Source organism: Bacteroidota bacterium, assembly GCA_016720935.1.
GTDB lineage: Bacteria > Bacteroidota > Bacteroidia > AKYH767-A > 2013-40CM-41-45 > JADKJP01.
Map to the genome: position 1 here is coordinate 461,372 of JADKJP010000004.1, position 115,343 is coordinate 576,714.

Below are 115,343 nucleotides of genomic sequence, written 5' to 3' on the forward strand. Positions count from 1 at the left end.
TCAGGTACGAATCCTGCTTCTCCGAGCACGAAACTCAATTTCATCGCGAAACAACCGGCATGCGCAGCGGCAACCAATTCTTCGGGGTTAGTACCAACTCCCTGTTCAAAACGGGAACTAAATGAATATTGTGTTTGATTCAATGTGGTGCTTTGAGTGGTAAGGTGTCCTTTGCCTTCTTTTCCCGAGCCACTCCAAACTGCTGTCGCTTGTCTTTTCATAGTTTATATTTGATTTTGATTTATAAATTCCTTTCTAATAAAGAGCATTTCAAATCCTAAATATCCCTCAGGTCTTGAAGGCGCAAAGATATGAAAATTACAACTATTTGAATTTTCCAACGTTTCAATTTAAGATAATATCCATGAATACCAAACTACTGAACAGATTTTGATTAATTTTGTTTTATCTGACTGATCAGTATTGATCAAATGAATAGTATTGATTCATTGAGCGCCATCAAAATTTTTGAAATAACCATGCAAAACAACTGTTTACAAAATTTATCTCTTTAAAAAAGTAAAACAGACCTGGTACATGATCTGTCTATAATCTGACAGAATCTTATTATCTTCCTTTACCGATTGATTTTCAGTCATCGTATTTATTTGTACATTTCATTTCATGAAAAAAAGCAGTTACACAATCAGTTGCGGGACATCTACTTGTCAATATGCCTTGTTTGGAATACTGTTTGGTTTGTGCTTTCCGGTGTTTGCCATCATTTTCGATGTGATGATACATTTGAAATTACCTCTGAATGAAGAATCAATTCTGCTGGTGCACAGGCAAAACCCTTTGCATTACATAATTGACACCGCGCCTTTGTTTCTCGGGATCGCCTTCGGTGTAGCCGGTTATTATCAGCATCGGTCCAAAATGTTAAATCTAACCCTACAAAAGCAGGCTTCAGTTCTGGAAAATGCAAATCAAAAACTTCGTCAAACCCTTGAAGATTTTCATTCCGCCCAAAACTTACTTGTTAAATCAGAGAAACTTGCATCTTTAGGTCAGTTGACAGCAGGAATCGCACATGAATTACGAAATCCCCTCAATTTCATCAATAACTTTTCTGAATCGAGTAATGAATTACTCGATGAACTTGCTACTCTGGATGATCCAACGCAGCGTCAGGAAGTCATTGAAATTCTAAAAGGCAATTTTTCCAAAATCCATCTCCACGGTACGCGTGCCAACTCGATTCTGCAAAGCATGATGCTGCATGCCCGTTCTGAAAAGGCTCAAAAACGCCTGTCTGATATTAACGAAATCACCCGTGATGCCGCAGACATTGCATACCATGGAATGAGTTCAGGAATTATCGGTTTTTATTGTGATTTTCAAAAAAATCTGCAAAAAGATATTCCACGTATTTTTGTAATTTATGAAGACATCAGCAGAGTTGTTCTGAATTTGCTTACAAATGCATTTTATGCTGTGAATGAAAAACGAAAAATGGCAGGAAGCGAATATAAGGCTAAGGTCGTGCTTTCAACAGAAAGAATAAAAACCTCCGACAATCCTGAAAATGATAAAATCTGTATTACTGTCTACGATAATGGAACTGGAATAGCAGCTCATATCAAGGACAATATTTTCAATCCTTTTTTTACAACCAAACCTTCCGGGGAAGGTACTGGTCTCGGACTAAGCATCAGTCATGATATTATCGCAGTACATGGCGGAACCATGACTGTTGATTCAGCAGAAAACGAATTTACAGAATTCAGGATTTGTCTTCCTTTACTTTCAAAAGAGGAGATCGCACCTGCTATTTCAGGAAGAACCGGACAAGTGAAAGTTTTATAGCTTTCACTCTGCTTTTAATCGGAATTGGCGGATTCAAAGCAGAAGTAAATACGGAAAGTGAATTCTAATTTAGCTAATTTTCTTCCTTCAATGGAACTTCAAGTCTGACCACAGTTCCGACTCCCGCTTTACTCGCAATATTTAACTTGCCTCCGAACATCTTTGCCCTTTCCTTCATACCCATCAATCCAAGTGTTTTTTTACTGATGACATCAGAAGAATCAAAACCCATTCCATCATCTTCAATTACCAAAATCCAGTTGTCTGATGATTTATCAAATGTTGTTTTGATCCGGGATGCCCCGGCATGCCTCGCCACATTGGTAAGTGCTTCCTGATAAACCCGGAATATTCCTGTAGATAAATTTTTCTCAAAGGAAACTTCTTCAACAGGTGGCTTGAACTTGCATTCAATTCCAGTCCTGCGTTCGAATTCCACGCTTGCCCAGTCAAGCGCATCGATAAGTCCAAGATCATCAAGAATACCCGGACGCAAGTCAGAAGAAATACGACGGACTGATTTCACCGTATCTTCAATCAAAGAAATCATCGTCGTTATTTTTTCCTGGAGAACAGTTTCTTTCTGCGGAATTTTTCTGCTAAGCCAGGAAGCATCCATTTTTAGCCCTGTCAATTGCTGACCTAACTCATCATGGATTTCCCGTGAAATTGTAGTTCGCTCTTCTTCACGAATAGTTTCCAGATGTGATGAAAGTTCTCTCAATTCCAGATTGGATTGCTTCATCATTTGCTCCGCAATGAGTTTTTCGGTTACGTCATTAGCCAGGATCAGAAACGCGGGCTTCCCTTTGTATTCAATTTTATGTTCCTTGATTTCTACCTGAACCACATCGCCATTCCTTTTTTTATGAGCGACTACATGTGTCATGCTGTTTTTTGAGCCCGTTCTGATCCTTGAGGTATTATCCATTTCGTTCTCCGATGTCTGCGCCAACAAATCTGTTGTGGACATTTTCAAAAACTCTTCATTAGAATACCCATAAAATTCAATCGCTGCTTCATTGGCGGAAATGAATTTCATATCCAAAGCTGATGCCATCCACATCGGCATTGGATTTTTTTTAAACATTAATTTATACTTCTGCTCAGATTGTCTGATCGCCTCATCAGCGGTTTTTCTTTCCGTTATATCCTCCGCATAACCATACGAGTATTTCTCTCCTTTTGAATTCTCCTGAACGTTGACTCTGGACTCTATCCAGCGGATGGCTCCATCAGGTCGGATGATGCGAAACGTGATGCTTGCATTTCGGGTTTCATTTAAGCTTTTGTAAAAATCATAAACATCCTGGTAGTCATCAGGGTGGACTGGTTTCAAGAAGTCTAATGTATCTTCATACAAATCTTCACATTTTCCGCCCCAAATGGTTTCATAAGATGGTGTGATATATAGCGTTTGCATTTGCAGCAGATCGCTTACCCAATATATACCTGAAATATTTTCCACGAGGCTTTGGAACTGGTTTTTGGAATCCTGCAATTCTTCATTCGCCTTTACATTGTCGGTAATATCAATTGCGATCCCTTCAATGACCTCCTCTCCTATTTCCAGATCATTGGAAAGTGAAATATTCTCAATAAGGTAAAGTGAGCTACCGTCTTTTCTTTTTAATTTAGACTGATAATTCGTTAGCGCATTGTTTACCCTCAGTAACTTAAGATACTTTTCACGTTCCGCTTTATCAAAATAAAGAGCATCTGTATTCAGAGCAAGCAATTCTGCAACCGAATTATACCCAAGCATCTTTGCAGCGGCTTCATTGCATTCCAGAATTTTCCCGGAAACAGTTGTCCTGTAAACACCCGCGAGGTTTCTTTCAAACAAAAGACGATATCTGCGTTCGGATTTCAAACGTTTTGCTTCAGCAATTTTTCTCTCCGTAAGATCCCTTCCGATCACCAGAATTCGTCCATCCGGCAAGAGTTTAATATTGCTTTCAAGTTCAACAATTTCTTTGCTCTTACAGAGCATTTTAATTTCACTCAAGACAGATTGACCTTTCGAGAGATGCTCTGCATTGATTTGCTGATATAGGAATACATCAGATACAATAAAGGTTCCGATAGATTTTCCAACTACATCTTTATGATCAAAACCCAAACGATTACAGGCAATCGGATTGAGGTCAGTAATCACACCGTCTTCATCCAGGATGAAGATCAAATCAGAAGCATGTTCGATCAGGGTCCGATACCTCAGCTCGCTGGCCTTGAGTTCTGCTTCTACATTCTTCAACTCGGTGATATCGGCGAATGTCCCGTTCCAGACAACATCACCATTTTCTGATTTGCGCGGAATTGAATTCCCCCTGATCCATTTAAGAACACCTTGTTTATCACGTATCTGAAAAACATAGATCCAGGGTAATAAGGTGCTTGCTGATTCACTGATAGTCTGGAACAACTCCTCAATGTAGTCCGGAGTGACAAGTGAAAATGCAGCCAGGGCATCAACATAGCACACCTCTTTTTTTAAACCGGTCAGCTGTTCTATCCCATCGCTTACAAATGTAAATTTCATTTCGCCTTGCGTTGTCAGCACAAACTGATAAACCGCGCCGGGAACAGAAGAACTGATTTCTCTCAATTGCTCAGCCAGCATCTGAGATTCACGTTCCACTTTCTTACTTTCAGTAATTTCGTTGGAAAGAATAAAGATCCCTTCATCAACAGGTTCCACACTGACTTCGTACCATCTTACACTATTGTCTTTAAAAGTATAATCAAATTCAGCATGCAAGGGTTTGCGATCCTTCATACACTGATCCAACCAGCTAAATATTTTGGAGTTCACGACCCTTGGGTAAATATCCAGAAATGATTTACCGATTAAATTTTCAGGAGTACTTTCTCCATATGAAGCTGCTATTTTATTTACATATAAATAAGTCCAGTCAAACGCGAAAACAATACAGCCCACAAAAGCCTGATCCAGAATGGACCGGACCCGCTCTGTAATTTTCAGACGTTCGTCTTCTTCCCTTTTTTGGGCAGTGATGTCCCTGTAATAGGATGAAATTCCGTCAGGTGATGGATAGATATGGTCTTCATACCAGCGTCCGGTGCTTTCAGAAAAAAGCTGGACGTTCATGGGTTTCTGGGAAGCCATCGCTTCGTGTAATGCATTGTAGAATGGCTCGTTCCTGGTTTGCGGAAACTCATCCCAGATATTTTTTCCAATTAAATCAGCCGGAACCCTGCCATGAAGCTCACCTGCTTTCTCATTGAGATATATATAATTCCAATTGGCATCCAAAGCGATGAAGGCGTCAGAAATTCTTTCAAATACGAATTGTAATTCCTGATTTTGTTCGTGTACTTTTTTCTTAAGGCCCTTATTAAATTCTTCTATTTGAGATTTTTCAATGTACTGACTGGTGATGTCAGTATTTATTCCCACCAAACCGATTGGTTCCCCGAAAACATTCCTGATCAATGAAATGGAAGACAGCACATGCAAAGTATCTCCATTTTTATTTTTCTGCCTTTTTTCTCCTTTCCAATGTCCATTTTTATTTACACTTTCCAGAATCTGTTTTCGTTCTTCCGAAGTAATTATTGTCTGTAACACTTCTCCGGTAGTTTTGCCTATTACCTCCGGAAGGCTATACCCATACAAATTTTCCGCCCCTTTATTCCAGGTTTGAATTACAAAATTCAAATCTGTAAAAATCACCGCATCACTGGTTTGTTCTACCAATGTGGCGAACAGCCAGGCTTCATCAGCCGCTTTTTTTCGCTCTGTAATATTTTTATTGAAAAACAATACCTCATTCACTTCACCGCTTTCATTCTTTAAAAAGATCGCCGTCGAAACAATATTGATTTCATTTCCATTTTTATTGTGATGCAAGACTTCTGCTGTTAAAGCTTCATTCATGTGGTTTATTTCATTCTTGAACGCAATCGAATCTTCCGCATTATTCTTTAACAAACTGAAATAAGAGGACCCAAGTACTTCGTCGGAAGAATAACCATAAATTTCTTCCGCTACTTTATTCCATACTTTAATCTTATAGTTTTTATCAGTGCGTATGATGGCACCGCTTACATTGTCCATCAATGTTTTCAGATAAACTTCATCCCGGTATTCCAGATTTTTCATCATTTCGAGGTATTTATATTACGCAGATCCTAAGGGGATTTATTTCGCAGTATTCTTAGCCAGACTGAATTTAATAAATTTTCATATACAGAACTCAGGTAGCAGATGGAATTTATCCTTATTGTCAACATTCCTATCATAGGAAAGAACAATAAATTTAATTGGAAGAATGAGATGGGCTTAATCTTGCACTTTCTGATGGCATGAGTTAAATGTCAACGAAAAGCCACACTTTTCTGGTACGATAAGAAGAAATATTCCCGACAAATATTTCGGCAAATGAGCATATCGAAATTACTCCGTCAACGAACCGGAAAATATAAAAACAGAAAAGGGAGGTCGGAAAATGGACTAATTTTGAAGTACTACAAATTCCTTCGCGATCAAACCTCTTTTACTTCTGAGAACCAGCGAATAATTCCCGCTTTTTAAGGATTTCACAGGCAGGTTGATTTTGAAACCATCTGTAATTTCACCGGAAAAAACTGATGTTACAAAAGCGCCATGACTATCATAAATTTTCAGGCTGACATTTTCAATTCCCGAAGATTTCAGTTCAGCAGAAGCAAAACCGTACACAGGGTTTGGAAATACATTGAGGGAAATGACTCCGGCACTATTCAAAACAGGAAGTCCCACATTGGACACAAGTGGAACGATAGCTGCATAAAGATTCATCTCTCCATCATTCGTCCGTCCATCGCTCCAAATTGGAATCGCATACATTTCAGTAGACAATACCGCATTGTATTCTCCAATTCCAAAATTCTGATTTATGGCACCAACAGTATTGAAATCCGTTGGTTGGTTACTCACAGGGATATCGTTGTTAAAAGTCGCTCCTCCATCATTTGACCATGCGATATAGTAATCTGTGTTTGCGGTGCCCGGATAATTTCGTCTGTCATACCAGGAAACAATCACAACTCCCGATGCATTCACACAAATACTCGGGTAATATTGCTCTGTTTGATCACTGCTGAGTGTATTGTTTAAAGGAACCGCGTTACTCCAGCTGGCACCGCCATCGGTAGATCTTGAAAAGTAAATATCCGCAGCGTTCGGACCACTTGTATTCACTCCGTTGGCGGTCCACACCATATACACGTTTCCGGAAGAGGATAAACCTGTGGTTTGATCGGCAGCAATATACGAACAGGGATACATCCGCTGCACATCAATACCGGTAATGGTTTGTCCGATCAATCCTGATGAATAATTGTACAGCTGAACATCACTTACCTTATTCGGAGCACTGAAGTTTGCACCTCCATCAGTGGACACACTGTGATACACAGCATAGTTTATACTGTCCTGTGATCCAAAAAAACTAACATGAATATTACCGGATCCATCCACATCAATTCCACTAAACTGGACAAAACGAAATGAATTATCCGAAACATATACAGAGTTTGAAAATGAAGAAGCTGCAGCATCCTTTCTTCTCACGGCTATAGTATTTAAATTATTCGGTCCGCCAACTTCGTAATACGCGCAATAAAGATTGTTCTGATACGCCGAATTTGAACAATCCACAGCAAGCCACTCCTTGTCAGCAGCCGGGCCATTGAATAAGGAGGGGTCAAACAATGCTGAAAACGGTCCTGTGGTTTCAATAATAGAAGCATTCGCACCTCTTTGCCAGGTAATGCCGCCATCATCAGAATAAGCCCAAAGCAATTGCCAGGTGATCGATGTAAATCCCTGTAAATACAGATTTATCCAGCTTGTATACACTCTTCCATTTTTATCAAAGGCAAAATTCGGATCCCCTCCTCCGGCTATTGTTACCCCTGAAACAGTTGGAAGAGGATCAAATGAACTTCTTGTCCAGGTAGAACCAAAGTCCTGTGTATAATAAATATGATTTACCGGAACATCCGTTGTGGCTGAACCATTTGGATCCACAGCATTCGCGGAACAGACCCAGTTATTGCTATCCAGAGGGTTCATTGCCGCATGAAGTTCTGATTCCGCCTCGCTCCCGCCGCTGACAACCCTTTCTGTGGTATTTATCCGATCCGAAAAATATTGACGTGCTTCTGAACGATATTGAACCGGAATATGACGAACAAATTTATCATCCTTGAAAATTCCGGGTCTGATTTTCTCCTGAAGAATGCCACGCACTATTTTATTAGCAGTTTCCTTGCTTACACGACCCTGTCCGGAAGAAGTGGATTGGAGTAAAAATGCAGAAAGTGCAATGAATAATAAAGCAATGCGTTTCATAGCTCAGGGGTTTTAATAAAACTAAATATACAAATTCTTATGATATTGCTGACCCAGAAGACCGGTTCAGATTTTTCACAATCCGGATCAATTACCGCACAAAAAATAAAATTGATTAAGCAACTCCTTCCACAAAGTACATATCAATTTCACCTTTGTTTTTGGCCTGAATTTTTCCGCGATGGAAGCATTTGAATTTATCCTTCACAAGTTCATAGGTCGTACCGGAAATGTTCACCTTTCCTGTTTCACCACTACTTTCCATACGGGATGCTGTATTTACGGTGTCGCCCCAGATATCGTATGCAAACTTTTTAATACCAACAATACCGGCAACCACCGGGCCTGTGTGAATTCCTAACCGGAGCTCAAAGTAAGGCTGATCTTTTTGCATCCTTTCCTTTTTATTACGGGCAATGAATTCCTGCATTTCAATACCGGCTCTGACCACATCTTCGGGATGACTGGAGTTTGCTACCGGTAAACCACCTGCGCACATGTAGGCATCACCAATGGTTTTGATTTTTTCAATATTGTATTTGGTTACAATTTTATCGAATTCACTGTAACAATAATTAATTTCCTGCACCAGTTCTTCCGCGGAAAGTCTTTCGCTGGCTTGTGTAAAATTTTTAAAATCTGTAAAGAGCACTGATACAGAATCAAAACTTTTAGCTTTCGCGGTTCCGGTTGCCTTTAACTCTTCCGCCGTTTCTTCCGGCAGGATGTTCAGCAACAATTCATCGCTGCGTTTTTTCTCTTTTGAGATCCTGTTTCGTTGTGTAAAAAACACACCTGCAAATAATAATACCACCGCGAAACCGCCTATGAAACTATTTCTTACAAGCTTTTGTCTGCTGATTTCCTTTGCCTTCAATTCCTGGTCTTTTGTGAGCAGGTTTATCTGTCCTTCTTTCTTTTCGATATCAAAGGTAAATTGAAGCGTTCCCAGTTTTTTATTCGCGTCAATATTGTATAATGTATCCTTGATTCCGATCAGAAGCTCCAGGTATTTATTTGCATTGGCATAATCTTTTTGTGCCGTATAAACTTTTGACAAGCCCTCATAAATATCACGAAGCCCATAGTTAGAGCCGATTTCTTTCGCGAAGTTTTCTGCCTCCTTATAACTGGAAAGAGCGGATTGATAATCCCGCTTCTCCAGATATGTCTGGGCCAGACCTACCAAAGAAATGGATATATCGCTTTTTGCTTCCAGACTTTTAGCAATATCATAAGCCTTTTTCTGGATGGCGATTGCCTTGTCATAATTCTTCTGTTTCTTATAGACCAGTCCAATATCGTTCAGGGTGTAGGGTTCGTCCTGAGTGCCTTCAACAGCTTTGAGGGATATTTCATAATAATAAAGGGCTGAATCAAGTACGCCATTGTTATAATAGATCTCTCCGATATTCACTGTAATCGCTCCAATTGAGCCGGCATCCCTTTCCGCCATCGCTTCACAGAGATCATAAGCTCTGATGAGATAACTGAGTGCTTCGGGGTAGGTGTTCTGTTTCAGAGCATACACAGCACCCACGTTTCCCATACAAGTGACCATACGGAGTGTATCGTTGATCGCCTCCGCGATTTTGAGTGACTTCAAAAACAATTCAAGGGCTTTTACATCATCTCCTTTATTGAAATAGATATTACCCATGTTGCTGTAGATGTTCGCCGCTCCTTTTTTGTCACCTATAGAGTCAAATACCGCCAGTGAAGACTCGTAATTCTGGAGCGCTTTCACATAATCTCCTTTATTAAAATGACTGATGGCAATTGCTTTGTAAGAAAGAGCAAACCCTTTGGCATATCGAATTTTTACAGCCAGTTGGTTTGCCTGTTCTGCAAAATGTAAACTCAACTGGACATTGGATGCCAGGTAGGTCTTTGAGAGTTCAATCAGCGCATTCACACTGGTTGAATCGTTACGATTGAGGTTAATGATTGCTTTTAGACTATCCTGCTCCCGGCTTTGGGCAAAAGCACCGGAACAGTACATGATAAAAATGAAAAGGGGCAATAGACTAATTCGATACATATTCAGCCTGGTTTTCAGAAATCCAATCTGAATCAAAGAAACAATTTTTTATTTTAACAGAAAAAAGTCAAAATCCCCAAGCAATTCCGGAGACAGTTAATGTCCAATTGACTGAAGACTAGTGTAATTATTTGAACTACACATTTGGTATTTTTTGATTTAAAGTAACATTTACCAGAAGTCGGGATAAAGTCCGGCAAGTCTGAACCGGTTTTTAGTATTCAAAATGAAATCGAAAATCAGATAAAGGATATTAAAAAACCCAATCCGGACAGGATCGGGTTTAAATAGAAAATGAGAGACAGGGTCTCTCATTTAGTGTTTTGTCTAAACAGGAAAGCATGTTCAATATTGATTTAGCATGCTCAATAACAGATTCAGCGAATCGTATCTCCTCCGGTGATTTATCAGTACGGAAAAACCGTTGATAATATTCCTTAGGAAATTCCTGTATTGGACTGGAGCTTGGATTTCAGCGGATTTGGTTTCGCTTTTCTTCCACCAACAACGGCTTTTGCTTCACTTTTGGAAAGCTTTTTTCCGTAAGCCGGGCTCTTTGGGTTTTTCTCGTTTTTCATTTTTTTAAATTTTAAAATTGATTTTACTGATTATTCACAGGGGAGAGACGTTACACTTGAAAATCTAATCAATTCGATTAAGAAATTCCTGTGCTTGATTGAAGTTTTGATTTGGAAACATTTCCTTTAACGGTTCTGCCACCAACAACAGCTTTAGATTCTTTCTTAGTAAGTTTTTTGCCAGCTGGTTTTTTTGTAGTTGAGTTTTTCATGACTTTATTTTTTTTTGTTTTTAAGCTTACTCTGTTTGCCCTCCAGAGAGGGAGAGGATTTTCTGCTTTCTCCTCCATTTGTTTTAAATGATGACTCTAAGATACATTCAGAATCATCTGATAGATATACAAAATGTATATCCGGTGGGACTTTTGGATAAGTGGCGGATTTTAATCATCAGATGGACATTTTCCGGATTTGTGGTAAAAAAGGCCTTAATGAGGAGCATTTTCGCAACAAAACGTTGAATTTGGCCCAAAATGCAAATAAAACCATTCTGTCAATCAAAATTCCCCGAAATCAAGCTATTTCTGATATTCAAATCTGGAAGCTGAAATTATTCTGTCCGAGGCCGACAGATCTTGCTTTGCCGACATCAGCCCTTTTGTATCATACTGGTAGATTGTCCGACTTTGAAATTCAGTGCCATTCATGTGTATTTCCTCAATAAGTTGTCCGGAAGCATTATAAGTATACTGAATGCTTGAATGTACTTTCTCATCAGGATAAGTCTGTACGGATGAAATTTTATTCCCTGCAGTATCATAATTATATTCCCAACGATAACGAAACTCTCCTCCCGGTCCGAACTCAGAATCTTTAATCAAACGACCCTGTTTATACTCAAATACATTTTTTGCTTTAAACCCTTCGGGCCAATACCAGGAAAGTTCTTTCAGTTTCCCCTTGTCGTCATAAGCCGAAACATTTCGGTATTTGTATGTCCCATCAGGAAGATAGAAATAATAATCCCTGCGTTCACCTTTTTCGTTATAAAGAATAACAACACGATAAAGCAGACTGCTATCCGCATTCAAGGCGATGCAAGAATCCATGTTGCCGGCTGCATTGTACCAGTATTTTACAAAACAATCCGGGATACTATCATGTGTGAATAGAACTTCATTTTTCAACAGACCTGTTTTATCAAATTTTCTAATGTGAACAGGAAACTCTTTTTGTTTCACCCCTGCAAAAAAAACTGCTTTCCATTCTGTGATGCTCAGAATTTGTTTTGAGCGAATAAGTTCCCTTTCTTTTTTCTCCGGATCATTCTCCGGATTCACACCGGAGCAGGCGAAAAACAATAACGTCGCCAAGACTGCAAACAAGGCAATGAATACAGGTTTTGATAATCTAATGATCCGGTATTTCATTTTTAGCAATTTAACATTTCAGGTATTTTCAAAAACATTCTGACATTTACAGTTGATTGAGCCGATCAAATAATTGCTGCTGGCTAACCCAAATATAATCGCCGCGAATCTGGAAAAGGCCGGTATCAACCGGAGTTGTAAGATCCACGCTTGTAGCCTCCAGTTTCATTGTTAAGTGATTGATCGTATGCGTGTACTCCAGAAACAGAAAGTCCATTGCATGAAAAGGCGAGTTCCCATAAGAGAATTTAATATTCTTATCGTAATAAATTTCCGTTTGTGTTCCTGTGTCCACGTTTTTCGCGATCGCTTTGTTGCATGTGATTCCGGCAATTATCTTGGTATCCTTTGTTTCAGAAAAATCCAGTTTTTCCGAATTTTCATTCGAAGCAATTTCTTCCGGTGTTAATTTACAACCGAAATTTGCTCTGAGTTGATCAATTAACAGGCTCACATATTTTTTGTTTTGATGATCCAGGAGATTCACCATTTGTATCATCCCCATTCCTCCGGAAGCGATAAAGGCAGCTTTTTCCTTTTTAAAAATGAGTACAATTTCTTTAGGAAAAAAGGCCGACTTCATTCCGTAATTCATGCTATCCGGGTAGGTAATTTTATAAACGACAGTACCTTCCCCGTATTCCGCTTTTTTATCCCCTGCGGAACGACAGCCACTGAAACAGACTATCAGGAATACGCCCAGGCAAGAAAGTACAAAATTCAATTTCTTCATATTTAAAGATACCTCATTCCGGATAAAAAACAACATCCCGGTAAAATTTTACCGGGATGTCAAATGTACATGAACAGTGGTTAAAGATCAATCTATCTGAAGATCACAACCGGATGAACACAGTTTAATATTCAGTGTTGGTTGCTCCTTTCATCTGTACATGGCAATTTACAGTTACGTCACCTGCGCCAATGTGTGAAGAACTAATATAATAATCCGCTTTTGGATTGAATTTGAATTGACCTTCGAAAATGAATGCCCAGTTGTAGTTTGCACCTGAAGTCCATTTTGTTTTGCCTTCATACACGAAGTACATATCCACAGGTTTTTCTATCATAGTATTGAATGGGCCAGTATAACCAAGAGTTGTGTCAGCAGGATAGATACCGCCTGTTGGGTGTTTGTAGAATGATTTCAAAATGCCATGGCAAAGGTAGCCATCACCGTATTTCTCAACAGAAACACTGCGGAAAGTTGCTGTATCTGTTTCGGGAAGAGCTGTCAATGCGTCGATTGTATCAACATTTAATGTTTTACGAACACAACCACCTGCAAGCGCATCACGAACCGGTTCAAATGTATTCACGGATGAAAGAAGTACGTATCCTTCAATTTCGATTGCAGTTGGATCTGCTTCATTGAATACAAAGGTTGTAACCTCGAATACATTGAATCCACCTGGAAGTATTGCACCTCCTGTATGATCCGGGAATGCGAAATCAAGTTTACTGTGAATTTCCCAATCTACTTTACGATAGCTGGTGTTTGCATTTATAGTATCCATTGCGATTTTAAGAGTTCCAACAGCTGCCATATTTACCAATTCAACATCCTGAGTAAAATCAGATGTACCAAGAGTAATGGCATAACCGGGATCGGTAACAAAATTAACACCATTTACATATCTGTAATTTGTGTTATCAGTATTGTATTTAGCTGTCAGGAAATAAGATCCCGGCAATAAATATGGCAATGTATAATTACCACTTGCATCAGCAAAAGTTGTAGCAGCAAGACTACCGGATGCGGAAGAACCTACATAGAGATTAATCACAGCACCTTTGGCAGCAACATAAGCGCCAGTATAGTCAGGATAAGTTACAGCACCTGTAATAGCTTTACCTGAAACTGTATCATGAACAGTCACAGTTACGGTTTTAATTTCGGTTTCGGTTTCCTTTTTGCAATAAGTAAGGGAAAACACCAACGCAGTCAACAATGTTGCTGAAAGGATTCGGTATATGTTCATCTTTTTCATAATTGGTATATTTAATTGTTAAAATTTATAACGAATAATTGTTTACAAATGTTCATTTTTTAGGGGCTAATCAGACATGATTGATGTCAGTAATACACTTGACATGTATCAGCTAATTCATTTTAATAAGAAATTTTAAGCCTTGAATATAACATTACATATACCTAACTGCGAATTCGCAGAAAAGTGTTGCATTAAGAATACCATAAACAACATGACGAGAATGTGGATAACAATGAAAAATCCTGATTAAAAAAAATTGATCCGCTTATTGTAGTCAATATCAACGAGCCTGAATCAAATTTGAATTCACAGAGTTCAGGAAAACGAGCATAGTATTTCTAATTGGATTGTTTATCCTGGATGATCTTACAGAACACCTTATAGAAGAAAAATAAAAATGTACACTTTTGAAAAATAAGTATAAGGAAAGAGGAAAACAAAAGGTCTTAAAAAACGAAATGAGAGACTACAGGTCTCTCATTTCAAATTCTAATCATAAATGAAGCACAAGAACACAAATGTTATATTGGCTTCAAACCAGGGATCAAGAATTTTATCCCATTCATAAGGGGAACATGGGGATATTTGTTCCCGAAAAATGATTAAGCGATACCAGTGCGTGACTGAAGTTTAACTTTAGCGTTACCGGATTTAACATCTTTCAATGATCTTCCGCCAACGATAGCTTTTGATTCGCTTTTTGATAACTTTTTACCAGTTACGCTTTTTGATTTTTTTGAAGTTGACATAATGTTGGGTTTTTTGATTGGTTTGAATAATAATTAAAGTTTTAAACTGCCGGATCAATTCCGGTGAACCTGATTAAGAAATACCAGTGCTTGATTGAAGTTTGCTCTTGGAAACATTTCCTTTTACGGTTCTGCCACCAACGATTGCTTTTGCTTCAGCTTTGGTAAGTTTTTTACCAGTAACGCTTTTTGGGTTTTTTGAAGTTTTCATTGTTTTTTGTGTTATTAGGTTGTGCTTACTCTTTTGATCCCTGGTTTTGGTGGGGGAGGATTTTCGGCTTGCTCCTCTTATTATCTTTAGAACTGTTTGTTTCTTTCTTGATTATTGAATTCTTTTTGTTCCGGCTTTCTGATTCTTTCTGTGAATGATGACTCTAAGATACTATCAGACCCGACCGGAAAGCCACCCAGAATGTACTGTCGGCGGATATTTTGGATAAGTGGCAGAAATACCAACTTATTTGACGACTTATCCCTGCCCTGCTCTTCACGATGTAAGCCTTCCTAGCAGTAACTCCAACCCCCTGAAAAGCGTCCCAGTACTGCTCCGATAAGTAAATATGCAAAATATTATATAGAGTTCCAATACTATTTGAAATGTTTCCAATATGATCACCGGTTATCCTGAACCTATGCCGACCATCTTCGATAGATACCGGACGATTTTACTCCGTGGGAAGCGTTTAGGTTACCCTAAAAGTGAAAACCCCTGCAGACATGTGTCTGCAGGGGTTGGTAAAGTCAGGTTAACCCGTCAAGCCGGGTAAGTTCCGTTCCCTTTATTTCTTGAGTGCTTTCTTTCCACCTACAACAGATTGTGCCTGTGATTTGGAAAGTTTAGTACCACCCTTGATCGGCTTTGCGCTTTTAGCGGTTACCTTTTTAGAAGCCATGGTATTAAAGTTTAAAACTGTGGTGCCTACTCTTTAGAAATTGGGATTTTCAGCTTTCTCCCTAAAATAATATTGTATCTTGTATATTGAACAAAGGATATCAGGTCACTATAATCTGCACTACATATTCATTCATTTGAAGGACAATCGGGATATAAATTGTACACGACTAAAACTTCCTGAATGAGTTATTCTAAAATAAAGATAAATGTACATTTCTTGAAATGAAAAGCAAAAGGGAATTGTATATTCATCTTCTTTTTTAGGACAAGTGGTATGATTACAGAAACTATGGGTTGAAATAGCCAAGACAAATTGAACAGTTTTTTACCCTTTTTAATCGCTTCAAAAACATATGTCAAATTCAGCAGAATCCTTTAATGAAAGTTCTTTACCCTTAAATTATTCCAAATGGGTTTATGAAATAATCCGGGACGATATCCCGGCTGAGAGTCTGGCAACCTGTAATGATTGTGCCATGTGCAGGAAAGCCAATGACACCACAGATTTAACCGGGCAATATTTCGACCCAAAAGTCAGATGCTGCTCCTATGTCCCGGAACTGCCAAATTTCCTGATCGGTAGAATACTTATGGAAAAGGATCTGAAAAATGTTCCTGGCAGGGATAAGCTAATCAAACGACTCGACGAGAAACTCCATGCAACACCATTAGGACTGGGTTCCGGTAAATTATATAGCCTCATATACGACAACAGTAACCGTGCATTTGGAACCAGTTTCCATCTGCGTTGCCCTTACTATATAGAAGAAGGAGATTTGTGCGGAATCTGGAAACACAGGAATTCTGTTTGCTCCACATGGTTTTGTAAACATGAACGGGGAAATGAGGGTGCAAGGTTCTGGGAAGCCGTGAAGAGATTACTCAATACCATTGAATACAATCTGGCTTATGTTTGTCTGAAGGAGCTGAAAATGGACAATTCGGCAATCTTTGAATTGTTGGCACTCAAAGAATCAAAAGGCCCCGACAATCCTGCCCGATACCTTGTAACATCAGAGCTTGACAATAAAACAGATGAAATGAAGTACCGTCAGCTTTGGGGCAATTACGCAGACAGAGAAATTGAATTCTATATCAAATGTGCAGAATATGTAAATAAATTGAAGTGGAAAGATGTAATGGACTTGTGTGGCCCGGAGGTATCGTTGATGGTCCCATTGGTAAAAGAAGCATTCCTACGCCTAAAGACAACCGAACTACCGGATTTTCTGGAGTCAGCTCAGGTGAAAATATCTCAAATTACCGATGAGGAAGTACTGATAGAAACATACAGCGAATACAATCCGATTTCTTTGCCTCCGTCCATTTTTGAAATCTTAAGCGGGTTCGATGGCAGATCTACAAAGGACGTGCTTCGGTCCCTATTAAAAGAGAAAAAACTGGATGTGGATGAAGAATTTATCAGGGTTCTGGTAGATTACCATATCCTTATTCCAAAGTCACAAGACTAAAAAAGAAAGAGCATCTCGCAAAAAAGGAAAGACAATTGAAACACAGGGATTGAATTTTCAATCCAGCTTCAGAACGGCCATAAAGGCTTGCTGCGGAATTTCCACATTACCTACCTGACGCATACGTTTCTTTCCTTCTTTCTGCTTCTCGAGAAGTTTACGTTTACGGGAGATGTCACCACCATAACATTTAGCGGTAACGTCCTTACGAAGCGCTTTTACCGTTTCACGGGCGATGATCTTGGAACCGATACTTGCCTGTATGATGATTTCGAATTGCTGACGGGTAATGAGCTCTTTCAGCTTTTCACACATTTTCTTTCCAAATTCGAACGAGTGACTGCGGTGAACAAGAGCCGACAAAGCATCAACCGGTTCTCCATTGAGACGGATATCCAGCTTTACCAGGTCACTTTCATGATAACCGATCGGATGGTAGTCAAATGAAGCGTAACCCTTGGAAATGGATTTCAGCTTATCATAAAAATCAAAGACAATTTCGGCAAGTGGCATGTTGAATTGCAATTCCACCCGATCGGTGGTGAGGTAATGCTGGTTCACAATATTCCCTCTTTTACCAATACACAAAGTCATGATCGGGCCAATGAATTCAGCTTTGGTGATGATCTGCGCTTTGATATACGGCTCTTCAATTTTCAAAAGAAAATTCGGATCCGGCATCTCACTCGGATTGTGAATCTCAGTTACTTCACCATTGGTGAGGTAAGCAGTATAACTAACGTTAGGAACCGTTGTAATTACGGTCATGTTGAATTCACGCTCCAGTCGTTCCTGGATAATTTCCATGTGTAGCATTCCAAGGAAGCCGCAACGGAAACCAAATCCAAGGGCTGCGGAACTTTCCGGCTGAAACACAAGGGAAGCATCATTGAGCTGGAGCTTCTCCATGGAATTACGAAGTTCTTCGTACTCATCGGTGTCAACAGGGTAGATACCGGCAAAAACCATGGGCTTTACATCCTCAAAACCTTTGATGGCTTCAGCACAGGGTTTGTCCAGATGGGTAATCGTATCACCAACTTTTACTTCACGTGCTTCTTTGATCCCTGAGATGATATATCCCACATCACCGGCTTTTACAACCGGTCGGGTTTCTTTTTCTAGCTTGAGAATTCCGATTTCATCGGCAACATAGTGATTCCCTGTTGCGACAAACTGAACACGGTCGCCTTTGCGGATTTCACCATCAAACACCCGGAAATATGCAATGATTCCGCGGAAGGAATTAAATACTGAATCAAAAATAAGTGCTTTCAAAGGAGCATCCGGATTCCCTTTAGGAGCAGGAATTCTGGTGATGATGGCTTCAAGAATAGCTTCGATACCCAGACCGGTTTTTGCACTGGCAGGAATAATCGCGTCACGTTCACAGCCAACCAGATCAACAATTTGATCTTTTACCATTTCCGGTTCCGCACTCGGTAAGTCAATTTTATTAAGAATAGGAATGATCGTCAAATCATGCTCCATCGCCAGATACAGATTGGAAATGGTTTGCGCCTGAATACCCTGAGCAGCATCTACAATCAACAGTGCTCCTTCGCAAGCGGCAATAGAACGGGAAACTTCGTATGAAAAGTCTACGTGACCGGGAGTGTCAATCAGATTAAGAATGAAATCTTCGCCCTTAAAAGAGTATTTCATTTGAATCGCGTGACTCTTGATGGTAATCCCACGCTCACGCTCCAGATCCATATCATCCAATACCTGATCCTGTGCCTGCCGGGAAGTGATCGTTTTGGTAAATTCAAGCAAACGATCCGCAAGGGTGCTTTTCCCGTGATCAATATGGGCGATAATACAGAAATTTCTAATGTTCTTCACTTCAATATAATAAGTAAGAGGCTGATTTAAAACTAATTACCAAAAAGACTATGAGCTTAAAAGGAGATTTTAGCCGGCATTCCATGTCTTTTCAGGAAATCCACTGCCGCGAAGGTACGCTTTTTTCAGGGAAGAAACAGGCCTGTGGTTTGAAGGTTAGGGCAGCTGATATGGAAGGAATAATAAGGGCCTGAGCGCGAATGATTGTAGATTCTAGATTTTAGATTGTTGATTTTTTGGTGTTGATTATTGATTGTTTGATTTTTGAAAAATTTCAAAATTAAATGAGAGGCAAATGTATATTTGTGAGCATCACGTTCTCCTCTGATCACAAACCTCTTTGAATAGAAAAGCTACTCATTTCATTATCTGCAAAGCCTTGTTGCTTGCCCTGATTTTCATTGTTTCTTCTCAGGACACACAGGCAAGCCATGCAGCCGCGGCGGATATTAGTTATGCTTGTATACCGGGTAACCAGGTAAAAGTGACTGTAAATCTGTATTCAGATTGCGCTGCAACCGGTCAGCAGATTTACACTACTCTCGACATCCAATACACATCTGTTTCCTGCGCTGCAAATGGGATATCCACAATACCACTGCTGAGCGGAGGTGGAATCGAGGTGCCAACAGGCGACTATCCCGACTGCGGCGCTACTACCTGCAACGGAGGTTCCGCTTATGGAATCAGGAAATATGTGTACGAAGGAACATTTACCTTACCTCAAGCCTGTAACGACTGGGTTCTGGGCTGTGAGCTCATCAACAGAAATGGAATTATCACCACTGTGAATTCGGCTAATTTGTATTCCATTTATCTCGAAGCCTCTCTCGACAACCTGAATTATCCTTCAAACACCTCACCAACCTTTGGAAACGGCCCGGTAGCATTAACTTGTTTGAACCAGGTTGTAAACTATAACGAACAGGCTTTTGATGCAGATGCCGATTCTCTGGCTTATTCATTAATCCCTGCCCGGGGATCCCTGGGTTCCGGTAATCCTGTAGTGGATCTTAGTTATGCAGGAAGCTTGTCCGCTTCAAATCCCTTGTCGACAACTTCAGGTACAAGTATTGGAAATCCCGGTGGTATTTTAAGTTTCAGTCCGGATCAATTACAGGTAGGAGTTGTAGTGATTCGTATCGATGAATACCGAAATGGTACGCTGATCGGATCAGTCATGCGGGATATGCAAATCAATGTGCAGGCTTTATGCAACATTGTTCCTGAATTAGAACAATCTTCTATCGGAGCAACACTTTGTACAAATACTCTGCTTGATATTCACCTGGATCAACCGGTGCAGTGCACATCACTCTCTGTTGATGGATCTGAGTTCCGTTTACTGGGGCCCAATAACACACCATTGCCTATTGCCTCCGCTGCGGCAATTGGCTGTTCGGGTGGATACACTGACAACATTCAGGTGACTCTTGTGAATCCACTCAATCAAAATGGTGTCTATTCATTATGGACAAAACGGGGAAATGATCTGGATGTACTTCTGAACAGATGCGGAAATGACATGACAGAAAACGACACACTTTCATTTTCTGTGAATGATTGTTTCAGCGGGATTATGGACTTGCTGAATGTCAGTGTCAATAATACAAATGATGCTATGGTCATCACCTGGTTGATACCGGCCGGTGTGAGTGGCAGCAACTTCGTCAACTATCAGCTATACCGTAGCGACCTTCTCAGCGGACCCTACACAACTCTTGGCACCATCAATACACTGACTGATACAGTATACACCGACAATACCGCAAACGTAGAATTACAGCCCTACAGTTATGCTGTGAAAGCCTCGCTGAACAATGGATATACTACACCCTTGTCCGATTCAATACAAAGCATTTTCCTTCAATGCAGCCCGTCAGCTGATTCACTTTCAATGGATCTAAGCTGGACTTCCTACATTGGCTGGAATGCTCCCGTTTATGAAATTGTGCAAATTGACAGTCTTGGAAACACCTTTATTGTTTCCGGATCATCAACAACCGGCACTACTTTTCATTACACAAAACCCACGCAAAACGGGCTTTATCATGTACGTGTCCGCACATCCAACAATGGCAATCCTGAACTTATTTCGCTTTCAAACTGGTGTGAATTCCGGATCGTAAACACCGAGGTTGTTGTTCCAAATGTTTTTACACCAAATGATGACAAACGAAACGATATATTTGTGGTCCGGAATCTGGAACAGTATCCAAATAGTAGTCTGCTTGTTTATGATCGCTGGGGCAAGGAAGTTTACAAAAGCAACAATTATCAAAACGACTGGAACGGCGGCGATGTGAAAGATGGAACTTACTATTACATCCTGAAAGTTGCCGATTCAAAAGCAACAGAACATCGTGGTACATTATCAATTTTCCGAAAATAATATTCATCACCCTGCTTTATGAAAGTTATCGAGCATCTGAATCGTGCAAAAGGCAAGACTTTATTCTCCGTAGAAATACTCCCTCCATTAAAAGGGAAAAGTATTCAGAGCATTTACGATATCCTGGATCCGATCATGGATTTCAAACCCAGCTTTGTGGATGTTACTTATCACCGCGAAGAATACGTGTACAAAAAGCACAGCAACGGTTTGCTTGAAAAAATTTCCATGAGAAAAAGGCCGGGAACGGTCGGGATCTGTGCCGCCATTATCAATCACTACAAAGTAGATACAGTACCACATATCATTTGCGGAGGTTTCTCAAGAGAAGAAACAGAAAACGCGCTCATCGATCTGAGTTTTTTGGGAATCGACAATGTATTGTTGCTTCGTGGTGACGCGATCAAATCAGAGCCTGTATTCGAACCTCATCCTTTTGGTCACAAATACGCACTCGATCTTGTGATGCAGGTGGTGAACATGAACAAAGGCATTTATCTCGACGAAGAATTAAAGGATGTAGCTTCTTCCAATTTCTGTATCGGTGTCGCCGGTTATCCTGAGAAACATTTCGAAGCTCCAAATCTGCGTACCGATTTGAAATACCTCAAAGCGAAAATTGATGCAGGAGCGGAATACATCGTAACGCAAATGTTTTTTGACAACTCCAAATATTTTGAGTTTATCGAAAAATGCAGAGAGGCCGGGATCAATGTTCCCATTATTCCCGGACTGAAACCAATCACCACCAAAAAACAATGCACTTCCCTGCCAAAGGTTTTTCATGTGGATCTTCCCGATTCATTAATTGACGAAATAGAAAAATGCAAAACAGATAAGGAAGTAAAAGAAGTTGGTATTGAGTTTTGCATCCAACAGAGCAAGGAACTAATGAAAGCAGGCGTTCCGTGTTTGCATTACTATACAATGGGAAATGCGGAGATTACTTGCAGGATAGCTAAGAAGGTTTTTTAATTTTACTGGTATTTTTCTTCAAATCATTTTTCAAAGTGGCATAAAATATCCTGCTTCTTTTGGATGTACACAATCAATTTTGCAATCATCTTTGCAAAATGAAAACATCAATAGATGCCGTCATCCGTGGCAAGATTTTCGAAGTCCGTGGTAAGAAGGTAATGCCAGACTCTGATCTGGCAGAGCTCTACAAAGTTCAGACAAAAGAACTGAATCAGGCAGTCAAAAGAAATCTGAGCAGGTTTCCCGAAGAATTTATGTTTACTCTTACTGAAGAGGAATGGACTTCTCTAAGGTCACAAATTGTGACCTTAGAAACCGGTCGTGGAAAACATAAAAAATTTACTCCAAGAGTTTTTACAGAATACGGAGTTATAATGGCCGCATCAGTACTACGAAGCAAGATCGCCATCAGGATGAACATTGCAATAATCCGTTCATTCATAGCATTGAGGGAAATGGCAATGGAGCATATGGAGTTGCGAAAGTTGGTTCTTCAGCTGGAGAAAAAATTTGATTTTAAATTCAATTCAATCGAACATGTACTCGAATATCTTCTGAGTGAAAAAAAAGCAGCAAAACTCCGTGATAACAGGAGGAGAATCGGATTTAAGGCAATTAAATTGAAATAAGAAATCAATAAATTGAAGTTTCCTGTTATTTTTGATTTGATTAATCGCTAGATTAGCACTTCAGACCAACCTTGTTTCAATTCTTTCATTTAAACTAAATACAATTTCAATGTATTTGCTGAGGCTAGTAATTTGCACTTTTTGTTTTTTAATTCTGTCTGAAAAGCATTCAATTGCCCAAGACACTACTCAGCACCGGATCGCGATCCTCACCTCTCCCAGTGCACTGGTAACAGGAAATTACGCGAAAGTCAAAGTAAGGATTCAGGCACAAATTAAATCCAGATTTGTGGTAGGCACAGATGTCAAATACTTTTTCTCAAGAGTGTATCCCGGCTATCAGGTTTTGCCTTTTGCAAAATTCTTTTTCAGAGAAAATAACTCAAAAGGGTTTTACTTGTATGTGAATGCATTCTACGGACAAAGCAAAGGCATGCCGGATAAAAAAGAAAAATATTACCCATGTTATGGAGCCGGTTTTGGTGGTGGATTTCAGGCTTTGTTTGGACATAATAAACGAGGCATTCTTGATCTTGCTCTCGGCGTAAAAGGCATAGAAACAAAAGCGAATCTGAGCATGAGCAATGTTCCGGAATCTTATGATGACTATTATTTCATTGGCCCCGGATCAATTGTAGATGGAATGATAGGAATCGGATTTCGTTTTTGATTCAGCAAGAATCTGAAAATCTGAAATAGAAAATACTCAGTTTTTTACTGGCATCAGTCTTGCCACATATTTCCCGATCACATCAAATTCAATATTTACAAAATCACCTGTTTTCAGAGTATGAAAATTCGTGTGCTCCCAGGTGAAAGGGATGATGGCTACAGAAAATGAATGGTCTTTTGATTCAACAACGGTCAGCGAAACTCCGTTTACACAAACGGAACCTTTTTCCACTGTGACATTCTCCGAGCTGTACGGGTATTTGAAATAAAAAAGCCAGCTTCCATTCTGTTCTTCGATTCGAGTAACCTCCGCGACAGTATCCACATGACCCTGTACGATGTGTCCATCCAAACGGTCACCCAGTTTCATGCATCGTTCGAGATTGATTTTATCACCGGACTTTAAAGATCCGAGATTGGTTCGTTTCAATGTTTCATCAATGGCCGTGACTTTATATTCATTTCCTTTGATTTCAACAACTGTGAGACACACTCCATTGTGAGCAACACTTTGATCTACTTTCAATCCAGGAGTAAAAGCCGTGGTAATCGTAAGAATCAGGTTGCTGTTTTCTTTACGAACTTCACTGACAGTCCCCAATTCTTCAATAATTCCTGTAAACATTTAGCAGATTTTATTTCGTGCAGAATCTAAAGAGCGCTGCAATTCGGATAAATTAATTACCACGGATAAGGTGTATATAGCCGTTGAGCTGAATGGATTCCACTCCACTCACACGGTAAAAATTCACACGACAAGTGTAGTAGTACACACCTTCCGGACAATCCGTCTTAGCATCCTTGCTCTTTCCGTCCCAATTGATGTCTTTATCATTCGTTTCAAAAACAAGTGTTCCCCAACGATTGTAAATTTTCATTTCAACATCCTTTACATTCTTGTAAGGCGGACAATTTTTTGCCTGCAATTCCGAAGATGTTGTTGAATCACAAGGATGAAAAAGATCGTTGTTGTTGTCGTTGTTCGGAGTAAATACAGATGGCAAAACATATTGCCGGCAAGTATCCACACAAACAGCTAATGGATTCAGACTTTCATTTCCAACGGAATCAACGGCGGTGACTTTATAACAGCCCGCAAGGATACTCAGATTTTTATGCAGGTAAATAGTATCTGTTGGCACTACAATCGAATCAATTCGCTCAAAAGCGGAGCTTTGTGATGGCGCATAATAGATGTAATATTTCAAAACATCATCCGCACAGCTAAGATTCGGATTGGTCCACTCCAGCCTGTTCAGGTTGTCGCTACAGAATGATTGAACTGTAAGGTTTGGATTGCATGGATTGACATTGTCCAGCGGACTTCCACAAACACGCTGCGAACGATTCAAAATCGGGTCAACATATCCGGGGAATGAATACAAGCCTATACTGCGGATGTAATAACAATAGGTATTTCCGTTGACAAGACCGGTGTCCGTATATGTCTGCAGCGAAGTTGTGTCCAGCAAATTATAAAGCCCTGAAACAACATCTTTTTTATACACTTCATAATACTCATTCAACCAGGGAACATTTTCAGTCCAGGAAAGAACCATGCGGTTGTCGCTTGGCGCTAGTGACAGGAAAACACTGCTTGCTTTTGTTGAACTTCCTTTTAGAACAAGCGAACTGTTTTGGGTGTAATACAATTCAACTTTGTAAGTCCACTGGAAATTCACTGTGTTGACGAGTGTATCAATATAAATGGTATCGTTCAGATCATTGAATATCGCAACCTGGTTGAATGAAACCCCATCCTGTGAATGATACAATCTGTACTGATAAGGCGGAGGATCCTGTATTGTATCCAGATCTGTCGGTTTGCTCCAGGCAACATAGACCGAACCGGTGAGCAGATCCGTTGTGCGAACATCCGCGTTTGTAAGAACTGGAAGATCTTTCTTCAAGGTAACGCATGTTTGAGGTGTCGCGCAACTTTCCGAACCGCCGGGATAAACTGCAGTCACGAGATAACAATACTGTACACCGGTAGACAAACCCGCGCCGTTATTATTATCGCTAAAGGTGGTATCGTTGATCGAAGAATTTGTTCCGATGAGAGAATAGCCAGCATAAGCCGGAGCTCCATTATCACATGGACATTCGATAGTACCATTGTACATTCCGGTTCTTCGATAGATCCTGTACCCGGTTGCTCCGATGCAACCGGGAGGACTCCAGGTCAGGTCTACAATGTTTCCATTCGCTACAGCGCTTGGATTCACAGGCGGCAAACCGATGACACGTATCATCACACTCTTCAGGTTCACAAGTCGTGTTGTATCTGTGTCCTGAGCTTTAAACTGAGCATAGTAAGGTTGTGTACGCACATTCGCGCAAGTGGTAGGCCAGCTGAAATGAGAGATTACTGTGTCATTATTCAACTGAACCGGAGTGAAAGTAGCAGGGTTCGCAACAACAAAAGGGCCACCACTTGCTGTAAGAATCACTGAATTGCCATCGGGATCATAGGCAGTTACATCAAAATTCAAAGTATCGCCGGCAACTACACAAGTATCCGCGATCGGAAAAAACTCAGGCGGATGATTTGCACAGCTTCCGATCAAAATCTGCATATCACGGGTGACATATCCGATCAATGAACCGTTTCTCCATTCATTGATTCTGAAAGCGACATTGTATTCCCCTTCCTGAATAGGCGAATCCCATGTAAGGTCCCCTGTGACCGGATTTATATCGAATGTATTGGATGCTGTAGGAAAGGTGTATCCGGGAATCGGATCACCATTAGCGCCACGACAAACAGTGAGTTCGTATGACAGGCTATCTCCATCCGGATCAAATGCTCCTGGGTTGTGAATGAAAATTCTGTTGAGGCAACCCTGATCAATGGGAGGATAAGTGAGAACAGGAGTACTGTTTGGTTGTCCCTGAAATGGATTGATGATTAATGCCGTCTCCACATAAAATGGAACCTCTACGGAGTTCGGAATATTGATTACATCAGCATTCCGGTTCGGATCTTCGAAATGAAAAATGAAAGTTCCGTTTCCGCTATAGGTGTGATATCCTTCATAAATATTTTTGGAGATATCGTTACCCAAATCGATTTTTTGGATCCGTACAAATACTGCGCGAGGAGAACCATCTCCCCAATACACAGAATCTAATGTCGGACGATCGGCTGCGGAACTACTCGTCTTTGTATAGGTGATGATGGTTCCTTTATAATACAAAGCCGGAGGAGGACCAATATATGTAAGATACATCTCTCCTGCCCTGTTGTGCGTTGCATAGGTCAGAGATGAAAAAATGAAGAACGGAACAAAGAGAGAAAAAAATCTTTTCAAAACCATCAGTTTCAGAATGGATTAGTAGTTAATTACCTGCTGCTCCATCAGTTCAGGGAGCTCACGATATTCGTATTGTTGAGTACGTAATTGTGGAGTAAAACCGGCTTCACGAATTGCATCCTGTATTCCTTTGGAAGTAAAACGATGCGGAGCCCCGGCAACAGAAACAACATTCTCTTCAATCATGATGGAACCAAAATCATTTGCTCCTCCGTGCAAACACAATTGAGCGATTTCTTTTCCTACCGTCAACCAGCTGGCCTGAATATTTTGAATATTCGGCAACATGATCCGGCAAAGTGCCAGCATCCGGATGTATTCTTCACCGCTCACCTGGTTGCGTACACCTTTGATGCGACGAAGCAATGTTCCTTCATCCTGGAAAGGCCATGGAATAAACGCGATGAACCCTTTGGCCTTAGCAGGCTTTTCACTTTGTACTTCACGCAACCAGACAAGATGTTCAAAACGTTCTTCGATGGTTTCAATATGTCCGAACATCATGGTCGCGGAAGTGGTCAGATTCAATTGATGCGCGGCACGCATGACATCCAGCCATTCGCGTCCGGTGCATTTCCCTTTGCTGATCAAACGACGGACACGGTCATTGAGAATCTCCGCTCCGGCGCCAGGTAAAGAATCAAGTCCGGCATCCATTAAAGCTTTGAGCACTTCTGTATGTGTTGAACCTTCCAGTTTTGTGATATGTGCAATTTCCGGTGGCCCGAGTGAATGCAGTTTCAGATTTGGATAAAGTCTTTTCAGTTCTTTGAAAAGATCAACATAAAATTTTAATCCGAGATCCGGATGATGACCTCCCTGAAGCAGCAGTTGTTCTCCTCCGTAGCGAAAGGTTTCATCAATCTTTTGTTTGTACTGATCGATCGTTGTGATGTAAGCCTCCGCATGGCCGGGAATCCGGTAAAAGTTGCAAAACTTACAATTCGCGATGCAAACATTGGTGGTATTGACATTTCTGTCGATGATCCAGGTAACTTTGTTATCCGAATGAAATTTCTTTCGCATCTCATTCGCCACATCCATCAGTTCCGCTGTTGGAGCATTTTCAAAAAGATACTGGCCTTCCTTTTTGTCAAGGAATTCAAAATTAAGAGCCCGTTGAAGCAAATTATCAGCGTTCATAAAAAGGGACGGAAACGTGAAATAATGGAATTCAATTCTTCATTTTTGAAAGGTAAGTCCTACCAAAAATATTTTAACTAATTTCCGCCCTTCAAAAATACAATTTATAATGCAGACTACCATCCTGACTACTTCATCCGTTAAAGCCGGGGACTCCCTGATTTTACTCCTGGATGACAATGGAAATATCCCTTCCGGAATTTTATCGAAAGAAGAAGCTGATTTTGTTAAAAAAGAGCTGAAAGCCGAACGTAAAACCATCATCATCAACCAGTACAAACGTCTGGTGATTTTGTTTCAGCCTGATTATAAGAAGGATTCAACCCGTTTGCTTGAAGCATGCCGCAAGGCTGGCGATAGTTTTCTGGGAAGTATTAACAAACAGAAATTATCCCGTGTGGTGATCCAGGATCTCGCCGGAAACTCCGCAACGACTCTGGCAGTCGCTGAAGGAATGGCTCTTGGCAATTACCAGTTCCTGAAATACAGAAAAGAGAAGAAAAAAGAGCAGAATTCATTGCATGAAATCGCGATCAAAAGCAGAGCGGTTCGTGATCATCATGCTCAGGAATTGCAATATGTTGTGGATGCGGTTTGCAAGGCAAGAACCCTTGTGAACGAACCACTGTCCGGACTTTCAGCTACTCAATTGGCTTCCGAATTCGTAAAACTTGGAAAAGAAGCAAAATTCAAGGTTCAGGTTTTGGGAAAATCAAGGATCAAAGCCTTGAAAATGGGTGGATTACTGGCAGTAAACAAAGGAAGTGTCGCTCCTCCAACGTTCACGATCATGGAATACAAGCCCCGTAACGCGAAAAATAAAAAGCCATATATTCTCATTGGTAAAGGTGTTGTGTACGATACAGGTGGATTAAGCCTGAAGCCTACTCCCAACTCCATGGATTACATGAAAAGTGATATGGCCGGCGCCGCTGCTGTTGGTTGCGCACTTTACGCGATCGCGAAATCAAAATTGCCTGTTCATGTGATCGCATTGGTTCCTGCCACTGATAACAGGCCCGGAGGCGAAGCATACACACCCGGCGATGTAGTGACGATGATGAGCGGTCATACTGTTGAAGTATTGAATACTGATGCGGAAGGAAGAATGATCCTTGCCGATGCATTGCATTTTGCAAAAAAATACAAACCCGAACTAGTCATGGATTTCGCGACACTCACCGGTGCCGCGGCCGCTGCAGTCGGACCATACGGAATCGTTTGCATGGGTACTGCTGAAGAAAGAATGCGTTCGAAGTTACGTGACAGCGGAAATGCTGTGTATGAACGTCTGGCTGAATTTCCATACTGGGATGAATACGATGATCTGATCCGCAGCGACATTGCTGATATGAAAAATATTGGTGGTCCGATTGCCGGAGCCATCACAGCAGGAAAATTCCTTCAGCGTTATACCGATTACCCCTGGATGCATTTTGATATCGCAGGTCCTTCCTTTGTTCACTCCCCCAGCAGTTACAGGGGCAAAAATGGAACAGGTGTTGGGGTGAGGTTCTTGTATGAGTTTTTTAAAAACCTTTAGAGGGACGGGGGACGAGGGACTGGGGACGGAAACTGTAGAAGACTTCTAAGTTATTCGGTTTTATTTTATGTCACTTGTTCTTCGCATTCCACCCCCTACTGTTATGAGAAAGAAATTACTCAATATTACCACGCTCATAAACGTCCCTCGTCCCCAGTCCCTCGTCCCTTTCTAAAGAATGTTCTCAATATAACCACGAGCCTAAACGTCCCTCGTCCCCAGTCCCTCGTCCCTTTCCAAAGAATGTTCTCACTATTACCACGAGCATAAACGTCCATCGTCCCCGTCAAATATTCTGCTAACTTTGCATACTCAAAACAAACCTATGAGTCATCCAGAACAAGAAGGACGAATTAAAGTTGGGATAACCTGTGGCGATGTAAACGGCATCGGCCTGGAGGTTGTCATGAAAACTTTTCTTGATAACCGCATGCATCAGGTTTGCACTCCGGTAATTTATGCTAGCAACAAACTGGTTTCCCTTCAACGAAAACTTCTCAACCTTACCGAATTTCAATACCAGACTGTAAAAAGCAGCAATGAAGTTATTTTACGTAAGACGAATGTTGTCAATTGCTGGGAAGAAGAGATCGCAGTAGAATGGGGCAAACCCACGGAGCTTTCCGGAATGCACGCATTCAAATCACTTGAAGCGGCAACACAGGATTTGAGAGATAAAAAAATTGATGTCCTTGTTACGGCGCCGATTAACAAACACACCATTCAGAATAAAGATTTCAATTTCCAGGGACATACAGAATATCTGAGCGCGAAATTTGATTCGCCGGATTACCTGATGTTTCTGGTGAGTGAAACGTTACGTGTTGCGGTTGTATCCGGACACATTCCTGTAAAAGAAGTCGCTTCACATTTGTCGATTGAAAAAATCATGAAGAAACTTCAACTGATGAATAAATCCCTCAAACGTGATTTCGGTTTTCGTAAACCAAGAATCGCCGTGTTGGGATTGAATCCACATGCCGGAGACAATGGACTGATTGGTGTGGAAGAAAAAGACATCATTCAACCGGCAGTGAAAAAAGCTTTTGACGAAGGACTCTTTGTGTATGGCCCCTACTCTGCTGATGGATTTTTTGGTTCCGGTTCTTTCCGGAAATTTGACGCGGTACTGGCGATGTATCACGATCAGGGACTGGTTCCGTTCAAGACGATCAGTTTTTCTACAGGTGTGAATTATACAGCCGGACTTCCGGTCATTCGTACTTCTCCGGATCACGGGACAGCCTATGATATTGCCGGCAAAGGAACGGCGAATGAAGATTCACTGCGCGACGCGATTTATACCGCGATTGATATTCTGAAAAAACGTGAAGAGTATGATGAAGCCACAGCAAATCCGCTTGCTTTTTCTAAACAAACACGTGATCAGTAAGAAAGCAATTTATATTTGTCAGAACACTTTAATGTAAGCTGATCCGGCTTAGATAATTATTCTTTTCTCCGATAACCTGAATCAGATATATTCCTGCCGCTGTTTCATTAACGGGAATTGAAATTTTATTCTGATCAACATGAATGGACTGAATGATTTGTCCTGTTGAATTGATGATTCTTACTTCCAGCATCCGATCCACTTTGTTTTGCAATTCAACTGTAAATTGATTCAAAGCAGGATTTGGATAAACGGAAAGATCAGATCCAACTGATACGGAAGATGCGACACCTGTACTTGGGAATGTATTTGGCAATGGCAATGGATCTGTAGGTGTACAACCGAGTTGTTCGTAGAGAAAATTACTTACGAAACGTACTGTTGTATCCATGTAAGCGAGACTCCCTGCATAAGGAACGTGATCCTGTCCGTAATAGGTATACATCACATTGTCCAGACCAATAGTATTCGCGTAATCATTGACTGAATAACTGCCATCAACTACCATGATGGACCAGATATTCAACAGATACAACATAGCGGTAGCATAAGGAACCACATTGTCATTGGTACCATGCATACTACAAAGCGGCTCGTCGCCGGGATGCAGCCAGGTTTTATTTCCCAGAGCTCCGCATAAATTCACGACGGCGTTGACTTGTGATGAATAACCGGGATTACCGCTATTGCCTTCCATTCCGCCCAAAACCGTTGTGTCAATTTGCGCGGGCAATTCACTCACATCATCCAGATAAGCGAGATGCAATGCGGTAAACGCGCCGGCGGAACTTCCTGCCGCGACAATAAAATTCGTATCTACTTTATAGACATTGCTAGTTGCCGCGTCTTTTCTCATGAATCGAATAGCCGCTTTCATGTCCTGTACAGCGCGGTAAACAGCTTGTGTCGCGCCGGTCTGGTTTGGGGGAATACTGATGCCTAAACGATAATTAATCGAAATACAAACATAACCGCGCTTAGCAAAGTGATTACACAAACTGGTAACATCTCCGTCATTTTTTGTTCCACCCATAAAACTTCCACCATGCGCCCAAACGATCAGGGGTCTCACAGCCACCGTGTCTGAATCCGGTTCGTAAATATCCATAGTCAGTGTGGTGGTTGCGCCGGTATTATCCACATTGGAACCATAGGTGATATTGGATGTAAGTTTTACTGTTGAAAAAACTTCTGTGTCATACCTGGCGGATCCACAATAGGTGAAGCGCTGTGCTGATGAGATCATGCAGACAGATAATAACAAGAAAGCAAGGAATGTAGATTTGAACATGTGAAGAGGAATTTAGAGGAAAGGTATTGAATATTCATTGAGTTGCAAATCCACTTTCACGGAAATCCGGATATCTGAATTAAACCAAACAAAAAAGGCCGCCGGAAATAATTCCGGCGGCCTTTTTAAATTAATACTCTTGATTATTGGATCGTGATTTTCTCAATCACCTGTCCGCTATCAAATTTGATATTCATAAAATAAGCTCCCGCGTCAAGGTTGCGGACATCAAGCATGAGTTTCATGTCATCCAGTCGATCGAGTGAACGAACCAGGCGACCTGAAATATCATACATATTGATACTGCGAACCGGAGTCTTCGAAGCAGATGCATCAATCTGGATCATGTCTGTAGCAGGATTCGGATACACCTTCAAAGTACTTTGAATGAAAGATGAATTATCGATTCCTGTTGTCAGGTTCAATGATACTGCAACACGATGATTCAGATAACCCATGATGGTATCAATGTAAGCAAGCGCTTTGTTACGGCTCATGTCAGGATTGGTAGCAAGTGAATTGTACCAGATAGTATCGCAATGACCCTGAGTAAAACCAAGACCGAACATTGCAGTCATGTACACAGTTGTTGAATCATACCATTCCCAAGGACCAGCTTGTCCTGTTGCAGGGCCCGGAGGGTCAGCCATTTCAAATGGGAACAAACCATCATAGCCATCGTTAATCTGATTTGCACGTGTTGTGTAAGGATCTGTCCATGTATTGTTTTGGAAAGCGGAGTTATTACCCAGTGAATCGGAAATACGCACCACACGCCAGCTACCGCTTACATCAACCACAAAGTCGCCGGTTGTTGGAACGATAACCGGACCATCTTTATACGGAGCGAATGGATCATTCACGACGTGGAAAGCTATGATCGGAACATTTGGTCCGGCTTGTAACCATGAACTGTCACCCAATGCACCACCCATGTTGAACACGAATGATACGCTGTTGTCAACTCCGGGAGTGTTAGTACCCAGGTTGTAACCAGGAGCACCGCCATAACCATCGAAATCACCCCAGATAGCCTGGTTGATATAAGATTGACCGGCAGTAAAGCCATAAGATGCATTGGTTGTTGCCGCAAGGAATTTCGGAAGTGAAATTTGTCCTGTATTGTTGAGCGTAACATAAGCCATCGCAACATAACCACCGGAACCTGCTCCACCGAGAATGAATTGGGTTTCATCGATGTGATAGGTATTGGTGTTGTTCGCGTCGTTACGGAAATAACGTACGCAGGCCTTTACGTCCTGCAAAGCACGGTATACAGCCTGTAACAAAGTTCCGGTACGGATATCCTGTCCTGCTGAACCCAAAGCTGCAGGGTTCCAGCCCAAACGGTAATCCATTGCGATAGCCGTGTAACCACGACGTGCAAACTGACGGCACATTTCTGTGATAGTACTGTCGGTCTTAATACCTGTTGCCTGTCCGTTGTAGAAAATCGGAAGGAAGCTACCGGTATGGATCATGATCACTGTAGGGCGTGCACCCATCGTGTCACCAACAGGTTCGTATACATCGGCTTTAAGATCGATAGTATCTGCTGTTCCTGTCAGGAAGGAAATATTCTGTCCGTAAGTGATGTTGGGAGTTACATTCACTGAACTGAATACTTCACTTACAAAGCGTTGGGCGAATAATGTACCGCTCATTGCGGACAAGCCAACGACTAAAAGTAAAGTAAGTAATGGTTTTCTCATGGTGTTTTTTTCTTTAAGGCAAACTTAACAGAATTTTGGCTCAATTCAAATAAATACCTATTGCTTTCTGCTCAAAGCAATTACCACAACAATTCAAATAAAAAGATTATTTGGTCAATTCCACCAACACAGAAAAATAAGCCATTCTGCCGACTTCAGGACCACCATAAACAGTGAATTTTCGATTGTCGAGCAGATTTGAACTGCCAAGCTTGAGCGTCGTGTGAATTTTAGGGATTTTGTAGGACACCTGGGCATCTACCAAATCGTATGTTGGAACAAATCCGGTGAATTGAGGCGATCCTTCAAAATTGAAGCCTTTTATCCATTTGTAATTGATGTTAAACCCAACATTTTTGATATGGACTTTATTGAAAAGATAAACATCCAGATCACGTGCACTGAATCCGACATTGTATTTATGCTCCGGTGAATTGAATGCAGGAATCAAAGGATCTGTTGAACCTCCGCGGTCCAAAAGGTTGTAGGAATAATTCCCGTTGAGAGCAAAAAACTTTTTGAAGTAATAGGTCATGCCGATGGAAACTCCACGGGTCGTAACCCGATCTTTTGAATTGGTGGCGACACGATAAATATTATTCAGGTTAAACAAATTAACAGCCTGTACATAATCAACAGAGGCTCCGATTTTATAACCGATAAATTTTTTATACCAGCTGTAATAGGCGACCATATCGACATATAAATTTTTGAAAAGCGTGGTTCGGTAACCCAATTCAACCGTTTTCACTTCTTCCGGACGAATAGGATCAACATTAAAATACACAAGAGTGTCCGGATTCTGAGAATTGAATGCATTCAGCATACTTTCAATCGTGACGAGAGAATCAAACCCTGTGAGGTTTCCAACGAGCAATGCGCGACCAACATTGTAATACAAATACTGATCAGCAAGAGTAGGATTCCGGATCGCGGAGGACAAAGAAATCCTTACAATCTGCGCGGGATTGATGGTATACACACCACTTAAAGCCGGTGAAAAAAGGTAATTGAAGTTTTCATTTTTATCGAGACGGGCGGTGAGATCTACTTTCAGTTTATCACCGATGAACCGCTTTTGCAAACCTGCATAAAATCCAAATTCGCGATTTTTGATCACATAACCACCCGTATCACGGAAAATGGTACCTCTGGAATCAGGACGGTATTCACGGAAGTTTCCACCAACGGTGATCTCCATGATCTTTGGTGTGAATTTGTATTCCGCATGCATGTGATACAATGCTGATTTGTCGTAGAAGCGTGATCCGCCTTCGGAATAAAGCGTACTTGTAATGGCATGAAAGGCCGAATCAAAGGCCGCCGTGCCCGGTTCAAAACGCGGGAACTGTCCTGCTGTGGTTACAGTCTGATCCGCGTATGCACGCGTCTCGTTGTGGTATTTGTACATCGAATCAGGGTAGTTCGCGAACAGCCATGGATTGATTGCATTTACATAGTCTGTGTAAGACGGATATTGCGAAGGAGTGGGATAACCCGGCAATTGACGAACTTTTGTTCCATAGGTTGTATTCCAGTGATTGCTGTAATCCTGAGCCCAGCGACTGTCGCTTTTTGCGGCATCCTGCAAAAGCAATGCGGTAAGAAAAGCATCGTAGGAATTTCCCGCGTCTTCATTTGTGGCATACATACGCACAAAGAATTTTCCTTCCTGTCTTACTTCAAGGCGTTGCTGGTAAAAGAAAATATCTTTCAGACTATAACGATTGTCTCCCTGGTAAACAGTTGTACCATTTCCAAAATTTGAAGACAAAATTATTTCTGTTTTCTCTGTTGCCTTGTAATGCAATGCAGCATTTAATTTCAGATTTTTTGTTCCGTAATCAACAATATCTTTCTCTTCGTAACCACTGCGGTACCAGATGCCAAGACCCGGGCGAAGCGTTGCAATCGCGGAAGCGTCGTTCTGGCTGTTGTATTCATCACCATAACGGTTCACCGCGTCATAACCACCGGGATTATTTTCTTTGTTCTTGGACTGCGGTGTAGCGGCGAGATTATTGGCTTCCCAATCATTTGCCTGCATGTAAAACGCGTTCAGTTTATAACCAAACTTTTCTTTCCCTGCTTTGTTTTTAAACACCTGCGCCCAGCGAATTGCCGCCTGCATGAGGCTGCGCTCACCTGTTTTGAGTTCAACTTCCAGACCCGGTTTTACAAAAGGGCTCCGGGTAGTCATGCTGATTACACCGTTGAATGCATTCGGACCATAATATGCGGAACTAGCCCCGGCAACGAGATCGACTTTCAATACATCGAGCTCTGAACTTCCGAGGAAATTTCCCAAGGAGAAATTCAGACCCGGCGCCTGGTTGTCGACACCATCAATAATTTGTAATGAACGTACAGGGGAGGTACTGTTGAATCCGCGGGTGTTGACAATGGTAAATCCAAGAGAAGCGCTGGTAAGATCGACACCCTTCATTGTTCCCAGGGCTTCGTAAAAGCTGGTCTGAGCGCACTCCTTGATGGCAATGATATCCATCGATTCCACCGTAAGCGGAGATTCTTTTTGCTTCTCGGAAATCCGGCTGCCGGTAATTTCAACCCCTTTGAGTTCTACTTCTTTAGACTTGAGTTTTACATTCAAGCCTTTATCAGCAGAGACAACTTTAAATTCCTGAGGTTCATAACCAACGTAGGAGATCACCAGCGTCACAGGAAGAGCCTGTTTTACGTCCAGCTCGAATTTGCCATCCAGATCGGTCGCACTTCCAATGCCGGTTCCCTTGAGCGTAACGATCGCTCCTACAATGGGTTCATTGGTTTTACCATCACGGATAACACCGCTGATTTTTTGAGCGAGAACATTGAAAGAACAGAGCAGGAAACATCCGATAATGAGGATGCAGTTGTGAATTTTCATCAGAAATGGTCTTCTTGGACATTCAAACCTACGTGTTTCGGGGTAAATACGCAAATGTGAAAAGGAGGCAGGATTGATTAGGCAAAAGGCAAAAGCAAAGCAAAGTAAAAGGCAAAGGCAAAGGCAAAGTAAGGCAAAGGCAAAAGGCCCCAACCTCAAGGCAAAAGGTCAGCAAAAAGATAATCCTTTATGAAAAGTCAAAAAAATTTATCTCATAGATGGGTCGGCAAACCGACGATCCATTAAAAAAGTATTATCGGTGAGTGTTTTCAGAAACGCGATCAGATCGCTTTGCTCCTGTTCGGTCAAGCCCACGGCACGCTGGATACTCTGATCAAAATTATCTGTATAAAATTTTCCTTCGGCATAATGCTTCATGACTTCATTGAGATTCCGGAATCTTCCATCGTGCATGTATGGATAAGTTCTTTCGACGTTACGCAAGGAAGGAACTTTGAAACGCATATAATCCTCCGCCTTCCCGGTGATTGCTGCACGTCCAGAATCTTTCAATGCTGAATCGGGTTTCAATCCGATGTTCCGGTAGGAGTTATCTGTAAACAAGGGCTCCTTGTGACAATTTTCACATTTAGTTCGGAACAGATTCAACCCTCTCGTTTCCTGATCAGAAAAGGTCTCTTTCCCTTCCAGATATTTATCAAACCTTGAATTTGAAGAAACCATCAACGCTAAAAATTGTGAAAGAGATTTTAGCAGTCGCTCGGAGGTGATGTCAGTTGTTCCAAATGCTTTTTTGAAAAGTCCGGGGTAGATTGAATCTTTTTGCAATTTCATCAGCACAGTATCCAGGCTCTCCCCCATTTCAATCGGACTTGTCAGCGGCGCCAGAGGTTGCAGATCGAGATGATTGATTCCTCCATCCGCCATAAACGCGTCTTTCCAGATCAGGTTTTGTAAAGCAGGAACATTTCGTTTTCCAATTTGTCCCAGCATTCCATGACTCAGCGCGTGATCAATGTGGGCAAATGCGGCGAAACGCTGATGACAACTCGCGCAACTGGTGAAATAATCTTTTGAAAGAATGGGATCGTAAAACAATTTTCTCCCAAGCGTAAATCCAGCAACTGTGATTTTATTATTCTTCAGATCGTACAAGGGTTCGGGAAATCCTTTGGGAATTTTCAATTCCACATCCTCCGGATGGATTTCGAAATACGGATTATCCTGTATGAAACCCGCGAACAAAACGGTAAAAATAATCAGGAAAAAAAATACAATCAGATGTCTAGCCATTTTTCGATCAATGAATCTCAAGGACAGAAAACATATCGGAATAATTGTCGGCCATCATTTCCGCATTGTGAAAATCAGTGACGGATGAAAGTACAGACAAGTCCACTTTTTCCGGTGATTTAAATAATTCAAGAACATCAGCCCTGAGAACAATTTGTCTTAATGGCTCCTTAACGGATTTCTGATCAAGCGGCAGAGTTATTCTCCGAATACAATTTGCCGGAGACTTGTAACCACCTACGTGAAATTCATACATATTGGCAGGAGATTTAGAAGCCGGAGATTTTCCTTCCAGTTTCAAAAAAATATATCCCGTGTTCCATGTCCAGAACATCCCGTTCACAGGATCGAGAGCGCCGGATTGAATACCGCTACAGTTCAGGATACTGTCGACTCCGAGTGTAAAGGAAAGCGAAGAATAATTACCTGCCGGAACATCCGGAAGAAAAATTTTCTTTGTAGAAGCTTCTTCTTCGTTAATCAGGAAAACTTCTTTAGAATTATATTCCTTACCATCCACACTCTTGAGGTGGAAATTACTGAGATAGTATTTGAATTTTGTTACTGTAAAATGCTGACCCAATTCATTTGTATAGGATCCAGAATCCAGCCTGAGTGCCTGGTTTCCTGCAAAATGTTGCAACACAATCTCCAATGCACTCTGCGCCTTTATTGGCGCGGAAAAGCAACAAAACAAAAGAACAAGAGCAGAAAAATACTGTCTTGTTCTTTTGCAGGATCGTATCAGGAAAACAGATTTCAATTTATTTGGCAACCACTATTTTTTGAATATGGCTTTGTGTTTTAGAAGACAAATGAAGCAAATAATTTCCGGATGGGTATTTTGTAAAATCAAGTGTATAGCTGATGCTTGGCTGCCAGTTGTCAAATACCTGCAGCAGTTTGCCCTGTGCATTGTACAACTCCGCACGGATATTATTATCACTGGAAGGATCCATATAAATGAATGCATATTCATTTACCGGATTTGGACTCATCGAATATTGAATTCCGGAAGTGATCTCCTGCACAGCTGCAGTACTTCCATTGTAGACAGTAGTCGGCTCAATAATGGTCACATGTCCTGAACCCGGACCGGTATTTCCCTGTTGCACTACTCCGTAATACGTTCCATACATGGTGTAAGGAAACACAGGATTGAGAGCCGCGTCGATGGTCACGAAATAAGCATAAGTTCCTGCAGGATATTCCGGTGTCACACAAAACCTCCCATTTCTCTGATCCAGATCGCCGGAACCCGGGGTGTAAATATGATCTTCGATAAAACAACCTGCCGGATAAGTCGCATTGACAGCAGGTCCGTTAGCACGTGTTGTATTTGCAGATAAAGCGTAACTGCTGGTCATTCTTTTGATCGGACCGGTACCGTTGGTATTGGTGTAAGCATACGCGCCATAAATCGGGAAACCATCAAAAGCGTAGCCGATAATTGGCGAATGATGTGTACTGTCAGCATCATCATACAAACAGGTAGGGCTCACATGGTGATGATATTCTCCCTGTTGTTGTGGATGTCCAAGGCAATTGTCGAATCCCTGTCCTTCCCAATAGTAGGCATTGCGGTTCCAGATCCCCTGGTTTTGATAGGACATCGCGTCGGAAACATTGAATACACTCACACCATTGGACCAGACACCGGTATGACCCAAACCAATAGCTGTTGGAGTGCCTGTATTTTCTACAGGGTTTCTTGTGATTTTAAAAACAAAATTCTGGTTTGACGGAGTATTCGGATTTCCGCCCCATGGTCCGATACTGTATCCCGGAATGCAGGTACAACTCACGTAAACATTGTTGGTGGAATATTGTACCACCTGAACATTGGATTGAATTCCATTGTAGCCTGTCGCGCCGGTTGTATTGCGCACCCAGGTTGTAATCTCCGGGGTTTGGGCGAATGAAAGCAAAGCCGACAGAGCAAAGAAGAGAGAGAAGACTGTTTTTTTCATAGTGGTCTTTATGGTTGGGGATATTTATAATTGTAATGCTGTAGAGCTCGGGTAAGGCGAGAGTTTACCTCGGTCCGGGAGCCATCATTCGCAAAGCTTCATTGATGACTTCGTCAAATTTTTTCTGTTGTTCAGTTGTACAGATTTCTCTCACTTTTTGAAAATGATAGAAGGTTGACAATTCAATTTGTTTCTGCTGACTCACCAGGGAATCAGCCATAGCTTCAACTTGAGCTTTATCGACAGGATTTTTACTCAACATGTCAAAAAACGCGTCGTGTAATTCTCTGCTGTTTTCACGTAAGGATTGAACGGATGCACGGTGTTCATTTTTCAATGTTTCAAATTTCTCTCTTTGTTCCTGTGACAAATTCAATTCACGACTCAGAAATTCAACTAAATCACGATGAGGAGGCGGACCCATGGGCGGACCTTTTCTTGTCCACATAAATCCCAGCGTTGCCAGGTTAATGAGCAACAAAATAATAATTACAACTTTGAGAAATTTTGAATTTTCCATTCCTCGCTTAATTAATTGAATTGAGGTAACTAAAATATTCCTGGTAAACCGGACTCGATTGAGTCGTTGTGATGCGGCTGGATTTCTGGTAATGAATCATAGACAAAATATTGATTCCGGCCAATAACACAATACTCGCAGCGATTGCCCATTTTACAACCGGACGAAGGTCATAGATTCGAGCAGGAAGAGCGTTAACTTTTGAAATAATTTTCTGCTCCAGACCCAAAGGCAATTCAGGTTTTTGCAAACCATCAAGACTTTGAAGCGTGGCATCGATTTTCTGATCTATTGAATTTTTATTCTCAATATTCATTTCAATTCGTTGTATAAATCCGGAGATTGATTAAAGTAAATCAACCGGATCTGATGGTTAGATGTCAATCCTGCGGTAAACTTGCGCCTGATTTCACTTTTTTTCATAATAATCCCTGAGCAATTTCTGAAGGTTCTGTTTTGCGCGAAACAAAAGTGATTCTACAGAAGATACAGTAAGTCCCATCACCTCCGCGATTTCAGCGTAGGAGAGGATTTCAATTTTGCTTAGAACAAATGCAGTCTTTTGGTTTTCAGGAAGTTTGGCGATAGCGGCAAAGAGAATTCTTGACATTTCCTTTTTCTCGAGCTGAATTCCGGGGTGTTCAAAATCGGGGATAGTATCCAGAGGCGAAAGTTCCTGATCCTCCTTTTGCTGATGAAAAATCACGAAACGTTTTTTGGTGTTTTTCTTTCGGAGAAATTCGTAGCATTTACTGACGGTGATCCTGTATATCCAGGTTGAAAGTTTAGAATCACCCCTGAACTGATGAATCGATTTAAAAATGCTGACGAAAATTTCCTGGGTCAAATCCTCCGCATCTTCCCTGTTTTGCAAAATCCCAAGAACAGTATTGTACACTTTGGAACCAAAAATTTTTACAAATTCAGAATAAGCTGCCTGCTCAGCATTATTCATCCTTTGTATGAGATCATTATACATCATGAAAGCAGAAGGCAGAATAATTTGACGGGAAACTGAAAGTCCGGAGGAGGAAGATAAAAATTATTCTTTACAAAACAGTAAAGAGGCGAAGGTTACCGTACTTATATTTCTTTTAGCTTCAGGTGTAGCACAATCACTCCTTCACAAACCGCTTTACAACTTTACCGATTCCGGATTTCAATTCAACGAAATAAACACCAGGCGTCAATGATGATGTATTGATTTCCTCGTATTCTCCATTTTTTATTTCGTGAATGGGGACAGAAATCTGTTGACCAAAAATATTAAAAACAACAATTTCATTCCAGTTCGAAGAGTTTATTGTGATGTATAAAAGATTTCGAACAGGATTGGGGAAGAGTACAGTCTCCATCGGCCTTTCGACAAATGGCTTAACATCTGTAGGTAGACTATCACAAAGTGTCCCGCCTTCCGCTCCGAGGAAATAATTTGGAAAGTTAGGAATAGTTCCTCCATTGAATGCAGGAAGATAAACACAGTGCTGACAAACATCACAAGCTACTCCTGCACTGTCAGGGTAATTGATCACATGCATCTCAGTAGTACTATTACCGCAATTGATATAGATTTTATCATCCGGGGCTAAATATGAAAGGTAGAAATCGGCAGCTAACCCATGAGAATAATAATGATCCCAGACGGCAACTGTTAATTGACTGGCCGGAATGTTAGACGCTAACATATCAAATTGATAAATATAATCCATACTGGTCAAGTACAAATATCTTCCACTCCTAGAAAAAGCAGCTCCACCAAGACTAGCTCCATCGTTTATATCTACATGTATGAGATTACTGAACGACCCAGTGCATCTGTCAAAATCAAAAATATCCAGATCATTATATGCTTCATAATACGCAAATTTTAATCCATCTGGCGAGAACAAACATTGACCCACTCCTATTTCATGATAAGTGCTGTTAAAATTCCAAGGTCCTGATATTCCCGATGGTGTAATTAAATATTCCAAAATACCACCATAACCATATCTCTGTGTAACAACCCACCAATCTCTACCATTAGCATGCCTGCATGCTGTTATTCTCCCTGGCACCAAACTGTCATTGAACAGTACTGTATTCTTTTGAATAACACCACCACGCCCACTGTCAAGTGCCATATCAATTATTGAATAATAAAGGTAAAAAGATGCATATGAACTGAATCGATCATCAATCGTTTCATGAAATAAATAATACTTGGTTGAGTCATCAGGAAACGGAACCACCAAATTTCCTTGAGGGAGCGTCAATCCGTACGGTGCATGTGCAGTTGTAAAATCAGCAGGATTGAGCCCACTGCCATTTAACATTGTGTCATCTAAGGCATTCGCAATATAAATTCCGTTTGTATAAAAAAGCAGATTACCATTAACATCCGAAATTTCACCATTTGTCACATCAATGTTCATGAAGCGAGTTACGGTATCAATCACTAACGATCCGGAATTAAAATCCCAATTCATCCCATGCCAATTTGAAACACAACAATCATAACCCATCACCCAGATCTTATCCTGACCTTGAGCTGAGCACATCAGATTACTTATTAAAAAAAGAATTGCAGGAAAGAATTTCATTCTGTAGTTTACTTTACATCCGAATAAAAATCAAAGCAAATAAACTCAAACAAGACGCTAGCAAACAGCTTAAAATTGAAAACTTCATCAATAAAAAACGAAAGACGCGTTTTAAGCATGTTCCTGAAGAATTAAATAGTCCAAATAAAAAATATTGCAAACAAATGCAGCAAACAAATGCAGCAACCACATGCAAAATAAATTTTTTTTACGACTTTTCCTAGAGAAAGGAAATTTTCTGAATCAGAATTCACCAAAATTGAATGCTGAATCCAAATGCAAAAAAAATTATAAAAAGTCGCAAAGGATGTATTCCCTTGGCTAAAAAAACAAGCACAAAAAAATTTATCTGGTCACAGACAATCGCCCTGTCTGGGTTCGTTCTTCTGTCTGGAAGCGATAAAGATAAATTCCGGAACTCAGACGTCCCGCATCGAAACGAACAATTTGTTCTCCTCCGGCAAGGTTCGCGTCTACGACATGTTCAACGAACTGTCCGGCAAGATCCGTGATTTCAATGCTCACATGCTGTGCATGACTCAAACCAAAAACGAAGGTTGTGAATTGATCAAAAGGATTTGGGAAAATATACAAAGCGGTTGTGTTCTTTATTTCTTCTATACCAATGATTCCATCCATCACTCTCACTGTATCGCACTGAGTGCAATTACCGCTGTCAGTCACACACAAGGTATACAAATCGCCGGGCAGATTTATTGCCTGAGCGCTTGTTTGTCCGGATGGTGTCCACAAATAAATATACGGAGGCAATCCCCCCGAAACTGTCGCGGCAGCACTTCCATCGCTGCAATTGTGGCAACTGGCATCAATGTGTTGCAGTGAGACGCTTAATGGTGTTGGTTCCGAAATCGAAAATACTTTATTGACAAAACAACCGTTTCCATCGGAGACAACGACCTGGCAGCTACCCGGACAAAGATTCGCCTGAACGGTACCGGTATCACCATTGCACCAATTGAAATAATAAGGCTGAACACCGCCTGACACAACAACTTCCGCGGAACCATTGCAGGCACTGAAGCAACTTACATCCGAAGCAATGACATTGGCCACAAGTTCATCCGGACCGGTAATACTGGCTGAAGCTGTTGTGATGCAACCCAGAGAATCCGTCACTACCACATCGTAAGTCCCGGGTGAGAGATTTACGGCAGAATCATTTGTTTGTCCGCCGGGATTCCATGCATAAGTATAAGGAGGAGTTCCACCACCGGCATTTGCATAAATAAATCCATCCATTGCACCGAAACAATTTACATTGTTAGGCGACATCAATACTGCCAGCGGAGCCGGTTCATCAAGTAAAATTCCGATCGAGTCGCGGCATGCGTTGGCGTCGGTTACGATGACACTGTACAATCCCGCTGAAAGACCGCTTGCAGCAGCTGTAGTGGAAACATTTGGTGTCCATGCATAGGACATTGGCTGAGTACCACCATTGACAGAGACGCTAAGCGATCCATCTGAATTTCCATTACAAGTCAGTTCATGCACAGAAGCAAGAACGAGTTGCGGAGAAGTATTGGCAACAACTGTTGCGGAAGCTGTGGTCGTACATGCATTTGCATCGGTAACTGTGACAGTATAAGTTCCTGCGGCAAGATTTTGAATTGTGCTCAGAGTATCGCCTGTCAGCGTCCAGATGTAATGATATGTTCCTGTTCCTCCGCTTACATTCGATGAAATCGATCCATTATCCAATCCACATCGTGCCGGGTTAGCTGTCAGTGAAACGGATAATGCGTTGGGTTGTGTGACAGTAGCAGAAGAAGAAGCCGTGCAACCCCTCTGATCTGTTACGGTAACGGTATAATTGCCTGCAGATACAGAATTTGAACCCGAGCCGCCGGAACCAATGAGCGGGTTCCAGACATACGTATAAGCGGAAGATCCACCACTTGCAAGCACCGATATTGTTCCTGTAGATGTACCGAAACAAGTTGCAGGAGTGGTTTGCATTGTCAAAGAAATAGCAGTCGGTTGCGTGATGGTGATTTGTTGTAAACTGGAGCATCCATTCATGTCTGTTGCAGTGATCACATAGGTACCTGCACTCAAACCAGTGGCCGAAGCATTGGTTCCACCCGATGGCGACCAGTTATATGTATACGGTGTTGCGCCTCCTGTTGCAAGGATTGCTGCGCTTCCATTTGAACCACCGAAGCATGAAACATTTGTTTGTGATTGTATGCTTGTGTTTAATCCGGAAGAATTCGAAACAGAAACAGTTGCTGTTGCGGAACAATTGTTCGCGTCAGTAACGGTCACCGTATAGGTTCCTGCTCCGAGATTCGTGGCTGAGGATGCATTTCCACCTGAAGGAGACCATTGATAACTATAAGATGAAGTTCCTCCTGAAGCGATGACATCGGCAGTGCCATCTGCCTGTCCACAATTGGAAGGCGTGGAAGAAACATTCAACGAAATTGCTGTTGGTTGTGTAACACCGGCCTGACTTGTGCCTGTGCAATTATTTGCATCTGTAACCGTAACTGTATAATTCCCCGCGACCAATCCTGTGACTGATGCGAGTGTAGAATTTCCCGGGAACCAATGATAGGTGTAAGCACCTGTTCCTCCGCTCACATTCACCGAAACACTTCCATTGGCAGACCCAAAACAGGTTGCTGCTTGAGAACCGGCAGTTGCAGAAACAGCGGAAGGTGCAGAGAGACTTACAGTAGCAGTTGCAGTACATCCGGAAGCGTCGGTTGAAGTAACTGTATATACTCCTGCCTGTAATTGCGTTGCTGATGAAGCTGAACCACCGGAAGGTGACCAGGAGTATGAATATGGAGAGGTACCACCGCTAACATTGGCTAAGGCTGTACCATTGTTCCCCTGAAAACAGGAAGGATTTGTGCCGCTTGTTGAAACACTTACAACAGTTGGTTCGGTAATAGTAAATTCTATTCTGTCTTCACAGCCCACTGCATCAGTGACCGCAGCTTCATAAACTCCGGGAGCCAAACCTGTCGCTGTACTTTGATTGCCACCTGAGGGAGACCATGCATAAGTATAAGGAGGATTTCCGCCGGACACCAACACACTCGCGCTTCCGTTTGCAGCTCCATTACAGGTAACATTATTCAAACTTCCCTGCGACACAACAGGTGCAACAGGATTGCTGATAAAAACATCAGCGGAATCTTTACAGCCACGGGAATCAGTAACCACTACACGTATTGTTCCTGCACATAAGCCCGTAGCAGTTGCAGTTGTTTGTCCGTCTGCCCACGCATAGGTATAAGGAGGAGTTCCTCCTCCACCTGTCGCGGTAGCAGATGCGTTGCAACCATTTCCGCTACAACTTGCAGAGGTAGCGGAAGTATTGACTGTAACAGATGTCGGTTCCGTAATTGTAATTACAGTCGTACGCCGACAGCCCACTGCATCTTCTAACGTGACTTCATAAGGCCCCGGACAAAGTAGAGAAATAGTATCTTTTGTGACTCCCGTATCCCAGGAATATGTTTTCTGATATGGACTCACACCTGATGCCCAGGCTACACCATCACATGCATTCACACAGGATACATTTTGTTGTCCGGATGAAACAGAACAATTGCAACGACCCGGAATATTATTATCCATCCAGGCCAATCTTGTATTCACCCAGTTTTTCAGATTCTGTATTTCACCGGCGTATGTTGTCGGATAAGGAGAAGGGTTTGGCCATACATACGTTCCAAGAATCGGCCACACGGTAAAGTTCCAGTCTTTACTTTCATTCAGAACATTCGCGATGGAGTCGATGATGGAATAGATATGTTGTTTATCCAACACCGTGCTCCTCAGATTTTGCCAGCGGCATTTCAACTGATTGGTATAGTTGGAATCCTGCATCATGCGTTGCCACCAGAACGGAGGCTGATAACCATCGCTGGTGCAGGAGAACTGGTAAGCCCATCCGGTGGTATCATCACCACCGCAATAATTCGCGTTACCGAATGCGATATCATAATCCCAGACTGGGCCTGTCTTTAAAGTTTTCTCACGGTCTTTATACAGGTAAGTACTGATTCTGTAACCATCTACATTTTTACTGATTTCGTTCGACAGGAAATAATCAATGAAAGAAGTATTTCCAATGTACTGTGCATAACCATTCGTACTGTCCATGAAGGCGGAACTGTTGAGTGCCCTTTCAAAGCTATCTACGTAAGCTTGGATATAAGCTTTCTGTGGAGGCACAATACTATCCGGATCCGGATAATCGTATTGATAATATGTCGTTTGTCCGTTTGCATGATTTGGCGGAGGGTACGGAGATGTCCATCCGGAACCCCCTGTACCGGTCGTTTTATCAATTTTTATAATGTAACCACCTGAAACATCCGGATAAGTGGTTTCAAACGTATACAGCTTTTTTAAATCCAATCTGTTTTTATCTCTCTTGATTTTTTCCATGAATACATATACTCCCACGTATTCACCATTGATCACCAGGTCTACATATTTTGTACGCACCGCGTAATGACCCATTTCATTAGCAAGTTGGTAGGACAATACATTTCTGCAAAAAGATTTATCGGTATAATTCGCGCTAAGGATCCAATCGTGTTCAATAGGGAGACCAGCAATGGAAACATCATTCTTTAAAAGCCCACTTGCATCGCGAGTTTCAAAACCATAGGATTTTTTAGGAAACATTTGGGAACTTGAACCGCGGATTTCAATCGCTATTTTACCATTGTACCCGTTGTATGCATCTGTCAGATGATTTCTGTTGCCAGTTCCATTATCGATTACACCGAGATCACAAATAATTTTAGGCGCATCACTGATTGTCTGACTATTTGTGTTGATGACGAAAATCGGTAAATTACTTTGATCAAAAATAAAAGGATGAGCAGGATTGTTTCCGAAAGTAATGCTCCAGCTCACAACTGAACCGGTAATTCCATTGTTCGAATCATCGATAACACGTAACTGCCAGGTTCCGTTTCCATTCTGTCCGTTGTTTACACCCCAGAGATTTTGTTCGGGAGCATAGGTCCCACTGAAGGGTGCACTACCGGCGGTTATTGACTGAGATGCATCATGTCTGAAAGTAGTATTTGTGTAATTATCGCCTGTACCTCCATTGTCGGTAGTGAGTTCTATTCGAGTTCCATCCGGAGCCGCGAGATAACAATCAATATCTCTGTCTTGTGTATGTGTGATGTTAATGGTCACCGATTCCAATCCAAAATGATAATCGATATTCGAGGCAAGACCACTTACAGGAATATTAAATCTTGAAGTATCAATGAGAGTTAGGATTGTTCCTCCACCTCCAGAAAATGTCTGAGCAAAACTTATAATAGTCAGCAACTGAAAGAATCCGAAGAAAGAAACCCTGATGAGATTTTTCATTTTAATGGGAAAAACAAAAATTTAAACCGCAATGAAATAAACATGGAACAATGTATATCCATTCAATGATAAACATATGATGAGCTCCGCGATAAAGAGCAATCATATAAAGTGCTATGCAGGAAAATAAAACTGAATTAAAGGGCATGTTCCTCCCTTGATTCTGTCTTCACATCCCCGCAAAACGCACAGGATGTTATATTTTACTTCTAAAAAATGGAAAAGTTTATCAAAAATTCGCTTAAAACTGTCAATTTTAGCCAAAATTGACCATCACCTGATTTTTCTCGACTTTGTCGCCTTTGGTGACATGAACCTTTTTTACAATGCCATCAGCAGGCGATTTCAGGATATTTTCCATTTTCATGGCTTCCAGAACAACGATCGCGTCTCCTTTTTTTATCGTTTGACCGCTTTCCACAAGTACATTCAATACAAGTCCGGGCATTGGGGCCTTCATGTCGTTCAACTTCGGACCGGCACTCAAATCAATGCCCATTTCCTTCAATAAATCGTCGTATTTATCCCTTACAGAAAGAGAATAAACTGAATTGTTAACTTTTATTACAAACAATTTCTCCTCCGGTTTAACCTCAATAATTTCAGCAATGTATGATTTGTTGTCCCGGAGAATATGGAATTTCCCTTTGTTGAATTCCAGAACATCAGCATGAAAAGGCTGACCATTGATGGATTGATGGGTAGAGTCGTACTCCACCTTGAATTCCTGATTATTTACCAGTACTTTATACATGTAACAAAGATACAATTTTTCCGAAAGCTAGACCACCCAAAGCTTTGCGGAACAAGGCAATTTCTATCTTTGAAGCAATTATGATGATGAAAAAATACCTGTTGACCTTCTTCGCGATAGTCCTGTGGACTTCCTGTTCGACAACGAAGCAGCCTTCCGGAACCGCGACAACGAAAGAAAAAATAGACGTACAGGAAAAGAATCCTGAGCTTGAAGTTTACAGAGCAACCTATACCAGGTACACTGATCTGATTCATACCAAACTGGAAATTAAACCCGACTGGAATAAAAAATTTGTTTACGGGAAAGCGACGATAAATCTTCATCAGCATTTTTATCCATCTGATAGTGTTTGTCTGAATGCCAGGGGGATGTCCATTCAAAAAGTTTCCATACAAAATTCCGATAACACAAAAAAAGATCTTGCTTATACCTATTCCGATGATCTTTTGTGTATCCGACTTGACAGGGTTTATTCAAAGAATGACGTCTTTTCGATCTATATTGAATACACCGCGAAACCCGATGAACTGAAAACCGGCGGAAGTGCGGCCATCAACAGCGACAAGGGTTTTTATTTTATCAACGCGGATGGAAAAAATCCGGACAAGCCAAGGCAGTTCTGGACGCAGGGTGAAACACAATCAAATTCAGTTTGGTTTCCAACCATTGAATCTCCTGATCAAAAAATGACGCAGGAAATTTACCTGACTGTCGACAGTGCATATCAGACACTTTCGAATGGTTTGTTGCTGTCAACGACATATAATGGAGACGGCACCAAAACCGATTACTGGAAACAAAGTTTGCCTGCAGCGCCGTATCTGACCATGATTGCGGCAGGTGATTACGCGGTGGTGAAAGACAAATGGAGAAACATTGAAGTAAGTTATTATCTCGACAAACCCTACGAAAAATACGCGAAGATGATCTTTGGAAAAACTCCGGAGATGATCGAATTCTTTTCCAACAAACTCAAAGTTGATTTCCCTTGGGAGAAATACAGTCAGATTGTTGTTCATGATTATGTGAGCGGTGCGATGGAAAACACCACTGCCGTCGTTCATGGCGTGAATATGCAACAGGATTCCAGAGAATACCTTGATGGAAATTATGAAGATTACATTTCTCATGAATTGTTTCATCATTGGTTTGGAGACCTCGTAACATGTGAATCCTGGTCGAACCTTACTCTCAACGAAGGTTTCGCGAATTATAGTGAGTATCTCTGGAGAGAATACAAATATGGCCGCGATGATGCCGACAGAAGTAATCAGGGTGAACAAACAGGCTACTTGTTATCAACCACAAAGAACGACCCCGCTTTGATTCGTTTTAATTACGAGGATCGTGAAGATATGTACGATGCCATTTCGTATAACAAAGGTGGAAGGGTATTACACATGCTTCGGAAATACGTTGGAGACGACGCCTTTTTTGCCGCATTAAAACTATACCTGGACTCACACCGGTTTTCTTCTGTGGAAGTACATGATCTGAGAATGGCTTTTGAGAAAATCACCGGTGAAGACCTGAACTGGTTTTTCAATCAATGGTTTCTTTCCCCCGGAAGACCTGCCATCACTATCCAATACAATTGGGATGAAGTAGCCTTGCAACAAAGCATTACAATTGAACAAACCCAGGAACTTGACAAGAATCCTTTGTACAGAATTCCACTGGATGTTGATTTCTATTATCAGGGAAAAGTGGAACGAACAAGAATTGTGATTGACAGCGCGCGACAGGAATTTACTTTTACAGTTCCCTCCCGTCCGGATCTTGTCAATGTTGACGCGGAAAAAATGTTGCTGTGCACCAAGAAAGACAAAAAAGAAAAATCCGCTTTTCTTTTTCAGTTTTATCATGCACCACTTTATCTTGACAGGTTCGAAGCGCTCGTAAAACTCGCCGATGGTTACCGAACAGGAACTCCTGAAGCACAGGTAGTGCTGGACGCGCTCAAAGATCCATCCTGGAAAATCAGGCTGACGGCTCTCGACAACATCGACGAACTTGCAAAAAATATGGGTGATAGCCTGCTGCCCGTCATTCTTCAATTAGCACAACACGATTCAATTTCTGATGTACGTGAAGCTTCCTATAAGATTTTGGGTAAATATTATAAATACCACGATTTGGAAAAAGAAATTGAAGCCGGGTTGAAAGACAGCTCCTACCAGGTGAATGCAAGAGCGTTCAAAATCATTTCCGATAAAGATCCCGACAAGGCATTCAAAGTCGCTGTTGAATTGGAGGCAGATTCAAGTTCTGACATTTTTATGGAACTCACATCTTTCTATGCGGCTCATCCGAATAAAAATCACATACCTTATTTTACAAAAGCACTGCGAAAAAGTCGTGGATGGTACAACTACCAAATCCTTAACAATTTTGGAAAATATCTTTCTACTCAAGATGATCCGATTTTAAGTGAAGGGATTTCATTCCTGGAAAATTTCGCTTCCTATTCATCCCGAAAAAGGCAATTGAATGCAATCAATAATTGCTACAAAGCAATCCTGGCCGACATAAAATCAAGAATTGACAAAAAGGAAGAAGAGCTTCAGGCAGCAGAGAAAAACAATAGTCCGCTTTTAAATAAAGTTGAAATAGAAAAAAGTCTGCGTGATTTGAAAGCACTAAAATCGAAGGTTTCTGAGTCACAGGACAAACTGGACGATGCAAGCGGAAAATAATCTTTCTACACAAAACACAGTCACCGGCACCTTGAAATACGGGAGCTGGTTTGCCTTGCTTATTTTTTTTGTCAACCTGATTCTTAAGCTTTGGTTTCTCTCTTACAACGACCTGGCGCTTGACGAACCATTTACACTTTTTCATTCGCAAAAATCCTTTGCAGGAATTTTTGAAATGCTAAGAGGTGAAAATAATCCTCCGCTGTATTTTCTATTTATGAAAATATGGACAAGTACATTTGGCATCGGAGCTTTCGCGGCAAGATTCCCTTCCGTGGTTTTCAGTTCATTGGCTGCTGCCATAATTTATCTGACCGGAAGAAAATTCTTTAATCTGAGAACAGGTCTGATCGCGAGTTTGCTATTCTCATTCTCCAATACACATTTGTTTTATGCTCAGGATGCAAGGGTTTATGCTCTTTTCTTCCTCCTTGCTGTCTGCTCCAATTATATTTTCTTTTGTCTTCAGCAAACACCAGGTTCAAAAAAACTTCTGATCAGCTGGATCATTTTGAATGTACTCCTACTCTATTCTCACTTCTTCGGAATCGTATTTGTTTTCTTTCAATTAATTGCTGTACTAAGTTTAAAGCAACTCCGTGAATCATTACTCAAACAAACTCTTTGGTGCTGTTTTGCTTTGATTTTGCTGTTCTCTCCATACATATCAATCCTTATTCAACGTTTTATCAGTACAACAGGGAATACACCCTGGATTCAGCCTCCTTTATGGTCGGATTTATACACTATGTTCTGGCGCTTTTCCAACACACCGGTGAATACTGTGATCATGTTGGCTCTTTTATTCATTGGTATTTATCTTTCATTTTCCCGTAAAAAAATAAATAACGTTGTCTTAACCGACAAATTCAGAATTCTGCTGTTTCTTCTTTTCATTCCTTTCCTCTTTATTTTTTTCGTCTCATTCAAGATCCCTCTGTTTCTTGACAGGTACCTGATATTTGTGTCTTTGTACTATTATCTGCTAGTCGCAATAAGTATAGATTTCCTCTTTCCAAAGAAATCCTGGTCCACCGGAATCGCAATGCTACTGCCACTGTTAATGGCTTTTTCATATCACTTCAAATCAGAAAAAAACCGGAACGTAAAAGAATTAGTTGAAAAAGTCAGGACCGGAACAGGTGAGAATACAGCCATTTACATTTACCCCGAATGGTTTGATTTAAATTTTGTTTATTACTATGAGAAAGATTGGTTCACTAAGCCGGATGAAACCAGAAGTCTCTTGAACGACCATCATATCTATCCCATTTTACATCCGGAGGATCTTGACAGCAATTCATTAAGTTCATTCAAAGATGTATTTTTGATCGATGCTGAAGGAGGGACATATGACGAGGGCAATCCCTTTGCAGTAAAAATTGAAACTATCTTTCCAAAAAAAGAAATTTCTGAAATTTACGAGCATCTTTACATCATCCATTTCAGTAAAGCCGAATGAGCTACCGGATCCTGATTTTACTTTTTTTTATTTCAATCGCTGAGGCAAAAGGTCTGGTGAATGACTCCACTCCCGGTTCCTGGGGAATTGAAGTAAAAGCTGAATATGGATTCGTCATGGCGCACAGACCAGCAGTTCTTCCTTTACAGCAGGAACATGTGCGCGGTCTTGAAGTGACATTCCTGAAACCAACAACAGGCAAGAAATTCTGGGAAGATAGATTTCTGCATCCTGATGTTGGTCTAACCATTGCTGCATTCGATTTGGGTAGTCCGGATTATCTTGGAAAAGGAATCGCAGTTTATCCTTTCATCAATTTCCCTCTGCATCGAACTGAAGACTGGAATTTGTATTTCCGCTATGGTATGGGCCTCGGATGGATTGAGAAGATATTTAATATTGAAGATCGGATTAAAAACGGAGCGATTGGTTCTCATCTGAATGGAGTATTGCATTTAAATTTTCATACAGAAAAAAAACTGAACGAACATTCATTTATAAGCGCAGGCATTGGCCTGACGCATTATTCCAACGGTAGCACAGCAATGCCCAATCTGGGTATCAATATTCCGACCGCGCATCTTGGCTTCATGCATTACTTTGGAAATCCGGTTGCACATGAACAACCTGTGGAAACTGCTGTCACAAAAAAAGGAAGAATCGAATTTTACATCGCGGGAGCATTCAAAAAGATTTACCCTCCACTCGGAAAAGTGTATCCTGCCGGAACATTATCAGTCGCAAGGATGCAGGCTATTTCCGCTCGAAGTGATTGGGGCGCAGGCATCGATATATTCTATGATGAAAGTATTCTGGAAAAACTGACGCGCGACCATCAGTTGTCGGCTACTTCTGCCGATAATTTTCGCCCCGGAATATATGGCGCTTATCAGGTTGCTGCAGGAAACCTTGGGCTCATGTTCAATATGGGTTTCTATCCCTATTCCAAATGGAAGGGAGATGGAAATTTTTATCATAGAATATGCTTCCGGTATTACATACATAATTTTATTGTGTGCATGAATCTGAAAACACATTACGCGAAAGCGGATTTTATTGAATGGGGTCTCGGCTGGAGATTCGGGAAAAGATGAGCAAGAATCAAATGAACGATAAGATACTAAAATCAGGATGGAAATCTATCCTGCTAATAATGAGTATTTCCTTTTTGTTGAGTACATGCAAAAAAGATCACATGATGGATTGTATCATAAGTTCAGGGGATGAAGTAACTGAATACAGACCTGCAGGTTGGTTTAGCCATGTAGACATGAAAGATCGTGTCGATCTTGTTGTTCGTAAATCATCCGAACATTATATCCGGGTGACTGCAGGATCTCATTTGATCGACGGAATCATCACAGAGTTGAGCAACGGTACATTGTACATCCGCAATGAGAACCGTTGCAACTGGGTCCGGAGTTTTAAAAACAAATACACAGTAGAAATTGGGGTGGACAGCCTTCAATCCATCGCGACTTATGGGAATGGCAGTATCACTTGTCCGGATACATTAAACGCTTACGAATTTACTTTTGATTCCTGGAATGCTTCCGGAAGTATTGACCTTTTACTGAGCTGCCAGACTTCACATCTGAACAACAATACCGGACGTATTGATATGTGGGTAGCGGGAAAAACCGGGGTGAGTTATATCGCTTTCAACGATGTCGCCTACCTTGATGCTTCAAAGTTGGTTTCAGATCTGACTTATATGCGAAACAATTCCACCGGTGACTTAAAAGTTTGTGCCACACATGAACTGGAGGTTGAAATCCGCTATTCAGGAAATATTTATTACACAGGAAACCCTTATCGCATTAAAGAAGATATTACCGGAACAGGGAAACTTATTCCTTTTTAATTCCACCCTGGTTATTCCGGTCCGGTGTATCCCTGGTCAATCAATAAATGTGAATGAAAAGATGCCGCCACCGCAAGTTCATCACAACGATTATTTTCCGGTGTATGAGCGTGACCTTTTACCCAATGAAATTTCACATGATGCTTCCTGTATATTCTGAGAAAGCGCTGCCAGAGGTCAGGATTTTTTTTACCTGAAAAACCTTTTTTCTCCCAGCCGAAAACCCATTTCTTTTCAACGGAATCCACAACGTATTTGGAATCGGAAAAAATGGTGACTCTTTGCCCTTCTTTTTTCAAAGCTTCAAGGCCGACAATCACACTCATCAGCTCCATCCTGTTGTTGGTGGTCAGGCGGTAACCTTGCGATAATTCTTTTCTGTGTTCACCGGAGATGAGAACTACACCATAGCCTCCGGGCCCGGGATTTCCACGCGAACTGCCGTCTGTATAAATTGTGATCAAGAAGTGTGTATTAGGGAGTTCAACTATTCAATGAAAGAAATGGGATGTCAATTTCAGTTCAATTGCATCCAAATTGTTCTTCCGGTTTTATCAATATAGCCACGTTTGGAATTCAATTTAACGGGCGCAATTCCATTCTGAAATTTTCCGGCAGTAGAATATTGAGGAGTGATGATAAATTTTCCTGTTTTGTTGATATAGCCCCATTTCCCGTCGATTCTTACGGCTGCTAAACCTTCTGAAAAGACCTTATCATCCATCTCACCATTAATGTCATCTTCAAATTTTGGATTGATGATATAGCTTCCATCTTTTCCGATATAACCCCATAAATTTCCAAGACGTACTGTTGCGCAGCCATCGTTGAAATCTGATGCTTCATTGAATTGGTATGGAATTACTACAGCACCTTCTTTATTGATATAACCCCATTTCCCGTTGAGTCGAACCGCTGCCAATCCTTCATGGAAAGGTTCGGCCTTTTCAAATTGCGGAGTGATGATATATTTATCAGCCTTATTGACAAAACCCCAGGCCAGACCGATTTGCACAGGAGCAAGGCCTTCAGTAAATTTTTTCGCTTTGCTGAACTGAGGGTTGATTACAATTTTTCCAAGTGTATCCACAAATGCCCATGAAGTAGAAATTTCAACAGCGGCAACACCTTCTGAAAAATCTTCCACTTGCGAAAACTGTGGTGTCACCAGTGTTTTCGTCTTTGCACTGATAAACCCCCATTTGCCATTTACCCTCACCCCGGCGTAACCGTTTGAAAAATTATGGACATCCGTAAACTGCGGGTTGATGGAAATTTTTCCGGTAAGATCCGCGAATCCCCAGACGTTACCGATTTTTACGGGTATAAAAGATTCAGCATAAGATCCCACAGCATCATACTCCGGATTGACAACCATTTTACCGTTTCTGTCAACAAAGCCCCATTTGTTATTCATCTTCACAGGGAATAAATTCACCTGTGAAAATACACCTGAGTATCCCCACAATAACAAAACAAAAAGCAAACCTGTTTTCTTCATAAGTTGATTTGAAATGATCCGGTGATCATTACGCTTTTAAAACATTCAGTTCTTTACCGATTTTGGTAAACGCTGCCACAGCTTTATCGAGATGATGACGATCGTGGCCCGCTGAAATCTGTACACGGATGCGTGCATTTCCTTTGGCTACAACCGGATAAAAGAATCCGATGACATAAATTCCTTCATCCATCAGTCTGGACGCGAATTCCTGTGCCAGCTTGGCTTCGTACAGCATGATCGGTACAATCGGATGTTCACCGGGTTTTATATCAAATCCGGCAGCAGTAATTTTCTCACGAAAATATTTTGTGTTCTCCCACAATTTATCGCGCAAGGCGGTTGTTTCGCTCAACATATCAATCACCGCGATAGATGCGCCGACAATACTTGGAGCCAGCGAATTGGAAAACAAATATGGACGAGAGCGCTGACGCAACAAATCAATGATTTCTTTGCGGCCGGAAGTAAATCCTCCCATCGCACCGCCAAGTGCTTTTCCTAAAGTTCCGGTGATGATGTCGATCTTTCCCATCACTCCGCGATATTCATGCGTACCACGACCGGTTTTTCCCATAAATCCGGACGCATGACACTCATCAATCATAATGAGTGCTTTGTATTTATCGGCAAGCTCAACGATTTTATCCAATTGAGCGATGGTTCCATCCATGCTGAAAACACCATCGGTAACGATCATACGATGACGCAATGATTGTGTATCCTGAAGAATTTTCTCCAGCTCCTCCATCGTATTGTGTTTGTAACGAAAACGCTGAGCTTTGCACAAACGAACACCATCGATAATGGAAGCATGATTTAGCTCATCACTGATGATGGCGTCTTGTTCATTCAACAAGGGTTCGAAAACTCCTCCATTTGCATCAAAAGCTGCCGCGTACAGAATTGTGTCTTCAGTTCCAAGAAAAGCAGAGATTTTTTGCTCCAGCTCCTTGTGTATATCCTGGGTTCCACAAATAAAACGTACAGAAGACATTCCATACCCATGGGTATCAATCGCTTTTTTTGCGGCTTCAATAACCTTGGGATGTGAAGACAAACCAAGATAATTGTTTGCGCAAAAATTAATGACCTGTTTTCCGTTTGCCGTAATATCGGCGCCCTGTGGGGTCGTAATGATACGCTCCGTTTTGAATAGCCCGGCAGATTTTATCTCTTCAAGTTCCTTTACAAGAACCGGTTTTAATGTGTCGTACATAGCTTGATGAATGAAGGACAAAAGTCCGAAAAAAAACGCTATTCAAAACGGTATCCGGAAATGAATATTTATCCGGCAAATTGAAACGTCATTTGTAAATTGATGATTATAGAAGTTCATAAACTTTACCCGGCAATGAACGGATGATCCCCGCGAATTCGAGATTCAACAACACGCCTGAGACCTTACTTACAGGCATTTGCACTTCCAGGGAAAGGTGGTCGATGGGATATGCGCCACGTTCACGAAGAACATCAATGACTTTTCGCTCTTCCGGATTTAAATCCAGCAGGAGTGACATCTGATGGATTGGTTTTTGCTTTTTAGCTTCCACCTCAAGATCCCAGTTCAGTGCCTGTGCAATATCCTCAGCGGATTCAATCAAAGTAGCTTTGTTTTGACGAACCAACTGGTGACAACCCTGAGAATAGGTGTCCGTAACACGACCCGGAATGGCAAAGACATCCCGATTATAGGAATTTGCCAATTCCGCTGTGATCAATGCGCCACCACGATTGGCCGATTCGATCACGATGGTCGCATCGGTCATACCGGCGACAATTCGGTTGCGTGCAGGAAAATTTTCGCGATCGGGATTGGTGCCACTCAGGTATTCGGTGAGTATCCCTCCTTGTTTCACCATCTTCTCCGCCGTGGTTTTGTGGATGGAGGGGTAAATACGATCCAGACCATGCGCCGTGACGGCAACTGTGGGCAATTCGAATTTTAGTGCTGATTTATGCGCGGCAATATCCACTCCATAAGCCATACCGCTGACTATAAGCGTTTCGTATTTCACCAAGCCCTCAATGATCTTCTCTGTAATTTCCTTTCCATACGATGTGATGTGCCGCGTCCCAACTACAGCGACTGCGTGTGGAACATTCAGATTTTGATTGCCTTTGTAAAACAAGAGTACAGGCGCATCTTCACAGTTCTTTAATCGAAAGGGGTAATCGGCATCGAGATAAAACAAAGGAGTGATTTTATGTTTTCGTACAAATAAAACCTCCCGTTCAGCTTCGGCAAAAAGTTTATGTCCGGTAATGATTTCAGCCCTTTCCGTACCGATTCCGGGAATTTTTTCGAGTTGGGATTTTTTTCTGCGGAAAATTTCAGGCACACTTCCGCAATAGCTCACAAGATTCCTTGCCAGCACAGGCCCGATTCCGGGCAAGAGGCTCAGGGCAATTTGCATTTTCAACAAATCGTCGGGATGGTTCATTTGAATTGAATTCTGAATAGCAATCGAAAAAAATCTGTTATACTTGTTCGTCCAAATTCAAATAAACAGAATTTGGAGGCCAAGATTACGACATGAGCATCGCTTCCACAATCCAATATAAGCTGAGAAATTTTATGACTCTTGGCTTCCTTCTTTGCTTTTCCCTGAATTCCTACTCTCAAAACGCTCAGCTCAAAGGAAAAATAAGTACTTCGGGAGGAGAGGCTTTGCCCGGAGCTATTGTAATGTCCGACAGTACAACAGGAACCACCACAGACCTGAACGGACTTTTTCAGTTGTCCCTTGCACCCGGCAATTACAATCTGACAATAAAATTAATTTCATTTTCAGAAAAGAAAATAAGTATTCATCTCAACCCCGGCGAAATCCGGGAAATGAATATAATCTTAGAACCATCTTCGCGAGAACTGAAACTGGTTGTTGTCAGTGCAGGAAAATTTGAACAAAAGATTGAAGACGTTACTGTGTCCATTGAAGTTTTGAAACCACGACTGGTCGAAGAGCGGGCAACCACGACCATGGAAGACGCGATGGATTATGTTCCCGGCGTGAACATCATCGATGGTCAGGCTAATATCAGAGGAGGTAGCGGCTGGAGTTATGGTGCGGGGAGCCGCGTTCAGATACTGGTTGATGATTTGCCAATGCTCACTGCCGACGCTGGTGACGCGAAATGGAGTTTTTTACCTGTAGAAAATCTTGAGCAGGTAGAAGTCATTAAAGGGGCTTCATCCGTATTGTTCGGTTCCTCGGCTTTAAATGGCGCGATCAATCTGCGTACAGCTTTTCCCCGTGATACGCCCATGACAAAAATTAATTTCCAGACAGGTGTTTATGATAGGGCTAAAGTGAAATTTGATACCTCTGAATATGCATTGAATGCTCCTGAAAGTATCCGTAATAAACAAGGCGTTTTGAGTTTTCTGCACAGCAGGCAAATCGGTCAGCTGGATCTGGTTGTCGGGGGAAATATGTTTATCGATGAAGGTTACCGTGAAGGAGAAAATGAACAACACGGACGTTTCAACCTGAATACACGTTATCGGTTTAAAAACATCGAGGGATTATCCATAGGCATTAATGGTAATACCATGATGTCGGCAGGTACATTATTTTTTATCTGGAAGAATGATTCCAGTGGAGCCTACCAACCGGCACCGACAACACTCAGTGACTACACTACTTACCGAACCAATCTGGATCCTTTTATCACCTATATCGGTAAAAAAGGAAGTTCGCATAAAATTCGCACACGGTGGTTTAATTCAAAGAATGAAAACAACACCAATCAGGAATCAACAGGCAATGTCTACTATGGCGAATATCAGTATCAGAAACGATTCGGCGAGAAAGCCACCATCACTGCCGGCGTTGTGGATCAGGAAAACAAAGTAAGAAGCGAATTGTATCTCGACCATTCAGGCAATCAACTCGCTGCATATATCCAGGGCGATGTAAAATGGAAAATGCTGACCTTCTCCGCCGGAGCAAGAGCTGAGCAAAATAAAATCGATTCCATTCGCGAAGACTGGACACCTGTTTTTCGCGGTGGCATCAATGCTCATGTACTTCAAGGCACCTACTTGCGTGCATCGATTGGTCAAGGCTACAGATTTCCTTCCGTTGCGGAACGTTTTGTCAGAACAAATGTTGGCTCCCTCTACATTTACCCAAACCCCGGCCTGCAGTCTGAAAAAGGATATAGCGCGGAAATCGGTTTTCGCCAGGTTTTGAAATTCGGAAACTGGATTGGTTATCTCGATGCTGCCGCATTCCAAAGTCAATACGAGAACATGATGGAATTCATTTTTGCTCAATGGGGTAAACCATCAGATCCTCTTGTAGGGTTTGGTTTTAGTTCGGTAAACGTGGGCAAGACAAAAATAAAAGGTGTAGACGTATCACTGATGGCTGAAGGGAAAATCGCAGGTGATCTGAACGCCACACTAATGCTCAGTTACACGTATCTCGATCCCAAGCAAACAACATACGACAGTGCTTATGTCGCGAAAGCCGGGAGCGGACAGGTTCGCGGCAGTGACTCAACCGATTTTCTCAAATACAGATTTCGTCATATGGGCAAAGCGGATCTTGAATTCAACTTCCGGAAATTTTCACTTGGAAGCAGTTTGAGATACAACAGTAAAATGGAAAATATCGACTATATCTTCCTTACTCCTTTGTTTGATCAGATTTCACCTCCTGGCCTTGGAATCGGTGATTACAGGCTCCAGCACGATCACGGAGATCTGGTGCTTGATGTAAGAGCAGGCTACCAGGTCAATAAAACACTACGTGCTACGTTCATAGTAAAGAACCTGACGAATTACATTTACATGCAACGACCAGCCGACATGCAGCCTCCCCGTACTTTTGTATTTCAGCTGGCCCTTACCCTGTAAACCGTTGATAAATCAGGGGTTCTGTTGAAAATTATCGGACACCAAATTCATTTTGTTTCTATTTTTGTAAGTTCACAATCCTTCGCAACGAGATGAACATAATCGGAATAATCCCCGCCCGCTTTGGCTCCACAAGGTTTCCCGGTAAACCCCTGGCTGATATTGACGGGAAGACGATGATACAGCGTGTATACGAACAGTGCGTAAAATGCACTCGCCTGTCACGGGTAGTTATTGCAACCGATGATGAACGGATCTTCAACCACGTAGTGGAGTTCGGCGGACATGCGATCATGTCTTCTCCGCAACACCAGAGCGGGACTGACCGTTGCGCGGAAATCATTGCACGTGATGAAACGATACAATGGGATGCTGTGATCAATATCCAAGGCGATGAACCTTATATTCACCCTGAACAAATTGACCTCTTGTGTTCATGCTTTGATCAGTCAGACACCCGTATCGCGACACTTATCAAAAAAATCACTTCTCCTGATGAGTTGTTTAACCATAACAATGTAAAAGTAGTGGTCAACAAACGTGGTGAAGCCATTTATTTCAGTCGTTCTCCTATCCCCTATAACAGAAATTTCCCTGAACAAGACTGGCTGAAATATTCTACATACTACAAGCACATCGGAATTTATGGTTATCGTTCGGATGTGTTGCTTGAGATCTCAAGGCTTTCCAAAACCAATCTTGAAATCACGGAATCGCTGGAACAATTGCGATGGATTGAAAACGGTTACGTCATCAAAGCCGAAGTAACATCTCTTGAAAGTATCGCGATCGACACACCGGATGATTTGCTGAAAATTAAGACGAATGTTTAAACGCATTTTCTAAAAAAAAAGAAAGGGCAGGAAAATTTCCTGCCCTTTCTTTTTTTTATTAAATATCATTTCGGTCCAAAAACCAAAGCTGCACCCACCTGAATTACAAAGTTGTGTCCGGCATTTTCGTCTTTTACAAATTCCCCATCCTGCACTTTCCCGAATCCTGTTGAAGCCCTTGCATAAACCATCAGCAATGCCGGTAGTTTATAGCCAATACCACCTACAAGCGAAACATCTGATTTGTGAAAGCTGAGATCATTAGAAACAGTTGGTGTTGTCGGCTGAGGCGATTGACCATTTACACTGATAGTAGCGGTAGTATTCACAGTGGCATTATCAGAAATCAGATAAGAAAGCTGCGGTCCGGCCTGAATCATGAATCCTTTGTGCTCGCCGGAATACCAGGTCAGCAAGGCAGGAATGTCGATATAGCCCAGTGTCGCGTTTACATCGGCAACAGCCGTGATCACAGCAGTACTGTTGGTTGTATCGTAAGGTTGCGCGGAAGTACTTGAGGTGTATTCGTATTTGTATCCTTTGACCGAATACAAAACTGAAGGCATCAGACTAAAATGTTTCGTGAGTGAAATGTCAAGAAACAAACCACCATGCCAGCCGAGCTTTGAATCTACAGTAAGATCGGTTCCCGAAAGTGTAGCGATATTTAATCCGGCCGTCGGGCCAATTCGAAATTGTGCGAAAGTTGCAGTGCTGAACAATGCAGAACACAACAACGCGGAGATCAGAAGTTTTTTCATAGGAAATATATTTACTTAAAATTACGAAAATCTTCCCGCACTGCAAAAAAACATGAACGCAATGTTAAATCATTCGAAAAATCAGTTCAAAAATCAAATCAATAGAATTGAATTGTTAAATTTTCACTCGACTATTAATTTCCCATTGTAAGTAGTTCCATGAGACTGAATCAGTCGGTAGAAATAAATTCCGGACTCTAAAGTCAGTCGTTTAATTCTGATTTCATTTCCTTTCACATGTTCTTTACGGATCATTTTACCACTGGAATTAAACAACATGAAATCCGAATCAGGTCCGGCTTCGATTGGCAAATGAATTACTGTTTCCGTTTGGAAAGGGTTGGGGCCATTTGAAAGTATATTCGAGGTTCCCGGATTTTCAATGATTCTTGTCGTGAAAGAATGAATAAATGAATCCAGATCAAAGCTCCACAATTGCGGATCTATATTGAATACAAATTGCTGAAATCGTTCATTGGTGATATAACCATAATGATTATTCCTGAAACAAACACCTTCCACCTGTCCTACATTCAAGGCGGTGCCAAGAGAAAATCTTCTTTTGTTGCCACTGAAAAAATCCCGGCCTGAATAATCATAGAGCAACCATAGAAAACAAGGCGCCAGTACAACATTGTCGTAACCCAGCAATACTATCGAACCATCATTTGCCATCGCGGCCGAAGTGACAAGTCCGTTCACTTCAAAACTATCTCGCAAGGTCGCGACGTAATTCCCCGGTGCAGCCGGTATGAGATAGTGCCGTGTTCGTTTGTTCACCCAATCTTTACAAAAAAGGTGTAGTGAATCATCATGATAAAAAAACGCTTCACAATCAAAACGAGTCGCGTTCAGGTTTGGCGTGAAATCAACCTGATCGGGATAAGAAAATAAAATTGTATCCGCTGTTGCACTGATACTGGTTTGATTTAAAGAATCTTTATTGACCCGGAATATTCTGAGATCTGTGCGATCACCGGAGTTATTTCCGAAATCTCCCAGGAAAAAATATCCGTTTCCTTCAGTAATATCTTCCCAATCTGTATTGATGGTGTTGGTAACCGTCACCTCCCGGGTCGAGAGTCCGGAAACTGTATCCAACTGATAAACGGAGTTTTCAGTATTATCAACATGTGTCCATAGCTGATCATTAAAAAATGACACACCAGAACTTTCATCCAGAAGTGGCGAATCCAAACCTGCAAGTCTGGTTAAAGAAAGTGTTGTTGCCGCATAAGTACAAGAACCATCATTGATGATCGCGGAAGGATTGTAATTGCTGGCCTGGGGATCTGTGCAACCTGACTGAGCAAAAGATTGCGTGAATGCAAATAAGGACACTCCCAAAATCAGAGTTTTACTAAGCCTCAAAAGAAAAAATAAGATGAATTTCATACCCGGGGGAAAGGTCTTGTTTCGGAGACCAAATTAACATTCCCTCAGGTTTAAAAAAAATAAACTTGGTGAGTTATAAATCCGGGGCGACGATGAACTCAATTTGAAGGGTGTAAACACCCGGCCTGTAGGTCAGTCCCGGAGTAACCTTCAAATCCACCTTGAATTGGTAACACTGAGGATCCGTAGTATAACTTCCCGCGGCATTTGTTCCAACCGGTGAAGGGTCCGAACAATTGATGTCGGCGTCAACAGCCATATGATTTCCAATAAAATCAAGTGTAGAAGTCGCGATATCCTGCAAAGGTGCATAGCCTGAAATCAAAGGAGTATTGCTGAGGTTGTGCACACGCATTTGCAAAATACTTACCGGAGGTTGCCCGTTACCGGAACTCGTGTAATACTGAGCGTTGTCCCAGGTTCCCGGAGTTGTTGTGACCGCACCTGCATACAAATCCCAACCGATACCTATGGCTTCAATATTTACTGTAACCGCATTTGGAATCACTATTCCATTCACCAACTTGGCAACAGAATTGAACGTGAATTCAACATTCGGATTTGTAGCAAGCGTAATGTCTACAGTTTGTGCTCTTCCGGCTTGGCCATAAAGAAATAATCCCGCAAAAAGGACGATTGTCCTCAGCGGTTTAAATTTCTTCATCTGAATTAGTTTCATAATAGATCCTTACCTGACAACGCCTTGTAATGCAGCGCGAAAGTTATGCCTGCTCCTGATCTTAGGTTTACTGGATTCCTTTCTGAAATGTTACGGACAATTAAAAAAACAAAAGCAACCTCCGGGGTGAGAGGTTGCTTTTGTTCATCACTTCAGACCAGGGATTAAAGGTCTTCGGTAAGTGTGTACACAACTTCCAGGTCATAAAAACCAGGTTGTGCGTAAGGATTTGTAGCTGTAAATGTCGCAGTAGCTACAGTTGGGTATTGTGTAGTCAAATCCGGGAAATTCGCAGGCACACCCGGTTTGATACGGTAGTGAACGAGGAATTTGTTTGTGAGCGGACTTGCAGAGGAAGTTGCAGGAGCATAACTGCTTGCAACACCTTGTCCGAATTCACCGGCGAGGAACTGTGTATTCAATGACGGAGTCAAAGAAGCGGTGTTACCTCCGAGATTACTGAACAGACCGATGAAGTTGTCAAAGGTCAATGGAGCGGCAACGTTGTTTGCCTGGATAGATTGCATTTCCAGAATTTCAGAAGGCAATGTACCGGTACCGTTAGTACCTGCACCATAAGCAATCTGTTGTGTCCAGAATTCAGTACTTGGTTGTGCATACAAATCCCAAGGAACTGTTGCTTCTACTTCAAGACGCGTTGCATTGTACTTTGTAATACCAACCTGGTATTTTTGAATGGTGTTGAATACAAAGTCTACCTGAGGCTCTGTAGTCATCGTTAATTCAAGGATTCCTTGAAGGTCCATTGTTACAGCTACATATTCCTGATCGGAAAGTTGAGCTTTAGTTTGTCCTACACTGAATACGCCGGCTATTGCGGTCATCAGGAGTGTTTTTTGTACGATCTTCTTCATTGGCTATAAGTTTTATTTTGTGGGGTGAATTGAATTACAAATTAACGACACTGTGAAAGTTACGGGGATCAATTTTTTGAATTTCCTTACAGAAAAACTGTTTAATCATAATTAATCCAGATTTGGTTGGTATTTGGGGACAGGTTATGAGTTATGAGTTATGAGTTATGAGTTATGAGTTATGAGTTATGAGTTATGAGTTATGAGTTATGAGTTATGAGTTATGAGTTATGAGTTATGAGTTATGAGTTATGAGTTATGAGTTAAAATTTAAAAAATAACAATTAACATTTGAATATAGTATACAGAAATAAAATCCTAAGTTGATAGTAAATGGCACTTATCTTATACTTTATACTTTGTACTTTATACCTTATACCTTATTCTCCATACTCATCAATTGACTTCAATCTGCAGTTCAGCTGCCTGAACATTTTCACGGCTTCCGAAATCAACGACACCAAGTACCGAGTATTTACCTTTTGATAATGTAGTTGGCACATTAAATTTTATTTCTCGAATTCCTCCGGGGAGAACTGTAAATGCAATTGGCTTCACTCTTTCCTCTTCACCACTTTGAAGATTTGTAAATTCAAGATAAGAAGCACAATCCAGGATTGCTTCTCCTGTATTTCTCATTCGCATGACAAGAATTCTTCCTTTATCACCGTCAGCTGCCACATCTTTGAAGCTTTCTATTTCCGCTTTTCGAAGCGTCACTGTTGGAGGAGTCTGGAAAATATGCGCGACAAACTGGAATGTTTCATTCACACCAAGACCTATCGCATTTTTGTCATTGAGCTCAGCAGCCTTTTTCTCTTTCGTTAATTTAATGCGCATCGCAGCCCATTTCACTTTATTCGCGTCGGGAGCGGATGGAACCTGTAACAAGACCTGAATCTTTTGTGTTTGTCCCGGATCTATTTCAAAAAACGAAGGCGTTGCGCTAAGCCAGCGCGAACAGGAATTTTCACTTCCTCCGGCGTCCATGAAACGGCTTTTCCCTTCAATCCCTGCCGGTTCAAAATCCGAAAACGATACTGTGAAGGACTGACGTACGGCAGAATTATTAGTTACACTAATTTCCTGTGTTTTGTATTCACCAATCGCCACTTTGTAATAAAGTCGGCTCGGAGATATTGAAACACTCTGCGCATTCGCGAAACCAATCCCTGACAAAGTCAGAATTACGATTGCACAGAAATTTTTAAAAATTTGACGCATTTGGGTATTCATGATCGGTATTTGGTTTTTGATTTTTTATTATTAAACGCAAATTATTTCCTTAGGTTTATCCTGTTTACCACTATTTGACCAATTCTCCGTCACTATTAAACTTTTTAATCTCCATTTTTCTTCGCTTTTCAGCAACGTTAAATGTGACATTGTAATTATCGATAGGATGCGTGAGATCAAGACTCATTTTACTTTGGACGAAAATGAATTTGCTTCCCAGCGCCGCATCGTTAATAGATAAAGTATAGATACCGGTTGGCAGGAACAATGAAAACTGTCCATCACGATCAGTCAGACAAGAAAATGTCTTACCTACTGAATCAATTGCTGTAACCCTTATTCGTGACAAGTCAAGCTTTCCTTCTTCATTGGAATATTTATCTCTGGAAATTAAGATCGATCCAAGCAATTTGATTCCTCGACTCAGCGGAAGATAAATTGTTGTGCGTTTATCAATAGGAACTTCCACGCTGTTCACATCAAACCATTCTCCCTGACTCATCAGTGGCGTTGCTTTCATCAGGTAAACTCCCGGAGCTACATTGTCGTAGAAAATCGCGCCTTTTGAATCCGTCACAAATTCTTCGGATTCGTCACGTCCAATAGATAATGTATCCGGACGATCTGTCGGCGGACTCTTCTTACGAATGCTTACCAGCATATTTTCAACGCCTTCTTCGTTATTGTCTTGTTTACCGTTTCCGTTCAGATCTTTAAATACAACTACGCGTACATTGCAGAATTTCTTTCCCGGGATTGGAATTCCAATTTGCTTCTTCACACCAAAACCCATGTTCAGCTCCTGTGCACTCAGCTTTTCAAAAGGAGCTCTGCTTTGCAAATCATCCAAAAGCGGATTGGCTGCTTGTGAATTGCTGAAGAATGAAGCATAAACTGAAAAACGGAATCCGCTATTTGTATAATAGAACATCTCAGGTCTCAACCTGAAATTAAATTTCTTGTAGAATGTTTCATACAGCACGTTGCTTGTGGTGGTGAGCAGGAATTTTCCTTCTCCAAACCAATGATCATACGCCGCATTTGCATGAATTGTCTGAGGATTGATTCTGTGATTCACAAAACGCAATTGTTCCGACAACTGATTCGGACCGTAGAAATACCTCACATTGAAAAAGAAATTCTCCCATCGGGCGAGGACACTTAATCTCGCCAGAAAGAAAGAAGGAATATCATAATCCGGAAGATGGGCGTAACCCATAAACAAGGTGGATGAAACCTTCGCCATCCCTGAATTTCTCGCACTGTATTCAAAGCCGGAACCAAATGTATTCACCTGGAGCAACATATTTTCTTCTTCGATATAGGTTGGCTTGATAGCTACCATAGAAGAAGGAGTACTGATTCCCCAGCGCACTTCGTACCTGTCAGAACGAATATAAATTCCGGATTGACGAACACCATTTATATAAAAGGAAGGTCTTTGTGTAAAATTCTGTGTACTGAACGCAAGATTATTGTGTCTGTTGAGTGAATATGTTGTTCGTGTAGAATACATCTTTACCCCGCGGGCAAGAGAATAATCCGAAGAACCTTGCATGGTCGAAGCAGTAAAACTTAAAATACGTGTACTTCCTGTATAACTCAGATCGTATCCGAATCCGGGACGAGTCGCTGCAGAACCAACAGAAGGTGTCCATGTTTCAAGGGTATATCCTCCACCTGCCGATACCTGATGGTGAGAGTTAATTTTCCAGGATGCAAATGTGTTTGACAAAGCATTGGTAGTACTCAATGGAGTATTCGTGATGTAACTGAAGTAATTACTCCACGATACATTTTTCAATTGCAGATGATGATACAGTCCATACCCCTCCGATTGATGCGAACGGAAAAAATAAGGAGCACGAACAATCATTGCACCTATTGTATTCTTGCCTAATGTATAAGAGCCTTTAAATCCACGGCCGCTCAGCAAACTTCGTCCCCAGCCATTTACTTCACCGGCTTCGAAGGTCATTTTATCTGAAAAATATCCAACGTAATGATTCGTTCCGAGATAACTGTTTTCATCCAGGAAATTCGTGACAAAGACAGATTGTAAACGGTAGGTCAGAAATTTATCCTCACCAAAACTGGTGCTGCCATATGCATCGAGTGCCATGGTTGTTCCATCTGAGAGAACGTCATAAACATTTGCTTCCAGTGTCAGCGGTAATGCGGTATGACTAAATTCATTTTTCTGACCACGGCTGCCAACTTTATTGAATTGAACAGTACCGGTCCAGCTTTGATTGTTCAAACCTGAAGTACTTCTTGCCATCACCTGTATTGGAAAAATTTCACGAGGACTACCCGTACCCATCAAACCATCTTTCTTTCCCGCGTAACGGTTCTTATCCATGAGACGATTTACAGAAAACAACAATGTTGTATCTACGCCAACTGGCAGGGAAATGGTGAATGTGAGTAATGCCGGTTGATTTGTTTCAGAATTCAGAATCTGTAAATGACGATCCGGTAGCATGGTAACCCGGATAATTTCTTCCGCGTTTCCTAAATTCTGCAAGCGAATCCTGAATCCACTAGAATCAACATGATTAATAAAGTATACCTGTTTAGAAGGAAGAAAGGCCTTCCATTGAGAATTCGCTTTGATATCTACATACCAGTTCTGCGCGGCAAATTGCAATCCTTTATCTGAAACAAGCAGGATAGTGACAATATAACTGGTCCCGCCTTTGGAAAGTTTTTGAGGAATAACACGAACCGGAATAAAGATGGAATCATTCGTATTCAGATCGATGTCCTCTTCATGTGAACCCAGTAGCTCCCATCCGGCAGGAAGAGAGTAATCCATGTGAAAGCGAACCGGTCTGCCCGTATAATTTGCAACCTTGAGTACATTCGATGCAACTTCGCTTGCATCTTGCACTGTATTATTTCTCAATAATGTCGCATCAATTCCATAAGAAGCGGATTTCGCCTCCGCCCAGGAGATGAGCATGCCCACAGTCAACAAAACGTGACTGAAAATGAGCATTTTCTGAATGATAGACTTCGACGACATTACATACTAATAACGCTGATGTGTCATCAACGATACCTCGAAATGTTCGGATTACTTACATTTTTTTTGTTAATCTGGATTAAGAATGAAGAAGAGCAAAACTTCCTGAACGGATTCCAATTGTTTTTTTAAACTGTAAGAAAATGGAATTATTTGTCCTGGATCAGTGTGAATACATTTGAATTTTGAAGAAAAAGTGAAAAGCAAAAATCAGATAAAGAAATTTTGACAAAAATAAAGTGTAAGATTTTTTTCTTTTCATTCAAAAATTAAAAGCACGAAGACTTAATTCCAAATCATTCGGATCTGAGATCAGAAATTGCTTGAAGAATTAGAATTCACTAAACGGGAAAAATTGTGAGATCATCGCACCAGGGTAACATGCCCAATGAAACGGTGCTTCTTCCCTTTGTAATCCTCCGCATCAATCACATATTCGTACACATCATTCTGACAAAGATTATTGTTACCATAATATGTACCGTCCCAGGGTTCATGCATGCTTTGTGAGTGAAAAATTTCAAGTCCCCAACGGTCTATGATCCACATTTCATAGCGTGTAATGCCACGACCAACAGCAATGAATCCATCATTTACTCCGTTTCCATTTGGAGTGAATGCATTGGGTACATAAATCGTGACAATTTCATCCACATGTATTTGCCTGTAGGTTGTATCCGGACAGGAACCATTGCTTGTTACAATGAGCTGAATGGTATATGTCCCGCTATCTGCATACACATGCATTGGATTTGAGCTTACACTATCTGTTGTTCCATCGCCAAAATTCCAGTTCCAGGAGATTGCATCACTGCTATTGTCGATGAAATTGACAGACGGATTAAAAATATCTACAGCATAAGCATCAGGTGTGAAATCAGCGACCGGATATCCATAAACAGTTACAGCGTTCTCAACAACTTGTTGTGATGTACAACCATAAGGCGAAGTAACCGTGAGCGCGACATCGTATTGTCCGGGTATTGAATATACATGCTGGGGAGCAGTATCGTTTGAAAATGTCTGATCTCCCAGATCCCAGGAATAAGATGATCCGTTTTCAGTAATTGAATAATTATGAAAGTCAACCGCTACAGGTGTACAACCTTCAATTAAGTGCGGAAGAAATTGCGCTTCGGGCAAAGGGTAAATTCGGATATCGACTGCATCTGATACAGGCGGACTGCAACCATCCGTTAATGTAACTGTAAATGTGGAATCATGATCAGGAGAAACGGAAGCGACAGCGGTGTGGATAAGACTATCGTTCCAGTTGTATGTGTACGGACCACCATTCCCTCCACTACCGGATGCTGAAATCTGCGCCACATTTCCTTCACACAAAGCGATATCACCCGCAGCTTCTACATTCAAAGGAGGAAACACCGGTTGTGAGATCACCTGAGGCGCGGTCGGACAATTGAATGCGTCCGTCACACTCACAGTATAAGAATTGGATGTTGATGGAGAAACCTCAGTAGTCGATGTAGTGTCACCTGTACTCCAAAGAAATGCATAGGGTTGTGTACCTCCTGAAACATTGACTGACAAAACCGATGATTGCCCGATACAGATTGTATCCGGCTGATCAACAGCCAGGGTCAATGGAGCGGCTTGAACAATGTTCACTTCTGTATTGGAAATACAATTATTCCTGTCAGTCACAGTAACAGTGTATGTTCCGATTCCCAATCCGTTAATCTGATTCGTAGTTTGTCCGGATGGTGTCCACACATATGAATACCCGGGAGTTCCCCCGCTCACATCCACCTGTGCAGATCCACTGGCTGCTCCGTAACAGGAAACAGGTGTTGTTTGCGTTGACAACTCGAGTTCCACAGGTTCTTCCACAGTTACTGTATCCGTTTTCATACATCCGTTTGTGTCCCTGACAGTCATGGAATAATTTCCTGCAGGGAGACCGATGGCCATTGTTGATGTCCCGCCGGCGGGGAACCAATTGTAAGTATACCCCGGACTACCTCCCTGCACAATTGCTGAAGCGACACCGGTTGCCGATCCATTGCAAAGAGCCGGGAGAGTATTCAGGGTCAGCTGAATTTCCGTTGGCTGAGTGATGACCGTTTGTTCTGTATGTGTACATCCGTTTTCATCTGTAACGGTAAGAGTATATGTATTTGCAGGAAGATTTTGAGCTGAAGAAGAAATACCTCCGGAAGGTATCCATGCATATTGATAAGGCGGAACACCTCCGGTTACTCCTGCTTGCGCGCTACCATTCGCCGATCCGAAGCAATCTGTTGGATTGGATCTGATGATGGTAACAATGGGTTCAGGCTGAAGGATAGTGAGTGTATCCATAGCCGAACATCCATTGACATCGCTCACCACAACAGTATACCTGCCGGCTGTAAGATTCGAGGCAGTAAGATTATTCCCTCCTGTAGGAGACCATGTGATTTGAAAAGGCGCGATTCCGGAAAGAACAGTAACTGTTGCAGCTCCCTGATTTCCTCCATTGCACAATACATTCTGATCGACACTGGCATTTACAGACGGACCTGAACGTGAGGGAATATTTGCCTGTGCAGTTTGTGTGCATCCGTTCAAATCAGTAGCGCGAACAGTATAAATTCCGGTAGGCAAACCTACTGTTGAGGCGCCATTGCCTCCTGCAGGTGTCCAGCTATATAAATACACCGGAGTTCCTCCCTGCACGTTTACTGTCGCTGTTCCATCACTGACTCCACAAGTCGCCGGTGTAGATGAGACCGACAATTGCAGCAAGGGAGGCTGGTTAATCATAACGGTTCCTGTAGAAGTGCAAGAGTGCGCATCCGTAACTGTTACTGTATAATACCCGGCGGGAACATTCGTAAATGAAGATCCTGAACCATTGCCCGGCGACCAGGAATATGTATAGCCGGCACTACCACCATTCACCGCGACTGAAACAGATCCTGTACTGCTTCCATAACAAAGCGCAGGATTTCCGGATGTTGCAAGGGCCAGAGTTGTTGGCTGCTGTACTGTTGTTGCAGCAGTTTGAGTACATCCGCCGGCATCAGTGACAGTAACGGTATATATTCCTGCCGTTAAATTGACAGCAGTATCATTCAGACCTCCGCTTGGCGCCCATAAATAAGTATATCCTGGTGTTCCACCCATAACCTGCACACTACTCAGTCCGTCATTCGAACCATTGCACAAGGCTGGTCTTGAATAAGTGGAAAGCTGCACAAGCGTGGGTTGATTCACAACAGTGCTTGCTGTAACAGTACATCCAGCAAAATCTGTGATTGTAACAGTGTACGTTCCCGCACCAAGTCCGTTAGCAGTAGCATTCGATCCACCGGAAGGAGACCAGGAAAAAGCATATGGAGCTGTTCCATCAGCTGGAATAACTGTCGCGGACCCATCAGTTCCCGCGAAACAATGTGTAGGCACTGCCGATGCTTGCGCTGTTGGCAGCGGGTTGACAAAAATTGAAGCAGCATCAGTGGACGTGCAACCATTGGCATCCGTGACTGTTACAGTGTAATCGGTATTCACAGCAGGAATCAAAGTCAGCTGAGCATTGGCGACAGCACCCGGATCCCATACATATGAAACCCCTCCGCTCGCGGTAAGTGTTGCCTGCGAACCAAAACATACACTCACATTTTGTCCGGCATCAGCTACAGGTAAAGGATTTACAGTTACAAGTACCTGATCGGAAGCACTGCAATTGTTTGTATCCGTAACAGTAATGGTATAAGTTGTTGTCAGCAGTGGCGCCACTATCATCTGAGAGCCCGCTGTTGCTCCGGGATCCCAAGCATAAGTTCCGCCTCCGCTTGCGTTGAGAGTTGTTGAGTCCCCGATACAAATGCTAACATCCAAACCGGCATATGGAACCGGCAATGGATTCACGGTAATGTCGGCAACATCCGTCGAAGTACAACCATTCGCGTCTGTAACGGTAACAGTATAGGAAGATGTAGCTGCCGGGGAAATCGAAAGCTGAGCGGATGCAACAGCACCGGGATTCCAGAGATACGTTTGACCGCCACTTGCTGATAATGTTGCCTGGGTGCCAAAACAAATTACCGCATCCGGTCCAGCATCTGCCACAGGAAGTGGATTTATCAAAATATTTACATCATCTGTCGCGGTACAACCGTTCGCATCCGTAACAGTTACAGTATATGTAACGTTGCCCGATGGAGTGAATGTAAGTGAAGCGCCCGCAATCGCGCCCGGATCCCACACATAAGTTACACCTCCACTCGCGGTAAGTGTCACAGAGCTTCCCTGACAAACATCCGTATCCGGACCTGCATTCGCAACCGGCAATGGATTAACGGTCATGGTTACCTGATCTGTAGCTGTACAGGAATTCGCATCTGTAACGGTAACCGTATAGGTTGTTGTGGTCGCCGGACTCACAATAATTTGAGGAGTATTAAAATTCCCGGGAGTCCACAGATAAGTTCCTCCACCTGATGCAGTGAAGGTTGCTGAAGAACCTATACACACGGCCTGAGGCTGACCGGCATCAGCCACAGGCAAAGGATTCACGGTAACAGTTACCTGATCTGTAGCAGTACAACCGCTTGCATTCGTTCCTGTAACTGTATAAGTAGTTGTAGAGGCAGGAGTCACCGACAACTGAGCCTGATTGCCTCCTCCGGGATTCCAGGAATAAGTGGTCGCTCCGCTCGCCTGAAGATTCACGGATGATCCCGCGCACACTGCCTGATCAGCACCGGCATTGACGGCGGGTTGTGTGACGGTGATACAGTAAGAAAAAATCTGACTGCCGTTATACGGACAATTATCATCAGTAACAGTCGCGGTGAAACAATATGGAGTAGTGCTAACATCTGCAGCGGTTGGTGTCCAACAAAATGTCGCGGTTGGGCGAGGACCGACAGTAGTTGAGAAAGTAGCCGCCGGAATTGCAAAATCCCATGTCACTGTTGTGTTTTGTGCTGCATCTACATCTGATGACAGAATATTAAAACACAATTGAGCACCGGCACAAACACTTTGAGAAAAACTGTTGGTACCGTTAATACCGGATAATGCCGGCAAAACATTGTTGCAATTTATGACCGTGAGCTGGATATCCCGTTCAACACTTCCTATCAGAACTCCGTTCCGGTATTCCTGAACCAGCACCGCCATCACAGTAACCTCAAGGTTGGTTGGTGTCATACAGATATCACCTGTCTGAGAATTAAATGATACTGCCGGTGATGAAGAAAGTGGTTGTGTAGGAGAAAATGGAGCAACATAAGAAACCGGCAATCCCGCCATGTCATAGGGTGTCATCATTGAATATACGAGAGAGTCTCCGTCCGGATCAAATCCGCCATGATTAAAACAATACTGCTGTCCCTGACATGCAAATGGAACAGGTTTATTTGAAAAAACCGGAGAGTTGTTGCATTGAACGACTGTGTTGTCAAGCGTTGCAAAAATGTACATCAAAGTACTTCCCGGATTATTGATATTGGTGATGGCCAGGTTTCGACAACAGAGATTGTAACTAAAAGTCCAGTCGGCACAAGGCCCGGGCAGATTGATAATCCCTCTGTAAATATATTCCTGGATGCCTGTAAAACCTCCGCCGTTACAAGTAGTTGTATCACTTGGACAAATCGGACTGATCTCCTGTCCTGTTCCTGCAATCTGATAAATGGTTGTGGTGAATGTTCCGTAACAGGAAGAACTGTAAGTGATATCCGCCCACAGATCAGCAGGAACACCAACACAATCCCGATAAAAAGACAGTGTGATTTCATAACTGTTTCCGCCCAGACATCGATACGTGAGATCAGATCCCATCGAATGGCTGGCATAAGATTTTTGTACTCCTCCAAAGAACAAAGAGAGTACAAGAAAACAATAAGTAATCACTCCAATTTTTGCTCTCAACAGAATTTAATAAAAGATAAGAAAATTTATTTCGCCAAATGCGGCGAAACTAGATATACATCCTGTTCACTCAATGAACAATGCAGTAATGTGTGTCTCATGAAAAGCTGCATTCACCTCAATTATTTCAGATGCACTCCTCTGTTCATTTGAAAGCAATCTACATTATGTAAATTAAAGAGCAAAATTTTTTTGGTATCAGTACTCATCATATTTTACTCAATTAAAAATTGCAAAAAGCGATGATTAAAAAATGTAATTACACTATCAAATTCAAATAAAAGATTATTGAAAAAGCATTATGTTAAATGAATAAACATATTTGAATAGATGAGGAAATTCTTTTCCAGGAAAAAAAACAAACAATCAGCTAACGGATAATTTATGTTTATTAGCCCGAATGATCTTTTGAAACAAAACATCCGGATCAAATGGCTTAACAATAAAATCATTCATACCGCACTGAAAACATTTTTCAAGCTCAGGTGTAGAACCGTGTGCTGTCATGGCGATAATCGGTATATTTTTATCCCAGCCCTTTTCTACATTGCGGATGATCACGGCTGTTTCGTAGCCATCCAGTTCCGGCATCAATAAATCCATCAGAATTAAATCGAACTGATGCTCCTGCAACTTTTGCAATGCTATATTTCCATTTTCGGCAACTTCAATTTCAAAAGTCGGGTTCCACTCTTTCAAAGTATCCACTGCAACCATTTGATTAAACGGATTGTCTTCTACAACCAGTATTCTCAGATTATTGAGGGATTGCCGGTCCTCATCCGTCGGGATAAAAGAAATTGATTTAGCAGCTAATGCTTTCTCTTTCTTACTGAAACGAATGGTAAAATAAAACTCCGAACCTTTTCCGACTTCACTGGTCAAAATGATTTCAGAACCGAACAATTGAATCAGTTTTCGAACAATGCCCAATCCAAGTCCGGTACCACCGAAAACTCGAGTAGTCGAGTCGCTTGCCTGCACAAATGGATCAAAGATGATTTCCTGTTTCTCCGATGGAATTCCCATTCCGGTATCTTTCACGGAAAATTTTATTGTCACGTATTCCTCTTCATCATGAACTTGTTCTGCCGATAAGGTCACTGAGCCATTCGATGTAAATTTGATCGCGTTTGAAATCAGGTTCACAAGAATCTGATCCAGTCGGGTTGCATCGCTGCTTATACTTTCCGGAAAATCTCCGGATAAATTTAAATTCAGTTTAATGTTTTTATTTACCCGTTCAGAATTTTCGAAAGACTGAATAATTCCCTCCAGGTTTTCTTTCAAATTAAATTCTCTGCTCTCCAAATGAAGTTTTCCGGAATCAATTTTAGTGAGATCAAGGATTTCATTGACAAGTTTCAGCAGATAATTCGAATTCAAATGAATGACTCTACTGTATTCCGACTCCCGTTCCGGAAGCTTTTCTGACTTAACAAGTAAATTTGAAATCCCGACGATCGCATTCAGCGGTGTGCGGATTTCATGGCTCATTGTTGTCAGAAACTCCTCCTTTAATTTCGCTTGTCGCTGCGCATCTATCTTTTCCTTTTCAAGCTCATCATTTCTTTTTTTGAGATCTTCTGAATCTTTTAATTCAGTTACATCTCTGGCTGTTGCATAAATGAGTTTGTCATCTGCATTCGGATAAGCATTCCAGCTCACCCACATATAGGTACCATCTTTTCTTCTGTACCGGTTTCTGAAAAAGAGAATATTTTCATGTTTTGTACCCAGACTTTCGAGCACATTCATAGTATCAGGAATATCTTCCGGATGAACGAAAGTAATAAAGGGTAATCCGGTTAATTCTTCCTGAGTATAACCAAGCTCTTTGGTAAACGAATCACTGATCTTCAAAAAATACCCATCCTCAGTTGAGATACACATGAAGTCACGTGACAACATGAAAAAATTTTCCAGGACAGCATTTGACTGCTCCAGTTCACGCTTCTTTTTTGTCAGAATAAAATGAGAAACAACCTGGTTCGCCAGAAGTTTCATCGCATTTTTCTGAAAATCCGATAATTCTTTTTCACGTTTATCAAGCACACACAATGCTCCCAGCTTAAATCCATTGGGATCAATGAGCGGGGCGCCTGCATAAAAACACAAATGCGGCTTTCCCGACACCATCGGATTGTTCGCAAAACGCTCATCATTTTTTGCATTTGGAACAATAAATAATTCATCGCCCAGGATAGAGTACTGACAAAAAGATTGGCTCCTTGAAAATTCCTCCGCGTTGAATCCAACTCGCGACTTAAACCACTGACGATTCTCATCGATCAGGCTGATCATTGCTATCGGTGTATCGCAGATTTGAGATGCAAGCTGAGTGATTGCATCGAGGTTCAGCTCGGGAGCTGTGTCCAAAACTCCATAGGATCGCAATGCACGTATACGTTCCGGTTCATTTTCTGGTATAGGTGGAAAAGTAAAATTCTGATCCATGAGGAATAAATTTTAATCCGAAGAAAATAGGATAAAAAAACGAAATTCAATGAAGAAATAATTCTTCCTAAAATAGAAAGTAAAATCTGCATCCGCAAGGGCTGAGCACCTAGTTCACTTCTGGATATAGTTAATTCGTGGAAAATTGCAGGAATACTTCGTCCTACACCTTCAATGAGGACTTATAAAATTCCAGACAGCGTTTCCGCGCAAAAGCATAATCTACTATTGGAGCCGGATAACTGAAATCCTGGAATTCAGGAACCCATTTTTTAATATAGTTCAAATCCGGATCGAATCTTTTTGTTTGTTCGTCCATGCTGAAAATCCGAAAATAAGGAGCCGCATCTACGCCTGTGCCGGCGCTCCATTGCCAGCCACCATTGTTACTCGCCAATTCGTAGTCAAGAAGTTTTTCCGCGAAATACGCTTCTCCCCATTTCCAATCGACCAATAAGTATTTGGTCAGAAAAGTCGCGGTGATCATACGTACACGGTTGTGCATAAAACCGGTCTCATTCAATTCCCGCATACCTGCATCCACAATCGGATAGCCTGTCTTTCCCTCACACCAGCATTTGAATTCCGCTTCATTATTTCTCCATTGCAAAAAATCATACTGCCGTTTGAACGCGCCATTCACGACATACGGAAAATGCCAGAGAACATACATGTAGAATTCTCTCCAGATAAGTTCGTTCACCCATTTTTCGCTGAGTGACCAGGCATAACGAAACAATTCTCTTGGACTTACGGTTCCAAAGCGCAGATGGACACTTATTCTTGAAGTTCCTTCAATACCGGGAATATCACGCGTCTGCTCATAATCACGAATCAGTTGCTCCTTCAAAAAATGCGAAGGGAAATGAACGCTTGTATTTTTAAAGCCGATTTGTTCGAGTGAAAGTATTGACTGTGGATCAGCGGATAAAAAATTCTCAAAATAATTTTCTGTAGGAAAAGACTGGAATGAATCTTCAGCCAACATCATTTTCCATCGTTTCATAAACGGAGTGAAAACGGCGTACGGACTTCCATCATCTTTTAACACATCATTTTTTTCAAAAATCACCTGATCTTTATAGCTGTTAAAACCAATTCCCTTCCCTTTCAAGAACGCTTTTACTGATTCATCTCTTTCTCTCGCATAAGGTTCATAATCGTGATTGGTATAGACAGCAGCTACTTTTGATTCAAGGCAGATTTTTTTCCAGACATCCAACGGTTTACCATAGAATGTCTCCAAACGTGAACCGAATTTTTGTAATTCGGCATTCATTTTTTCGAGTTGCTGATGAATAAACACCAAACGCTTATCAGACTTATTCTCCAGTCGGTCCAGAATTTCAGTATCGAAAATAAATATCGCACGCACAGGTAATCCTGATCGCAAAGCATGATACAAGCCTGCATTGTCGTGCAGACGGAGATCACGGCGAAACCAGAAGATGTTGTGGAGCATTGTTGGTTGTTGGTTGTTAGTGGTTAGTGCTTAGTGGTTAGTGGTTAGTGCTTAGTGGTTAGTGCTTAGTGCTTAGTGCTTAGTGGTTAGTGCTTAGTGGTTAGTGCTTAGTGGTTAGTGGTTAGTTTTGAGAGATTCTGTCCCCCGTCCCCTTCGTCCCTCGTCCCTAATTAATTTGATCCTTTGTCGAGAATCAATTGCATACATTTTAATAAGTCGACATGCATAAATTGAAAACCGGTTTGCTGTAGTTTTTCGGAAGAGACTCTTTGACCGTGCAAAACGATTTCAGATTTTTCACCGAGCAGAATCCGAAGTAGAAAAGAGGGAACGGAGATTGGCCAGAATGGACGGTGCATCGTTTTAGCCAGTGTTTTTATAAATTCCTTATTTGACACAGGAGCCGGAGCGGTGAGGTTGTATACGCCCCGAACATTTGAGTCAGAACTTACATGCAGGATTGCTCTGCACACATCTTCTATATGTACCCATGAAATAAACTGTCGTCCTGAACCAAGTGCCGATCCCACAAAAAATTTCACGGGTATTTTCATAACCGGTAATGCGCCTCCGTTTTGAGCAAGGACAAATCCAATCCGAAGAATAACAACGCGAATCCCCAATTGCTCTATGCGGCGGACAGATTGCTCCCAGGCCAGACAGGTCATTCCAAGAAAATCTTTTCCGGGCGGGTTGTCTTCTTCCATCAATTCAAGTCCGGAATTGCCATAATAACCAGTCGCTGAGGCAGAAACGACAGTTTTCACTTTGGTATTGCCGGATTTGAGTGCATTATATAAAGTATCGGTACTTTTACTCCGGCTTTGGAGGATCTCCCATTTACGTTCTGCCGACCATCTGCCATCTGCAATTCCGACACCGGCGAGATTTACGATGGTATCAACACCATCCAGGGCTTTCGGGTCCATTTCCAGTTTATCAGGATTCCATTGAAAAACAGGGCATTCCAGCTTTTGCTGGTTTCTGCTAAGTACAGAATAGTCAATTTTTTGATCAGAAAGCAGCTTTCGGAGATGTTCGCCGATGAAACCGGAACCACCGGAAATCAGAATTCTTGACGGAGTGGGCATCGGAAGAGATAATTATATTAGTCTGACAAGCGGGGGGCAAAATTGTTTCAAATTTCATTAAAAAATGGGTCATTTAAGGTCTTTTTTTGTGCCCAGGTTTATGCACTATTGCTTCTTTAAGAATAATTTACAAGAGTATTTGTGGAGATTCAAAATTATCCTACTTTTGCAACCCCTTCGGGGAAACCAATTTTTTGCTAATAACCTATAAAAATCATTGAAAAGTGGACGCAGTGAGCTATAAAACTGTTTCGGTTAACGCCAAATCAGCAAACAAAACCTGGGTACTGGTTGATGCCAGCGACATGGTCGTAGGCCGTCTTTCTTCCGAAGTGGCTAAAATCCTTCGTGGGAAAAATAAAACCTGTTATACCCCGCATGCGGATTGTGGTGACTATGTCATCATCATCAACGCAGAGAAGATCCGTTTTACCGGAAACAAAATGAACGACAAAGAATACGTACACTATACGGGTTATCCGGGTGGTCAGCGTTTCGCGACGCCAACGGAATGGATGCGCAAGAATCCTGCGTTAATCCTTGAGAATGCCATTCGTGGCATGCTGCCGAAGAACAGTCTCGGCCGTGAAATCTTCCGTAACCTTCATGTTTACGTCGGAAGTGAGCATCCGCATTCTGCTCAGAAACCTACACCAGTTAAAATCTCCTAATTGACCCATCATGGCTATTATCCACGCTATTGGTAGAAGAAAGACCTCGATTGCCCGTGTCTATGTAGATCTCGGCAACGGAAACATTAAAGTTAACGATCGCGATTTCAAGGAATATTTTCCAACGGGTCCGCTGCAATACATTTTGACACAGGCACAGACTGCTGTCAATGCAAAAGAGATGTACGATATCAACGCCACTGTTGATGGAGGAGGAATCAAAGGTCAGGCTGAAGCGATTCGTCTGGCGATTGCACGTTGCCTCGTGAAAGCGAATGAAGAACACAAATCCGCTCTTCGTAAAGAAGGACTGCTGACACGTGACCCACGCATGGTGGAACGTAAGAAGCCGGGTCAGAAGAAAGCTCGTAAACGCTTCCAGTTCTCCAAACGTTAATCGGAGCTCTATTTCAATCTACAATCAAGAATTTACAATCTACAATTCAATAAAATGTCCAGAGTTTCATACAACGATTTACTCGAAGCAGGTGCCCACTTCGGCCACTTAAAGAGCAAATGGAACCCGAAGATGGCTCCTTATATTTTCATGGAAGCCCGTGGTATCCACATCATCGACCTCAACAAGACTGTTGCTAAAATAGACGAGGCAGCGAATGCAATGAAACAAATTGCAAAGTCAGGCAAGAAAGTATTGTTCGTCGCTACCAAAAAACAGGCTAAAGAAATTGTGTCTGCAGGTGCCGATAAAGTGAACATGCCTTTCATCACTGAGCGCTGGCCCGGTGGTATGCTTACCAATTTCGCGACAGTGCGTAAATCGGTGAAGAAAATGACCGGTTTCGAGAAAATGGCGACCGATGGTACTTTTGATAACATCTCCAAAAAAGAGCGTCTGCAAATTACCCGTCAGAAAGCGAAAATGGAGAAGTTCCTCGGAAGTATCGCCGACCTCAGCCGTCTGCCTGCAGCTTTGTTCATCGTTGACATCAACAAAGAACACATCGCTGTTGCTGAAGCTCAGAAACTCAACATCCCGACTTTCGCCATCACTGATACAAATACAGATCCAACTCAGGTTGATTTTGCAATTCCTGCAAATGATGACGCGACTAAATCCATTGCCCTCATCGTTGATACAATGGTAAAGGCAATCGAAGAAGGTCTTGCTGAGCGTAAAGTGGACAAAGAAATGGAAAAAGAGAAGGAAGAAGAAGCTGAATTGGCAGGTACCGATAAAGTTGTCGCTATCGCTGATGATGAAGAAGAGACAGAAGGCGGAGCACCGGCAGCACCAAAAGCAGGAGCAACACCACGCAAGAGAACAACAAATCGTAAGTAATTTATTACCCTAAATAATAAAGGAGTACAAAAATGAGTACAGTAGCAATCAGTGCAAGTGACGTAAACAAACTCCGCCAGCAAACCGGCGCGGGAATGATGGATTGTAAAAAAGCCCTCACCGAAGCCAATGGAGATTTTGAAGCAGCAATCGATATCCTTCGTAAAAAAGGACAAAAGATCGCCGCTAACCGCCAGGATCGCGAAGCGAAAGAAGGTTATGTTTATGGTAAAGTAACAGCTGATGGCAAAACCGGAGTGGTTGTTGCAGTTTGCTGCGAAACTGATTTCGTAGCAAAAAATGCTGATTTCATTAAATACGGTGAATCTATCCTGGATCTCGCGATTGCAAATAAACCTGCAACTGCTGATGACCTGAAAAACCTGAAACTCGGTAACCAGACTGTAGGCGAAACCCTCATTGAACAAATGGGCAAAATCGGTGAAAAGATCGATGTGGTTGACTACCAACTGGTGAACGCTGAAAAAGTGATCGTTTACAATCACCCGGGCAACAAACTTGCTTCCATGATTGGATTTAGTGCTACTTCAGCGAACCTTGACGAAGCAGGACGTGACGTTGCCATGCAAACTGCAGCGATGGCTCCTGTAGCTATCGATAAAGACGATGTTGACGCAAAAACACTTGAGCGTGAAATCGAAATCGGTAAAGATCAGGCTCGTCAGGAAGGTAAACCTGAAAATATGATCGAGAAAATCGCTCTCGGTAAACTGAACAAATTCTATAACGAATATACCCTGCTCAACCAGGTCTTCATTAAGGACGAAAAGAAAACAGTCCGCCAGTACCTCGAAGGTATCGACAAGAACCTCAAAGTCACTGCAATGAAGCGGGTGAAATTAGGATAAGAAAAAAGAAAAAAAGAGAATCGAAAGGTTCTCTTTTTTTTTGCCCACAATTTTGGAACAGGGCAAGGGAGTAGAATTTAGTTTCAGACATTGAAGTAGTCGGGAGTACGGAGTCGGGAGTTAAATCAAAAATATTCAGTCACCAATCACCAATCCCATGTCCTGTCCCCAATAAAAAAAAATCCATAAATTAGCATTCGAAAACCACCTACTATGAAATACAAACGCATCCTTTTAAAACTCAGTGGAGAATCTTTGATGGGTGAAAAGGAATTTGGTATCGATCACGACCGTCTAAAAAAATATTCTGAAGACATCAAATCGGTAGTGAACATGGGCGTTGAAGTGGCGATTGTAATTGGGGGAGGAAACATTTTCAGAGGCGTGAACAATGATGTAGAAGATGTGATTGATCGCGTGCAGGGTGATTACATGGGAATGCTTGCAACAGTCATCAACAGCATGGCTTTGCAGTCGGCACTGGAAAAAATTGGTGTGAGTACACGCCTACAGTCGGCAATCAAAATGGAACAAATCTGCGAGCCTTATATCAAACGAAGAGCGGTACGACATCTTGAAAAAGGACGAGTGGTGATCTTCGGTGCCGGTACCGGGAATCCTTATTTTACGACTGACACAGCCGCTTCCCTGCGTGCTATCGAAATTGGTGCTGATGTAATCCTCAAAGGAACACGTGTCGATGGTATTTACAACGCGGACCCTGAAAAGTACAAGGACGCTGTCAAATACGATACGGTTACATTCGACGAAGTCTATGAAAAAGGATTAAAGGTGATGGATCTGACAGCCTTCACACTTTGTAATGAAAACAAAGTTCCGATTATCGTTTTCGACATGAACAAACCCGGAAACCTGATCAAGGTTCTCGATGGGGAATCTGTTGGAACACTGGTCGAATTCTAATATTACAGAAACCAAAATCTGATTGTCAATAGTATCATTTGCCTACAAAAATAAATTCCGATTATTATGCTGGACAACAATAAACTTCTGAATGATACCAAAGTGCACATGCAAAAAGCAATCGAGCACCTTGAACTGGAATTGTCAAAAATCCGTGCAGGCCGTGCCAATCCTGCCATGCTGGATAGCGTACATGTAGACTATTATGGAACCAATACTCCGTTGAGCCAGGTTGCCAATGTCAGCACCCCTGACGCGAAAACAATCGTTATTCAACCCTGGGAAAAATCCATGGTTGGTCCGATTGAAAAAGCGATACTTGCAGCCAATCTCGGATTCACACCGCAGAATGATGGTGTGGTTGTACGTATCAATGTACCTGCACTCACAGAAGAACGCCGGAAAGAACTGGTGAAGAAAACTAAAGGTGAAGCTGAACATTGCCGCGTTGCCATCCGCAATATCCGCAGAGATGCGAACGAACATATCAAGAAAGAATCAAAATCAGTTCCGGAAGATATTGTAAAGGATCTCGAAGACAGAATTCAGAAGATGACTGATCAGTTTATCGCCATGGTTGAAAAACACCTGGAGGCGAAGGATAAGGAGATTATGACGATTTGAGAATTTATGATTTTAGATTGATGATTTTAGATTGCTGATTGAAGATTGATAAGGATGATTATTTTTTTTGCAAATAATCATCTATCCTAAAAACAAGAAACCCCGGAGTTTCGTCCGGGGCTTCCTGATCAACAATTCAAATTACTTAACTTAAAACTTAACATGAAACACAGATAGTCTAACGGCGACTTTTGTTTCAATGTTACATTTTCAATTAATTTTTTTTGATTTATGTCCTGTTTATTCGTTTTTAATAAAAAAACAAAGATTTTTCCTTAATTAAATATTTATTATTTCGGGTTTCGAGTTCCGGGTTTCCGGTTGATGGAATAGATTTATAATTATTACAACCATTTTACTCTTGGCCATTTACCATTCACTACCAACATTTCAATCTTCAATTTTCCAGACCATCACTGCTCTGTCGTCACCGGCTGAAACGAGATAGTTGTTGTATTCCGTCCAGAGGATTTTATTGACGCTATTCAGGTGCCCGTCATACTTGTCCTTATCAATACGGGCAAGTATTTCAAAAGAAGAAGCATCCCAGATTTTAACCGTCTTGTCCCTGCTTGCAGTTGCAGCCATCTTTCCATCGGGAGAAAAAGCAATTCCATAAATCGCATAATTGTGTGCCGGGATGGATTCCAACAACTGATAAGACCTGGCGTCCCAGATATTCAAATGCGCGTCCCTTCCTCCGCTCATAATTATATCCGAAACAGGATGGTAGTACACAGTATTAGCAGATAAGTCATGAGCCTTGAACGCAAGTTTCAATTCCATGCTCAGAGGATCAAAGAACCGCAACATGCCGTCACCTGAGGCAATTGCCAGCTCAGTCCCATCCCGCTTCAGCTGGATACTCCTCACCTTTTCTTTGCAAAGCTCTATCGAGTACAATAGACTGAAATCATCCAGGGACCAAACCGCAATGGAGCCATCGCCGCTGGCAGTATACACTCTGTTATGTGTTGCTGAATATGCGATATCAAATATTCCATTTTTATGGTGCACCAGAAATTTTATCTCCTGTTTCTTTTCCAGATCTACAACATGCATTCCTCCTCCGGAAACACCGATCAACAATAACTGTCTCTCCGGAATATAACGTATCGCATATATGATAGAGCCAACATTCACAATCCCCTTTGGCGCCATACCATTGATCATATTCCATTCGGTTACCATTCTGTCACTACTCCCCGAGAAAAACAATTCAGGCGAGGTACTTTTTTCAAGTGTATAGACAGAGCCTTCGTGGCCTTTAAAGGTGTGGATTTTGGTGATGGAGAGAGGCATTTTGGAGAGCAGAGAGGGCGTGGGTGATTGTTGATTGTTGATTGCTGATTGTTGATTGTTGATTGATCAGCTTACCAATCTTAATGTAGACTTTATTGATTACTAAATATTAGTATTTAATAACTATTTATCTTTTATTGATAATTTATTTTTAATTTATAATATCTATAATTCTGGGGCTCGTATTCCTATTACATCACTAACAACTAACAACTAACAACCAACAACTAAGCACTAACCACTAAGGACTAACCACTAACCACTAAAATCCATTCACTCCGCCCAAACACGTGTGCCTTCAGAGCAATTCTTGCAGATATCAATTTCCTTCCGGCTTTTCATTAGTGAATTGCGAAATAGTTGATAGGATTCATTGTTCCAGATTTCCCGGAAGTTTTGGGTTCCGAGGTTGCCCATTTTATGTCCGGCGTCTTTATCGAAGCAACAGGGTACAATATTTCCGTCCCAGGTGATCACACAGGAGTGCCACAATTTCCAGCAGTGATTCAACAGTTTGTTTTTAATGGTATAGGTTCCGTCAGACTGCTGCCTGTATCGTGAATATTTTCCATTGTCCGGAATAAGGGCATTACCATTTTCATAGTCGTATACCTGAGCCGTTTTAAAAGCGACATCATCAACTCCCATTTCCTTTGCCAGCTTCTTCACTTCTTCCGTTTGATGTTCATTGGGCTTCACTACCAGGAATTGAAAAACAAGGTAAGGCGTACTTTTGTTCAATTGTTTTTTCCACTTCACGATATTCCTCGTTCCTTCCAGTACTTTTTCAAGCTTCCCTCCTATCCTGTATTGCTCATACGTTTCCTGCGTTGTACCATCAATCGAAATGATCAATCTGTCCAGGCCTGATTCAACTGTACGTTTTGCCATTTCATCATCGAGATAGTGCGCATTCGTAGATGTCGCGGTGTACATCTTTTTCCCGGCGGCATAGTTTACCATATCTAGGAATGCCGGATTTAGAAAAGGCTCACCCTGGAAGTAAAATGTGAGATACAAAACCCTGTCGTTTACCTCGTCAATCACCTTCCTGAAAAATTCAGGCTGTAACATTCCTGTCGGTCTTGTAAAAGAACGGAGACCACTCGGGCATTCAGGACAACGAAGATTACAGGATGTGGTAGGCTCGATAGAGATGCTTATCGGCAAAGCAGGATGCAACGCTTTTCCGGAAATACGGGACCAGTAATAGCTTGCCACGACAGAACCGGCATTCGTCAATCGACGAAAACTGAGTTTTGACAACAGATTCAGGATATCCCGGGGGTGCGTATTCATTCGGATCAGGACAAAGATGCATACAATTTTCAAGCTCTCTAAGCCTGAATAAGGCTCAATTCAAAGATTTCACCGCTAATAGTTAATGCAATGACCCTTAAAAATCCAACAGAATCAGGCCTCAGGAAGTTATTCAGTCTTTAACAATTCAATTCTCATTGGGATGCAAAGGCTAAAAAAATTGTCAATACCATCTTTTTATTATACTTGTAAAAAATAAAAAATGAGAGCTTTTCTATTGCTTCTGCTGCTTTTAACAGGCACCCAAACCTTTTCACAGGACAACGCCAAACTAGCCGCTGATTTACAAGCAAAATACAAAGATGCTCCGGTAGCGGTATTGAGTTCTGACATCAATTATGAATTCAGTAAGGATCCGAATCGGCCTCTGATAAAGGTGAGAGTAAAATCGACTGAAAAATATTTATCCCTGCGTTACAATTCAAAAATTGTCAAGACAGCTATTTACGATAGCAATTCAGAGGTAGAAAAGCTATCAGCGATCAGTTCATTAAAATTTGAAATCAGCGACCGGACAAAATATTGCGGGAAGTATACCACTGAAGGATATTTTTACGACGACAGTAAATTTTGCTCCATTGAATTATCACTTCATGAACTCGGTGAAGTATGGACTATATCATCTGAAAAATCCGTGAATGATTCAAAATACGAACCTTCCAGTTTTTTCCAGGATGAATATCCTGTTGTAAGCCGAAATGTTTCCTTTACCATTCCAACCAACATTGATATTGAATTACGGGAATTCAATTTCGCCGGAAATGCAATCACCAAATCCGAAACGGTGAAAGGGAATAATCGCATAGTAACGTTCTCCATTTCCAATCTTCCACCAATACAAAATGTCGGATACAAACCGGGCATACAGCACGACGCGCCTCATGTACTTATCCTTGTAAAATCTGTCAAGAACGGCACTCAAACACAGAATATCTTGTCGTCGGTAGAAGATTTATATGCATGGTATCATAGTCTGGTTTTGAAATTAAGCCCTAAACCTGAAGTATTCAAAGCAACTGTTACCAATCTCATTAAAGACAAAAAAACTGACGAGGAAAAAATCAAATCTGTCTTTTACTGGGTACAGGATAACATCCGCTACATCGCCTATGAGGACGGAATCGCCGGCTTCAAACCGGATGATGCTCAAAATGTATATGAAAAAAAATATGGCGATTGCAAAGGGATGGCCAACCTCACCAAAGAGATGCTAAAAGTTGCAGGATATGACGCGCGTCTCACATGGATCGGTACAAGACAAATCCTTTATGATTACAGTATTCCTTCTCTCGCAGTTGACAATCATATGATTTGCACCGTCATTTTAAATGACAAAAAATATTTTCTTGACGCGACGGAAGACAATATTCCTTTGGGAGATTACGCGGAGCGGATACAGAACCGTCAGGTGCTCATCGAAAATGGCGATAAATACATCCTTGATAAAGTTCCGGAATTCGACAAAGCCAGGAACCTCGAACAACACAATTATCATGTAAAAATCAATGGAGAACTGCTCGAAGGAAGTGGAAAATTCACACTACATGGTGAAACGAAAAAAGATTTTGTAACACGCTATACGCACACGCAGAATGATAAAAAAAGTGAATACCTGGAAGCGACTATCAACAGTAAAAAGTCAGACTTCAAAGTAAACGATATCAAAACAGGAGATCTGACTGAACGCAGCGGGCCGTTTGATATCGATTTTAAATTCACCATCGCGAATGCCGTGAGTTCTTTCAACAATGAAATGTACGTGGATCTTGATCCTGAAAAAGATTTCAAAAACGGTGAAATAAAAGAAGACCGGAGAGTTGATATTGATTTTGGAGAAAAGATCTACAAGAAGTACACGATTGAACTTGACGTACCTCCCGGCTACAACGTTACTACGATCCCAGAAAATCTAACCATTGCTGAGCCTGATTTCACATTTAATATCAGCTACACCAAATCCGGCAATAAAATAATTTACAAAAAAGAAATCTCTGTGAACACCGGCTTCATTCCAAAAACTCATTTTGAAAAATGGAATGAATCGGTAAAAAAATTAACCCAATCTTACGAAAACCAAGTCGTCCTTAAAAAGATCTGATATGCTGAAACGTTTTTTGAGTGCAACACTGTTGCTAACTTCTATTTTCCTGATCGCGAAAGCCGACTCGGATGAAGAGAAAAAAATAAAAGCCGAAATCTGGAACAATGCTCCGCCGGATTTCAAAGTTACACAGATACCCCAAAAATGGGAAAACGAATCTGCTGTAATCATCGCTACACAGCTGGATTATGCTTTGAAAGGCAGTAACGAAAAAGTCTTCTCTCACCATCGCGTGAAATTATTGGATAAGGCGGCGGTGAAGGAATTTTCCGAATTGTCATTCAATGAAAAATCTTTAAGCACCAATCTTTTTGGCAAAGCGAACAGCTATTCCTTTGTCGGTGTAAAAATCATCAAAGCCAACGGCACCGAAAAGGAAGTCGATCTCAGCAAAGCTGTAAAAGCGGATTCTGACAGTAAGAAAGAAATGAAATTCGCGGTTCCCGATCTGGAAGTAGGCGATATCATCGACTATTTCTCCGCGGGAAAACAGGACTACAAAGGATATACTCCTCCCGATATTTATGAAAATTTTCTTTTTGAAGGAGAATACCCTGTGATGAAGAGAATGGTTCAATTTCACTTGCCCAAATCGAATACCTTTTTCAGCAAAGTTTACAATGGAGCACCCGATTTTGTAAAATCAGAGGAAGGAAAACAAGTGACTTATTCGCTGGTGGATACCATGCGAAATAAATCCGAAGATTTGCTCTGGACATTTGATCATCGCACCAGTCCTGAAATACGCTATTTTAAATCTGATTATTATTCTTCCGGCATAACAAGTAAAGCAGAATCTTATGTTTCAGGCTACGATCCGAACCTTTCCAACATTGGTTTCATCATGGATTATTTTGAAGAAAATTTCAAAAATGAAACCGACGAACGAAAAATAGTAACTGAGTTGTTCTACCTGTTGCGTAACCCTTTGTATTTACAAGCATATTTCTACATCGAACCCGATCATCCGATGTATATTGATTACGACGGAGACTTGTTTTTTCGTCTGATCAACAAAGTGCTCATCAAAAAGAAAATCAGTCACAACATCATGCTGTTACCAAGCGCGGAAGTTGGTCCTTTGGCTGAACATTTAAACCTGAGTACTTGCGATGCTGTCATCCGGGTGAACACTACACCTCCGATGTACATCGGCAGGGTTGCTCCATTTTTAATGGTCAATGAAGTGCCGGCGAGCCTGGAAGGAATGGAAGGAGTTGTCGGATCCGTATGGCCGCGAAAATTTCCGGACAATGATCACAGTAAATCGGTGCCCACCTCTACCATGGAGAAAAACACCACTGTCACCACAATGAATGTGAGCCTCAATTCAGGTGACAACTCGAAGCTGGATGTCAAACGGAATACTGTTTCCAAAGGACATAATAAACGAGCGCACCAGTATATCGCTGTTACCAATTATGATTACCTCAAGGCTTATGATCAACCAAAATATCAGGCCAAGAGCTCTCACCTGATGTCTTCGATTCTAAAAAAGTACAATGAAGAAAAACAAAAACTGGAACAAAGACAGGCGCAGGATTACAACACACGTGACAACAAGCTGAAAGAAGATATTGAGAGCAGCATGGAAGTAAAAGTAAGTGATTACAAAAATTTCAAACTGAAATCCCTTGGCATGTGGGAAGAATCTCCCAATGTTGAATATGCTGATGATTTCACCATTGAAAATGTCACCAAAAAAGCAGGTCCAAATTACATTCTTGAGCTTCCGAAATTAATTGAACAACAAACAGAAGTAAAAGAAAAACAAAAACAGCGTGACCGTGACATTTACATGAATTACGCCCGTTCATTTGTCAATGAAATTAATTTCACGATCCCGGATGGCTATTCCGTGGAAGGTCTTGAAAATCTCAACAAGGAAGTGAAAAACAATACCGGTGGTTTTATTGCAACAGCTAAAGTCGAAGGAAATACATTAAAGATCACCACGAAGAAATATTACAACAGCAATTATTTTCCAAAAAGTGATTGGCCGAAAATGGTTGACTTTCTGAATGCCGCCGTGGATTATACAAAAGCAAAAGTTTTATTGAAGAAAAAATAAAAACACTTTCTTCCATCTAAAAGCTGTCCGGGCCCCGGGCAGCTTTTTTTATGCTTGAAATACTGGCTAATTGCTTCTTGATTTTTTTGATCTCCGGATCTCCTGTTTTTTTTAGTTCAGCTTATGGATTTCCTGACAATCCGGCTCTATGGATAAGATTATTCTTCTCCTTTCTTCCTTATCCAAACAAACCAAACCCTATGAAATCCAAAAGCAATTCTCTTGCTCTCTTGTTCATTTTGACTTTTCTCTTAGCCTGTAATCATGCTGACAATTTCAAACAACAGGCTACCGAGGTTTCAGTAAATGCAGAAGCATCTCAGGTTCCACCCTCAATTGAACAGGGGAATGGATCATCGCCCGGCAAACGAAAATTCATCCGTACAGCCGACCTGAAATTTATGGTAAAAGATGTCAGTCAGGCAACTTCTGTCATCGAACAAACTGTCCGGGAATTTGATGGATTTGTGATCCATACAAACCTGCAGAGCACTATCGACAATAAAAACCTGATCCCGGTTTCAGCGGATTCTTCTCTGGAAACAACCACTTATACAGTCAACAACGGAATGATCCTCCGCGTACCCAATAACCGACTAGACACCACGCTGAAAGCAATTGCCGCGCTGATTGATTACCTGGATTACAGAACGATAAAAGCGGAAGATGTCGCCTTGCAAATTCTCACCAACAAAATGACAAGAGAACGCATACAGAAATCAGAAGGACGGATATTGAATGGATCGTTGACAAACCAACAGAAGGTCCGGCCTCAAATCGATGGGGAAGATTTTGTCCTGAACCATGAACATGAGGCGGATGAAGCCTTGTTAAACAATCTCTCTCTGGAGGACCGCGTGAATTACAGCACCATCAATTTGTCGATTTACCAAAGACAGGTATTGCGTAGAGTATTGATTGCGAATGATAAGAACATCGAAGCTTTCAAACCGGGCCTGGGCAGCAGGATCATGGCAGGTTTTGCATCAGGATGGGTGATCCTGGAAAACATTCTGGTTTTCTTCGCCGAAAAATGGAGTATTATCGTTCTCCTCCTGCTCATCGTTTTTATCTACAGGTTCCTGATACGAAAAACAAAGACTTTACAGCGGGCTGTAGAATGAGCCCGGGAGTTTCGGACAATCTCTTTTGATTGACTATCTTTACAGGAATTTCAGAAAGCCCGATTTCCCTCATTTTGCAAGGCCAGGAACCGATAGAAGCACCCGAAAAGTACTTCGGTAAGCAATTGTATGCTTATCAGGAAAAAGCTATTGAAGAAATTTTCAAGAGGCTCAAGGACCATCCTGTCAGGCACAACCTCTTGTACCAGCTGCCAACCGGCGGTGGTAAAACGGTTATTTTTTCTGAAATCGCAAGAAGATACATCGCGGAGACCGGAAAAAAGGTTCTGATCCTGACCCATCGTGTAGAATTGTGCGGACAGACGCATCAGATGCTGAATGAATTTGGCGTCACGAATATGATCATCAGTCGGGAGGTAAAGGAATTACCAGTCCCGAATGAATTCATGTGTTTTGTAGCGATGGTGGAAACCCTGAACAACCGGTTGCGCGATAAAATTCTGGATCTGGACAATATCGGGCTGATGATTGTCGATGAAGCACATTACAATTCTTTCGGAAAGTTGTTCAAGTTTTACGAAAAGGGTGTCATTCTTGGTGTGACAGCGACTCCATTGAGTTCCAACATCAATCTTCCGATGAAGGACAATTACGATGAGTTGATTGTAGGTGAATCCATTTCATCCCTCATTCAAATGGGTTTTCTCGCTAAAGCGACTACATATAGTTACCATGTCGGTCTGACCTCACTGAAAGTTGGAATGAATGGTGATTACACAGTGAGTTCTTCCGAGCGATTGTACAACAATCACGCGATGCAGGATAAACTGCTCAGTGCATACAAGGAGCAAAGCCTGGGTAAAAAGACACTTATTTTCAATAACGGTATCGCGACATCACAGTATGTATATGCAACATTTCATGAAGCCGGTTTTAAAATCAGGCATCTTGACAATACACATACACCGAAAGAACGAAGAGAAATATTGCAATGGTTTCGCGAAAAACCTGACGCGATTTTAACTTCGGTGAGTATTCTCACAACAGGTTTTGATGAACCGACTGTGGAGAGCATTATTCTGAACAGAGCGACAAAATCACTCACACTGTATTTCCAGATGATTGGTCGTGGTTCACGTGTACTTCCAAACAAAACCGAATTTACGGTTATTGACCTTGGCAATAACCTGAGCCGTTTTGGGTTGTGGGATGCTGAAGTCGACTGGTATAGAATCTTCAGAAATCCGGAGGCGTATCTTGCCGGACTTTGGAGTGACGAAGAAATTGAGAAGCATTACAAATATGTGATGCCTGATGAATTGCGGGCAAGGTTCAGCAAATCTGAAAATATAGATTTTGATATCAAGGCAGAACATCAGCGTGTGATGAAGGATGGCCTTCGTCCAAAAGTTGTAATCGAACGTTCGATCGAACAACATATCCGCATTTGCCAGGAAAACAGTAATGATCTTGAAGAAGCTGTTTCGCTTTCCGATCTGCTCCGCGAAGAGATTGAATACCGTGTACGGGTGTTTACCCATTGCCTGAGCAAGACTTCCGAAAGTTATGTGAAGTGGCTGCAGGAAGACTACAAACGAAAACTCAAAGCCAGTCTGCTTCGGAATTCAGAACATCATATGGACGAAAATTATGATGATAGTCTGGATGAAGGTGAATTATAAATTAACCTGATTTTTTCATATAGTTTTTTACTCATGAATTCACTATTATCAAAATTTCAGCAGGATGGTTTTTTAGTGCTGAAAGATTTTAATACTGCTGAAGAATGTGATGCATTGATGCATCGTGCTGAATCGCTTTCGAGAAACTACAATTTAGAAGGTCATCCTTCTGTTTTTCAAACCACCAACCAATCCGCATCAACCGATAATTATTTTCTGAATTCAGGAACAAACATTTCTTTTTTCTTTGAAAAGGACGCGTTTGATGAAGACAAAAAACTCAAAACCGATGTATTTAAATCTTTGAACAAAATCGGGCATGCGATGCATGATCTGGATCCTGTGTTTAATTCTTTTTCACGATCACCGCAATTGAAAAAATTAGCGGAAGAATTGGGAATGCAGGATTACGTGATCATCCAGAGTATGGTTATCTTCAAACATGCCAGGATTGGCGGTGTGGTGGATGTGCATCAGGATTCAACTTTTCTGTATACTGAACCTGACAGTTGCATTGGTTTTTGGTTTGCGCTTGAAGACGCTACAATTGAGAATGGTTGTTTGTGGGCAAAACCCGGTGGTCATAAAACATCCCTGAGATCGAGATTTCGTCGGAAGGAAGAAGGAGGTACAGAAATGCTCATGCTTGATCCGGAAGAATTCTCTCTTGAAGGAATGATTCCTTTGGAAGTAAAAAAAGGAACCTGCATTGTATTGCACGGATTACTTCCACATTACAGCAAACCCAATACCAGCGGGCGATCCAGACAGGCCTACTCTATTCACACTATCAATAAGCACGTGAATTATCCTGCAGACAACTGGCTTTTTAGGGATATTAATGAATTGATGGGGTTTTGAAGGAAGGGACGGGGGACGGGGGACGGGAGTCGGTAATTGGGTGGCGGGTGAATAAATTTGTAATTCGAAAATGGTTATTGAGTTAATGGGTTATTAAGTTATTAGGTTATTAAGTTATTGGGCTTGGCTTCAGATTAGGGTTTTTATAGAATACCAGCGTAAGACAAATTCGTCCCCGGTCCCTTGCCAAAAAAAAGGCTGTTAGAGTTCGCAGCCCTCTAACAGCCAAACAATAAAACCCCCACTCACTCCAATTAAGCCAGTTTGATGAATTGCATTTCTGCATTCATTTTCACATCATCGCTCACCAAAACGCCGCCGGCTTGAAGCGCGGCATTCCAGCTCAATCCCCAATCTTTACGGTTAATTTTTCCTGCAACAGAAAACCCGGCTTTTTCATTGCCATCGGGATCTGTTTTTATTCCTCCAAATTCCACTTCCAGAAATACTTCTTTGCTGATACCTTTAATCGTTAATAAACCATTCAATTTATAATTCTCATCATCCAATTTCTCAAAAGAAGTTCCTTTGAATTTCAATTGCTTGAAATTTTGAGCATCAAAGAAATCCGCGCTTCGCAAATGACCATCTCTTTCGTCATTATTTGTAAAAACTGAATCCGCTTCAATAACAGCATTCATGGAAGCATCACTAAAATCAGAACCACGGGAACAAAGTACAACATCAAATTTTCTGAATTCTCCCCTGATACTTGTAATCATCAGGTGCTTCACTCTAAAAACAAGTTCACTATGCAATGGATCCAAAACCCATTTTGTTTGATGTTCCATCCGTCAGCCGGTATCATTCCTGCACGTACTTAAATTGATGATACAAAAATCCGGTGAACTTTAAATTTTTGCATTCACATAGGTTAACAAATGACGAAAAAAACAAACCTTAACAATCACTTCTTTTGTGCTCTTTCCTTACGGATCCGGCTAAGAGATTGCGGTTTGATCCCAAGATAAGAGGCGATGAGATACTGAGGTATTCTCTGAATCAGCAATGGATTTTTTTTCGCGAATTCCTCGTAACGTCTTTCGGCCTCTTCACTATTGGTGATTGCGAGACGATGTTGCAGTGAAACATAAGCGTTTTGAATAAGAATTCTGAAAAATCTTTCCATGACCGGGATGGTATCGCAGGCTTTCATAAAGTTTTGTCGGTTCAACACCACTACCTGTAAGGGCTCAAGTGCTTCAAGTGTAAAAATTGATTCCTTACCAGAGAAAAAACTATAGAGATCCGAAATCCAATATCCTTCCAAAGCAAATTGAACTACATGTTTGTCGCCTTTTATATTGGTTATATAGGACACACATGAACCTTTCAAAACAAAGTAGATGTAATTACATATTTCTCCCGGCTCAGTCAGATAAATTTTCTTGTCAAAATTTTTTACAAAAAACAATTCTGAGAATGCGGAAAATTCCTGTTCTGTCACAGGCCGCCCTGCGGTTTTTTCAATGTTATTTTTTAAAAGTGTGTACATGAATAAAAGTGAAATGCAAAACCCGAAAAAAAACAGCAAATAACGCACTCAATCCCGAACACATTTCAATCCTAAATAGTATCGCGAAAATTGAAGCTATGCTAATTTACATTTTATTCCGGAATTTCAGAATAAAATTTTAATTAAGTTAAATAATTCAGATGGTTTAACCAATCCCTTGTTTAAAACTGGACTTATCACATGAATTCCGATCAATTTCTTAGATTTACATTAACATGAAATCTTAATCAACATGAAAAGTTTCATTTTTCTTTTCTCTCTTGTGTTTTTCTTTTGTTCTGAAAATTTGAATGCACAGAATCAATTGCAAACCTGGACCGGAATTATCGATACAAGTTTTAACAATCCCGGAAACTGGATTTCCAGCGGCAGTGTACAAACTCCTGATTGTTCCATCGATATATTGATAGTACCTGCGACAAATCAACCTGTAATTTCAGGAAACCAATCTGTCGGGTCAATAGACATTCAGGCCGGTGCAACATTGAAAATAAAGAGCAACGCATCGGTATATACATGTGGCAACATTGCAAACAATGGTTCAATAATTGCTGAAAATTCTTCAACCATCATTTTACAAGACACAAGCACACAACACCTTTCGGGAAATCTTATTGGAACAAATAGTCTGTACCAACTGATCGTTTCCAAAAGCAACGGAAGTATCGAAGCTGACACAAACATTGAAATCCGAAATGATTTATCACTTTCAAATCCAACATCTGTTTTTCGACTGAACAGCAACTCACTTTATCTCGGCGGTAGTTTGTTGAACAATATTGGTCCTTCAAATTTCATTGCATCAAATACCGGTCATGTACATTTTAATGGCAATACAAATCAGGTAATTTTTAGTTTTTTCAATGAGAATGTTTTGATTGATACAGTCAGTATAGAAAAACCAAACGGAGATGTCATTCTAAGCACTCATGCAGGCAACCTGGTAGTCGGAAAAAAACTGAATCTGGTTTCCGGAAAAATTTTTACAGGAATTCAGGAAGTAGAGATGCTGAATGTTGATACAGCTGCTGTGTCAAATGGGAATTTATTTAGTTATGTACTGGGCAACTTACGTCGTCAAATTGATTACAGCCTTACTTTACAATTACCGGCAACTTATTTCTTCCCTGTAGGTGGTACTTTTTATGAATTGCTGGAGATCAGACTGAAATCCATTCTTCATCCACATACTCTTGTTGTTCGTTTTGAAGGTTCCCCAGTGCTGCCGGGATTAAGTCCATCAGCAAACAACTGCGACAATACGTACGATTTGGTAAATCATCTCGATCATGGCTATTGGAGAATTTTAAAAGACAGTAATCCTACAGGCATTTTTGAAATCGGATTGCATAACATTGGATATACGAATAATGCCGGAGCTTACTGGACGGTTGTGGAGCAAGACACCAATAATTTTCCTCCGGGAGTATATGACTGGCAACTTAATGGTGTTTGTGTGGTTGGTAGCACCAACATGTTAACTCTTCGTGATTCTATGACAGTTTTCAATAAATACTATGCTGTAGCACAGGGAGTAATTCCCTACACCGGGTTGAGTGATCTCGGCACGAATTCATGTGTCCGGTGTGGAATTTTCCCTAACCCTGTCCCCAGAGATCGGGTAGCAACCTTGCGATTGTTTTCTAATCATCAACAAACCGTGCACCTGGAGATTTTCGATCCGCAGGGAAAGTTGGTAGACAAACACCCAATTGCCCTGAATTCCGGAGAAAACGAAATCCCGTTGAATGTTCATGGATTTTCTCCCGGTGTTTATTTCATAAAAACGAAATCAGCAAGTGAGAATTTCCCCGTCATGAGACTTGAGATGGAGTAAAAAAGACATTTTTTTCCTGGACAGAGAGTGCAACCTCGTCCTTAAAAAATCAGCTGAAAAGGATCTGCAGTTATCATCAATATTCCGAATAAATTTTTCAGGCCAGCCGCGGTTAGTACAATTCGCATTTACATAACTAACAAAGCGAAAAATTTGTATGTTAATAAGTCATTTTCCCTATGAAAAAGCCTTTGAATGGTTCAGGGTATCTTAGACCCTTGAATCAAAAATTGAATGCGGAAATTATACTTCTTCTTAATCCTGATCATCCTTGCCACAAAGGCGAATGCCCAGGATGACTGCTCCTTTGCAACGCCACTCTGTGGCGGCTTTCAGGCACAAGGCTCTACCGTTGGAACAACTCTGGCGGTCAATGACCCTGCCCTTGATTGTGGCGACAATACCGTAAACAACAGTGTGTGGTTTACTATTGATGGTATCAACAATGGAATCGCAACGGTGGTGGTTTCCGGAATTGACAACAATCCGGGACTTGAAATGGAAATTTACACCGGCGGCTGTGGTTCACTGGCTCCTGTAGCCGGCGCCTGTACCTCCGGAAACGGACCGGCAGGAAGTATGACCCTCAACTTTGCAGTCTCATCCGGAATCACGTATTACATCATGGTAGACGGGAGCGCCGGAAATGAAGAGGCATTTACAATCGTTGCTACTGCTACCAATAACGCGATCGTTGGTGCTCCGCAAACTCAGTTCACCACCAATGTCCTTCGGGGTTGTACGCCACTGACTTTTTCCGTCATCAATCAAACGGTTCTTTATGGCGGAACAAACATCACTTACGACTGGACCATTGATACCGGAACTCCTATCCCGGGGTCCGGACTGGATACCAATTTTACTCTTGCCGGTGTTGGTCAGCACAACGTTTTGCTGAATGTATGCAATGACGAATGCGGTTGTGTGGGATCTACACGTTCTGTAACCGTGCAGGAACTTTACCCTGTGATCGATGCGACTCCTACCCTGTCTTGTCTGGGTACTCCGGTAGATTTCTCCGGGTCAGCCTCCATCCTGCCTGCATTTCCACCGACAAATCCTAATGTCACTCTTTGGCAATGGAATTTTGGTGACCCTAATTCCGGCGGATCCAATACTGCGACCGGTCAGAACGTACAACACACCTTCGTCGGACCGGGAAATTCATTCACCGTCACCCTTACTGCCAATGGAACTTGCGGACCGGAAGTTACCACGCAGGTAATTACCATGCGTCCAAAACCTGTCATCGATCCCGGAGCTCCGCAAACGGTTTGTGAGGATCAGGATTTCAACCTGAGCGCGACGGTTAGCAATGGTTCTTCTCCAATCCTGTACAACTGGGGCGGCCCCGGAATTTTCTCTTGTCCAACCTGCTCCACGACTACTCTCAGTGGCGTTCCTCCGGGAGGTCCATATTCTGTGACGATTGATATCATCGATTCTATTGGCTGTACCGCCGACACAACTGTTGATGTAACCGTAAATCCAAAACCCCTCATCAGCGCGGGGCCTGATCTGCAGGTTTGCCGTTACGATGTGGTCGCGATTGATGCCTTTCCAATAGCAGGTACACAGCCATTGTCATACACCTGGACTCCATCCACCGGGCTTGTCAATGATACATTGGCGAATACTTTCGCGACAGTTTCCGCGCCGATCACTTATTGTGTCACTGCTGTCGATCCTATCGGTTGTACATCGGATCCTGCATGTGTGGATATCGCACTGTACCTTCCTCCAACCATCACACCCACTACGGCAACACTTTGTGCTTCACAACCTGTTTTGCAAAATGATTTTGTCATTGCCGGAATAGCTCCCGGCTCTCCGATTTCCTGGGTCTTGTCACCGAATTATTCTTTGATCACAAATTCAAGCCCTGATTCATCCGACATCACGGTTACATTTCCTCCCGGGATAGCGGCCTCTTACTCCTTCACAGCCATTGTAGATGACTCGAACACAGGTTGTCGTGATACTGTTTCAACTTCCTTTACAATAACACCCGGACTGAACATGAGTATCAGTGGAGCCACTCAAATCTGTGAAGGTGACGCGACACCCTTAACAGCCAGCGGAGCCACTACTTACAGCTGGAGTTCCACACCGGCCTATACTTTTGCGGATCCCACTCAGGCGGTACAAAATGTGAACCCGACAGTCACGACGACATTCACAGTGAGTGGTACCACCGGAAGCTGTACCGATCAAACGACACATGTTGTTACGGTCAATGCAAAACCTGTTTCAGCAGTTGCACCCATCCCACCCTTCTGCGGATGCGACACAGTGACATTGAACGGAACAGGCAGTACACCGGGAATGACATATTTCTGGATCAGCGCGATCGGTTATATTGTCGCTGCACCGAATTCACTGAACACTACAGTTATTCCTTGTTCGAATGATGTCATGACTTTGCGTGTGACTGATCCTGCAACAGGATGTTTCCGCGACAGTGCAGTCAATGTATCATCAAGGCCGAAGCCAAATTCCGTTGCGAATGTTGTCCCCAACCTGATTTGTAATGGCGTTTCAACAGTTATTGCTCTGGATGGAACCGGCAGCAACACCAGTTCAAACACTGTTTACGATTGGTCCAGCAACAGCATCGGTGTACCGATTACAGACACCACCGCTTTTTCTACGACTGCCACTGTTGGCGGGACGACAGTATTTTATCTCACTGTAACAGATTCACTCGGTTGCGATTCTACCGCAACAGATACTGTAAACATTTATCCTGTTCCGACTTTCACTGCAAGCAATCCATTCATTTGTACTTCTGATCCGGTATTGCAATCCATTCTCAGTGTCAATGGCGCGACGCCGGGTTCAAATTTCAACTGGACCGTAATCCCCGGTTGTGTATCACCTTCATCGAGTTCAAATGCAACAGATACTTTTGATTTTTCAACCTGTGGACCCAATGTCTATAACTTCGCTGTCACTGTAACGGATATTGGAACCAATTGCATCAGCAGCCTGAATCAGGACATCACCGTTCTCAGTGGTGTTGTACTCAGTGTATCATCAGATCCGACAATTTGCGAAGGAGATTCGGCTACCTTGTTTGCAAGCGGAGCGAATACCTATTCCTGGAGCAACGGATACACAACGGATACCATTCGTGTTGGCGGGTTGACTGCTGCCGGTTCACCTCACACATTCACGGTCACCGGCTCTGTGGGAACATGTAACGACAGCAGAACAATCAATGTCTTTGTAAATCCAATTCCTGCAACAGGACCGATTACAGGATCCATTTCTGTTTGCGCGAATGACACAGCGGTTTCTTATGCCGTCAGTCCGACAGGCGGAAATTACACCTGGAGCATTACCGGTGGAACGATCGACAGCGGACAAAACAGCGACAGCATTGTTGTCAGCTGGGATTCTGCAGGAGTCGGAACATTGAGTGTTGTGGATACAAACGCATTTGGTTGTCCGGGACCCGTGCAGACATTAAACGTCACCATCAATCCGTTGCCGGATTCCTCCAACGCGATCCAGGGTCCATCACCGGTTTGCGAAAACAGCATTCAAACCTATTTCGTGAACGCGAATGCCGGATCGAGCTATGTATTTTTTGCCACCGGAGGAACACTGCTGAGCCAGGCGAATAATCTTGTTACGATTCAATGGCTTTCAGCCGGACTTGGAACAGTGACCATGTACGAAGTAAACGCGACGAATTGTATCGGACCTGTTTTGAATTACGATGTCGTTATCAATCCGCGCCCACAACCCGCGGCGATTGATGGACTTGCGTCTGTTTGCGACAGCAGTACCGAAATTTATACCGTACCATTCAATGCAGGCTCTACATACAACTGGTCTGTAATTGGCGGAACGATCACCAACATCAGCGCGAACCAGGATAGTTTGCAGGTTTACTGGGCAGGTTCAGGAACATCCTCTGTTGATGTGAGTGAGACTAACTCTTTCGGTTGCACGAGCGATACGACAACCATCAGTGTGGCGGTCAACATTCGTCCGCAGGCAATCGCTCAGCCCGACTCAGCAACAATTTGTCAGAACAATGCTTTCCAGATTTCAGGAAATGTCAACATCGGAAATATCCTCTGGACCTCTTCCGGTACGGGAACATTCAGCGATTCAACAACTGCTTCTCCGATGTACACGCCAAGTGCTCAAGATACCGGTTACATCACCCTGACAATGGTAGTATCGAGCGCGCCTTGTGAAAACGATACCGCGGATGTTGTTTTGTATGTTTCGCAGGCACCTGTTGTTACGGTTAGCGGAACGCTCAACACTTTGTGTTACGGACAAGTGGATACCATCTCCGCGACCGGAGGTGGTACTTATCTGTGGATGCCGGGCGGGTTCAGTGATTCAACGATCATTGTTCAGCCACTTGTGTCTACACAATACACAGTGACAGTAACCAACAGTTTCAACTGCGCGACAACGGATACACTCGATGTAACAGTGATTCCTCCAGGAATTCCGAGTGCCGGTCCGGATCTTCTGATTTGTTTGGGTGACAGTGTGCTCTTAAACGGTACACAGCAGAATGCAGGTGGATTAATCTGGTCAACATTGGGCAACGGGACCTTCTCGCCGGCGAATAACATTCCAACGCCTTACTATGTTCCGGGAGCGGCTGATACATCTGCAGGCTTTGCGCAAATTGTACTGACAACAACCGGTGCCTGCCTGAACCTCACCGATACATTGTTGCTTAACATCACGGGTATCCCTTCTGTGAATGCCGGTCCGGATACGGTGATTACATCCGGCCCGACATCCGGCGTGAGTCTTCCGCTTACACCACTGGTAATAAATTCACCGGGAGTAATCTGGACAAGCACAGGATCGGGAACATTTAGTCCGAGTGATACAGCGGTCAATGCAACGTATACGCCCAGTGAAGCGGACTTTGGATTGGATTCCATTTTCATCACTGTTACAACTACAGGTGGATGTATCACGGCAAGTGATCGATTCAAAATAGAATTCACACTGTTCACAATTCCAAACGTCTTTACTCCGTATCCAAACTCACCGGGCTTCAATGATTATTTTGAAATCAAAAATTTACCGGTTAACAGCAAACTGAAAATCTGGGATCGATGGGGACTGGTTGTTTTTGTAACCGACAACTATCGCAACGATTGGGACGCGGCTCTTTTAAAATCGGACATCTATTACTACCTCCTGACATTGGAGAATGAAAAGGAATATCATGGGTGGATTAGGGTGCAGCGGGATTGATTTTCGGTGGTTAGTGCTTGGTGGTTGGTGCTTAGTGGTTGTTGGTTGTTGGTTGTTGGGAGGGCTGGGCTTTAATTAAAAAAAACAAACTTTAATTCGTACACCAAATCATTGCGCTCTTTGCGCCTTTACGAGAAAATATTTCGCGCAAAGGCGCAGAGGGCGCAAAGGTTTTTTAACTTTCTCGTTGCATGAGTTGTTGGGCCCAGTGGAAAAGGATTTCTTTTTTGCTTTTCTCCGCTTGAATTTTTTCAAAAGATTCCATGGATGCCTTAAAATATTTTTCCATCTCTTTTTCCGCTGCCTGGCGGATGTGGAGGGATTCGTAAATTGCTTTGACGGCTTTTACTTTTTGAACAGGATCAAAATCTTTTTTAGTAATCCAGTCGGTTAATTCCTGTTGTTGTTTTCCTTGCGCAGTGGACAATGCCGTGAGCAGGAGAAATGTTTTTTTATTTGCAAGAATGTCTCCTCCTACCTGTTTGCCGAATTTTCCGGCATCAGCATAAACATCGAGGATGTCGTCGTGCAATTGAAAAGCGATGCCAAGATTTTTTCCAAAATCATAAATGAGATTTGCATCCGCCTGTGAGGCTCCCGCGAGGATGGCACCGATTTCGAGAGAACAGGCGAGCAACACGGCAGTCTTGAGCGTGATCATGTTGATGTACTCCGGAATACTCACATCCCCACGCGATTCAAAATTCATATCGAGTTGCTGTCCTTCACAAACCTCCACCGCAGTTTTGTGAAAGAGATTCATCACCGGGCGAAGATGTTTGTCTTCCACCTGCATCATGAGCTCACAGGATTTCACAAACATCGTATCACCGGAGAGGATGGCGATATCGGAATTCCAGCGTGTGTGTACTGTCGCCTGCGCACGACGCAGCGGAGCCTTGTCCATGATGTCGTCGTGGAGCAGGGTGAAATTGTGGAACATTTCGATTCCAAGTGCCGGAGTAGTAATCGTAAACGGATTTCCGCCAAACAGCTCATTCGCCATCAGCATCACAGCCGGCCGCACTCTTTTACCACCAAGCGTAAGCATGTAGCGGATCGGTTCGTACAGTTCGGGAGGGTTGTTGCTGAAGGAAATTTTCCGGATTTCCTCTTCTATCAGTTCCTGGAAAAATTTCGGGCTGTGCATGGCGTAAACATACGGAATTCAGGGCAACCCAAAAAGATCACATGACGGAGAATTGTATTCTCCGCGAAAATTTTTCTCACCGGAAAAACTCAGGAAAGCACGAAGTGATTGTTGCGCAGGATGATTTTCAGACCATCTTCAAGCGGCGTGAATTCACGCTGTAGCAGTTCACGCATGACAGTGATATCCGGCTTACGGCGGCTCATATCGCCTTCTTTGAGCGAAGGCATGTGCACTATGTTCGAGCGGGAATTGGTCACTTTCACGATGACTTTTGCAAGATCAAGGACAGAAATTTCCTGATCGGTACCGATGTTGCCCACATCATTGACCAGTTGATTGTTGTAAAAAGCGTTGCAAGTCGCGTCGAGGTGATCTTCGATATAACAGAAAGTACGCGTCTGGCTTCCATCTCCGTAAATGGTGATGTCTTTGTCTTTGAGAGCGGCATTTAAAAACTTCGAGATCACGAAATCGGTACTTTGTTTCGGACCGTAAGTATTGAACAAACGGAAGATCGTAAAGTCCAGATCGTATTCACGTTTGAAAGAACGGAGATACGCTTCGCCCACGTTCTTCACAATCGCGTAAGGCAATCGGGAATTGAGCGGAGTGGTGTGTTCGTTCTGAGGGTATTCGACAGGTTCGCCATACACCTCGGAAGAAGAAGTATAGAAAACACGTTTGGTACCCGTGTTCTTTGCAAGATTGAGAATATTGTTGATCCCTTTGATGTCGTTGAGCACCATCACCGGGTGAGCCAGCGTACGTTTCACACCAACTACCGCGGCATAGTGAAACACGTAATCAAAGCGCCAGGACAGGAAAATGCTGCTGATGTCTTTGAGATCATTGACATCGGCTTTGATAAATTTCACATTCTGGTGAATGGACTTAGGCACTTTCGCGTGCGAACCTGTGAGCAGGTTATCGACGATTACGACAAAATTGTCAGGGTCACGCGCCAGGCGTTCAGCGAGGCTGCTTCCAATAAAACCGGCACCACCTGTAATGAGTATTTTTCGTGTCATAATCCCGTTTTTTGGTTAAACAAAAGATTGCAGCCTCAAAGATTGAAATATAATTATGTCGCAATTTAGGATTTACATGAACAGCATTCAAGTGGTGGTGAATGAATATTAATTGTACACGAAATGAAGGTTAAGAAATGCCGAAACAGGGCGAAAAGAGGTATTTTGCTTGTTTTCAGTGTTTTAAATCCCGGAAGCTTGACTTCATCTTATCATTCATTGGAAAGGAAGCTACTAGATTAAGTCTTAGCACCTTAAATCTTTGCGCCCTTTGCCCCGATGGGGAGAAAAATTTCTCGCAAAGTCGCAGAGAAGGTTTTGGAACGAACCCATCTGACTTTTCACCTCCGCCCTGCCCGTTCTCCGCTCGTTCCTCGCTATGACCGGGGTTAGATTGCTGAGTGATTTAGCGACAAATTGGTTATTCGTTATTAGTAAAAATCTACAATCTAAAATCTACAATCTAAAATCAAAAATTCTTCCGGTTTACCTGCAAGTGTATGAGTTGATCAATGGGTCAGAAATAATTTTCTTAAATTAACATCGACCTTTGCAGACACGTTGAGGTATTTAAAGTGGATTAAAATCACACAGTAAAATGACAACGGATGAATATCCGTCGAAGCGCGTAATTTATAAATCAATACTTGTTAGAAAATACGGCACAGCTGGATAAATCTTCGCCCACTATTCAATTTTATCCTTATTTGCTGACGACCATTTTTTTACTGTCAATTACCGTTTCGTCTGCAATTAATGTGTATGAATATACTCCATTGCTTAAGGTAGACGAGAATACATCAAGCTGACCGTCACCTGTGTGTTCAATAGGTACTTTCCGCAAGATTCTTCCAGTATTATCAGTAAACACAATTATTGCAGATTTTACATTTTCAGGTATGTGAAAAGTAATCAGAGTATGTTCGGCGAATGGGTTTGGATCGTTCTGGTTAAGAATAATCTGATCATTATTAGAAAGAGTTACAGCAATATTTGATTTGGTATTATTTCCATTGTTTTCGGAACTACGGGACATTGAAGTACTGCAGCAATTATCTACCCTTGAAACAAGACTTGTTAAAACCAGTGTTAATGAATCTATTTTTTGCTGTTGCTCTTTCATTCCACCTATCAGGTAAGGTATTAATGCTATGTAATTAACTGCTTTAAAATTCACAGGTATTCCATTTGGATCTGGATTGCCCAAACTGTCACTAACAGGTTGTGAAAATTCTTTAACCAATCCCGGCAGCACCTGTTCAACATCCTGTGCAATTAATCCATCCTGATCGCCAGAAGGCAAACTCAATGAAGGGAATTGCGCTGTTTTAAAAACATAGGATTTTGGTTGTAGTTGGCTGATTATTGACATTGAATTTTGAATTGAACGGATATTATCCTTCAGATTCCTATCTGATGCGATGTACGCATTTATACCAAATACATCGCCGTTAAAGTATCCGGCTGCATCTGAACAACCACCTGATGTACAAGTTCCAATCGGTGCAGATGCATAAATGCCATAGTTTGAACCTGAACCATATCCATCTGAATAGGCATAAACTCCAATGTTATCTTTATTGCCTTTTACGCCTTTTGCATAAACCCCAAAAGTAGAATTACTTATACCATTTCCATTAGCAGTAGCAGCAACCCCATAACTAAAATTTTCGCCATTCGTACCTGTGAAATCACCTCCAATATCGACCTTGGAATTTCCAGTATTTGCCCCTGCAACACCTCTTACTGCAGAATTGACATCGGTACAGTTGTCGGCAATAAAATCACCTGCTAAATTCAACAATCCATAATCTATTCCATTTAATACACCATCAACATTTACATACACACCTGTTTTTGTAGTACTAGAACCTACTCCGGCAGAATTATCACCATTATGAAAAGCCCCGGCAATACTCGCATCTCGTACATTCGATGGATTTGTTTCGTCAACGCTTAATTTTCCTGGTAAAGAAGCACCACAAGAATATCCCAGGCCAATTGCATCAATCATTACTCCTGCAGTGTTGTATCCCTGGCCATCGTAATAAATATTATTGTGTTGCAATTTCATTCCTAGATTATTCGATAAAACTGTAGGATTTGAACATGCTCCATAACCTGAACCTTGATCAGTGAGCATCACTTCGCCATTTCCATCCACAGTTAAAACTTTGCCATAAGATGAAATCCCGATTGCAGACCCAGAAGTTAAATTTCTGAATCCAAAACCACTTCTTCCGTTTATTCCAGAAGATATTTCAAGTTTGTATCTCGGTGCAATTGAATTTGAAGAAAGCCCAATCCCGACATTTATCAAATTATTTCCAAGGATCATAGTATTGTTATGCCTGACAATAGCACCAGCACCAATTGCTGATGAATTTCGTAAACTCGTACTTGTAGAGTAAACATCCGCTGCATAGCCCAATAGAGTGAGACTGTCACCCTGAAGATTAGTCAACCCAGCCAAACTTCCAAGAGCAGTATTGAATGCTCCGTTTGTTGGAATGAAACCATTCACTGCGGTTGGATTTGTACTTCTTAGAGCATCTATTCCGACTGCAACATTATAACTAAATACACATCCGTAGGTGGGTCTTCCATTTGGATCCGGTAAGCATTGCACGCCAGGAGCATACGATTGAACATCCAATGCAGATACTCCAACAGCAGTATTTCCACTTAATTGTGTGTTACTATGTAATGCGGCCTCTCCAATTGCGATGTTATCATTACCCTGAGTATTTGACCTGGCTGCTTCTTCGCCAATGGCTATTAAAGAACATCCTTCAACATTATCTCTTCCGGCTTCGTATCCAAAAGCGCAACCACCATAGGCCTGTGTACTATAAAGAGCGAGGAATCCACAGGCAGTGTTAGTTGCAGGCTCCTCATCGGGATTTGCGGCAAGGGTGCGATTATAAGAATACAGGGCTTTGTAACCAACAGCAGTGGATGTGACTTGCTCTGTATTATTATATAATGCTTGAAATCCCACTGCCACATTACCCGGACTTTCTGTAGCTGAACCGTCCCAATGATTGTTTGAACTCAATGTGCTATAGCCAGCTTGATAACCCATGAAAACATTTTTACTTGCTGTTATCATTGATGAACCGGCACCTGATCCAATTACTAAATTACTATCTCCAGTTGTCAGAGGCTGACCGGTTTGATAACCGATTAAAGTATTTGATGTAGCGGTTGAAGTCGAATTCCCGGCACCTACTCCTACAAAAATGGATTTAATTTGACCATTATGCCACAACACCGGGAAACTGTTCCCCGTTGATCCGTCGCCTATTCTAAAAGCACTTGTAAATGAGTTTAAATTAATATCGCCTGCATCGACATCCAATCTGAAATAAGGACTATAGCCTGAACCGATTCCAAAAAAAACCAGTACTTTGTAAAATAATTGCTTGCCTAATATTTGCCGCCTTAAACTCAACATCAACCCCATTGCTACTACCAACGTATTGTCCTGTGACTATTATATTCGAAGGAGTAGAAACTTGACTGCTAGCTACTTGGCCAAACAGACAAAAAATAAAAACAAGAACCATTGATCCAAAAAATGTTTGCTTTTTCATAATAATTTGTTTTTTATAAGCTATCTTGAAATAATAAATTTCCCAGAATTTAATATTTTATTATTCTTTCGAAGTGAGTAATAATACAACCCAGACGCATATTCAGCTGTATTGATATCGACCCCTTCAATCGTGTGAATGATAACCGAGGAGATTACATTATTAAATGCACCGCAAATAATTAATTCATAGGTTTCATAATTGCTTGGCAGATTAAATTTAAAGTGAACAAGACTGGAAGCCGGAATAGGAAATACTTCTACAAAAGTTTCATTTGATTTAACATCCTTAATCATTTCTGGCAGAGTGCCACATAAAGAATACACATCTACCGTTGGGATTGATCCATTAGAATCTACTTTTGCAAGAAACAATTTAGTCCCCGATGGTGTATTAACGATTGGTCTTAAATCATATGATCCACTATAAGCACCTAAAGTGTATGGAGCAATTGAACTATCTCTTTCAAATAGAAGTGTTCCATCTTGACGAAACACATAAAAGTTCTTTCTCGGGTTTCCAGGCATAATTGCGTATTCAAACTGACTTGAATCACAATCAAATAAGGATCTAGTCACATATCCAATTGTATACTCCCCTTCATTTATAAGGGCTACAGGTACGTTTACAACAAAATAAACCGAATGATCGAGATTGAATATTCTCAATTCATTTGAGGAATAACATGTATAAATATATTTATAATCCCCGCCACCGATGTCATTCAAGGCTAGTCTATCTTGACAAACTGATTGCGCAAATGGATAACTATGCTCAAAAGTAATTTGGGCAGTCAGATAGGAGTTTGACAATAATATAAAGCCAAGCAAATATTTTTTCATTCTATTATTTTTATTAATTTATTAAATTAATTGCGTACTATGTTTTTATAATGAGCTACCTTGTAGGTTTTGAGTCTATCAAAAACATATATAGTATGAGCTGAAGTCGCGATATTGTCTTCTACGCTAAAAAAATGATTTAATTTCACCATTGTGTCATAACACCGAGAAACTGTTTCGGGTTGATCCATCACAAATCCTGCAGGAACTCAATTGAGTGATTTAATTGTGTCCCTTGCAACAAATTTTTCTTAAAATTAGAGTCAAAACTCTTATTAAAACTATTGGAATTTAAATTCGAATATGAAACTTTATTTCAGGACAAGTATTACGAATTCCCAATCTTGGATAATGAAAAAAGTTTCTCATAGCAAACATGAAATTAATAATAAATGCACTTCAAATAAAAACAGAAAAAAGCTCCTGAAGCAAAAACTAATAATTAAAGTAAACAAACCAATCTTTGGAAAACAAGAACTTTAACATAAATCTTTTTTGTACCGGATCACAATATGGATCTAAAGGCAATCTAATGCTCCGGCGAGATGCATAAATCAGATTTATTTCAACATAAAATTGAAATAAATTTTAAATAATAAATTCATAGAAAAAATAAATGCAACACAAACAAAGATGAAGGTATTGCACTGGAGGAAATATAAATGCGTCTTTGCGAGGAAAATTTCACCCCATCGGGGCAAAGAGCGCAGAGGTTTTAGGAGTTTTCGATAAGAGCGAGAAGATATTTTCCGTAACCGCTTTTCACAAGTGGTTCAGCAATTTTGCGGAGCTGATCTTTGTTGATGTATTTCATGTTGTATGCGACTTCTTCGATACAACCGATTTTTAATCCTTGTCGTTCTTCGATGACCTGCACAAATTGTCCGGCCTGCATCAATGAAGCTATTGTACCTGTATCAAGCCAGGCTGTGCCTTTGTCGAGGATACCTACTTTTAATTTTCCCTGTTCGAGATACGCTTTGTTGACATCCGTAATTTCGTATTCACCACGCGCGCTGGGTTTGAGATTTTTCGCGATTTGTACTACTGAGTTATCGTAGAAATACAAACCGGGTACAGCGTAATTCGATTTTGGTTTCGATGGTTTTTCTTCGATGGAAATAGCAATGTTGTTCTGATCAAATTCAACAACACCGTAACGCTCCGGATCACTGACATGGTAAGCGAAAACCACACCACCGGAAGGGTCGTTGATACTTTGCAACAATTGCTGCAATCCAGTTCCGTAAAAAAATATTATCGCCCAGAATGAGCGCCACTTTATCTTTTCCGATAAACGATTCTCCGATCACAAAAGCCTGCGCGAGACCATTGGGTACCGCCTGTTCCGCATAGGAGAATTTGCAACCAATCGCCGAACCATCGCCCAGCAATCGTTTGAAATTCGGAAGATCGAGTGGTGTGGAGATAATCAGGATCTCGTTGATTCCCGCCGCCATCAAAACCGAAAGCGGATAATAAATCATGGGCTTATCATACACCGGCATCATTTGCTTGCTCATGGCCAGTGTAAGCGGGTGAAGTCGTGTGCCGGATCCGCCGGCGAGGATGATGCCTTTCATTTGGTTGGTGGTTAGTGCTTAGTGGTTAGTGCTTAGTGCTTAGTGGTTGGTGCTTAGTGGTTGGTAGTTGGTTGTTTGATTTTTTCGCAATCAATCTACAATCAACAATCTAAAATCAGCAATCAAAAATCATCAACCATCAACTCTCCTCTCTTTGCACCTTCAAATCTCCGAGTTCAACGTCTTCTTCTTCATCGAAAACCTGGATGAGTGGTTCGCTGAGGAAGGCTTTGGTGATGATGCGTTTTTCGAGAGAGAGTAATAAGCAGGGAAGGAAGATCAGGTTGCTCAGCATGGCGATCAACAGCGTAACGGAGATGAGCATTCCCAAAGCGGAAGTGCCACCGAAGCTGGAAGCGGTGAAGATGAAAAATCCGGAAAAGAGAATGACAGCGGTATAGATCATACTCACACCGGTTTCACGAATGGCTGTTGAAACTGTACGGGAAATACTACCGCCGTGTTTGCGCATCTCCTGTCGGTACTTGGTGAGGAAATACATGGTTCCGTCACTCGCGATACCAAATGCAATGGAGAAAATGAGGATTGTGGAAGGCTTTAATGGAATGCTGAAAAATCCCATCATGGCCGCGGTGATCAGCAATGGCGTCATGCTTGGTATCAACGCGATCACAACCATTCGTACCGACATGAACATAAAAAACATCACTGTACCAATGAGCACAATGGCGAGAAAAATACTTTCTTTCAGATTCAACAAAAGATAATCGTTGTTCTTCAGAAAAATAATTGAATTGCCTGTAAGTTTGACATCGTACTTTTCTTCAGGGAAAATACTATCGACTCTTGGCTTGATTTCCGCCAGCAGCGCTTTCATTTTTATCGAACCAATATCGGCCACCTGGAAACTGATCCGCGTAATTTGTTTGGTACTGTCGATGATGGAACGGAACATCCTTTGGTTTTCTTTCGCGCCACCGGCGTAACCTTTGAGTCGGCCAAGTTCCTCCACATTCGGAATAATGTAGCGTTTGGGATCGTTGTCGTTCAGTCCCTGATAAGAAAATTTAATTCCTTCAGCGACAGACACCGGCTCGGAGAACTCTTTGTAATTCGCCATTACTTTCTGCAGGCGGTTGATTTTATACAAAGTAGAAAGCTCCAGCGCTCCTCCGGGTTTACGTGTATCTATTGCCACTTCAAACGGAAGCACTCCGCGAAAATGTGTTTCGAAAAATTTAAGATCCGTATAGATGACATCCTTCTTCGGCAAATCATCCACCACAAAACCTACGGTTGTAATTTTCGTCATGCCATAAGTACTGATGAGTACCAGTACGATGACAATCGTGTAAATCCTCGGACGGTAACGGTGTACCCAACGGTCGATCCGGGCAAGAAAACGATTGAGCGCTTTTCTGTCGAGATGCTTGACCTGCTTTGCGGAAGGCGGGGGAAGAAAACTAAATACAATCGGAATAAAAATAAGTGAGATCAGAAAGGTCAGCATCACATTGAGTGACGTGATGAGACCAAATTCAATCAGCACGTCACTGTGCGTGAACGCGAACACAAGAAATCCCAGAGACGTGGTTACGTTCGCGAAGAAGGTGCTCACACCGATCCTGTAAATGGATCGCGCGAGCGCTTTTATTTTGTTCCCGTGTTTCGCGTATTCCTGCTGGTATTTGTTCAGCAGCAAAATACAGTTCGGGATTCCGATGACAATTATCAGAGGCGGAATGAGGCTGGTGAGGATGGTAATTTTGTATCCGAATAAAACCAGTGTTCCAAAAGACCAGATCACACCGAACACAACCACGATCATCGGGAAAAGAACCGCGTAAAAGCTCCGGAAGAAAATTAGCAGAATGAGCGCCGTGATAAACAAAGCCAGGGCGACAAACATTTTCATTTCACCAAGAATTTTCTCCGAAACCGCAGTGCGTATATAAGGCAGTCCGGAAAAATGGAGATCGATGGAATTGTCGGCGGCAAATTCATCCGCCAATCCTTTCACCTGATGAACAATATCGATACGACTCTTGGTGTTCAGCTTTTTCTGATCGAAGGTGATGGCCATCACCGTTGCTTTGGACTCCGGATTAAAAAGCAATCCTTCGTAAAACGGTAATTTCATCAATTCATCC

The 115,343-nt window shown here is 41.8% G+C and carries 77 protein-coding genes and 1 pseudogene (2 of these 78 running past the window's edge); 27 read left to right on the forward strand and 51 right to left on the reverse strand.

The features are described 5' to 3' along the window. Positions 1-221, reverse strand: the 5' portion of a protein-coding gene (locus IPP86_05995) for an OsmC family peroxiredoxin (GenBank protein ID MBL0138068.1). Its footprint begins 193 nt before the window's first position; the window shows 221 of its 414 coding nt (coding positions 1-221); the start codon lies at positions 219-221; the stop codon falls past the left edge of the window. Positions 222-624: 403 nt separating this feature from the next. On the opposite strand from IPP86_05995, the gene IPP86_06000 reads away from it, so the two are divergent. Then, a complete protein-coding gene (locus IPP86_06000; protein ID MBL0138069.1) occupies positions 625-1,809 on the forward strand; it encodes a two-component sensor histidine kinase in 1,185 nt (394 codons plus the stop codon). Between the two features lie 73 nt (positions 1,810-1,882). Here IPP86_06000 and IPP86_06005 read toward each other — a convergent pair whose 3' ends face one another. From IPP86_06005 to IPP86_06050, 10 genes are all read right to left on the reverse strand, one after another. Next, positions 1,883-5,938, reverse strand: coding sequence for a PAS domain S-box protein (locus tag IPP86_06005; GenBank protein MBL0138070.1), 4,056 nt, complete (start codon positions 5,936-5,938; stop codon positions 1,883-1,885). Between the two features lie 348 nt (positions 5,939-6,286). Continuing rightward, positions 6,287-8,170 (reverse strand): exo-alpha-sialidase, encoded by a 1,884-nt coding sequence (locus IPP86_06010; GenBank protein ID MBL0138071.1) that lies wholly within the window; start codon positions 8,168-8,170, stop codon positions 6,287-6,289. A gap of 115 nt (positions 8,171-8,285) precedes the next feature. Next, a complete protein-coding gene (locus IPP86_06015) occupies positions 8,286-10,211 on the reverse strand; it encodes a tetratricopeptide repeat protein (GenBank protein ID MBL0138072.1) in 1,926 nt (641 codons plus the stop codon). A 437-nt stretch (positions 10,212-10,648) separates the two neighbouring features. After that, positions 10,649-10,789: a hypothetical protein gene (locus IPP86_06020; GenBank protein ID MBL0138073.1), complete on the reverse strand. Its 141-nt coding sequence runs from the start codon at positions 10,787-10,789 to the stop codon at positions 10,649-10,651. Between the two features lie 77 nt (positions 10,790-10,866). Beyond that, complete coding sequence (locus IPP86_06025) at positions 10,867-11,079, reverse strand: hypothetical protein (GenBank protein ID MBL0138074.1); 213 nt, start codon at positions 11,077-11,079, stop codon at positions 10,867-10,869. A gap of 228 nt (positions 11,080-11,307) precedes the next feature. Next, the gene (locus IPP86_06030; GenBank protein MBL0138075.1) at positions 11,308-12,159 is read right to left on the reverse strand and encodes a hypothetical protein; all 852 of its coding nucleotides are present in this window, start codon (positions 12,157-12,159) and stop codon (positions 11,308-11,310) included. A gap of 46 nt (positions 12,160-12,205) precedes the next feature. Then, entirely contained in the window at positions 12,206-12,892 is a 687-nt protein-coding gene (locus tag IPP86_06035) for a hypothetical protein (protein ID MBL0138076.1), read from the reverse strand. Positions 12,893-13,016: 124 nt separating this feature from the next. Continuing rightward, positions 13,017-14,141: a hypothetical protein gene (locus IPP86_06040; protein MBL0138077.1), complete on the reverse strand. Its 1,125-nt coding sequence runs from the start codon at positions 14,139-14,141 to the stop codon at positions 13,017-13,019. A 614-nt stretch (positions 14,142-14,755) separates the two neighbouring features. Next, the gene (locus tag IPP86_06045; protein ID MBL0138078.1) at positions 14,756-14,902 is read right to left on the reverse strand and encodes a hypothetical protein; all 147 of its coding nucleotides are present in this window, start codon (positions 14,900-14,902) and stop codon (positions 14,756-14,758) included. Between the two features lie 73 nt (positions 14,903-14,975). After that, the gene (locus tag IPP86_06050) at positions 14,976-15,113 is read right to left on the reverse strand and encodes a hypothetical protein (protein MBL0138079.1); all 138 of its coding nucleotides are present in this window, start codon (positions 15,111-15,113) and stop codon (positions 14,976-14,978) included. A 1,037-nt stretch (positions 15,114-16,150) separates the two neighbouring features. Between IPP86_06050 and IPP86_06055 the strand changes: the two genes are divergently transcribed. Next, positions 16,151-17,269 carry a hypothetical protein gene (locus IPP86_06055; protein ID MBL0138080.1) on the forward strand — a complete coding sequence of 373 codons (1,119 nt, stop codon included), beginning with the start codon at positions 16,151-16,153 and terminating at the stop codon, positions 17,267-17,269. Between the two features lie 57 nt (positions 17,270-17,326). On the opposite strand, the gene lepA is transcribed toward IPP86_06055, so the two are convergent. After that, on the reverse strand, positions 17,327-19,114 hold the full coding sequence (gene lepA / locus IPP86_06060; GenBank protein MBL0138081.1) for an elongation factor 4: 1,788 nt from the start codon (positions 19,112-19,114) through the stop codon (positions 17,327-17,329). Positions 19,115-19,454: 340 nt separating this feature from the next. Between lepA and IPP86_06065 the strand changes: the two genes are divergently transcribed. The 4 genes from IPP86_06065 (at position 19,455) to IPP86_06080 (ending at position 23,783) form a co-directional block, all read left to right on the forward strand. Then, complete coding sequence (locus IPP86_06065; GenBank protein ID MBL0138082.1) at positions 19,455-21,506, forward strand: gliding motility-associated C-terminal domain-containing protein; 2,052 nt, start codon at positions 19,455-19,457, stop codon at positions 21,504-21,506. A gap of 18 nt (positions 21,507-21,524) precedes the next feature. Then, complete coding sequence (metF, locus tag IPP86_06070; GenBank protein ID MBL0138083.1) at positions 21,525-22,481, forward strand: methylenetetrahydrofolate reductase [NAD(P)H]; 957 nt, start codon at positions 21,525-21,527, stop codon at positions 22,479-22,481. 110 nt (positions 22,482-22,591) lie between these two features. Then, positions 22,592-23,113, forward strand: coding sequence for an ORF6N domain-containing protein (locus tag IPP86_06075; GenBank protein ID MBL0138084.1), 522 nt, complete (start codon positions 22,592-22,594; stop codon positions 23,111-23,113). A 115-nt stretch (positions 23,114-23,228) separates the two neighbouring features. Further along, positions 23,229-23,783 (forward strand): hypothetical protein, encoded by a 555-nt coding sequence (locus tag IPP86_06080; GenBank protein ID MBL0138085.1) that lies wholly within the window; start codon positions 23,229-23,231, stop codon positions 23,781-23,783. 36 nt (positions 23,784-23,819) lie between these two features. On the opposite strand, the gene IPP86_06085 is transcribed toward IPP86_06080, so the two are convergent. From IPP86_06085 to mqnC, 3 genes are read right to left on the reverse strand one after another with little or no spacing between them, the layout of a single operon-like run. After that, complete coding sequence (locus tag IPP86_06085; protein MBL0138086.1) at positions 23,820-24,410, reverse strand: riboflavin synthase; 591 nt, start codon at positions 24,408-24,410, stop codon at positions 23,820-23,822. Positions 24,411-24,462: 52 nt separating this feature from the next. Further along, the gene (locus IPP86_06090) at positions 24,463-27,099 is read right to left on the reverse strand and encodes a gliding motility-associated C-terminal domain-containing protein (protein ID MBL0138087.1); all 2,637 of its coding nucleotides are present in this window, start codon (positions 27,097-27,099) and stop codon (positions 24,463-24,465) included. 21 nt (positions 27,100-27,120) lie between these two features. Beyond that, positions 27,121-28,245: a dehypoxanthine futalosine cyclase gene (gene mqnC / locus IPP86_06095; GenBank protein MBL0138088.1), complete on the reverse strand. Its 1,125-nt coding sequence runs from the start codon at positions 28,243-28,245 to the stop codon at positions 27,121-27,123. A gap of 109 nt (positions 28,246-28,354) precedes the next feature. Here mqnC and IPP86_06100 point away from each other — a divergent pair, with 109 nt between their 5' ends. Continuing rightward, a complete protein-coding gene (locus IPP86_06100; protein MBL0138089.1) occupies positions 28,355-29,788 on the forward strand; it encodes a leucyl aminopeptidase in 1,434 nt (477 codons plus the stop codon). A gap of 325 nt (positions 29,789-30,113) precedes the next feature. Continuing rightward, the gene (gene pdxA, locus IPP86_06105) at positions 30,114-31,181 is read left to right on the forward strand and encodes a 4-hydroxythreonine-4-phosphate dehydrogenase PdxA (GenBank protein ID MBL0138090.1); all 1,068 of its coding nucleotides are present in this window, start codon (positions 30,114-30,116) and stop codon (positions 31,179-31,181) included. Between the two features lie 28 nt (positions 31,182-31,209). On the opposite strand, the gene IPP86_06110 is transcribed toward pdxA, so the two are convergent. The 12 genes from IPP86_06110 to IPP86_06165 all read right to left on the reverse strand — a co-directional run bounded on the left by IPP86_06110 (position 31,210) and on the right by IPP86_06165 (position 49,530). After that, on the reverse strand, positions 31,210-32,472 hold the full coding sequence (locus IPP86_06110) for a carboxylesterase family protein (protein ID MBL0138091.1): 1,263 nt from the start codon (positions 32,470-32,472) through the stop codon (positions 31,210-31,212). A gap of 143 nt (positions 32,473-32,615) precedes the next feature. Continuing rightward, on the reverse strand, positions 32,616-34,184 hold the full coding sequence (locus tag IPP86_06115; GenBank protein MBL0138092.1) for a T9SS type A sorting domain-containing protein: 1,569 nt from the start codon (positions 34,182-34,184) through the stop codon (positions 32,616-32,618). A 106-nt stretch (positions 34,185-34,290) separates the two neighbouring features. Next, a complete protein-coding gene (locus IPP86_06120) occupies positions 34,291-37,071 on the reverse strand; it encodes a TonB-dependent receptor (GenBank protein ID MBL0138093.1) in 2,781 nt (926 codons plus the stop codon). A 207-nt stretch (positions 37,072-37,278) separates the two neighbouring features. Then, the gene (locus IPP86_06125) at positions 37,279-38,325 is read right to left on the reverse strand and encodes a c-type cytochrome (protein ID MBL0138094.1); all 1,047 of its coding nucleotides are present in this window, start codon (positions 38,323-38,325) and stop codon (positions 37,279-37,281) included. A 7-nt stretch (positions 38,326-38,332) separates the two neighbouring features. Further along, entirely contained in the window at positions 38,333-39,088 is a 756-nt protein-coding gene (locus IPP86_06130; GenBank protein MBL0138095.1) for a hypothetical protein, read from the reverse strand. 1 nt (position 39,089) lies between these two features. Further along, positions 39,090-40,295 carry a YHYH protein gene (locus IPP86_06135; GenBank protein ID MBL0138096.1) on the reverse strand — a complete coding sequence of 402 codons (1,206 nt, stop codon included), beginning with the start codon at positions 40,293-40,295 and terminating at the stop codon, positions 39,090-39,092. Between the two features lie 64 nt (positions 40,296-40,359). Further along, positions 40,360-40,815: a periplasmic heavy metal sensor gene (locus IPP86_06140; protein MBL0138097.1), complete on the reverse strand. Its 456-nt coding sequence runs from the start codon at positions 40,813-40,815 to the stop codon at positions 40,360-40,362. A 7-nt stretch (positions 40,816-40,822) separates the two neighbouring features. Next, positions 40,823-41,131, reverse strand: a complete 309-nt coding sequence (locus tag IPP86_06145; GenBank protein MBL0138098.1) for a hypothetical protein — start codon at positions 41,129-41,131, stop codon at positions 40,823-40,825. A gap of 93 nt (positions 41,132-41,224) precedes the next feature. Further along, positions 41,225-41,794: an RNA polymerase sigma factor gene (locus IPP86_06150; protein ID MBL0138099.1), complete on the reverse strand. Its 570-nt coding sequence runs from the start codon at positions 41,792-41,794 to the stop codon at positions 41,225-41,227. A 136-nt stretch (positions 41,795-41,930) separates the two neighbouring features. Then, positions 41,931-43,355 carry a T9SS type A sorting domain-containing protein gene (locus IPP86_06155; protein ID MBL0138100.1) on the reverse strand — a complete coding sequence of 475 codons (1,425 nt, stop codon included), beginning with the start codon at positions 43,353-43,355 and terminating at the stop codon, positions 41,931-41,933. Positions 43,356-43,742: 387 nt separating this feature from the next. Continuing rightward, positions 43,743-48,776 (reverse strand): CotH kinase family protein, encoded by a 5,034-nt coding sequence (locus IPP86_06160; GenBank protein ID MBL0138101.1) that lies wholly within the window; start codon positions 48,774-48,776, stop codon positions 43,743-43,745. Positions 48,777-49,032: 256 nt separating this feature from the next. Beyond that, positions 49,033-49,530, reverse strand: coding sequence for a biotin/lipoyl-binding protein (locus tag IPP86_06165; protein MBL0138102.1), 498 nt, complete (start codon positions 49,528-49,530; stop codon positions 49,033-49,035). Positions 49,531-49,616: 86 nt separating this feature from the next. Here IPP86_06165 and IPP86_06170 point away from each other — a divergent pair, with 86 nt between their 5' ends. Genes IPP86_06170 through IPP86_06185 form a run of 4 tightly spaced genes read left to right on the forward strand, consistent with a single transcriptional unit; the run spans position 49,617 to position 55,555 of the window. After that, entirely contained in the window at positions 49,617-52,229 is a 2,613-nt protein-coding gene (locus IPP86_06170) for a M1 family peptidase (GenBank protein MBL0138103.1), read from the forward strand. Continuing rightward, positions 52,213-53,691, forward strand: a complete 1,479-nt coding sequence (locus IPP86_06175) for a glycosyltransferase family 39 protein (GenBank protein ID MBL0138104.1) — start codon at positions 52,213-52,215, stop codon at positions 53,689-53,691. Before IPP86_06170 ends, IPP86_06175 begins: the two co-directional genes overlap by 17 nt. Then, the gene (locus IPP86_06180) at positions 53,688-54,785 is read left to right on the forward strand and encodes an acyloxyacyl hydrolase (protein ID MBL0138105.1); all 1,098 of its coding nucleotides are present in this window, start codon (positions 53,688-53,690) and stop codon (positions 54,783-54,785) included. The genes IPP86_06175 and IPP86_06180 overlap by 4 nt, the downstream gene beginning before the upstream one ends. After that, on the forward strand, positions 54,782-55,555 hold the full coding sequence (locus tag IPP86_06185) for a DUF2807 domain-containing protein (GenBank protein MBL0138106.1): 774 nt from the start codon (positions 54,782-54,784) through the stop codon (positions 55,553-55,555). The genes IPP86_06180 and IPP86_06185 overlap by 4 nt, the downstream gene beginning before the upstream one ends. 11 nt (positions 55,556-55,566) lie before the next feature. Here IPP86_06185 and rnhA read toward each other — a convergent pair whose 3' ends face one another. The 4 genes from rnhA to dprA all read right to left on the reverse strand — a co-directional run bounded on the left by rnhA (position 55,567) and on the right by dprA (position 59,500). Continuing rightward, positions 55,567-56,010, reverse strand: a complete 444-nt coding sequence (gene rnhA / locus IPP86_06190) for a ribonuclease HI (protein MBL0138107.1) — start codon at positions 56,008-56,010, stop codon at positions 55,567-55,569. A gap of 62 nt (positions 56,011-56,072) precedes the next feature. Further along, the gene (locus IPP86_06195; protein ID MBL0138108.1) at positions 56,073-57,056 is read right to left on the reverse strand and encodes a WG repeat-containing protein; all 984 of its coding nucleotides are present in this window, start codon (positions 57,054-57,056) and stop codon (positions 56,073-56,075) included. Positions 57,057-57,084: 28 nt separating this feature from the next. Further along, positions 57,085-58,275, reverse strand: coding sequence for a glycine C-acetyltransferase (gene kbl, locus IPP86_06200; protein MBL0138109.1), 1,191 nt, complete (start codon positions 58,273-58,275; stop codon positions 57,085-57,087). Between the two features lie 106 nt (positions 58,276-58,381). Then, entirely contained in the window at positions 58,382-59,500 is a 1,119-nt protein-coding gene (gene dprA / locus IPP86_06205; GenBank protein ID MBL0138110.1) for a DNA-protecting protein DprA, read from the reverse strand. Positions 59,501-59,592: 92 nt separating this feature from the next. Here dprA and IPP86_06210 point away from each other — a divergent pair, with 92 nt between their 5' ends. Together IPP86_06210 and kdsB are read left to right on the forward strand one after the other, a co-directional pair. Continuing rightward, positions 59,593-61,923, forward strand: coding sequence for a TonB-dependent receptor (locus IPP86_06210; GenBank protein ID MBL0138111.1), 2,331 nt, complete (start codon positions 59,593-59,595; stop codon positions 61,921-61,923). Positions 61,924-62,015: 92 nt separating this feature from the next. Beyond that, positions 62,016-62,756 (forward strand): 3-deoxy-manno-octulosonate cytidylyltransferase, encoded by a 741-nt coding sequence (gene kdsB / locus IPP86_06215; GenBank protein MBL0138112.1) that lies wholly within the window; start codon positions 62,016-62,018, stop codon positions 62,754-62,756. Positions 62,757-62,821: 65 nt separating this feature from the next. Here the strand turns inward: kdsB and IPP86_06220 are convergent, their stop codons facing one another. From IPP86_06220 to IPP86_06265, 10 genes are all read right to left on the reverse strand, one after another. Beyond that, complete coding sequence (locus IPP86_06220; GenBank protein MBL0138113.1) at positions 62,822-63,517, reverse strand: PorT family protein; 696 nt, start codon at positions 63,515-63,517, stop codon at positions 62,822-62,824. A 123-nt stretch (positions 63,518-63,640) separates the two neighbouring features. Next, positions 63,641-64,864: a T9SS type A sorting domain-containing protein gene (locus tag IPP86_06225; GenBank protein ID MBL0138114.1), complete on the reverse strand. Its 1,224-nt coding sequence runs from the start codon at positions 64,862-64,864 to the stop codon at positions 63,641-63,643. A gap of 121 nt (positions 64,865-64,985) precedes the next feature. Then, on the reverse strand, positions 64,986-65,576 hold the full coding sequence (locus tag IPP86_06230) for a hypothetical protein (protein MBL0138115.1): 591 nt from the start codon (positions 65,574-65,576) through the stop codon (positions 64,986-64,988). A 179-nt stretch (positions 65,577-65,755) separates the two neighbouring features. Continuing rightward, positions 65,756-66,466, reverse strand: a complete 711-nt coding sequence (locus tag IPP86_06235) for a hypothetical protein (GenBank protein ID MBL0138116.1) — start codon at positions 66,464-66,466, stop codon at positions 65,756-65,758. A 396-nt stretch (positions 66,467-66,862) separates the two neighbouring features. Continuing rightward, positions 66,863-67,702: a hypothetical protein gene (locus IPP86_06240; GenBank protein ID MBL0138117.1), complete on the reverse strand. Its 840-nt coding sequence runs from the start codon at positions 67,700-67,702 to the stop codon at positions 66,863-66,865. A 70-nt stretch (positions 67,703-67,772) separates the two neighbouring features. Then, complete coding sequence (locus IPP86_06245; protein ID MBL0138118.1) at positions 67,773-70,730, reverse strand: hypothetical protein; 2,958 nt, start codon at positions 70,728-70,730, stop codon at positions 67,773-67,775. Positions 70,731-71,093: 363 nt separating this feature from the next. Next, positions 71,094-76,613: a PKD domain-containing protein gene (locus tag IPP86_06250; protein MBL0138119.1), complete on the reverse strand. Its 5,520-nt coding sequence runs from the start codon at positions 76,611-76,613 to the stop codon at positions 71,094-71,096. A gap of 366 nt (positions 76,614-76,979) precedes the next feature. Continuing rightward, entirely contained in the window at positions 76,980-79,070 is a 2,091-nt protein-coding gene (locus IPP86_06255; GenBank protein ID MBL0138120.1) for a response regulator, read from the reverse strand. A 163-nt stretch (positions 79,071-79,233) separates the two neighbouring features. Continuing rightward, the gene (locus IPP86_06260; protein ID MBL0138121.1) at positions 79,234-80,532 is read right to left on the reverse strand and encodes a deoxyribodipyrimidine photo-lyase; all 1,299 of its coding nucleotides are present in this window, start codon (positions 80,530-80,532) and stop codon (positions 79,234-79,236) included. 170 nt (positions 80,533-80,702) lie between these two features. Beyond that, entirely contained in the window at positions 80,703-81,623 is a 921-nt protein-coding gene (locus IPP86_06265; GenBank protein MBL0138122.1) for a TIGR01777 family protein, read from the reverse strand. 224 nt (positions 81,624-81,847) lie between these two features. Here IPP86_06265 and rplM point away from each other — a divergent pair, with 224 nt between their 5' ends. The 6 genes from rplM (at position 81,848) to frr (ending at position 86,011) form a co-directional block, all read left to right on the forward strand. Then, positions 81,848-82,294, forward strand: coding sequence for a 50S ribosomal protein L13 (gene rplM / locus IPP86_06270; GenBank protein MBL0138123.1), 447 nt, complete (start codon positions 81,848-81,850; stop codon positions 82,292-82,294). Between the two features lie 10 nt (positions 82,295-82,304). Next, a complete protein-coding gene (rpsI, locus tag IPP86_06275; protein MBL0138124.1) occupies positions 82,305-82,691 on the forward strand; it encodes a 30S ribosomal protein S9 in 387 nt (128 codons plus the stop codon). 54 nt (positions 82,692-82,745) lie between these two features. After that, positions 82,746-83,594 (forward strand): 30S ribosomal protein S2, encoded by an 849-nt coding sequence (rpsB, locus tag IPP86_06280; GenBank protein ID MBL0138125.1) that lies wholly within the window; start codon positions 82,746-82,748, stop codon positions 83,592-83,594. Positions 83,595-83,626: 32 nt separating this feature from the next. After that, entirely contained in the window at positions 83,627-84,463 is an 837-nt protein-coding gene (locus IPP86_06285; GenBank protein MBL0138126.1) for an elongation factor Ts, read from the forward strand. A gap of 213 nt (positions 84,464-84,676) precedes the next feature. Further along, entirely contained in the window at positions 84,677-85,387 is a 711-nt protein-coding gene (locus tag IPP86_06290) for a UMP kinase (protein ID MBL0138127.1), read from the forward strand. Between the two features lie 66 nt (positions 85,388-85,453). Then, the gene (frr, locus tag IPP86_06295; GenBank protein ID MBL0138128.1) at positions 85,454-86,011 is read left to right on the forward strand and encodes a ribosome recycling factor; all 558 of its coding nucleotides are present in this window, start codon (positions 85,454-85,456) and stop codon (positions 86,009-86,011) included. Between the two features lie 390 nt (positions 86,012-86,401). On the opposite strand, the gene IPP86_06300 is transcribed toward frr, so the two are convergent. Next, positions 86,402-87,313: a WD40 repeat domain-containing protein gene (locus IPP86_06300; GenBank protein ID MBL0138129.1), complete on the reverse strand. Its 912-nt coding sequence runs from the start codon at positions 87,311-87,313 to the stop codon at positions 86,402-86,404. Between the two features lie 273 nt (positions 87,314-87,586). After that, positions 87,587-88,612 carry an SPASM domain-containing protein gene (locus IPP86_06305; protein ID MBL0138130.1) on the reverse strand — a complete coding sequence of 342 codons (1,026 nt, stop codon included), beginning with the start codon at positions 88,610-88,612 and terminating at the stop codon, positions 87,587-87,589. Between the two features lie 223 nt (positions 88,613-88,835). Here IPP86_06305 and IPP86_06310 point away from each other — a divergent pair, with 223 nt between their 5' ends. From IPP86_06310 to IPP86_06330, 5 genes are all read left to right on the forward strand, one after another. After that, positions 88,836-90,731, forward strand: a complete 1,896-nt coding sequence (locus IPP86_06310; GenBank protein ID MBL0138131.1) for a hypothetical protein — start codon at positions 88,836-88,838, stop codon at positions 90,729-90,731. A 1-nt stretch (position 90,732) separates the two neighbouring features. Then, positions 90,733-92,805, forward strand: coding sequence for a DUF3857 domain-containing protein (locus IPP86_06315; GenBank protein MBL0138132.1), 2,073 nt, complete (start codon positions 90,733-90,735; stop codon positions 92,803-92,805). Positions 92,806-93,005: 200 nt separating this feature from the next. Further along, positions 93,006-93,929: a DUF4349 domain-containing protein gene (locus IPP86_06320; GenBank protein ID MBL0138133.1), complete on the forward strand. Its 924-nt coding sequence runs from the start codon at positions 93,006-93,008 to the stop codon at positions 93,927-93,929. 92 nt (positions 93,930-94,021) lie between these two features. Next, complete coding sequence (locus tag IPP86_06325; protein ID MBL0138134.1) at positions 94,022-95,572, forward strand: DEAD/DEAH box helicase; 1,551 nt, start codon at positions 94,022-94,024, stop codon at positions 95,570-95,572. Positions 95,573-95,605: 33 nt separating this feature from the next. Then, the gene (locus tag IPP86_06330) at positions 95,606-96,433 is read left to right on the forward strand and encodes a phytanoyl-CoA dioxygenase family protein (GenBank protein ID MBL0138135.1); all 828 of its coding nucleotides are present in this window, start codon (positions 95,606-95,608) and stop codon (positions 96,431-96,433) included. A gap of 254 nt (positions 96,434-96,687) precedes the next feature. Here the strand turns inward: IPP86_06330 and IPP86_06335 are convergent, their stop codons facing one another. Both IPP86_06335 and IPP86_06340 read right to left on the reverse strand, forming a co-directional pair. After that, complete coding sequence (locus tag IPP86_06335) at positions 96,688-97,224, reverse strand: polyisoprenoid-binding protein (GenBank protein MBL0138136.1); 537 nt, start codon at positions 97,222-97,224, stop codon at positions 96,688-96,690. Positions 97,225-97,340: 116 nt separating this feature from the next. Next, positions 97,341-97,880: a Crp/Fnr family transcriptional regulator gene (locus tag IPP86_06340; GenBank protein ID MBL0138137.1), complete on the reverse strand. Its 540-nt coding sequence runs from the start codon at positions 97,878-97,880 to the stop codon at positions 97,341-97,343. Positions 97,881-98,181: 301 nt separating this feature from the next. On the opposite strand from IPP86_06340, the gene IPP86_06345 reads away from it, so the two are divergent. Together IPP86_06345 and IPP86_06350 are read left to right on the forward strand one after the other, a co-directional pair. After that, positions 98,182-99,786: a T9SS type A sorting domain-containing protein gene (locus tag IPP86_06345; GenBank protein MBL0138138.1), complete on the forward strand. Its 1,605-nt coding sequence runs from the start codon at positions 98,182-98,184 to the stop codon at positions 99,784-99,786. 234 nt (positions 99,787-100,020) lie between these two features. Beyond that, positions 100,021-105,030 carry a gliding motility-associated C-terminal domain-containing protein gene (locus IPP86_06350; protein ID MBL0138139.1) on the forward strand — a complete coding sequence of 1,670 codons (5,010 nt, stop codon included), beginning with the start codon at positions 100,021-100,023 and terminating at the stop codon, positions 105,028-105,030. Positions 105,031-105,205: 175 nt separating this feature from the next. On the opposite strand, the gene IPP86_06355 is transcribed toward IPP86_06350, so the two are convergent. From IPP86_06355 to IPP86_06380, 6 genes and pseudogenes are all read right to left on the reverse strand, one after another. Continuing rightward, the gene (locus IPP86_06355) at positions 105,206-106,180 is read right to left on the reverse strand and encodes a polyprenyl synthetase family protein (GenBank protein MBL0138140.1); all 975 of its coding nucleotides are present in this window, start codon (positions 106,178-106,180) and stop codon (positions 105,206-105,208) included. Positions 106,181-106,269: 89 nt separating this feature from the next. Then, the gene (locus IPP86_06360) at positions 106,270-107,211 is read right to left on the reverse strand and encodes an NAD-dependent epimerase/dehydratase family protein (GenBank protein ID MBL0138141.1); all 942 of its coding nucleotides are present in this window, start codon (positions 107,209-107,211) and stop codon (positions 106,270-106,272) included. Between the two features lie 703 nt (positions 107,212-107,914). Then, positions 107,915-110,668, reverse strand: coding sequence for a tail fiber domain-containing protein (locus IPP86_06365; protein ID MBL0138142.1), 2,754 nt, complete (start codon positions 110,666-110,668; stop codon positions 107,915-107,917). A gap of 159 nt (positions 110,669-110,827) precedes the next feature. Further along, positions 110,828-111,649 (reverse strand): hypothetical protein, encoded by an 822-nt coding sequence (locus tag IPP86_06370; protein ID MBL0138143.1) that lies wholly within the window; start codon positions 111,647-111,649, stop codon positions 110,828-110,830. A gap of 715 nt (positions 111,650-112,364) precedes the next feature. Continuing rightward, positions 112,365-113,232 (reverse strand): annotated as a pseudogene (gene rfbA, locus IPP86_06375) (glucose-1-phosphate thymidylyltransferase RfbA). Between the two features lie 139 nt (positions 113,233-113,371). Next, positions 113,372-115,343, reverse strand: partial view of an MMPL family transporter gene (locus IPP86_06380; protein ID MBL0138144.1) — the 3' portion only. It continues 419 nt past the right edge of the window; only the last 1,972 of its 2,391 coding nucleotides appear in the window; the start codon falls outside the window, past its right edge; its stop codon occupies positions 113,372-113,374.

Excerpts from the sequence above, each read along its gene's own strand:
- IPP86_06000 (MBL0138069.1), top strand. The coding sequence starts at position 625 with ATGAAAAAAAGCAGTTACACAATCAGTTGCGGGACATCTACTTGTCAA.
- IPP86_06365 (MBL0138142.1), bottom strand. The coding sequence starts at position 110,668 with ATGTTGAGTTTAAGGCGGCAAATATTAGGCAAGCAATTATTTTACAAA.
- IPP86_06290 (MBL0138127.1), top strand. The coding sequence starts at position 84,677 with ATGAAATACAAACGCATCCTTTTAAAACTCAGTGGAGAATCTTTGATG.
- IPP86_06110 (MBL0138091.1), bottom strand. The coding sequence starts at position 32,472 with ATGTTCAAATCTACATTCCTTGCTTTCTTGTTATTATCTGTCTGCATG.
- IPP86_06360 (MBL0138141.1), bottom strand. The coding sequence starts at position 107,211 with ATGACACGAAAAATACTCATTACAGGTGGTGCCGGTTTTATTGGAAGC.
- metF (MBL0138083.1), top strand. The coding sequence starts at position 21,525 with ATGAAAGTTATCGAGCATCTGAATCGTGCAAAAGGCAAGACTTTATTC.
- rpsI (MBL0138124.1), top strand. The coding sequence starts at position 82,305 with ATGGCTATTATCCACGCTATTGGTAGAAGAAAGACCTCGATTGCCCGT.
- IPP86_06005 (MBL0138070.1), bottom strand. The coding sequence starts at position 5,938 with ATGATGAAAAATCTGGAATACCGGGATGAAGTTTATCTGAAAACATTG.
- IPP86_06115 (MBL0138092.1), bottom strand. The coding sequence starts at position 34,184 with ATGAGAAAACCATTACTTACTTTACTTTTAGTCGTTGGCTTGTCCGCA.
- IPP86_06330 (MBL0138135.1), top strand. The coding sequence starts at position 95,606 with ATGAATTCACTATTATCAAAATTTCAGCAGGATGGTTTTTTAGTGCTG.
- frr (MBL0138128.1), top strand. The coding sequence starts at position 85,454 with ATGCTGGACAACAATAAACTTCTGAATGATACCAAAGTGCACATGCAA.
- pdxA (MBL0138090.1), top strand. The coding sequence starts at position 30,114 with ATGAGTCATCCAGAACAAGAAGGACGAATTAAAGTTGGGATAACCTGT.
- IPP86_06345 (MBL0138138.1), top strand. The coding sequence starts at position 98,182 with ATGAAAAGTTTCATTTTTCTTTTCTCTCTTGTGTTTTTCTTTTGTTCT.
- IPP86_06140 (MBL0138097.1), bottom strand. The coding sequence starts at position 40,815 with ATGGAAAATTCAAAATTTCTCAAAGTTGTAATTATTATTTTGTTGCTC.
- IPP86_06175 (MBL0138104.1), top strand. The coding sequence starts at position 52,213 with ATGCAAGCGGAAAATAATCTTTCTACACAAAACACAGTCACCGGCACC.
- IPP86_06370 (MBL0138143.1), bottom strand. The coding sequence starts at position 111,649 with ATGAAAAAATATTTGCTTGGCTTTATATTATTGTCAAACTCCTATCTG.
- IPP86_06245 (MBL0138118.1), bottom strand. The coding sequence starts at position 70,730 with ATGTCGTCGAAGTCTATCATTCAGAAAATGCTCATTTTCAGTCACGTT.
- IPP86_06125 (MBL0138094.1), bottom strand. The coding sequence starts at position 38,325 with ATGGCTAGACATCTGATTGTATTTTTTTTCCTGATTATTTTTACCGTT.
- IPP86_06155 (MBL0138100.1), bottom strand. The coding sequence starts at position 43,355 with ATGTGCTCAGCTCAAGGTCAGGATAAGATCTGGGTGATGGGTTATGAT.
- IPP86_06035 (MBL0138076.1), bottom strand. The coding sequence starts at position 12,892 with ATGAAGAAATTGAATTTTGTACTTTCTTGCCTGGGCGTATTCCTGATA.
- IPP86_06335 (MBL0138136.1), bottom strand. The coding sequence starts at position 97,224 with ATGGAACATCAAACAAAATGGGTTTTGGATCCATTGCATAGTGAACTT.
- IPP86_06355 (MBL0138140.1), bottom strand. The coding sequence starts at position 106,180 with ATGCACAGCCCGAAATTTTTCCAGGAACTGATAGAAGAGGAAATCCGG.
- IPP86_06055 (MBL0138080.1), top strand. The coding sequence starts at position 16,151 with ATGTCAAATTCAGCAGAATCCTTTAATGAAAGTTCTTTACCCTTAAAT.
- IPP86_06030 (MBL0138075.1), bottom strand. The coding sequence starts at position 12,159 with ATGAAATACCGGATCATTAGATTATCAAAACCTGTATTCATTGCCTTG.
- mqnC (MBL0138088.1), bottom strand. The coding sequence starts at position 28,245 with ATGAACGCTGATAATTTGCTTCAACGGGCTCTTAATTTTGAATTCCTT.
- IPP86_06350 (MBL0138139.1), top strand. The coding sequence starts at position 100,021 with ATGCGGAAATTATACTTCTTCTTAATCCTGATCATCCTTGCCACAAAG.
- IPP86_06015 (MBL0138072.1), bottom strand. The coding sequence starts at position 10,211 with ATGTATCGAATTAGTCTATTGCCCCTTTTCATTTTTATCATGTACTGT.
- IPP86_06135 (MBL0138096.1), bottom strand. The coding sequence starts at position 40,295 with ATGAAAAAAACAGTCTTCTCTCTCTTCTTTGCTCTGTCGGCTTTGCTT.
- IPP86_06085 (MBL0138086.1), bottom strand. The coding sequence starts at position 24,410 with ATGTTTACAGGAATTATTGAAGAATTGGGGACTGTCAGTGAAGTTCGT.
- IPP86_06010 (MBL0138071.1), bottom strand. The coding sequence starts at position 8,170 with ATGAAACGCATTGCTTTATTATTCATTGCACTTTCTGCATTTTTACTC.
- IPP86_06285 (MBL0138126.1), top strand. The coding sequence starts at position 83,627 with ATGAGTACAGTAGCAATCAGTGCAAGTGACGTAAACAAACTCCGCCAG.
- IPP86_06240 (MBL0138117.1), bottom strand. The coding sequence starts at position 67,702 with ATGAATACCCAAATGCGTCAAATTTTTAAAAATTTCTGTGCAATCGTA.
- IPP86_06100 (MBL0138089.1), top strand. The coding sequence starts at position 28,355 with ATGCAGACTACCATCCTGACTACTTCATCCGTTAAAGCCGGGGACTCC.
- IPP86_06180 (MBL0138105.1), top strand. The coding sequence starts at position 53,688 with ATGAGCTACCGGATCCTGATTTTACTTTTTTTTATTTCAATCGCTGAG.
- IPP86_06120 (MBL0138093.1), bottom strand. The coding sequence starts at position 37,071 with ATGAAAATTCACAACTGCATCCTCATTATCGGATGTTTCCTGCTCTGT.
- IPP86_06310 (MBL0138131.1), top strand. The coding sequence starts at position 88,836 with ATGAGAGCTTTTCTATTGCTTCTGCTGCTTTTAACAGGCACCCAAACC.
- IPP86_06160 (MBL0138101.1), bottom strand. The coding sequence starts at position 48,776 with ATGAAAAATCTCATCAGGGTTTCTTTCTTCGGATTCTTTCAGTTGCTG.
- kdsB (MBL0138112.1), top strand. The coding sequence starts at position 62,016 with ATGAACATAATCGGAATAATCCCCGCCCGCTTTGGCTCCACAAGGTTT.
- IPP86_06195 (MBL0138108.1), bottom strand. The coding sequence starts at position 57,056 with ATGAAGAAAACAGGTTTGCTTTTTGTTTTGTTATTGTGGGGATACTCA.
- rpsB (MBL0138125.1), top strand. The coding sequence starts at position 82,746 with ATGTCCAGAGTTTCATACAACGATTTACTCGAAGCAGGTGCCCACTTC.
- IPP86_06185 (MBL0138106.1), top strand. The coding sequence starts at position 54,782 with ATGAGCAAGAATCAAATGAACGATAAGATACTAAAATCAGGATGGAAA.
- IPP86_06170 (MBL0138103.1), top strand. The coding sequence starts at position 49,617 with ATGAAAAAATACCTGTTGACCTTCTTCGCGATAGTCCTGTGGACTTCC.
- IPP86_06315 (MBL0138132.1), top strand. The coding sequence starts at position 90,733 with ATGCTGAAACGTTTTTTGAGTGCAACACTGTTGCTAACTTCTATTTTC.
- IPP86_06235 (MBL0138116.1), bottom strand. The coding sequence starts at position 66,466 with ATGAAGAAGATCGTACAAAAAACACTCCTGATGACCGCAATAGCCGGC.
- dprA (MBL0138110.1), bottom strand. The coding sequence starts at position 59,500 with ATGAACCATCCCGACGATTTGTTGAAAATGCAAATTGCCCTGAGCCTC.
- IPP86_06040 (MBL0138077.1), bottom strand. The coding sequence starts at position 14,141 with ATGAACATATACCGAATCCTTTCAGCAACATTGTTGACTGCGTTGGTG.
- IPP86_06305 (MBL0138130.1), bottom strand. The coding sequence starts at position 88,612 with ATGAATACGCACCCCCGGGATATCCTGAATCTGTTGTCAAAACTCAGT.
- IPP86_06045 (MBL0138078.1), bottom strand. The coding sequence starts at position 14,902 with ATGTCAACTTCAAAAAAATCAAAAAGCGTAACTGGTAAAAAGTTATCA.
- kbl (MBL0138109.1), bottom strand. The coding sequence starts at position 58,275 with ATGTACGACACATTAAAACCGGTTCTTGTAAAGGAACTTGAAGAGATA.
- IPP86_06230 (MBL0138115.1), bottom strand. The coding sequence starts at position 65,576 with ATGAAGAAATTTAAACCGCTGAGGACAATCGTCCTTTTTGCGGGATTA.
- IPP86_06320 (MBL0138133.1), top strand. The coding sequence starts at position 93,006 with ATGAAATCCAAAAGCAATTCTCTTGCTCTCTTGTTCATTTTGACTTTT.
- IPP86_06220 (MBL0138113.1), bottom strand. The coding sequence starts at position 63,517 with ATGAAAAAACTTCTGATCTCCGCGTTGTTGTGTTCTGCATTGTTCAGC.
- IPP86_06145 (MBL0138098.1), bottom strand. The coding sequence starts at position 41,131 with ATGAATATTGAGAATAAAAATTCAATAGATCAGAAAATCGATGCCACG.
- IPP86_06050 (MBL0138079.1), bottom strand. The coding sequence starts at position 15,113 with ATGAAAACTTCAAAAAACCCAAAAAGCGTTACTGGTAAAAAACTTACC.
- IPP86_06025 (MBL0138074.1), bottom strand. The coding sequence starts at position 11,079 with ATGGAGGAGAAAGCAGAAAATCCTCTCCCTCTCTGGAGGGCAAACAGA.
- IPP86_06265 (MBL0138122.1), bottom strand. The coding sequence starts at position 81,623 with ATGCCCACTCCGTCAAGAATTCTGATTTCCGGTGGTTCCGGTTTCATC.
- IPP86_06150 (MBL0138099.1), bottom strand. The coding sequence starts at position 41,794 with ATGTATAATGATCTCATACAAAGGATGAATAATGCTGAGCAGGCAGCT.
- IPP86_06255 (MBL0138120.1), bottom strand. The coding sequence starts at position 79,070 with ATGGATCAGAATTTTACTTTTCCACCTATACCAGAAAATGAACCGGAA.
- IPP86_06210 (MBL0138111.1), top strand. The coding sequence starts at position 59,593 with ATGAGCATCGCTTCCACAATCCAATATAAGCTGAGAAATTTTATGACT.
- IPP86_06260 (MBL0138121.1), bottom strand. The coding sequence starts at position 80,532 with ATGCTCCACAACATCTTCTGGTTTCGCCGTGATCTCCGTCTGCACGAC.
- IPP86_06300 (MBL0138129.1), bottom strand. The coding sequence starts at position 87,313 with ATGCCTCTCTCCATCACCAAAATCCACACCTTTAAAGGCCACGAAGGC.
- IPP86_06165 (MBL0138102.1), bottom strand. The coding sequence starts at position 49,530 with ATGTATAAAGTACTGGTAAATAATCAGGAATTCAAGGTGGAGTACGAC.
- IPP86_06020 (MBL0138073.1), bottom strand. The coding sequence starts at position 10,789 with ATGAAAAACGAGAAAAACCCAAAGAGCCCGGCTTACGGAAAAAAGCTT.